This window comes from Bacteroides sp. RCH18, from assembly GCF_058231005.1.
In genome coordinates, this window is record NZ_JBIPTC010000001.1 from 1903155 (window position 1) to 2018497 (window position 115343).

Annotated in this window: 89 protein-coding genes, 3 tRNA genes, 2 rRNA genes, 2 pseudogenes and 2 riboswitches (2 of these 98 cut by a window edge); of the genes and pseudogenes, 45 read left to right on the top strand and 51 right to left on the bottom strand. The window is 43.1% G+C overall.

Annotated elements, in window-relative coordinates; translation table 11 throughout:
- From ACHLI0_RS07590 to ACHLI0_RS07650, 13 genes are all read right to left on the bottom strand, one after another.
- Positions 1-163: ribosomal RNA gene (locus ACHLI0_RS07590) — 23S ribosomal RNA — on the bottom strand; it reaches 2717 nt to the left of the window's first position.
- 162 nt (positions 164-325) lie between these two features.
- Positions 326-399 (bottom strand) — tRNA-Ala (locus tag ACHLI0_RS07595).
- Positions 400-453: 54 nt separating this feature from the next.
- Positions 454-527, bottom strand: a tRNA-Ile gene (locus ACHLI0_RS07600).
- Positions 528-759: 232 nt separating this feature from the next.
- Positions 760-2282 (bottom strand): 16S ribosomal RNA (locus ACHLI0_RS07605).
- Together the 16S and 23S rRNA genes with 2 tRNA genes alongside form the textbook arrangement of a ribosomal RNA operon.
- 820 nt (positions 2283-3102) lie before the next feature.
- Positions 3103-4425 (bottom strand): IS4 family transposase, encoded by a 1323-nt coding sequence (locus tag ACHLI0_RS07610; protein WP_490748799.1) that lies wholly within the window; start codon positions 4423-4425, stop codon positions 3103-3105.
- A gap of 1083 nt (positions 4426-5508) precedes the next feature.
- Entirely contained in the window at positions 5509-7497 is a 1989-nt protein-coding gene (locus ACHLI0_RS07615) for a retaining alpha-galactosidase (RefSeq protein WP_490748800.1), read from the bottom strand.
- 32 nt (positions 7498-7529) lie between these two features.
- The gene (gene bglX / locus ACHLI0_RS07620) at positions 7530-9809 is read right to left on the bottom strand and encodes a beta-glucosidase BglX (protein ID WP_490748801.1); all 2280 of its coding nucleotides are present in this window, start codon (positions 9807-9809) and stop codon (positions 7530-7532) included.
- A 193-nt stretch (positions 9810-10002) separates the two neighbouring features.
- On the bottom strand, positions 10003-10986 hold the full coding sequence (locus ACHLI0_RS07625) for a glycoside hydrolase family 43 protein (protein ID WP_074856255.1): 984 nt from the start codon (positions 10984-10986) through the stop codon (positions 10003-10005).
- A 58-nt stretch (positions 10987-11044) separates the two neighbouring features.
- The gene (locus ACHLI0_RS07630) at positions 11045-13003 is read right to left on the bottom strand and encodes a RagB/SusD family nutrient uptake outer membrane protein (RefSeq protein WP_490748802.1); all 1959 of its coding nucleotides are present in this window, start codon (positions 13001-13003) and stop codon (positions 11045-11047) included.
- Between the two features lie 11 nt (positions 13004-13014).
- Positions 13015-16374 (bottom strand): SusC/RagA family TonB-linked outer membrane protein, encoded by a 3360-nt coding sequence (locus ACHLI0_RS07635; protein WP_490748803.1) that lies wholly within the window; start codon positions 16372-16374, stop codon positions 13015-13017.
- A 271-nt stretch (positions 16375-16645) separates the two neighbouring features.
- Complete coding sequence (locus ACHLI0_RS07640) at positions 16646-17659, bottom strand: FecR family protein (protein WP_062694663.1); 1014 nt, start codon at positions 17657-17659, stop codon at positions 16646-16648.
- A 71-nt stretch (positions 17660-17730) separates the two neighbouring features.
- Positions 17731-18321, bottom strand: a complete 591-nt coding sequence (locus tag ACHLI0_RS07645; protein ID WP_490748804.1) for an RNA polymerase sigma-70 factor — start codon at positions 18319-18321, stop codon at positions 17731-17733.
- A gap of 125 nt (positions 18322-18446) precedes the next feature.
- Positions 18447-20639 carry a GH92 family glycosyl hydrolase gene (locus ACHLI0_RS07650; protein ID WP_490748805.1) on the bottom strand — a complete coding sequence of 731 codons (2193 nt, stop codon included), beginning with the start codon at positions 20637-20639 and terminating at the stop codon, positions 18447-18449.
- A gap of 258 nt (positions 20640-20897) precedes the next feature.
- Here ACHLI0_RS07650 and sppA point away from each other — a divergent pair, with 258 nt between their 5' ends.
- The 5 genes from sppA (at position 20898) to ACHLI0_RS07675 (ending at position 25865) form a co-directional block, all read left to right on the top strand.
- Entirely contained in the window at positions 20898-22676 is a 1779-nt protein-coding gene (sppA, locus tag ACHLI0_RS07655) for a signal peptide peptidase SppA (RefSeq protein ID WP_473296608.1), read from the top strand.
- 10 nt (positions 22677-22686) lie between these two features.
- Positions 22687-23829 carry a tetraacyldisaccharide 4'-kinase gene (gene lpxK / locus ACHLI0_RS07660; RefSeq protein WP_490748808.1) on the top strand — a complete coding sequence of 381 codons (1143 nt, stop codon included), beginning with the start codon at positions 22687-22689 and terminating at the stop codon, positions 23827-23829.
- Positions 23768-24577 (top strand): purine-nucleoside phosphorylase, encoded by an 810-nt coding sequence (locus ACHLI0_RS07665; protein ID WP_008761225.1) that lies wholly within the window; start codon positions 23768-23770, stop codon positions 24575-24577. Before lpxK ends, ACHLI0_RS07665 begins: the two co-directional genes overlap by 62 nt.
- Before the next feature lie 15 nt (positions 24578-24592).
- Positions 24593-25627 (top strand): thiamine-phosphate kinase, encoded by a 1035-nt coding sequence (gene thiL / locus ACHLI0_RS07670; RefSeq protein ID WP_008765468.1) that lies wholly within the window; start codon positions 24593-24595, stop codon positions 25625-25627.
- A 165-nt stretch (positions 25628-25792) separates the two neighbouring features.
- Positions 25793-25865 (top strand) — tRNA-Phe (locus tag ACHLI0_RS07675).
- Between the two features lie 77 nt (positions 25866-25942).
- Here the strand turns inward: ACHLI0_RS07675 and ACHLI0_RS07680 are convergent.
- The 5 genes from ACHLI0_RS07680 to rbpB all read right to left on the bottom strand — a co-directional run bounded on the left by ACHLI0_RS07680 (position 25943) and on the right by rbpB (position 31002).
- Positions 25943-27169, bottom strand: coding sequence for a glycoside hydrolase family 76 protein (locus ACHLI0_RS07680; protein ID WP_234141757.1), 1227 nt, complete (start codon positions 27167-27169; stop codon positions 25943-25945).
- Positions 27170-27530: 361 nt separating this feature from the next.
- Positions 27531-27989 (bottom strand): cold shock domain-containing protein, encoded by a 459-nt coding sequence (locus ACHLI0_RS07685; protein ID WP_008765470.1) that lies wholly within the window; start codon positions 27987-27989, stop codon positions 27531-27533.
- A 54-nt stretch (positions 27990-28043) separates the two neighbouring features.
- Entirely contained in the window at positions 28044-29168 is a 1125-nt protein-coding gene (locus ACHLI0_RS07690) for a DEAD/DEAH box helicase (protein WP_490748812.1), read from the bottom strand.
- 94 nt (positions 29169-29262) lie between these two features.
- Positions 29263-30336 (bottom strand): NAD(P)H-dependent flavin oxidoreductase, encoded by a 1074-nt coding sequence (locus ACHLI0_RS07695; RefSeq protein WP_490748814.1) that lies wholly within the window; start codon positions 30334-30336, stop codon positions 29263-29265.
- 363 nt (positions 30337-30699) lie between these two features.
- Positions 30700-31002: an RNA-binding protein RbpB gene (gene rbpB / locus ACHLI0_RS07700; RefSeq protein ID WP_022470649.1), complete on the bottom strand. Its 303-nt coding sequence runs from the start codon at positions 31000-31002 to the stop codon at positions 30700-30702.
- Positions 31003-31321: 319 nt separating this feature from the next.
- Between rbpB and ACHLI0_RS07705 the strand changes: the two genes are divergently transcribed.
- Positions 31322-32098 (top strand): helix-turn-helix transcriptional regulator, encoded by a 777-nt coding sequence (locus tag ACHLI0_RS07705; RefSeq protein ID WP_195381072.1) that lies wholly within the window; start codon positions 31322-31324, stop codon positions 32096-32098.
- Here ACHLI0_RS07705 and ACHLI0_RS07710 read toward each other — a convergent pair whose 3' ends face one another.
- Positions 32099-32683, bottom strand: coding sequence for a phosphoglycerate mutase family protein (locus ACHLI0_RS07710; RefSeq protein WP_490748817.1), 585 nt, complete (start codon positions 32681-32683; stop codon positions 32099-32101). It lies immediately after the preceding gene.
- A gap of 142 nt (positions 32684-32825) precedes the next feature.
- Between ACHLI0_RS07710 and ACHLI0_RS07715 the strand changes: the two genes are divergently transcribed.
- Complete coding sequence (locus ACHLI0_RS07715) at positions 32826-34886, top strand: HelD family protein (protein WP_490748819.1); 2061 nt, start codon at positions 32826-32828, stop codon at positions 34884-34886.
- A gap of 569 nt (positions 34887-35455) precedes the next feature.
- On the opposite strand, the gene ACHLI0_RS07720 is transcribed toward ACHLI0_RS07715, so the two are convergent.
- The 6 genes from ACHLI0_RS07720 to ACHLI0_RS07745 form a co-directional block, all read right to left on the bottom strand.
- Positions 35456-36151, bottom strand: coding sequence for a TonB family protein (locus ACHLI0_RS07720; protein ID WP_234140902.1), 696 nt, complete (start codon positions 36149-36151; stop codon positions 35456-35458).
- A 54-nt stretch (positions 36152-36205) separates the two neighbouring features.
- Positions 36206-36643, bottom strand: coding sequence for a LytR/AlgR family response regulator transcription factor (locus ACHLI0_RS07725; RefSeq protein WP_022470643.1), 438 nt, complete (start codon positions 36641-36643; stop codon positions 36206-36208).
- A gap of 128 nt (positions 36644-36771) precedes the next feature.
- Positions 36772-37533: a LytR/AlgR family response regulator transcription factor gene (locus ACHLI0_RS07730; protein ID WP_490748822.1), complete on the bottom strand. Its 762-nt coding sequence runs from the start codon at positions 37531-37533 to the stop codon at positions 36772-36774.
- Positions 37534-37536: 3 nt separating this feature from the next.
- Positions 37537-38739 carry a sensor histidine kinase gene (locus tag ACHLI0_RS07735; protein WP_490748823.1) on the bottom strand — a complete coding sequence of 401 codons (1203 nt, stop codon included), beginning with the start codon at positions 38737-38739 and terminating at the stop codon, positions 37537-37539.
- 165 nt (positions 38740-38904) lie between these two features.
- Positions 38905-40110, bottom strand: coding sequence for a BamG family beta-barrel-assembly machinery protein (bamG, locus tag ACHLI0_RS07740; protein WP_490748825.1), 1206 nt, complete (start codon positions 40108-40110; stop codon positions 38905-38907).
- Complete coding sequence (locus ACHLI0_RS07745) at positions 40097-41413, bottom strand: DUF4270 family protein (protein ID WP_490748827.1); 1317 nt, start codon at positions 41411-41413, stop codon at positions 40097-40099. The genes bamG and ACHLI0_RS07745 overlap by 14 nt, the downstream gene beginning before the upstream one ends.
- Before the next feature lie 246 nt (positions 41414-41659).
- Between ACHLI0_RS07745 and ACHLI0_RS07750 the strand changes: the two genes are divergently transcribed.
- Both ACHLI0_RS07750 and ACHLI0_RS07755 read left to right on the top strand, forming a co-directional pair.
- Positions 41660-42682: a Kelch repeat-containing protein gene (locus ACHLI0_RS07750; protein ID WP_490748828.1), complete on the top strand. Its 1023-nt coding sequence runs from the start codon at positions 41660-41662 to the stop codon at positions 42680-42682.
- A complete protein-coding gene (locus ACHLI0_RS07755; protein WP_490748829.1) occupies positions 42666-43016 on the top strand; it encodes a DUF4907 domain-containing protein in 351 nt (116 codons plus the stop codon). The genes ACHLI0_RS07750 and ACHLI0_RS07755 overlap by 17 nt, the downstream gene beginning before the upstream one ends.
- A 100-nt stretch (positions 43017-43116) precedes the next feature.
- Here the strand turns inward: ACHLI0_RS07755 and ACHLI0_RS07760 are convergent, their stop codons facing one another.
- The gene (locus ACHLI0_RS07760; RefSeq protein WP_258973297.1) at positions 43117-43740 is read right to left on the bottom strand and encodes a hypothetical protein; all 624 of its coding nucleotides are present in this window, start codon (positions 43738-43740) and stop codon (positions 43117-43119) included.
- Positions 43741-43955: 215 nt separating this feature from the next.
- On the opposite strand from ACHLI0_RS07760, the pseudogene ACHLI0_RS07765 reads away from it, so the two are divergent.
- From ACHLI0_RS07765 to ACHLI0_RS07775, 3 genes and pseudogenes are all read left to right on the top strand, one after another.
- Positions 43956-44219 (top strand): annotated as a pseudogene (locus ACHLI0_RS07765) (leucine-rich repeat domain-containing protein); the annotation flags it as partial.
- Between the two features lie 245 nt (positions 44220-44464).
- Positions 44465-45016 carry a LemA family protein gene (locus ACHLI0_RS07770; protein ID WP_055220211.1) on the top strand — a complete coding sequence of 184 codons (552 nt, stop codon included), beginning with the start codon at positions 44465-44467 and terminating at the stop codon, positions 45014-45016.
- Positions 45017-45031: 15 nt separating this feature from the next.
- A complete protein-coding gene (locus ACHLI0_RS07775) occupies positions 45032-45964 on the top strand; it encodes a DUF3137 domain-containing protein (RefSeq protein WP_072067427.1) in 933 nt (310 codons plus the stop codon).
- A gap of 83 nt (positions 45965-46047) precedes the next feature.
- On the opposite strand, the gene ACHLI0_RS07780 is transcribed toward ACHLI0_RS07775, so the two are convergent.
- Together ACHLI0_RS07780 and ACHLI0_RS07785 are read right to left on the bottom strand one after the other, a co-directional pair.
- Positions 46048-46755: a TIGR02757 family protein gene (locus tag ACHLI0_RS07780; protein WP_490748831.1), complete on the bottom strand. Its 708-nt coding sequence runs from the start codon at positions 46753-46755 to the stop codon at positions 46048-46050.
- A gap of 12 nt (positions 46756-46767) precedes the next feature.
- Positions 46768-48090 carry an MATE family efflux transporter gene (locus ACHLI0_RS07785; protein ID WP_490748832.1) on the bottom strand — a complete coding sequence of 441 codons (1323 nt, stop codon included), beginning with the start codon at positions 48088-48090 and terminating at the stop codon, positions 46768-46770.
- Positions 48091-48527: 437 nt separating this feature from the next.
- Between ACHLI0_RS07785 and ACHLI0_RS07790 the strand changes: the two genes are divergently transcribed.
- The gene (locus ACHLI0_RS07790; protein ID WP_373247754.1) at positions 48528-49838 is read left to right on the top strand and encodes an amino acid kinase family protein; all 1311 of its coding nucleotides are present in this window, start codon (positions 48528-48530) and stop codon (positions 49836-49838) included.
- 33 nt (positions 49839-49871) lie between these two features.
- Positions 49872-50672 (top strand): pyrroline-5-carboxylate reductase family protein, encoded by an 801-nt coding sequence (locus ACHLI0_RS07795; RefSeq protein ID WP_490748835.1) that lies wholly within the window; start codon positions 49872-49874, stop codon positions 50670-50672.
- A gap of 253 nt (positions 50673-50925) precedes the next feature.
- Here ACHLI0_RS07795 and ACHLI0_RS07800 read toward each other — a convergent pair whose 3' ends face one another.
- The gene (locus ACHLI0_RS07800; protein WP_055220199.1) at positions 50926-51150 is read right to left on the bottom strand and encodes a winged helix-turn-helix domain-containing protein; all 225 of its coding nucleotides are present in this window, start codon (positions 51148-51150) and stop codon (positions 50926-50928) included.
- Between the two features lie 312 nt (positions 51151-51462).
- Between ACHLI0_RS07800 and ACHLI0_RS07805 the strand changes: the two genes are divergently transcribed.
- Positions 51463-52320 carry an AraC family transcriptional regulator gene (locus ACHLI0_RS07805; RefSeq protein ID WP_008761167.1) on the top strand — a complete coding sequence of 286 codons (858 nt, stop codon included), beginning with the start codon at positions 51463-51465 and terminating at the stop codon, positions 52318-52320.
- 122 nt (positions 52321-52442) lie between these two features.
- Here the strand turns inward: ACHLI0_RS07805 and ACHLI0_RS07810 are convergent, their stop codons facing one another.
- Both ACHLI0_RS07810 and ACHLI0_RS07815 read right to left on the bottom strand, forming a co-directional pair.
- Entirely contained in the window at positions 52443-52808 is a 366-nt protein-coding gene (locus ACHLI0_RS07810; protein ID WP_011108047.1) for a VOC family protein, read from the bottom strand.
- A gap of 94 nt (positions 52809-52902) precedes the next feature.
- On the bottom strand, positions 52903-53706 hold the full coding sequence (locus ACHLI0_RS07815; RefSeq protein WP_055220194.1) for an AraC family transcriptional regulator: 804 nt from the start codon (positions 53704-53706) through the stop codon (positions 52903-52905).
- Positions 53707-53916: 210 nt separating this feature from the next.
- Between ACHLI0_RS07815 and ACHLI0_RS07820 the strand changes: the two genes are divergently transcribed.
- On the top strand, positions 53917-55134 hold the full coding sequence (locus ACHLI0_RS07820) for a TnsA endonuclease N-terminal domain-containing protein (protein WP_062694633.1): 1218 nt from the start codon (positions 53917-53919) through the stop codon (positions 55132-55134).
- 52 nt (positions 55135-55186) lie between these two features.
- On the opposite strand, the gene ACHLI0_RS07825 is transcribed toward ACHLI0_RS07820, so the two are convergent.
- Positions 55187-56056: a DUF6845 domain-containing protein gene (locus tag ACHLI0_RS07825; protein WP_062694631.1), complete on the bottom strand. Its 870-nt coding sequence runs from the start codon at positions 56054-56056 to the stop codon at positions 55187-55189.
- A gap of 529 nt (positions 56057-56585) precedes the next feature.
- On the opposite strand from ACHLI0_RS07825, the gene ACHLI0_RS07830 reads away from it, so the two are divergent.
- The 6 genes and pseudogenes from ACHLI0_RS07830 to pncB all read left to right on the top strand — a co-directional run bounded on the left by ACHLI0_RS07830 (position 56586) and on the right by pncB (position 62451).
- Positions 56586-57524, top strand: coding sequence for a DUF1848 domain-containing protein (locus ACHLI0_RS07830; protein ID WP_272201049.1), 939 nt, complete (start codon positions 56586-56588; stop codon positions 57522-57524).
- Positions 57525-57908: 384 nt separating this feature from the next.
- A pseudogene (gene hdhA, locus ACHLI0_RS07835) lies at positions 57909-58687 on the top strand (7alpha-hydroxysteroid dehydrogenase).
- A gap of 238 nt (positions 58688-58925) precedes the next feature.
- A complete protein-coding gene (locus ACHLI0_RS07840) occupies positions 58926-59525 on the top strand; it encodes a TetR/AcrR family transcriptional regulator (RefSeq protein WP_055220186.1) in 600 nt (199 codons plus the stop codon).
- 10 nt (positions 59526-59535) lie between these two features.
- A complete protein-coding gene (locus ACHLI0_RS07845) occupies positions 59536-60258 on the top strand; it encodes a hypothetical protein (RefSeq protein WP_490748839.1) in 723 nt (240 codons plus the stop codon).
- Positions 60259-60665: 407 nt separating this feature from the next.
- Positions 60666-61196 carry a hypothetical protein gene (locus tag ACHLI0_RS07850; RefSeq protein ID WP_490749561.1) on the top strand — a complete coding sequence of 177 codons (531 nt, stop codon included), beginning with the start codon at positions 60666-60668 and terminating at the stop codon, positions 61194-61196.
- Between the two features lie 85 nt (positions 61197-61281).
- Positions 61282-62451 carry a nicotinate phosphoribosyltransferase gene (gene pncB, locus ACHLI0_RS07855; protein WP_490748840.1) on the top strand — a complete coding sequence of 390 codons (1170 nt, stop codon included), beginning with the start codon at positions 61282-61284 and terminating at the stop codon, positions 62449-62451.
- A gap of 212 nt (positions 62452-62663) precedes the next feature.
- Here the strand turns inward: pncB and ACHLI0_RS07860 are convergent, their stop codons facing one another.
- Positions 62664-62987, bottom strand: coding sequence for a thioredoxin family protein (locus ACHLI0_RS07860; protein WP_008761158.1), 324 nt, complete (start codon positions 62985-62987; stop codon positions 62664-62666).
- 190 nt (positions 62988-63177) lie between these two features.
- A riboswitch (cobalamin riboswitch) is annotated at positions 63178-63383 on the top strand.
- A gap of 136 nt (positions 63384-63519) precedes the next feature.
- Between ACHLI0_RS07860 and accC the strand changes: the two genes are divergently transcribed.
- From accC to ACHLI0_RS07880, 4 genes are all read left to right on the top strand, one after another.
- Entirely contained in the window at positions 63520-65031 is a 1512-nt protein-coding gene (gene accC / locus ACHLI0_RS07865) for an acetyl-CoA carboxylase biotin carboxylase subunit (RefSeq protein WP_008761157.1), read from the top strand.
- Between the two features lie 20 nt (positions 65032-65051).
- Positions 65052-65561, top strand: coding sequence for an acyl-CoA carboxylase biotin carboxyl carrier protein subunit (locus ACHLI0_RS07870; RefSeq protein ID WP_008761156.1), 510 nt, complete (start codon positions 65052-65054; stop codon positions 65559-65561).
- Between the two features lie 20 nt (positions 65562-65581).
- The gene (locus tag ACHLI0_RS07875) at positions 65582-67117 is read left to right on the top strand and encodes an acyl-CoA carboxylase subunit beta (protein WP_055220175.1); all 1536 of its coding nucleotides are present in this window, start codon (positions 65582-65584) and stop codon (positions 67115-67117) included.
- Between the two features lie 162 nt (positions 67118-67279).
- Positions 67280-68782: an arylsulfatase gene (locus ACHLI0_RS07880; RefSeq protein WP_016269632.1), complete on the top strand. Its 1503-nt coding sequence runs from the start codon at positions 67280-67282 to the stop codon at positions 68780-68782.
- A 163-nt stretch (positions 68783-68945) separates the two neighbouring features.
- On the opposite strand, the gene ACHLI0_RS07885 is transcribed toward ACHLI0_RS07880, so the two are convergent.
- The gene (locus tag ACHLI0_RS07885; protein ID WP_008766269.1) at positions 68946-69980 is read right to left on the bottom strand and encodes a YeiH family protein; all 1035 of its coding nucleotides are present in this window, start codon (positions 69978-69980) and stop codon (positions 68946-68948) included.
- Positions 69981-70559: 579 nt separating this feature from the next.
- The gene (locus ACHLI0_RS07890) at positions 70560-71663 is read right to left on the bottom strand and encodes an N-acetylmuramoyl-L-alanine amidase family protein (RefSeq protein ID WP_490748842.1); all 1104 of its coding nucleotides are present in this window, start codon (positions 71661-71663) and stop codon (positions 70560-70562) included.
- Between the two features lie 121 nt (positions 71664-71784).
- Between ACHLI0_RS07890 and ACHLI0_RS07895 the strand changes: the two genes are divergently transcribed.
- Both ACHLI0_RS07895 and ACHLI0_RS07900 read left to right on the top strand, forming a co-directional pair.
- A complete protein-coding gene (locus ACHLI0_RS07895; protein WP_008761151.1) occupies positions 71785-73065 on the top strand; it encodes an O-acetylhomoserine aminocarboxypropyltransferase/cysteine synthase family protein in 1281 nt (426 codons plus the stop codon).
- Between the two features lie 213 nt (positions 73066-73278).
- Positions 73279-74046 carry an MBL fold metallo-hydrolase gene (locus tag ACHLI0_RS07900; RefSeq protein ID WP_490748843.1) on the top strand — a complete coding sequence of 256 codons (768 nt, stop codon included), beginning with the start codon at positions 73279-73281 and terminating at the stop codon, positions 74044-74046.
- A 279-nt stretch (positions 74047-74325) separates the two neighbouring features.
- Here ACHLI0_RS07900 and ACHLI0_RS07905 read toward each other — a convergent pair whose 3' ends face one another.
- From ACHLI0_RS07905 to ACHLI0_RS07920, 4 genes are all read right to left on the bottom strand, one after another.
- Positions 74326-74850, bottom strand: coding sequence for a DUF4369 domain-containing protein (locus ACHLI0_RS07905; protein ID WP_225680394.1), 525 nt, complete (start codon positions 74848-74850; stop codon positions 74326-74328).
- A 99-nt stretch (positions 74851-74949) separates the two neighbouring features.
- Positions 74950-75816, bottom strand: a complete 867-nt coding sequence (locus ACHLI0_RS07910) for a BT1926 family outer membrane beta-barrel protein (protein WP_259003162.1) — start codon at positions 75814-75816, stop codon at positions 74950-74952.
- A 25-nt stretch (positions 75817-75841) separates the two neighbouring features.
- Positions 75842-78742 (bottom strand): BT1927 family outer membrane S-layer protein, encoded by a 2901-nt coding sequence (locus tag ACHLI0_RS07915; RefSeq protein WP_182423545.1) that lies wholly within the window; start codon positions 78740-78742, stop codon positions 75842-75844.
- 396 nt (positions 78743-79138) lie between these two features.
- Positions 79139-80086: a tyrosine-type recombinase/integrase gene (locus ACHLI0_RS07920; protein WP_117860394.1), complete on the bottom strand. Its 948-nt coding sequence runs from the start codon at positions 80084-80086 to the stop codon at positions 79139-79141.
- Positions 80087-80316: 230 nt separating this feature from the next.
- Between ACHLI0_RS07920 and ACHLI0_RS07925 the strand changes: the two genes are divergently transcribed.
- Positions 80317-81045, top strand: coding sequence for a TetR/AcrR family transcriptional regulator (locus ACHLI0_RS07925; protein ID WP_490748844.1), 729 nt, complete (start codon positions 80317-80319; stop codon positions 81043-81045).
- A 474-nt stretch (positions 81046-81519) separates the two neighbouring features.
- Here the strand turns inward: ACHLI0_RS07925 and ACHLI0_RS07930 are convergent, their stop codons facing one another.
- From ACHLI0_RS07930 to ACHLI0_RS07945, 4 genes are read right to left on the bottom strand one after another with little or no spacing between them, the layout of a single operon-like run.
- The gene (locus ACHLI0_RS07930; RefSeq protein WP_130042062.1) at positions 81520-82128 is read right to left on the bottom strand and encodes a TetR/AcrR family transcriptional regulator; all 609 of its coding nucleotides are present in this window, start codon (positions 82126-82128) and stop codon (positions 81520-81522) included.
- 9 nt (positions 82129-82137) lie between these two features.
- Complete coding sequence (locus ACHLI0_RS07935) at positions 82138-83505, bottom strand: TolC family protein (protein ID WP_490749562.1); 1368 nt, start codon at positions 83503-83505, stop codon at positions 82138-82140.
- A gap of 6 nt (positions 83506-83511) precedes the next feature.
- Positions 83512-86709: an efflux RND transporter permease subunit gene (locus ACHLI0_RS07940; protein WP_490748845.1), complete on the bottom strand. Its 3198-nt coding sequence runs from the start codon at positions 86707-86709 to the stop codon at positions 83512-83514.
- 18 nt (positions 86710-86727) lie between these two features.
- Positions 86728-87870 carry an efflux RND transporter periplasmic adaptor subunit gene (locus ACHLI0_RS07945; protein ID WP_490748846.1) on the bottom strand — a complete coding sequence of 381 codons (1143 nt, stop codon included), beginning with the start codon at positions 87868-87870 and terminating at the stop codon, positions 86728-86730.
- A 154-nt stretch (positions 87871-88024) separates the two neighbouring features.
- Between ACHLI0_RS07945 and ACHLI0_RS07950 the strand changes: the two genes are divergently transcribed.
- From ACHLI0_RS07950 to ACHLI0_RS07965, 4 genes are all read left to right on the top strand, one after another.
- Entirely contained in the window at positions 88025-88873 is an 849-nt protein-coding gene (locus tag ACHLI0_RS07950) for a helix-turn-helix domain-containing protein (protein WP_055220158.1), read from the top strand.
- A gap of 191 nt (positions 88874-89064) precedes the next feature.
- On the top strand, positions 89065-91356 hold the full coding sequence (locus tag ACHLI0_RS07955; protein ID WP_008766293.1) for an NADP-dependent malic enzyme: 2292 nt from the start codon (positions 89065-89067) through the stop codon (positions 91354-91356).
- Positions 91353-91529, top strand: coding sequence for a hypothetical protein (locus ACHLI0_RS07960; protein ID WP_008761139.1), 177 nt, complete (start codon positions 91353-91355; stop codon positions 91527-91529). Before ACHLI0_RS07955 ends, ACHLI0_RS07960 begins: the two co-directional genes overlap by 4 nt.
- 164 nt (positions 91530-91693) lie before the next feature.
- Positions 91694-93028, top strand: coding sequence for an NADP-specific glutamate dehydrogenase (locus ACHLI0_RS07965; protein ID WP_008761138.1), 1335 nt, complete (start codon positions 91694-91696; stop codon positions 93026-93028).
- 173 nt (positions 93029-93201) lie between these two features.
- Here the strand turns inward: ACHLI0_RS07965 and ACHLI0_RS07970 are convergent, their stop codons facing one another.
- Entirely contained in the window at positions 93202-96174 is a 2973-nt protein-coding gene (locus tag ACHLI0_RS07970; protein ID WP_008761136.1) for a PEP/pyruvate-binding domain-containing protein, read from the bottom strand.
- Positions 96175-96505: 331 nt separating this feature from the next.
- On the opposite strand from ACHLI0_RS07970, the gene gdhA reads away from it, so the two are divergent.
- Both gdhA and ACHLI0_RS07980 read left to right on the top strand, forming a co-directional pair.
- A complete protein-coding gene (gene gdhA / locus ACHLI0_RS07975) occupies positions 96506-97843 on the top strand; it encodes an NADP-specific glutamate dehydrogenase (RefSeq protein ID WP_113748882.1) in 1338 nt (445 codons plus the stop codon).
- Between the two features lie 152 nt (positions 97844-97995).
- On the top strand, positions 97996-99159 hold the full coding sequence (locus ACHLI0_RS07980) for a M24 family metallopeptidase (protein WP_008766347.1): 1164 nt from the start codon (positions 97996-97998) through the stop codon (positions 99157-99159).
- A 223-nt stretch (positions 99160-99382) separates the two neighbouring features.
- Here ACHLI0_RS07980 and ACHLI0_RS07985 read toward each other — a convergent pair whose 3' ends face one another.
- Complete coding sequence (locus ACHLI0_RS07985) at positions 99383-100816, bottom strand: CCA tRNA nucleotidyltransferase (RefSeq protein ID WP_490748847.1); 1434 nt, start codon at positions 100814-100816, stop codon at positions 99383-99385.
- 299 nt (positions 100817-101115) lie between these two features.
- On the opposite strand from ACHLI0_RS07985, the gene ACHLI0_RS07990 reads away from it, so the two are divergent.
- Entirely contained in the window at positions 101116-101955 is an 840-nt protein-coding gene (locus ACHLI0_RS07990; protein ID WP_182426937.1) for an outer membrane protein assembly factor BamD, read from the top strand.
- Positions 101956-102303: 348 nt separating this feature from the next.
- Here ACHLI0_RS07990 and ACHLI0_RS07995 read toward each other — a convergent pair whose 3' ends face one another.
- The 3 genes from ACHLI0_RS07995 to ruvA all read right to left on the bottom strand — a co-directional run bounded on the left by ACHLI0_RS07995 (position 102304) and on the right by ruvA (position 104112).
- Complete coding sequence (locus tag ACHLI0_RS07995) at positions 102304-102441, bottom strand: hypothetical protein (RefSeq protein ID WP_008766350.1); 138 nt, start codon at positions 102439-102441, stop codon at positions 102304-102306.
- Between the two features lie 14 nt (positions 102442-102455).
- Entirely contained in the window at positions 102456-103445 is a 990-nt protein-coding gene (locus ACHLI0_RS08000) for a DUF3843 family protein (RefSeq protein WP_414202935.1), read from the bottom strand.
- A 61-nt stretch (positions 103446-103506) separates the two neighbouring features.
- A complete protein-coding gene (gene ruvA / locus ACHLI0_RS08005; protein ID WP_055220148.1) occupies positions 103507-104112 on the bottom strand; it encodes a Holliday junction branch migration protein RuvA in 606 nt (201 codons plus the stop codon).
- Between the two features lie 178 nt (positions 104113-104290).
- Here ruvA and ACHLI0_RS08010 point away from each other — a divergent pair, with 178 nt between their 5' ends.
- The 4 genes from ACHLI0_RS08010 to trhA all read left to right on the top strand — a co-directional run bounded on the left by ACHLI0_RS08010 (position 104291) and on the right by trhA (position 106609).
- The gene (locus ACHLI0_RS08010; protein ID WP_008761129.1) at positions 104291-105190 is read left to right on the top strand and encodes a diaminopimelate dehydrogenase; all 900 of its coding nucleotides are present in this window, start codon (positions 104291-104293) and stop codon (positions 105188-105190) included.
- 95 nt (positions 105191-105285) lie between these two features.
- Entirely contained in the window at positions 105286-105591 is a 306-nt protein-coding gene (locus ACHLI0_RS08015) for a hypothetical protein (RefSeq protein ID WP_055220143.1), read from the top strand.
- Positions 105588-105917 carry a hypothetical protein gene (locus ACHLI0_RS08020; RefSeq protein WP_055220141.1) on the top strand — a complete coding sequence of 110 codons (330 nt, stop codon included), beginning with the start codon at positions 105588-105590 and terminating at the stop codon, positions 105915-105917. The genes ACHLI0_RS08015 and ACHLI0_RS08020 overlap by 4 nt, the downstream gene beginning before the upstream one ends.
- Positions 105918-105958: 41 nt before the next feature.
- Positions 105959-106609, top strand: a complete 651-nt coding sequence (trhA, locus tag ACHLI0_RS08025) for a PAQR family membrane homeostasis protein TrhA (protein ID WP_055220289.1) — start codon at positions 105959-105961, stop codon at positions 106607-106609.
- 33 nt (positions 106610-106642) lie between these two features.
- Here the strand turns inward: trhA and ACHLI0_RS08030 are convergent, their stop codons facing one another.
- Together ACHLI0_RS08030 and ACHLI0_RS08035 are read right to left on the bottom strand one after the other, a co-directional pair.
- On the bottom strand, positions 106643-106864 hold the full coding sequence (locus ACHLI0_RS08030) for a helix-turn-helix transcriptional regulator (RefSeq protein WP_022470134.1): 222 nt from the start codon (positions 106862-106864) through the stop codon (positions 106643-106645).
- Complete coding sequence (locus tag ACHLI0_RS08035) at positions 106854-107312, bottom strand: hypothetical protein (protein WP_225679702.1); 459 nt, start codon at positions 107310-107312, stop codon at positions 106854-106856. Before ACHLI0_RS08035 ends, ACHLI0_RS08030 begins: the two co-directional genes overlap by 11 nt.
- A 199-nt stretch (positions 107313-107511) precedes the next feature.
- Here ACHLI0_RS08035 and rpiA point away from each other — a divergent pair, with 199 nt between their 5' ends.
- The 5 genes from rpiA to ACHLI0_RS08060 all read left to right on the top strand — a co-directional run bounded on the left by rpiA (position 107512) and on the right by ACHLI0_RS08060 (position 114354).
- Positions 107512-108213, top strand: a complete 702-nt coding sequence (gene rpiA, locus ACHLI0_RS08040; RefSeq protein WP_490748848.1) for a ribose 5-phosphate isomerase A — start codon at positions 107512-107514, stop codon at positions 108211-108213.
- Positions 108214-108305: 92 nt separating this feature from the next.
- A complete protein-coding gene (locus tag ACHLI0_RS08045) occupies positions 108306-109193 on the top strand; it encodes a hypothetical protein (RefSeq protein ID WP_490748849.1) in 888 nt (295 codons plus the stop codon).
- Between the two features lie 163 nt (positions 109194-109356).
- Positions 109357-109543, top strand: a riboswitch (cobalamin riboswitch).
- A 28-nt stretch (positions 109544-109571) separates the two neighbouring features.
- Positions 109572-111965, top strand: a complete 2394-nt coding sequence (locus ACHLI0_RS08050; protein WP_234119560.1) for an anaerobic ribonucleoside triphosphate reductase — start codon at positions 109572-109574, stop codon at positions 111963-111965.
- A 247-nt stretch (positions 111966-112212) separates the two neighbouring features.
- Positions 112213-112707, top strand: a complete 495-nt coding sequence (nrdG, locus tag ACHLI0_RS08055; protein WP_490748850.1) for an anaerobic ribonucleoside-triphosphate reductase activating protein — start codon at positions 112213-112215, stop codon at positions 112705-112707.
- 234 nt (positions 112708-112941) lie between these two features.
- Positions 112942-114354, top strand: coding sequence for an MFS transporter (locus ACHLI0_RS08060; RefSeq protein ID WP_234119558.1), 1413 nt, complete (start codon positions 112942-112944; stop codon positions 114352-114354).
- Between the two features lie 161 nt (positions 114355-114515).
- On the opposite strand, the gene ACHLI0_RS08065 is transcribed toward ACHLI0_RS08060, so the two are convergent.
- Positions 114516-115343: the 3' portion of a 2-aminoethylphosphonate--pyruvate transaminase gene (locus ACHLI0_RS08065; RefSeq protein WP_016269591.1), read on the bottom strand. Its footprint extends 261 nt past the window's final position; 828 of the gene's 1089 nt are visible here — the last part of the coding sequence; its start codon lies beyond the right edge, outside the window; its stop codon occupies positions 114516-114518.

Here is a 115343-nt window from a genome sequence, read left to right on the forward strand (position 1 = left end):
CCATCAAAGATGGATGACATTCCTTCAGAATGCCGGGTTGTCCCATTCGGAAATCTCTGGATCAAAGGTTATTTGCACCTACCCAGAGCTTATCGCAGCTTATCACGTCCTTCATCGCCTCCGAGAGCCAAGGCATCCGCCATGCGCCCTTGCTTACTTTCTTTCAAACTTACTTTTAAGTATTAGGTATCAAGTATCAGGTATTAACCCAAAGTACTTAATAGTGTTGTACTTAAAACGTACGGTTCGATATATACTTTTAGCTCTTTACTAAATTTTACTTTTTGTACATCATGTCAAAGATCGTTTCTCTTTTCAGAGACTGTGGAGAATAACGGATTCGAACCGTTGACCCTCTGCGTGCAAGGCAGATGCTCTAGCCAGCTGAGCTAATCCCCCAAGAGTAATTGAACATTCCAATAATGTATTGGCAACGACAATTTTTGTTCGGAGTAGTCCCAGGCAGAGTTGAACTGCCGACCTCTACATTATCAGTGTAGCGCTCTAACCAACTGAGCTATAGGACTATGTTCTACGCATTATCGGCTGCTTTCGGCATAATCGATGCAAGCATCGCTTCTGCTCTCTCTTGCTCGATAATTCAACCTTGTCTACCTGATGTTAGACTCGGCTTCTTTCTTTTCTCTTGTTTATCTCTATCTATACTTCTATAGATGGTTGATCTATATGTTATAAATAAACAAGTACCAGTAGTACAATAATAGAACCAATGAAATCGTTGCAACGACATCGCTCCAGAAAGGAGGTGTTCCAGCCGCACCTTCCGGTACGGCTACCTTGTTACGACTTAGCCCCAATTACCAGTTTTACCCTAGGACGCTCCTTGCGGTTACGTACTTCAGGTACCCCCGGCTTTCATGGCTTGACGGGCGGTGTGTACAAGGCCCGGGAACGTATTCACCGCGCCATGGCTGATGCGCGATTACTAGCGAATCCAGCTTCACGAAGTCGGGTTGCAGACTTCGATCCGAACTGAGAGAGGCTTTTGGGATTAGCATCCTGTCACCAGGTAGCTGCCTTCTGTACCCCCCATTGTAACACGTGTGTAGCCCCGGACGTAAGGGCCGTGCTGATTTGACGTCATCCCCACCTTCCTCACATCTTACGACGGCAGTCTCTCTAGAGTCCTCAGCATAACCTGTTAGTAACTAAAGATAAGGGTTGCGCTCGTTATGGCACTTAAGCCGACACCTCACGGCACGAGCTGACGACAACCATGCAGCACCTTCACAAATGCCTTGCGGCTAACCTGTTTCCAGATTATTCATTTGCAATTTAAGCCCGGGTAAGGTTCCTCGCGTATCATCGAATTAAACCACATGTTCCTCCGCTTGTGCGGGCCCCCGTCAATTCCTTTGAGTTTCACCGTTGCCGGCGTACTCCCCAGGTGGAATACTTAATGCTTTCGCTTGGCCGCTTACTGTATATCGCAAACAGCGAGTATTCATCGTTTACTGTGTGGACTACCAGGGTATCTAATCCTGTTTGATACCCACACTTTCGAGCATCAGTGTCAGTTGCAGTCCAGTGAGCTGCCTTCGCAATCGGAGTTCTTCGTGATATCTAAGCATTTCACCGCTACACCACGAATTCCGCCCACCTCTACTGTACTCAAGACAGCCAGTATCAACTGCAATTTTACGGTTGAGCCGCAAACTTTCACAACTGACTTAACTGTCCACCTACGCTCCCTTTAAACCCAATAAATCCGGATAACGCTCGGATCCTCCGTATTACCGCGGCTGCTGGCACGGAGTTAGCCGATCCTTATTCATATGGTACATACAAAATTCCACACGTGGAAAACTTTATTCCCATATAAAAGAAGTTTACAACCCATAGGGCAGTCATCCTTCACGCTACTTGGCTGGTTCAGGCTCTCGCCCATTGACCAATATTCCTCACTGCTGCCTCCCGTAGGAGTTTGGACCGTGTCTCAGTTCCAATGTGGGGGACCTTCCTCTCAGAACCCCTATCCATCGAAGGTTTGGTGAGCCGTTACCTCACCAACTGCCTAATGGAACGCATCCCCATCGATAACCGAAATTCTTTAATAATCAAACCATGCGGTCTAATTATGCCATCGGGTATTAATCTTTCTTTCGAAAGGCTATCCCCGAGTTATCGGCAGGTTGGATACGTGTTACTCACCCGTGCGCCGGTCGCCAGCAATCTATTGCTAGATCCTGCTGCCCCTCGACTTGCATGTGTTAAGCCTGTAGCTAGCGTTCATCCTGAGCCAGGATCAAACTCTTCATTGTAAAAGTATTGTTAATCAGCATTACTGCTGCTTTTTGCTCTGTTCAGGATGCCGTACAATTATTGACTTCATTAATACCTTACGTCTCACACATATTACTATATATAAGACAAGTATTGACGGTTCTATTTTTTTCTTGTACTACTTGTATTGTTTATCAATATTTCAAAGAACATCTTACTTTCGTTTTAAAAGCGGGTGCAAAGGTAAGAGGTTTTATTTTAACTACCAAATGTTTTCGGAAGTTTTTTTTCGTTTTTCTTTTTATATCGTTTCTCAGGCTCTCTTGCGAAAGGGAAAGAAGGTAAAGAAGAAAAATTAAACGCCTTTTCTTTGCGAATCGGACTGCAAAGATAAGAACTTTAAGCATTATCTTCCAAACTTTATCGGAAGTTTTTTTGTTCTTATGGTTAAGCAGACCCTTGCTTTTACACTAAGTCAATTTATCAAGGCTTTCTTCTCTTGGAAAGCGGGTGCAAAAGTAGTCCCTTTTCAAATATACTCCAAACTTAAATCACTCTTTTTTTGAATTATTTTTGAAAAGACTCGCTAAAGCGTTGAGTTATAAGGATGTTGTAGAACATATTTTTCTCGGATGTAGGAGGAACAGAGGAAAGGAATGTACATTATTATATTCACACGCGCGTTAGGCAGGGCGAGCGCGGGTGGATGCACCAGGGAAATGAAGAGGAAATAGGGGGAGGTGGTAGGTGAATACATAACCCTATCATTTACAAAGAAACGGGAACAAACATTATTTATCCTACCACCTCGGTCTGCGACCACTCCTCCTTCCAGAAGCTACCCTTTATACACAAGTCTTATCTGATAAACTCATACAGTTCAAACTGTGTATAAAATCTATCCAGTCCATTCTTAAAGGTTATATATCCTGGAATGGACTGGCTCTTGTATGCACTCCATGCTCCTAACCTTGCAATAATCCATGCTGCCCATGCCATTGATTCTTTTTTATATGGATTTTGCTGTATTTTTGTATTTCCCTCACTCTTTTTTCCTACTATATGTAATAATTCTATTTCTTTGCTTGTAAAGTAGATTTCTGAAGAGAGTTTTTCATCTTCTTTATCAAAAGAAAGTTTGAGTACCATCACCTGCAGGGCTGCCTGCAAGGAAATTAAGATTAGTTTTTGTAATGCCGAAACTGTTTCCAACTGTGCGTCCTCAATCATGAATCCCTTTCTTTTGAGCACTCTGAACAACTCTTCAATCAGCCATCTACAACGATACCAACCGATACATTCAATTGCTTGTTCTACAGTCTCCACCACATGTGTAGTTAGCAGTCTCCATTCAATAGGGCTCTCATTTACCGGTGTACTGGAAGATTTTTCTTTAACATGTATGCAATAAAGACTAACAGGGGGACTGCCCTTTGCCGGACCGTTAACAGGAGCGCACAAGGTGACTCTTTCAAAGCGAAGTTCCATGCACGCTACCCGTTTCTTACGTCCGCTTCCCGGGAGCACTTCAAAGCTATACTCTGCCCGTAGAACAGCCTGCTCCATTAATGTATTCAGATGGAGAGAACAGTCTGGATCATCCAACCGACAATTCCTTTCATGAACAGAACGTATCAGCAAGTGAACATTATCAGCAGGGATACGGCTGAAAAGTTCAAAAATGTCCGCTTCACGGTCACCGATGATCGTTTTAACTGCATCCCGGGGCATTTGCTCACTGGCAGCCATTCCACTTTCTATCCAACGATATGACTCTTTTTCTTCTATAGGCTGATATCTGTAATTACGTTCTTCACGACTTAAAGCATCCGGTGAGCGATTCCACTGCTTGACCGAAGAAAAGCCTATAGGAATATGGCTGGAGCCATCCACTACCAAGACAGGATGCAAAAAAGTACCACATTGCCTTTGACCGACAATGCCGGGACTGGCTGTTTTTTTCTTCATTCGCTCAACATGAGCCTCATAGTTTATCTCCGAGGTATCTTGAATACACAGTAAATGCTTACGACCGGAAGCATTCTTACAGCAAGTTTGTATCAGACCTGATAAGATAGCATCAGAACTGACTGAGGAATTGTTCAAAAATCTATAAGCACCCATCTTTTCTTTATGTTCCTTACTAAATTGATTCACTATAGCACTTTGATGGACAACCATCTGAGAGCAAATTAAGTTTAAACGTCGCAAAAGCCGAGGATCACGAATTTGATCTGTCTCTAATAACATCAAGCAAAGATAAAAAAAATAATATATACTTGTGTATAAAGGGTAGCTTCCAGAAGGAGGAGATTTAAGATAGAATCGACTTGTTAGTCACCACCTACTTACGTGTCAACCAGGCTCTCTATGAAAATAAAAAACTATAATTTGCTGTCATCTGTCACTTTGTTGGGGGTAATAATTTGAATATGAGTGATTAATGAGGTGACGGCAGTAGGTGATGGCAGTGTGACGGCAAACTTTGCTGTCACACTGCCTTGTTTTCAATGGTTACTTATGGGCTGTTGGTTGGTCTATATAGAGCTTTTTAGTTTCTCCCGTTTGAAACTTTTGTTTCTCCAGCTTGGAACTAAAGTTTCATCGGCTTGAAACTTTAGTTTCAAAGCCGTGAAACTAAGGTTCCGGACGCTTGAAAACATTGCTTCAAGCGTAGGGAATGAGTGAAACCATACTTATATGATTCAATCAACCTGACCGTAACAACTGTTCGATTAACCTGCTCTTCCAAGAAACAATAAATCATTTATCACTCAAAAACAGATGAGTTATCAACCATTAAAGACTGATTTCTCAATTATTAATGTCTGAAACATCAATCGTTAATAGTTGACAATTCAGATATTAACATACTGTAAATCAAATAACAGCATCAAACAAATGACAGATAATGATACATGGAAGAGTGAGAGCAAACGTTTGCTCTCATACCTGCTACCACAATTGCTGCCATACCTGAAACTACGATGAATAAAGACATACAGACAATCTGTTAGAGCATGAGGGCAAAACGGATATCAAATCACTGTGGAGCGTAAAGAGAGAGCCTGATTATCTCTAGGAGAATAATATGCTAGACCAAGGATCAGTTTACAATACAAAAAGTGACGGCAAAAAGCGTAAAACTCTTGCCGTCACTTAGCCATCAGCATTTGCCGTCACCGCTATTGGTTTATATATTAATACTTTATTCTAAAAAGGTGACGGGTGACGATAAAAAAACTAGTTTCAACTCTAAAGTAATTATTTTATCTTAAGGGCAAAACCTCCTCCCGGTGCCAGATGAACTTTCAGTTTACCGTCCTTCTTTATCGGAAAGGACTCACACTTATAATCACGACCTGCCCGATGAGCATTCACACCATCTTTAAACAAAGTAGCATGATAAGATTTATCACCCAGGAAAGAACAATCGACTTCAATATCACGTGCACTCCAATCTGTAATTCCACCTACATACCAGACATCCCCTCTCCGGCGTGCCGTCACAATATACTCTCCCATTTTACCGTCAAGAACGATACTTTCATCCCATACAGTTGGTATTTCTGCGATAAATGCCGTTGATTCCGGTTCACGCATATAGTTGCTCGGAGTATCGCACAACATATTAAAAGGAGATTCAAGCACCACGTACAGGGCTAGCTGGCGGCAACGGGTTCCCTGACTCATCGGTTCAGAATTGCAGGGATAATAGTTACCTTTGGAAGCATTTCTCATCGCCCCCTGCGTATAATCCATCGGACCGGAAACCTGACGGATGAAAGGAATCATCACATCATACTTCACCTGATCTACTGACGGTGAACTCCATTTCATCTGCTCCAACCCATTGACTCCTTCGAAATTCAACACATTCGGATAAGTACGGTTCAATCCGGCAGGCTTATGAGTGCCGTGAAGGTCGAGAATCAGCTTGTATTTAGCACACATTTCAGCGGCACGATAGTTGAATGCAGTCATTTCCTGATCGTCACGGTCCATAAAGTCCACTTTGAAACCCTTTACTCCCATTTCGGCATAATGACGGCACACATTTTCCATATCACGCTCGAATGCATGATAACCGGCCCAAAGGATGATACCTACATTTTTAGAAGCTGCGTAATCTACCAGTTCTTTCAGGTCAATCTCCTTGACAACCTGCATCAAATCCGCCTGTAAGTTCACTGCCCATCCCTCGTCAAGTATCACATACTCGATACCGTTTGCAGAAGCAAAGTCTATATATGCCTTATAAGTCGGATTATTTACTCCGGTCACAAAATCAACGCCATCCAGATTCCAATCATTCCACCAGTCCCAAGCAACCTTTCCCGGTTTAATCCACGAAAGATCGGATATACGTGAAGGCGCACCTAACAGATAGCTGAGATTAGTAGCGGCAAGGTCCTTATCGGTGGTAGTAACCACGGCTATACGCCAGGGGAAGTTTCTCGGTTTATCCACTTTGGCAATGTAGTCTTCATGCTCCTTCACCAACATCTGAAGCCGGTTGTGACCACCCTGCACCGTACGCTTCGGATAAGGAGCATGCATACTGCTCAAACGATTCGCGCCTTCCGAAGCAGAAAGATAAAGTCCCGGATAATTTTCCAGATCGGACTCTGTGATACAGACTTTCACTCCATCGCCCGCATCTACTACCAACGGCAAGAACATCAAGCGCTGTTTATTCAACTTTGACAGTTTGTCCGTTGTATACGTATTCTCGAAAGAATTAAAAAACTGGGAGTTATAATCCCCGTCTTTACCGCTTTTTACATAAGGCACGGAGGCAGTCATATCCGATGGAAAACAATAATCAGATACTTCCGTCACTACATGAAAAGGCTTCTTCCCCTGATTTACAAAACGGTAGGCAATACCGTCATTGTATGCACGAAACTCTACATTCCAGTCTTTTTTGAAACGCAAGGTCAGTTCATTATAATGATTTCTCAATTCGCTGGCACGGTAGAAAGGAGATGGTATCATCTCGTCCACGCTTTTCCTGGAAGTTTCGGATAATTTCGCATTTTCTCCCCAGACATTCCCGTTATCCAACGTCATTGATATGGGAGAAGGAGTCAGAATCTGCCTGCCGTTGCATATAATGTCATAAGTCAGCCGGTCGCCAATGGTTATTGTCGTTTTCAGATTTCCATCAGGTGAGGCTAGTGTCAATTGCTTCTGAGCTTGCAACGAAAGCGTACACAAGACACATAATAATAAAAAAGTAAGTTTTTTCATGGTTGTAACTAATATATTAGATTTCAAAATAATTATTCCGCAATAAAGCGCTTTGTCTGTACATCACGACTGTTCGTACCTATCATCACGTCAAACTCTCCCGGTTCGTAGATATATTGCAGCCCGGAATTATAAAATTTCAGGTCATCTTCCGTAAGTACAAACTTCACTTCACGGCTTTCTCCTTTTTTCAGGAAGATACGATCGAAGCCTTTCAGCTCTTTCACCGGACGCGCTACTTCCGCATAGATATCACGCAAATAGAGTTGTACCGTTTCATAACCGTCATGGTTTCCTTTATTGGTGACGGTAACGGAAGCTGTCAGGTTTCCATTTTTCGGCAAGGTTTCCGAACTGAGCTGCAGGTCGCCATATACAAAGTCGGTATAACTCAAACCGTATCCGAAAGGATAAAGAGGTTCGTTACTCTCATCCAGATAGTTGCTGGCATACCGGTTGAAAACACGGTTGTCCGGGTCCGGACGTCCGGTGTTCAAATGATTGTAGAACAAAGGAAGTTGCCCTACCGAACGAGGGAAGGTAGTAGTCAGCTTGCCGCACGGGACGGCTTTGCCAAACAGAACATCGGCGACGGCATCCCCTGTCTCACTACCTCCGAACCATACATTCAGAATAGAAGGAATGTGTTCGCTTTCCCAGTTCAAGATCAAAGGACGACCGGTGAACAGGAGCAGTACCACAGGCTTACCTGTTTTCACCAATGCTTTCAATAAGTCCTGCTGAGCGTCAGGGATTTCCAGATTAGTACGGGAAGGAGATTCACCACTCATTTCCGCACATTCACCCACAGCAGCCACAATCACATCGGCACGGGCGGCCGTACGTAATGCCTCGGCCAGCAGTTGCTGATCATTACCACGTTCCAACGGACGGATGCCGACAGCTCCTTTTTCCATTTCCGCATCATAATATACATTGCTGCCTTTGGCATAAAGTATTTCAGCCTTGTCTCCTACTGCCGACCGGATTCCTTCGAGTAACGTACCGTGTCCGGACGGAGTACAGGTCATGCTCCACATTCCGCACATATTATTGCGTGCATCTGCCATCGGACCGATTAAGGCAATTTTCCCTTTTTCCTCCAACGGAAGCAGGTGATTCTCATTTTTCAGTAGAACAAACGTCTCTGCCGCAACCTCGCGTGCAACTGCACGGTGCTCAGGCGTATAAAGTTCTTTTTCCGCACGCAACGTATCGCAATATTTATATGGATCGGCAAACAAGCCTAGTTTATACTTAGCCTCCAGCACACGACGGCAAGCTGCATCAATCTGTGCTTCGGTGACTTTCCCCTCTTTCAGCGATTCTTCCAGCGTATTGAGAAAGCCGCAGGAAACCATGTCCATATCCGTCCCCGCCTGCAAAGCACGGACAGAAGCTTCCTTCAAAGGAGCCACTCCATGAATGGCCATTTCAGCAATGGAATTGTAGTCTGTGACCAAAAGTCCCTGAAATCCCCATTCGTCACGAAGTACATCTGTCAACAGCCATTTATTTGCCGTAGCCGGTATACCGTCTACTATATTAAAAGAGCTCATCACACTACCGACACTGGCCTCAACCGCTGCCCGATAAGGAGCAAAATATTCGTTATACATACGCAGATGGCTCATGTCGACCGTATTATAATCCTTACCGGCTTCTGATGCTCCATAGAGGGCGAAATGTTTTACACAAGAAAGGATTTCATCTTTTCCCTGCATGCTGTCACCTTGATAACCGTGCACATAGGCCTTTGCCAGCAGTGAACCCAGATAAGGGTCCTCACCGCTTCCTTCGGCAATACGTCCCCAACGGGCATCCCGGCAGATATCTACCATCGGGCTGAATGTCCAGCAAATGCCATCTGCACTGGCCTCAATGGCAGAAATCCGCGCCATCCGCTGAATAGCCAACGTATCCCAACTGCATGAGAGGGCCAACGGTATCGGGAAAATCGTCTCATAACCATGTATGACGTCCGCCCCGACTATCAAGGGAATTTTCAACCGGGTTTCTTCCACTGCCAGCCGTTGCAGGTCATAGATTTTTTTAATTCCTTTTACATTGAAAAAGCCACCGATCTCTTCTTTGCGAATCATATCACTAAGCTCACTATTCATCACCGAGCCTGTCACCAAGTCGCCACCGGAAGGAAGGTTCAACTGTCCCAGCTTCTCACGGATCGTCATTTTACCCATCAGGTCTGTGACAAAGCGATCCATCTCTACCTCTTTTCCCCCACCAGACTCCGAACAGGAAAAGAATGTAATGCCACAAAGGGCACCAAACACCAGATTTCTTATTTTCATAAGCTCTTCAAATTATTTATTTACTTTTCTGACTTTACCTTCTATACAATAACGGCAACATCGGTCAACAGAATCTATTTCGCCAAAGTTAACACTTCCTTCTAAATAATGAGACATATACCCGCAAAATAGATTATTTATTTCTGTCAACTGAATCTATATACAATAGACGGTTCAGAAAGAAAAAGCCACATTAATTCAGAGCTACAAATTTTCCATCCTTAATATAAATAGGTGTTATCACCGGATGTTCCGTCTGCGAATTCGGTGCATGATAAGAAATCATCAGCCTGCCTTTAAGATCCTTGAATACCATCGCGTGTCCGCCATCGTCACTATTTAGCGTTTCGGGCTCCTGCACCCAAGGACCAAGAACATTACCCGATGCCGAGACAGCCTGCCCGATGGCATATTTTCCATCTGTCTTTCGGAAACTGGACCATAGCATAATCAGTTTTCCATCATCCAAACGATAGATAAAAGGAGCATCCGTAACATTGCCCGTCACCCCGGAACTTGTAATAGAGCCTACCCAGGGAGCTTCCGAAGCCTTGAACAACAGATACGGATCACCTTCTGTCGTTTTCAGATCTTTCGCCAGCCGTTGGGCATAAATTTCACCGTCGATAGCCTCCAGCCACTCACGACAGAACAACAGCCAGGGATTGCCTTCTTTGTCAATATACAAAGATCCATCCAGACACATCCAGCCGGAAGGAGTAATCGCCTTGTTTACAAGTGGAGTGAAAGGGCCTTTCGGACTATCGGAAACTAGAATAGAAGTTCCCCGCTTCACTCCCGCATTACTGAATGTAGTAAATAAATAATAACGTCCTTCATATTCATACACATCCGGTGCCCAAAAGTCCTGTTGCCCCCAGAAATCACTTTTAGCTATAAAAGAATAGCCTTCGTCTTTCCACGTGGACAGGTCTTTACTTTTATAAACTCTGATTTTCAAGTTATTATTGAAATGAAGATAATACATCGAAGTTTTCTTGTCGACCAGAATAAACGGGTCCCGCAAACGCAAACTCGATACAGGAATCGTGAAACTTTCTCCCCCCACTTCATCCGGATCGGTGGAGGAAGTCTGTCCATCATCATTACTACAACTGACAATACACGCTCCCATCAATAACAAGAGCGAAAGAATAGAATGCTTTAACTTTTTCATATATCAATGATTATTTAATAAAATACCTATTGAAAACTGATAAATAAATTGTTCAAGATCAATAATGAGGATTCTGCTCGATATGAGAATTTTCGATAATGACCGATGTAGGAATCGGGAACAAAAGATTCTTCTCTGAGAAATTAGTACTATACTTCTTACCAGTTTCTACATATTTCCCCATCCGGATCAAATCTTCCCTGCGCTTTCCTTCATACCAGAACTCCCAGCCTCTTTCTTTCAGAATCCAGTCTCTCAACGACTCCTTATCCGGGAAATCGGATAATTGCTTTATGATAGCGTCTCCACCATCAGCAGCCTGTTCCATTGCTGTAAACTCGATTTCATCAATCCAAAGTTCATATCCGCTTCCGGAATTTCCCAAAGCAAGGAACAGAGCACAATTTTGATCTTCCGTAGCTTTACCTGCCTGTGTGGAGAATTCCTTTACTTCGCCTGCTTTCAAAGAGATGGATTCCATGTGGCTCAATGGTCCTTCAACGCGTATTTCAAACTGAATGTCTTTCGAGGCTTTCAACTTCATCTTTATTGAATACTTACGCCCTTTTGCAACCAAAGGTTCTGTTCGCATCTGCAAAGTCCAGAATTCCGTACCCGAAGATTCAACTTCCACATGTAAGCTGTTTCCGTTATTCAACGTGTTGTTTTTATCCACATCATACTTCCAGGCAGATCCACCGGCCTGATCGTAGTTATTCATCGAGAATATCCCTATAACATTGTCAACAAACTCTCCGTCAAAGCTCTCTTTAAAAACGGGTATTGCAGGCAGCGAGGTGCCAAAGCCAAAAGCACGTTTCCGGATATCATTAATCAGATCGACACTCCCTTGATTAGGACCATTCAGTTCATTCAATGCTTCCGCCTTAAATAACAACACTTCTGCATATCGGTCGAGTACCTTGTCATTGCCTGCCCATGTGCCTGTAGCTTCAGGATCAATCCCATATTTCAAAGGCAAAGCACCTACATCACCACTGGCTCTCAAATCAACTGTAGCACCGGACTTTGATGTATATTCGGCCTGTGCCAAAGCTCTTCGCCGGTCATTTTCATCAAACGTATCATAGAATTCCCACGGCATCCGGTGTCCGGACCATCCTTCTACGATGTTTCCATAAGGTGAAGCGTAGTCACCCGGCAAAATATTTGCATATGTATGATTACCATAATCTGCCAGTGGTTCAGCTCTCACAACAAACATCAGTTCTTTATTACCTTCGTTCTGAGCTGAAAATATACTTGCATAATCCTTCTCCAGTTCATAGTAATTCAGACCGATAATCTCATTTGCCGTTTCGAGAGCATTCTGCCACTGCTTTTCATGCATATAATATTTCAGTAAATAATGCAGGGCAGCTCCCTTTGTGATACGTCCGTATTCAGCTTGTTCTACCGGAAGTGCGTCGGCAGCAGCACGTAGTTCTGTCGTCAGGAAAGTTCCGACTTCTTCAGACGTAGGTCTGTAAGGTTTATAATCCGGGTCCGGATTGATTGCCTGGTCGGCTTCCAGAATCATTGGCATAGGACCATAAAGCCGATATAAATCGAACATGAAAAAGGCTCTGAGCGCCCGGACCTCCGCAATATACAAGTCTTTCACCGACTGAGCTACCGGAGACTCTTCCATCTTCGCTATCGTATAAGTGCAACGGGTGATATTAGGGGCAGTCCAGTTATAGAATCCTTTCACCATCTGGTCAGCATCCGTCCACGAACCATTCAGAAAAGCAACCCATGACCACTTGGTAGTCCATTCTTCGGTTGAAACTTCATCCATTACAAAAGAACTTCCATCACAAAACAAATAAGGTCCCCAGCCTTTTTGGCGTAATTCATAATAAAGGGCAACCGTTGCAGCCGAAAGGTCTGCAGGAGTATTAAACGCATTTCCAGTATCTACAACTCCATACAAGTGAGGTTCCAAGCTCCCCTCACAGGCTACAAACTGAATGCTTATAAATAGTAATAATATTTTTTTAGCTAATTTCTTCATGACATTCCAGTTTAAAATTTCACATCAAGTCCAAATGAAAAAGTCTTCTGTTGAGGATATGACGCCCGGTCGTTTTCAACTTCCGGATCGAGTCCTTTATATCCGGTAAACGTCAGCAGATTCTGACCGGAAAAGTAAAATCTTACTTTCAACTTATCAGCTTTAAACAGTCTGCTCAAATCATATCCCAACGTTACGTTCTTCAGACGTAAATATGTATTCTTCTCCCAATTCGGAGCACCGTAGCTATCATAGCTGTTCACTTCGCCACTAGGCATAGCGGAACTCATGTTGTCGGAAGTCCAACGATTTTTTATATCCGCCAAAAAGTTATTATTGTCTTTCAGTCTCTGGATGCCGTTTCCACCATATACCCCGTGTTCTACCTGAGTGTAAGGATAGGAATATCCGCCAACCGAAGCATAAAGATAAATATTCAGATCAAATCCTTTGTACCGGAAATCATTCGAGAATCCCATAGTAAACTTCGGTGCACGTGTCCCCAGATATACGACATCTGCCTGGTCTATTTTCCCATCAGGCTTTCCTGTCAGATTCCCTTCCTCGTCGAGTCCGTTCACATCTCTATATTTGCGCTGTCCCGGTAACAAATCCGGCATAGCCGGCGTATCTTCACCCGCCTGCTTTATACCGTCCGGAATCAGCGTATAGATAGCACTTACCGGATCGTCTTCTTTGACATAAGGAGCCAGGATTACTTTCGGATCACGTTCTTTCCATCTGTCACGATAGGAAGTATACGTCAATGTCGATTCCCAATGTAACGGTCCTTCCAGGTTCACTGTATTCAGCGTCAGTTCAAAACCGGTACTTTTTGTTTTTCCAATGTTGGACCATATACCGGTAGTGACAGCTGTATGCGGCAGCGAACGCCAGCTCAGCAGGTCTTTTACCTCTTTAAAGAAAACATCTACACTACCATTGATACGATTCCGGAAGAAACCGAAATCCAGTCCGAAGTTAACTTCTGTAGTGGTTTCCCACTTTAAATCAGGATTACCGAACTTTCCCAGATTTACTCCTCTCTTTTCTGTATCTCCCAGATAATAATTTCTGCCGTCAAAGGCAAAGTACTCGGAAGCAGCATCGTTAGACAGATTTTCATTACCCACTTGTCCCATGCTGACACGCAACTTGGCATCGGAGAGCCAGTTGACATCTTTCAGAAAATCTTCCTGATTCATTCTCCACGCAAATGCTCCCGAAGGAAAGAAAGCATAACGATTGTTCTTTCCAAAACGGTCGCTACCATCGATACGGGCAGTAAAAGTAAACAGATACTTGTCTTTGAAAGAGTATTGGGCACGACCAAAATAAGAAGCCAACACGTGTTTATTTTTATAAGAACTGACCACCGGGCGCGTTTCACCTGCCTGTAGTTTATAATACATCAACGCATCAGACATAAATCCCATAGCACGTGCATACGCTCCGTCATCATTCTGCACCTGATACGAATATCCCAGTAATGCAAGAAGTTTATGTCTCTCCTTGAAAGTCTTCTGAAAATTGAAAACCATATCTGCCACATAGTCTTCACGGTTGGCGGAATTGATATTCGCATCTCCATTCACACTACTTCCATATTTCGTAGTCATCGGATAGTAGCTATGGCGGGACCCGTCGCGGATATCCGCACCGGCAGACAGTTTCAACCAAAACACATCTTTTATAAAATAGAAATTAGTGAATGCTGTTGCCAAAAAACGCTTGGTCTTTGTCTCATCCTCAATGTCGAGATAGGACAAAGGATGATTGAGCAATGCCTGCTTAGGATCTTCCATCCATTTGCCGGTCGTCGGGTCTCGTTCCGCCTTCACTGTCGGACTATAACTTAACGCCGATTCGATAATACCTGCCGTACTGTCATATCCTCCCCCCAGTGTCGCATTCTGATCGACTACATAAGAGGCTGTGGCAGAAATACCATAATCCCACCATTTCGTTATTTTATGGTCCAGATTATAACGGAAACTATAGCGTTTATAACCGGATGTTTTCACCACTCCTTTCTGATCGAAGTAGTTCAGCGAAATCAATGATCTCATCTTTTCATTACCATAAGTCACTGTGAGGTTATGTTGCTGGATAAGACCTGTACGGGTAATCATATCATACCAGTTGGTCCCTTTTCCGGCTTTTGTTATTTCTTCATCTGTGTACATAGGTACATAAGGGCTGACAGCACTCGGATCTGTATTCCCATAAGGATATACCAGATTCTGCATTAAATACTGTTCTTTATAGTAACTGTTCTGAGTAGTCATTAACTCTCCGGCTGTCAATAATTCCGGTCGTTTATTTATAGTCTGAAATGACATATTCATGTTATACTCTACTTTCGTATCCTGAGTACCTCTTTTTGTCGTAATCAGAACAACTCCATTAGCACCCCGCGCACCATAAATGGCAGTTGCCGAAGCGTCCTTCAAAATCTCTATGGATTTGATATCGTTAGGGTTAATACTGCTCAAAGGGCTGTTACTTCCTGCCGTCCACTGATTACCGCTTCCGGGATTGACACCGGCGTTCACTATGGGGAAACCATCGACCACATACAGCGGATCATTCCCCGCACCGGTAGAAGCCGCACCCCGAATCAGAACTTCAATACCACCACCGGGCTGTGCACTCCCCTGTTTTACAGTAAGTCCTGCCGCACGTCCCATCAACATTTCAGAGAAGTTCGGTGAAGCTGCTTTATTGAGTTTCTCAGACTTTACAGAAACAATCGAAGCATTCAAGTCACTTTTCTTCATTGTACCGTATCCCACTACCACAACTTCATCCAGCAATTCTTGCTTTTCATACAAAACGATGGATAAATCTGTCTGATTTCCAACTTTCACTTCCAAAGGCTGATAACCGATGTAAGATAGTTCCAATACCGCTCCCGGCGATACTTCCAACGTAAACTTCGCATTTATATCCGATACCGTTCCGTTAGTTGTCCCTTTTTCTTTGATGGTAACACCGATAATAGGCTCGCCGTTAACATCGTTCACCACACCTGTGATCTTACGTTTTTTACCATCCTTTGAAGTTTTCTGCCTGGCTTGTCCTTTCTGAACAATTACATTCTTCCCCTTTACTTCATAGACAACGTCTTGTCCGTACAATATCTGATCGATAGCCTCATTCAGCTCTTTCGCCTTTACAGTTATAATCTTCTTTGTATCCAGATCTCCGACTTTATAAACGAAAGAATATCCGCTTTTATTCTTCAACTGGGTCATTGCTTCTTTCACTGAAACGTTATCCATTTTCAATGAAACAGCCTGGGCTAGTATTGCTATGTTAAGGCAAAACAGAGCCATGACCATTAATATGGCCTTCTTCCTGTAATTCATAAAATAAACAAATTATTAATTAAAACTTGAATAACTCGTTTTAAAAGAGATGTATTTTGCTAACTTTGCATATTCTCTTTTGAAAACATATTCACACTAGATGATTGTTGAAAGAAGAGATTCAAGGAGCCGGGAGATGTCCGAAATCTTCCGGTTTTTTATTTGTCTCTCCTTATTTGTCAGCTAAAGATTATTCTGTATTTTTCTCTTTATTCATACTTTTCAATTTTTAAGGTTAAACAATCATAGCATTATAATCTCTGGTAACCGGTTAGTAGATAGTTATATTGCGTTCTTCAATCTTATATTGCATTTTTTCCGTAGAAGCCAGTGCTTCCAGTACTTCCTGGATATTTTGTTCGCGACGAACGAAATTGCCATAGAAGCGGAATGTTTTTAAGGAATCATTGGCTATGTGAATCTTCACATTATAGCTGCGTTCCAGTTCTTTGGCGATATCCGGCAAGAGTTCTTCATCAAAAAACAAGTAACCGTCCGTCCACTGAGACGCATTGGATGCGGTAACCGACTCTACAGTCAAAAGCCCGTTCGCCTTATTTAATACAGCCCTTTCATCAGGTGAAAGGACAGCTTCTTTTTCTTCTCTCAACAAGTTGTTCAATCCGACCTTACCTTCCAATAAAGAAACGACCACTTCATGATCTTCCGGATAGTCACGGAAATTGAATTTTGTTCCTAACACCTGTAATTGCAAATCTTTAGTCTTTACGAAAAAGGGAATCTTCTCATTCCGCTTTACCTCGAAATATCCTTCCCCTTCCAGTTCTACTTTTCGGTTATCGACACCAAACCCCTGCGAGTATGTCATGCGTGAACCGGCATTAAGCCAGACTAATGTGCCATCCGGCAAATAAAGTTTTGTTTTTGATCCTAAAGGAGCTTCTACTGAAATATCTGCAAAAGTATCTTTCACATTCACCTCTCCCTGCCAATAAGAAATGCATCCCACCGCTATTATGATTGCAACAACCGCAGCATAACGCCACAACGCTGACAAGTTAAAACCTTGACGGGAAGTGCTCTGAATTTCCTTCTGACTTTCGACACGGTTTCTAAAATTCTCAAACGCTTTATCCTTATCATAGACAGATGCGGCTTCACGACTTACAGCTGAAAACCAGATCTCCCGCTGCCGGATAAAATATTGCTGATTTTCAGCCGATGCGGCAATCCATGTTTTCAGTTCATCTAAAGCGTTCTTATCCAGACCTTCAGTCAGATAGTTGGCAATCAGTTCATCAATATGTTTATTTTCTTCTTCCATATTTATGCTTTCTATAAAGGAGACAGTTGTTTTTTAATTAAGGGTAGTCAGAAAATGATTTTTTTTTCGCTTTACCTGAAAAAAAGTAGTAATAGAGAAATCAGGTACTTACTCAAATGAGCGTGTAAAGCAGCTAAAGCATTCTTTATATGATACTTAACTGTATTAATAGATATTCCCAGTTCACCGGAAATTTCTTCGTATGATTTTCTTTCAAAGCGACTTTTAGCAAAAACCCGACGGCATTCGTCCGGCAATTTATCAATAGCCTTATATATTTCGTTTTCAAGTTCACGTTCCAGTAAAATACCTAACGGATGCGAATCGGACAGTATGACTTTATCATCCGTTATCTCATCGGGCATAAGAGCAGAAAATGCTATTTCTCTCTTTTCACGTTCCGAATTAAGATAGTTAATACAACGATTACGGACAGCTCTCAGCAGGTAACTACGGATAGAGACTGAAATATCCAAAGTCTCACGTATCTCCCATAAATGAAAGATAGTATCTCCTACAATGGTTTCGGAAAGGAACTGATCTTTTAGATAACCATTGGCGACATAACAGAGCAAGGCATAATGATGATCATATATGTAACGATAAGCATTTTCATTGCCTATCTTCAGTTGCTCCACTATTAAAGTTTCAGTATTCTCCATGAATGTACCAGTCAGATTAATAGCACAAATTTAGAGAATTATTCGAATTTAAAGCATATAAAGCCAAAAATCCCTCCAAAGAAAAAACTTTGGAGGGATCTTCTGTATACTACTCTGTATGCAGTCTATTTCATCTTATATACGAGTGTACCACCTTTCAGAATATCTTCATGAGAAATCGTATTCTTTGTATAAGGTTCGCCATTCAGCGTGATACTATCCACATATTTATGTTCCTTCGACAAGTTTTCAGCGATCACAGTAAAGGTCTTTCCATCAGCCAGATGTAACACAATCTTCGGTAACTGAGGAGCACCGAATACATAATCACCGATTACCGGATCTACCGGATAGAAGCCCATTGCACTGAACATATACCATGCGGACATCTGACCACAGTCATCATTACCACAAAGTCCGTCAGGCTTGTTCTTATATTGAGTATCAAAGATTTCACGGATTAGTTCCTGTGTACGTTCCGGACGACCTGCCAAAGCATATAAATAAGTAACATGATGACTGGGCTCATTACCATGCGCATACTGTCCGATCAAACCTGTCACATCAGCCTGAGTTGTTTCCAGTTTCACTGTAAACAGGGAATCCAGCTTATTCAGGAAAGGTTCTTCTCCACCGAAGAGAGCAATCAAACCGGGAACATCGTGTTGCACATGCCAGGTATACTGCCATGCATTTCCTTCCGTATAGTCACCGCCTGTACTTTCCGCATGCCCTACATCACTAGGATTAAACGGAGATTTCCAAGTTCCGTCAGCTTTACGCGGACGCATAAAATTCGTCTGTGAATCGAATAAGTTCTTATAATAATCCGCACGTTTCGCAAAGTAAGCAGCATCTTCTTCTTTTCCCATGCGACGGGCCATGTCAGCTGCCGCATAATCGTCATATACCGATTCCAGAGTTGAAGAGACGGATTCCGCTTTTGTCAGGTCGGTCGGGAAATATCCGTATTTCGTATACACTTCCCAGTCGGACTTCAACGGATGAGATACAGTCTGTGTCTTCTTCACCATATTGAAAGCACGTTCCGCATCAAAGCCACGGAAACCTTTTCGGTAGGCTTCAGCAATAACAGACACACCATGATTGCCGATCATACAGAAGTTTTCTTTTCCCCACAATGCCCAAATAGGCAGGAAGCCTTGTACTTCACCTTGTTCTATCAATGAATTAACAAAACCATCCACACGTTCGGGAACCATTAATGTATAGAATGGATGAGCGGCACGATAAGTATCCCATAAAGAAAAGGTTGAATAGAATGTACCTGTTCCGGCCTTCACTATCGAATCGGCAGCATTGCGATACATACCGTCCACGTCTGAAATCTGGTTAGGCTGAATCAGCGCATGATAGAAACAAGTATAGAAATTCGTCTTTTCATCATCTGTACCCTCTACGTCGACGCGACTCAGATAGCTGTTCCATTCGTCATGGGCAGCCAGCTTCACACCGTCAAAGTTCCAGTCTGGTATTTCAGCCTGCAGGTTCTTCTTTGCTCCCTCTACGCTGGTAGTCGAAAGAGCCACCTTCATCATCAGTTCATCTCCCGGCTTCAAGTCGAAAGTAGCAATGATTCGCTTTCCTTTCTCAGTTTCTCCCATCGGAAGGTAAAGCGAATCTATTACCGGACGATTAAACTTCATCACAAAGAAGTAGTCCTGATCGACCCAGACCGTGTTATTCACGTGTCCGGTCAGCGTCTGAGCATCTTCCCAGTTCACCTCGCAACTATTCACTTGTGAATGATATTGTTCTTCTCTCCAGGCAGGTCCGTGCTGCAAGTCAATCAGCAGAGAAGCTGAATCCGCTTTATGATATGTATAACGATGAAGGGCCGCATGGATAGAAGCAGTCAGTTCCGCCTTTACCTGCGGATCGGATAATTCGACTGTATAATATCCCGGAGTAGCAGCTTCCTTGTCTTTTGGGAAATGGCTGCGGTAAGCATCCCATGCACGGGCACGGGTACCGGTAACCGGCATCACCAGAATATCACCCAAATCCATACATCCGGTTCCGTTCAGATGAGTCTGAGTAAAGCCCCAGATCAGAGAGTCCTGATAAGTATATTCCGAACAATATCTCCAACCTACTGCACCCGTCACCGGACTGGTCTGTATCATTCCGAAAGGATAGCAAGCTCCGGGGAATGTATGCCCATTGTCAGCAGCACCAATAAAGGTATTCACATACTGAGTGTAATCTTTCGTTTCCGCTTGCTCCGTCGGAGAACAGGAAGTGTACATAAACAGTCCCGCCAAAGCAACGGCCATCACAGGGGATTTTCTTTTCATGATAATCATAATGTTAAGTTAATGCTACAAATTTAGAGAATAATTCTCAATGCTACACTAAAATACAATAGAAAAATAGTCCCCAAGTCTGATCATTCAAAATTTATATCTACCCTGTTCCGGGCAGCATTCTAAAAGCAAATAAACCTGATTCATTGTGACAAAACAAAAATTCGCACGACTTATTGAATAAATATCAACTCAATTATTTATCTTTGTTAGCTTTAAAACAAGCTGACTCAAAAAAACAATAGTATAATGAAAGATTTCTTGAAATTTACGCTTGCCACTGTGACCGGTATCATCCTGTCAAGCATTGTATTATTTATTATCGGCATGGTAACACTGTTCGGCATTGTATCAACCGCGGATACAGAAACAATAGTGAAAAAGAATTCTGTGATGATGCTCGACCTGAACGGTGTATTAGTCGAACGCACTCAGGAGAGTCCGTTAGGTATCTTATCACAGTTGTTCAGCGACGACTCCAATACATACGGGCTGGACGATATTCTTTCTTCCATCAAAAAGGCAAAAGAAAATGAAAATATCAAAGGAATTTATCTGCAGGCAAGTATGCTCGGAACTTCGTATGCATCTTTGCAGGAAATCCGTAATGCATTACTCGACTTTAAAGAAAGCGGAAAGTTCATCATAGCCTACGGAGATAGCTATACACAAGGACTTTATTATCTTTCCAGTGTAGCGGACAAGGTATTGCTCAATCCGAAAGGAATGATTGAGTGGAAAGGCATCGCTTCCGCTCCTCTGTTCTATAAAGACTTGTTGCAAAAGATCGGAGTAGAAATGCAGGTATTTAAAGTAGGTACTTATAAATCCGCCGTAGAACCGTTTATTTCTACAGAAATGAGTCCTGCCAATCGTGAACAGGTGACAGCTTTTATCAACTCGATCTGGGGAGAGGTTACCGAAGGGGTATCTGCTTCCCGCAGCCTCCCCGTAGATTCACTGAATGCTTTAGCTGACCGTATGCTGATGTTTTATCCGGCAGAGGAAAGTGTGCAATGTGGCTTGGCGGACACATTGATTTATCGTAATGATGTACGCGATTATCTCAAACAATGGGCAGAACTGAAGGAAGACGATCGTCTTCCGATACTGGGATTGAGCGATATGATCAATGTAAAAAAGAATACGCCTAAAGATAAAAGCGGTAACATTGTAGCAGTCTATTATGCATCCGGAGAAATTACTGATTATAGCGGTTCTTCGGCTTCCGAAGAGGGGATTGTAGGGACGAAAGTCATCCGCGACTTGCGCAAGCTAAAAGAGAATGATGATGTGAAAGTGGTCGTACTCCGTGTTAACTCTCCGGGTGGAAGCGCTTTTGCATCCGAACAAATCTGTCACGCAGTGAAAGAACTGAAAACAAAGAAACCGGTCATTGTCTCTATGGGCGATTACGCTGCATCCGGTGGTTATTATATGTCTTGCATGGCTGATACAATCGTTGCCGAACCTACTACCTTAACAGGTTCTATCGGAGTTTTCGGCATGATACCCAATTTAAAAGGATTATCTGAAAAGGTCGGCCTGACGTTCGATGTGGTAAAAACAAACAAGTTTGCGGATTTAGGAGTTATCATGCGCCCTTTTAATCAGGATGAGAAAGCATTGATTCAGATGAGTGTTGCCCAAAGTTATGATACATTTATCAGCCGTTGCGCCGAAGGACGACACATGACGAAAGAAGCGATCGAAAAAGTGGGTGAAGGTCGTGTATGGACAGGCGAAATGGCTAAGGAACTTGGATTGGTAGACGTACTCGGAGGTATTGATACAGCTTTGGAGATTGCTGTCAGGAAAGCAGGCATCGAAGGATATACAGTTGTCTCTTATCCGGCAAAACAAGACCTCCTTTCTTCACTGCTCGATACGAAACCCACTAATTATGTGGAATCACAAATATTGAAAAGCAAGTTAGGAGAGTATTATCAACAATTCGGTATGCTGAAGAATTTAAAAGAGCGTTCCATGATTCAGGCACGCATTCCGTTTGAACTAAATATCAAGTAAACTGTACTGCATGGACGAACACTTTATTAAGATACATAAGTGGCTTTACCCTGTCTCGTGGATTTACGGGGCAGTGGTAACAGTAAGAAACAAACTCTTTGACTGGGGATTCCTCCGGTCAAAGAGTTTTGGCGTTCCTGTCATCTGCATCGGCAACCTGTCTGTAGGCGGCACGGGAAAGACACCGCACACCGAATATCTGATAAAGTTACTTCGTGATAACTATCATGTGGCAGTATTAAGCCGGGGATATAAAAGGCATAGCCGGGGATATGTGCTTGCCACTCCCCAAAGTACTGCACGCAGTATCGGTGATGAGCCTTACCAGATGCATACCAAGTTCCCGTCCGTCACACTGGCTGTCGATGAGAACCGTTGCCATGGCATAGAACAATTACTATCCATTAAAGAACCGTCCATTGAAGTTGTATTGCTGGATGATGCTTTCCAGCATCGCTACGTCAAACCGGGACTAAGCATCCTGCTGACGGATTATCACCGCCTCTTCTGCGACGATACTTTACTTCCGGCAGGTCGTCTGCGCGAGTCTGTCAACGGTAAAAACCGGGCACAAATCGTCATAGTCACAAAGTGCCCTCAAGATATTAAGCCGATTGACTATAATATTATCACGAAACGACTGAACCTTTATCCTTATCAGCAGTTATACTTCTCATCGTTTCGTTATGGAAATCTGCAACCGGTATTTCCATCAGCAGCTTCAGAGACTGATTCTACAGCGAATGAGTTACCTCTGAGCGCTTTAACGAATACGAATATTTTGCTGGTAACGGGCATTGCATCACCTGCACCTATTCTCGAAGAGTTGAAAATATATACCGATCAGATTGATTCGCTTTCATTCGACGACCATCATCACTTCAGCCATCGGGACATACAACAGATCAAGGAACGATTCGGAAAACTGAAAGGTGAACATAAACTGATTGTCACCACCGAGAAAGATGCAACCCGCCTGATTCATCATCCGGCATTGAACGAGGAACTGAAACCGTTTATCTATGCCTTGCCTATTCAGATAGAGATATTACAAAATCAACAAGATAAATTTAACCAACACATTATTGGCTATGTTAGAGAAAATACAAGAAACAGCAGCTTTTCTGAAAGGGAAGATGCACACCAGTCCTGAAACAGCCATCATCCTTGGCACCGGACTTGGCAGTTTGGCAGACGAGATCACCGAGAAGTATGAAATAAAGTATTCGGATATTCCTAACTTCCCGGTATCTACTGTCGAAGGTCATAGCGGTAAACTGATTTTCGGCAAGTTGGGCAACAAAGACATCATGGCAATGCAGGGACGTTTCCATTATTATGAAGGTTATTCCATGAAGGAAGTGACTTTCCCTGTACGTGTAATGCGTGAGTTGGGTATCAAAACATTGTTTGTGTCCAACGCCAGCGGTGGTACAAACGAAGCTTTTGAAATCGGCGACCTGATGATTATCACCGATCATATCAACTACTTCCCCGAACATCCGCTTCGTGGCAAGAATATTCCTTATGGTCCACGCTTCCCGGATATGAGCGAAGCATATGATAAGGAACTGATTCGTAAAGCTGACGAGATTGCTCAGGAAAAAGGCATTAAGGTACAACATGGAATTTATATCGGTACGCAAGGCCCTACTTTCGAGACTCCTGCTGAATATAAACTATTCCACATTCTGGGTGCCGATGCAGTCGGTATGTCTACCGTTCCCGAAGTGATCGTAGCCAACCACTGCGGAATCAAGGTATTCGGAATCTCCGTCATCACTGACTTGGGAGTAGAAGGAAAAATTGTAGAAGTATCGCATGAAGAAGTTCAGAAGGCAGCGGACGCAGCCCAACCTAAAATGACCACTATCATGCGTGAACTTATCAACCGTGCTTAATACTAAACTCTATTTATGCGAACTGAAATAGCAACTCTCGGCGAGTTCGGTCTGATCGACCGCCTCACCGAGGGAATTAAACCAGAAAACGAATCAACCAAATACGGAGTGGGTGATGATGCCGCCGTCCTCTCCTACCCTTCGGAGAAACAAATATTAGTAACAACCGACTTATTAATGGAAGGTGTCCACTTCGACCTGACTTACGTCCCTCTGAAACATCTGGGATATAAATCGGCCGTAGTCAATTTCTCCGATATTTATGCAATGAATGGTACTCCGCGACAGATTACCGTATCGCTCGCTCTCTCCAAACGCTTCAGCGTAGAGGACATGGAAGAGCTTTATTCAGGCATTCGTCTGGCATGCCAACAGTATCATGTTGACATTATCGGAGGCGATACATCCTCTTCTCTTACGGGACTTGCCATCAGCATCACCTGTATCGGAGATGCTGACAAAGATAAAGTAGTCTACCGCAACGGAGCCAAAGAAACAGACTTGATTTGTGTCAGCGGTGACTTGGGTGCCGCATATATGGGGCTACAACTTCTGGAACGTGAAAAAACAGTACTAAAAGGCGAAAAGGATGTCCAACCGGACTTCACCGGCAAAGAATACTTGCTGGAACGCCAGTTGAAACCGGAAGCCCGTAAAGATATCATCGAAAAACTGGCGGCTGCCAACATTGTCCCCACATCCATGATGGACATCTCCGATGGCCTGTCATCCGAATTAATGCATATCTGCAAACAAAGTAATACCGGATGCCGTGTCTATGAGGAACATATTCCTATTGACTATCAGACGGCTGTCATGGCAGAAGAATTCAACATGAACCTGACTACTTGTGCTATGAATGGCGGTGAAGATTATGAATTGCTTTTCACTGTCCCCATTGCCGATCATGAGAAAGTATCACAGATGGAGGGAATCCGCCTCATCGGGCATATCACCAAACCCGAACTCGGTTGCGCATTGATTACCCGTGACGGACAAGAGTTTGAATTGAAAGCTCAGGGATGGAATCCGCTAAAAGAAGATAAATAGATTTTCTCAGTTATATACTGAAAAATATTTCATTCCATACAACACTGATAATAAGCAAAGTAGCTTTTTATCAGTGTTTTTTATTTATAGAACCCTTGCAGAATCCAAAAGTTTAACTACCTTTGCAACCGCAAAAGAGAAACAACTGAGTTGAATTAGCCTTACGGTGCCATAGCTCAGTTGGTAGAGCAAAGGACTGAAAATCCTTGTGTCCCCGGTTCGATTCCTGGTGGCACCACTATCAACTCAGTAACAAAAATCCCTTGAACTTCAAAAGTTCAAGGGATTTTTGTTTTATCTCTTTTCTTATTCACTCTATCGGTGTTTAAGTACACACATGGCTTCCATCAGCATACAACCGGTCAGATGCGATGTCAATCCCACACTCTCATCATCAGCAGGTGCTTTTCTCCAACGACCGCTATATAACATAGTCTTCTGATTCACTCCCTGTTCTGCCATAACCGTAGCACAATGAGTTATGTAGTCGCGAAACTTATTATAATTGGCACTATCCAGTGCAGGGTCATTAATCAGTTTCACAAAATAACGGAAGAAGATGCCATGAAACAAGCCACCGTCACCACCTTCTGCATCGGAGAGTACACCTTCATTTGTCGACAGATGGTCAATCACAAAATTGGCCGCTTTTACTGCATCTGCCAGATATTGCTTATCGCCGGTAATCTTATACAGTTCATGAGCTGCTCCCAAGAAAGTACCTGAGTTGTACGAAAATACCCATTTGGTAATCTTGCCTTCTCCATTCATGTTGTCATACACTGCCCCCGTCTGACGGTCGAACAAGTTATTCTTCTCCCATGTATATATTTTAATGGCCTCATTCAGATAAGCCTGTTTGGGTTTTCCGGCCTTTTTGCCCATAGCATCATAAAAATTATACAACCGGGCAGCAATAAGGGCAGCAGGACCATTGGAACAAGCGTTCTTAGATTTTGCCACATCCGTCTTCCAAGTAATGCCACCAAACCACGGAGCCTCATCTTCCGGTCCCCAAGTAGACCAAACCCAATCATCGTAGGTCTGTCTCGCCTTTTTCAGATACTTGGTATTCTTAGTGCTTTCAAACATGCGAATCTGTGCCAGAGCAATCCATTCCATATCGTCTACAAACACATTCCACCATGGGTCTTCCTCTCTGCCCGCAAAATTGAATTTCGGTGCACCTTCCCACCATAACGGGTATATATTCAAATACTGTTTGCTTCCGGTACGCATATATGCATCTACCATGACATCCATAGCATGTGCCTGTGGCCAATAATGATTGGTAGTCATATTGGAAAGATCACTGCCATAATTAAAATAAAACCGATTCTCATACCCTTTGAAGTTTGCGCCCCAAAAATGCTTGATAAGGGCTTGCGACATACCATCTGCCATTTTCTGCCAATAAACAGATGTCTTTTCCACCGGACTTGCTGTAGTTTTTTCTACAATTACAGCATTGCTTCCTCCTGTCTCCGCAGAGAGCTGCAAAGTCAAACTGAGAAAAAATACCGTAATCAATAAGTTCTTCATGTTTTCTGCGTTTAAAAGTTAATAATATTTCAGACTCAGCGGGCAAAGGTATGAAATAGTAGAGATAATGAATCATTATTTCTTGCCATTTTTGTACGATATACTGCATTCTTCTTCCGGTTACCCTCCGTTCCCCTGTCTGCCTGCAATACTATTTTTACGCATAGAAAATGTAGGTGTGTCAAAAGTAACTAAACTCTCCTCCTTCGGGAAGGAGGAGTACCCGTAGGGGGAGGTGGTAGGTGAATATATAAGCTATTGATATTCAACTGTGAAGTACACCTACCACCCCGGCTTTCAGCCACCCCTCCTTCCTGAAGGAGGGGAATTTAGTTACTTTTGACACACCCTCGTTGTTATTTTAATTCTCCACCGGTTTCTTTTCGAGACAGATATTGACCGCATTCATTCCTTTCACACCACGTTCAAGATCGAATGTTACAATATTACCTTCCGAGATATTACCAACGACATTATTAACATGGAAAAAGTACTTATCAACTCCGGCAAGGTCCTTTATAAAACCAAAGCCTCTTGCCTCATTAAAGAATTCAACTCTCCCTCTCAATATAACGGGTTCCTCGTCTTCTTTCTTCGGAGTTGCAATGATTATCTCATCCAGGTTTATCTCTTCCTTTTTGATGTTTTCAGCCGGAGGAGTCGAAGTAATCATTCCATTCTCGTCCACATAAGCAATCATATCATCGAAGCTGCTTTTGCTGGATAACTTCTTGCTATCCTTTTTCTTTTGTTTTTCTTCTCGTTTAGCGAGTCTCTTTTTTTCATTTTCACGTTTACCTACCGTAATGGATTTTGCCATAGAACTTATATTTAATTTATACTATATTTTAATGAATAATGTAAGGGAATGACCTTAAATTGTAAAATCAGCCCTATTTAGTTTTTTGCCTGTCAATTTCTGAATATCATTAATCAATTTGCGTTCTTCCTGAGAGCAGAATGTAAGTGCCGTACCTGCATTTCCAGCTCTTCCCGTACGCCCGATTCGGTGTACATATGTCTCGGGAACATCAGGAAGATCATAATTGATAACCAACGGCAGTTCATTAATATCAATTCCCCGGGAAGCGATATCAGTGGCAACCATCACTCGCGTCTTACCCGACTTGAAGTTGCCCAATGCGGACTGCCGTGCCGCCTGACTCTTATTTCCATGAATAGCCTGGCTGCCAATGCCGGCTTTACCCAATATTTTAACTATCTTATCAGCATTATGCTTGGTACGCGAAAAGATAAGTACCGACTGGTCATCCGATTTTTGCAAAATTGAAATCAGCAACAGGCTCTTTTCTTTCTTCTCTACAAAGTAAACCAACTGCTTTATAGAATCTACCGTTGATGATTTCGGTGTAACATAAATCTTCACCGGATTCTTCAACAAGGAATTAGTCAGAGCAATAATCGTATCAGGCATCGTAGCCGAAAAGAACAACGTTTGCTTTTCTTTCGGAAGCTTCGGCAATATCCGTTTAATATCATGAATAAAGCCCATATCAAGCATACGGTCTGCTTCGTCCAGAACAAAATACTGAATATTATCCAATCGTATATGTCCTTGATTCATCAAATCGAGCAGACGCCCCGGAGTAGCAACCAGAATATCGATTCCTTTATGCAACATATCCACTTGCGGACGTTGATTCACGCCTCCGAAGATGACTCCGTGACGGATACGTGTATACTTTGAATAATCTTCAATACATTCACTGATTTGCAATGCGAGTTCGCGGGTAGGAGTCAAAATCAGAGCTTTGATTCCCGAACGCTTGCCTTCTCCCTTATTGAGATGCAAATGTTGTATAATAGGTATTGCAAAAGAAGCAGTCTTTCCGGTTCCAGTCTGCGCACAGCCTAAAATGTCTTTTTTTGCCAATGCTACAGGAATCGCTTTCTCCTGAATAGGAGTAGGTACTGTATATCCTTTTTCTTCAATTGCTTTTAAAATAGGTTCGGTTATATTTAATTCTTTAAATGTCATAAATGTTATTTTTGCTGTTTCAGCACAGCGGTTAATTTTACATATAGTAAGAGAGCACGCCACATTCAATACTGAATATGCAAGGTCTCCGATATTAAACCAGTTTGTGAGTCGCTAAGAAAAACTCGCGTTCCAGTGTATTCATCACTTCTTTCACACTGCTTATTTTATCTGCGAGAAAGGCGTTGCTACCGGCAAAAGCATAACCTTTTTTCATATTTCCTTTGGCCGCATTATACAGCGCCTTAATAATGCAATAAGGACTTTTTGTATAGTCACACGTCTTAATGCAATGGAATGAGCATTTCCTCGGCTTTTCCAGACCATTATTCACACTATGAATAAATTCTCCGTCAATAGCCCGTCCCGGCATTCCGACAGGACTTTCAATAATAAGAACATCTTCGGATTTGGAGTGAATATACACTTCTTTGAAAGTTTCCGAAGCATCACATTCAAGAGTTGTCACGAAAATACTTCCCATCTGCACTCCCGAAGCTCCCAGTTCCATAAAGTGCGCAATATCTTCACCTGTCGAAATTCCACCGGCGGCAATCACCGGAATATGTTTCTGTTCTTTATAACTGGCCGTAATCGCCACCACTTCGGGAATCAATACATCCAACGCATAATTATGGTCTTGCAGCTGTTCTTTCTTAAACCCCAGATGCCCTCCGGCTTTGGGACCTTCTACCACTATCGCATCCGGCAGATAGTTATAATTCTTTTGCCATTTGTCACAGATTATTTTGGCAGCTCTTGAAGAAGATACAATAGGTACTAATTTCGTAATACTGCCCGTAGTCAAATAGGAAGGCAAATCAAGTGGAAGTCCGGCACCGGAAAATATCACATCAATCTTTTCATTAATCGCAGTACGCACCATATCAGCATAATTCGATAAGGCCACCATGACATTCACACCAATAATACCTTTTGTTTTCATGCGTGATTTGCGAATCTCTTCTTTCAGGCCGCTGATGCATTTTTCTGTATAAGTGCCTTTTTCTTTGGGATAAAGCAACCCCAGACCTGCACACGATATAACTCCCACTCCCCCTTCGTTTGCTACTGCTGACGCCAGACCGGATAATGATATCCCAACTCCCATTCCACCTTGTATAACAGGTACTTTTATTTCAATATTTCCTATAAAAAATGATTTCATATATTTTATTCTGTGCTTAGCCATTTCAAAATCAGCACACTCCGAACATACTCTATTCAAGTATTCAAAGTCGCCTTCCTCATTGGCTGTTCGCTTGATTGGATATTATTTATTAAACTCTCACTCCTGTTTCTTCCAAGAGCATTGTATTACAAAAAAGTCTAATAATCTATTGTCAGAATGGAAAGTGCAGGATTATATACTCCTGATATTGCGCATAAAAGAGGCAGAATTAGCAGAACTTAAATGTAAAATGATTTTTCGTCTTCTCTGTATAACAGAAATTCCTCCGTTGAATCATGAAACGGTAATAGTCTATATAAAAGCAGAAGACATTATCTTCTGCTTTTATTTATTCTGATATTAATATCTTCTTGAATTGTTATAACCACCTCCACGGTTACTACCGTATGACGGTTTTTCAGCGCGAGGACGTGCAACGCTCACTGAAATAACCTTCTGGTCATATTCAACTCCGTTCAATTCGTCAATAGCTTTTTGTCCTTCCGCATCATTCGTCATTTCTACGAAAGCGAATCCTCTGGATCTGCCGGTTTCTCTATCAAAAATAACTTTGGCTGAAGAAACTTCTCCATACTCTGCAAATAAATTTGTCAAGTCAGCATCATTTGTGCCATAACTTAAACCTGAAATGTAAATGTTCATCTAAAATTTTATTAAAAATAAATACTAATTTGGAGTGAGGAGGATAATTACAGAAGAGGACTACTTACTAATAATATATTATAAAGAAGAACTACACAATAATGATTCGTGACTCAAACTCTGGGAACAAAGATAACACAATTAATTAGATAACTATCTTTTTATTATTTATTTTTCAAGAGATGTTCAATAATTATCATTTGTTAGCACGATTATTGTGTGGAAACAATAAGAATAAGCAAATCTCTACTTCTTCCTTGATAATATCACGGATTATATCTACTTTTGTCATACTTCAATCAGAAAAACAGCTCCATACATGCGGGAAATCAAGCTAACAGATATCACACGGGAAGAATTGTGGGCAAAGCAACGTTTGTCCTTTACCGATATCGACTATGCCGTGTGGGAACGGAATAAATCCATGCTTCATCAATTCTCGAAGATGAACCGGAACTGTACATTCGTAGTAGACGTATATAAATGCAGATATGCCTATGCTTCTCCGAACTTTGTAGATTTACTGGGATATGATGCCCACAAGATAGCAACATTGGAAAGGCAAGGTGATTATCTGGAATCGCGCATCCATCCCGACGACCGCGAGCAATTGCTCACCTTACAAATAAAATTAAGTCAGTTTATATATAGTTTGCCTCCGGAACAACGAAATGACTATTCTAATATTTACAGTTTTCGTGTTCTCAATGCGAGGCAACAATACGTGCGTGTTGTCAGCAGGCATCAGGTTCTGGAGCAGACCATCGATGGAAAAGCATGGCTGGTAATCGGGAATATGGATATCTCACCTGATCAACAAGAGGCCGAAACGGTAGACTGTACTGTACTCAATCTGAAAAATGGAGAGATGTTCTCTCCTTCTCCGTCACTGCAGACCTTCAGCCCTCTCACCAAACGGGAAGCTGAAATTTTACGCCTGATCCAAAAAGGACTGTTAAGTAAAGAAATAGCAGACAGACTGTGTGTCAGCATTCATACCGTCAATATTCACCGACAGAATCTATTACGGAAATTAGGAGTACAAAATTCCATTGAAGCCATCCGAATAGGATATGAGACGGGAATATTAAGCTGATTAAGGCATCCATTCCAGCACTCCTCCCACCGGATGCTCTTTTCGCCATTCTTCAAACCCGGCATAGGTCCGTACTCCATCCCGTATGACAGCCTGATAATATTCTATCCCCATAATCTTTTCACTTTCGGGTGTCTCATTTTTCAATTGAAGAATTGTCCGCTTAGTCTCATCTGTCAAGACGGAAGAAATACGTTCGGCTACTTTCTCAAAATATCCATCGTATCGGGAACCTTTCCGGATATGTATCATATCAATTTGCCAGAGTGCATTCTCCGAATCCTGATACCAGGCATGCCATTCAACACACGCCTCAACAGTATGCAACAGATTCACGCACTCTATCTTCTTCACTGACGTGTTTTCCGCCAGCTTCGCCATCGCCCTGAAACTATCGGTTAAACTTAAAGAAGACGTATATATATGAAAATCAATATCCCGGTGTTTCATCAGCAACCCCATACGAAGAGAACCAACCAGATTAACCTGTGCACCAATGCTTTCCCATATCGGGATAACATTGACTTTCTCTATTATTTCCCATGCTTTCTGCTGATTTCGTCTTGCAATATCGAGGATATCCATCTTTTTTCTTGATTATAATGAGCACGCAAAAATAAGAAAAAGGCTTCATATATAGCTATAAATAACTATTTAATACCCCATCGGATCTAGCTAACTTTGCCACCCTTTCAATCAACTTTTAATACCCAAACTGAATTTATATATGATATTCAACGAAACAGAAGAGCAGGAAAAAGCATATTTGCAACAGGTGCTCAATATCATCCATGATACGATAAACAGCACGGACAAGTCAGTTAAAGAGCACATAGATACTCTGCAGGAATACAAAGATTATCTATGGTCCAATAAAGACATCGATCCTCATGAAATCCGTTCCATGCGTGAAAGTATACTGAATCATTTTGCACGAGGCGAAAATGTGATAGACAAACGCAATCGCCTGAGTAAGATATTGGATATTCCTTACTTCGGACGAATCGACTTTAAGGAAAATGGAAGCAGCAGCAAAAAACTTCCTGTATATATAGGTATACACACATTCTACGATTTCAAAAACAAAAGAAATCTGATATATGATTGGCGGTCACCTATTTCGGGTATGTTTTATGACTATGAGTCAGGTGAGGCCACTTATTCTTCTCCGTCAGGTGAAGTGCATGGAGAGATTTCACTCAAGCGTCAGTACCGCATTCGCAAAGGTAAGATGGAATATATGATTGAAAGTTCCGTCACTGTTCATGATGATATCCTGCAAAAAGAGCTCTGTTCCAATGCAGACGACAAGATGAAAAACATCGTTATGACCATCCAACGCGAACAAAACCGGATTATCCGCAACGAAGATACGCCCGTACTCATCATACAGGGAGTCGCCGGCTCGGGAAAAACGTCTATTGCCTTACACCGTATTGCTTACTTGCTCTATGCACAAAAAGGAAAAATTTCATCCAAAGATATTCTGATCATCTCACCTAATAAAGTATTTGCCGATTACATATCCAATGTCCTTCCGGAACTTGGTGAAACGACTGTACCGGAAACCAGCATGGAACAGATTCTCTCCACCGTCCTCGATAACAAATATAAGTATCAGAATTTCTTCGGACAAGTTTCGGAACTACTGGAAAAGTCGGCTCCGGATTTTATCGAACGGATACAATACAAAGCTTCTTTCGAATTTGTTTCCCGACTCGACAAATTCATCCTCCATATGGAAAATCACTATTTCAGAGCGACTGATGTAAAACTCACCAAGTATATCACTATTCCCGCAGAATTCGTAGGGGAACAGTTCAAACGATTCCATCGTTACCCCATACGCCAACGATTTGAAACCATGACAGATTACATTCTGGAAATGATGAAAATCCAGTATAACCTTACAGTGACTACCGCTGAGAAAAATCTGCTGAGAAAAGAAATTAAGAATATGTTTTCAGGAAATAACGACCTCCAGATCTATAAAGACTTTTTCGAATGGGCCGGAAAACCTGAAATGTTCAAGATGCGAAAGAATCGTATGCTGGAATATGCAGATATGGCTCCCCTGGCTTATCTGCATCTCGCATTGGATGGGAATAGAACTCAAACTCATATCAGGCATCTTCTGATAGATGAAATGCAGGACTATTCTCCCATACAATACAAGGTGATCCAAAAACTTTATCCCTGCCGGAAAACAATTCTTGGAGATGCTTCTCAATCTGTCAATCCCTATGGTTCTTCAACTGCTGCCATGATTCAAAAAGCTTTTACCACCGGAGAAGTAATGAAACTATGTAAGAGTTACCGCTCTACTTTTGAAATTACCAGTCTGGCGCAGAAAATTCAGGCAAACAATGAACTGGAACCCATTATGCGACATGGAGAACAACCTGAAATTCTTCCATTCAAGAATACAGAAGAAGAAACGACAGGCATTGTTAATTTGATATCGGACTTCGGAAACTCCGGATATACATCTTTGGGAATAATCTGTAAAACAGAAACTCAGGCAAAAGCACTTGCCCAGAAACTCCAAGTCCATACAGATAACATATCGCTTTTGTCAAGTCTAAGTTCAACTTATACAAAAGGCATTGTTGTCACTTCCGCACACATGGCAAAAGGGTTGGAATTTGATAAAGTAATCGTTCCACAAGCTGATAATCAGAATTATCATTCCACCATAGATAAGAGTATGCTTTATGTGGCGGTGACAAGGGCGATGCATAAAATCACATTGACCTATAGCGGGATACCCAATCGGTTCATCGAATAATTCCCATCAAGATGGTGGTTATTTGCCCGTTTACCGCTTCTTTGCATATAGTATACCCTGGCTTAACCTGTTTATCAACTAAAGTTTGTGTATTAACTAACTGACATTTTCATCGTTCCACCTGGGTGAACAGATCATTGCACCCGGATGAACTGACCTGTCCACCTAGGTGATAAGGACTGTTCATCCGGGTGGAACGATGAAGAGGTCAGTTAGATAACACAATAATATATATAGGATAACGTATGGGATACAGTGACTTAACATACAAACAACAGATGGCTTTAAACAGATATAACAGACCACACCTTATGTACTTACTATGATGTGAGAGATAGGAATGAGAGATAATCGAAAACAGGTGGTTTTTGATGAAAAAACGATGAGAGACACCTGTTCGGAAAGGTATCTCTCATTCATTATATTAATGATTGTCAGCATACTAGATAGCCTACAGTGAGACCGTGAGACTAAAATTATTTTTTAAGCATTACTAAAGATGTTTATTTCTCCAATATTATAAGGTATTTCTTACCTGAAAATACAAGGATCAATTTCTTTGGTTTAACCTATCTGATATTGTTATCAATAACATTATCAGAATTGCAGGTTGTTATCGATGTCGTCGTCTTTATAACTACAGAGTCGCCTTCCGTGTTAGGTGCCCCATAAACAATCATAGAGCCATACTTTGCTCCAGCCATTCTTCTCATAGCAAATTTCGAATGACTTGTTTCTACTCCGGTAACAGACACTTGAGGATTAGATGCCATCACTCCATCCGGTAAGGCAAAGTTTACTGTTACTCTATAGTCTGTATCTTCCTCTACACACTTCAACTTAGGCAATTCTTTTATAGTCCGGAGTACCTCTTGATCTAAATCAGGACAAATCCCTTTGAGAATCCTGCTATTTGTTACTTTTCCATTTTTTGTCAAAGTAAAATCCACTATCATATCCCCCTGACTCTTATTCTCAATTGCTTTTGGCAAATAATTAATGTTTTTCCCTAGAAAAGTAAATATAGCTGGTATACTTCCTGGAGAATAAGAGACAGCATCAACCAAAGAATCCGATTTTATTTGAGAAATGATAACCGTATCATTTATCATACCCGATGTCATGAAAGTATGAACACCTGCCTTGTCTGCACAGTCCTGTGCCTGGACAGGAGTGTAAGCAACCACCAATAAAGCAACAACTGGAAACAGCAAAAAAAATAAATTCTTCACTCCAGTTTTTAATAATTTCATTTTGTAAATCATAAGAATGTTTTTTTAATGTGATACATTGAAAATATTTAGAATCTATGCTATAGCCTATATTTGTAGACACAACTTGCTCATTAACAAGGGTAAATAAGAATCACTGATTGGAATCAGAGCACCTCCGATACGAATCCTTTTCCGCTCGATATAATTAATATGAGATAATGAAATAATATAGGAACGGTGCACACGACAAAAATTTCCCCCAAGACATTCCTCAAAACGTTTCAGACTCACTTGCGAAAGTATAGGCTTTCCTTCTGTCCGATGTACCTTAATATAATCTCCGCCGTATCCTTCCAAATATAAAATATCTTCCTGATTAAGACGCACAATCCGAGTTCCCTCACGAAGAAAAACAGGTTGTGCAACTTGTTTATTGCTTAGCTGTGCACTGACTTCAGCCAAGATTCGGTTTATCTGTTCCAGATATTCCATCAAATCATTGAGTGTAGTAACATCCCCGTCAAAAGTGATACATTTCAGCATAACATCTTGTTTTAATTGTTCTGGTTTCCAGATACAAATTAAAGGAAAACATTCATAGACTAAAGTTAAACACCGGCCAACGGGGATTCTTCGCAGGTGAACAGGACAGCAGTTTAAGGTGAACAGTTTCAGTATTCTTCCTGCATAAGCCACTTCTTAAATATCGGAGTCTTCACCTTACTAATGATGATACGCTCCGGAACAGGCAAAAGTAAGTTGACAGAAAGCCGGTTACCCAACCAAAGATTTACATCTCTGATGGATTTACGGGATATAATAAATTGACGATTAGCACGAAAGAAAAAGCGCTGGTCTAATTGTTCGCCAAGCGTATCCAGCGTACGGTCTACAGGGTGCTTTTTCCCATCAAAGGTATAGGCGGTAACTTTCTCCCGGGCAGTATAGAAATAATAGATATCATCTATCGAAAGCGGATAAAACTTATCAGCAAGCATAATCAGTAGCTTTCTCACTTCACAACGATTTTTAATGGCAGAATTAGTTCTCTGAATATGCTCCTCCCGTTCTGCAGGATTGAAAAGAAAAAACTTATTCAAAGCATGTTCCAGCGAATTGAGAGTCACAGGTTTCAACAAATAATCAATGCTACTGACCCGGAAAGCTTCTAAAGCGTATTCGTCATAAGCAGTGGTAAACACCACCGGAGCCACAATATCTACCTGTTCGAAGATCTTAAACGCCAATCCATCCGCCAGATGAATATCCATAAAAATAAGATCCGGCTGTAACGAGCATTGAAACCACTCCACACTATCTTCAATACTTTCCAATTCCGCAATCACTTCTATTTCAACCACCGAATTTTGCTGTAAAACAGCCTTCAAACTACTCAAAGCTGCCGTCTCGTCTTCAATAATTATCGCTTTCATAATTTATTTCAATACATTTAATAAAGGCAGGGAGACTGTAAAAACTCCATTAGAATCGTCTATCTGTATATTCCTGCCGACCAACATCTCATAGCGCCCCTGGAGATTCTTAAGACCTATCCCATTGCAAACGCGCTCTTCTATTTTGGGTTGAATATGATTAGAGACCACAAGTAAATTTTCTGACGTAGTATAAATTTCAATGCGCAAAGGATGTTGCATACTGATAATATTATGCTTAACTGCATTTTCAATCAGTGGAAGCAGACTGAGAATAGGAAGACGCTTCTGCAGACAGATTTCGGCAACCTGAATAGAGAAAAACAATTTATTCTCATACCTCACACCAAGTAAATAAGTATATGCCTTGATAAATTGTAGTTCTTCATCAAGAGTCACCAACGTCTTATGATTACTTTGCAAAATGTACCTGAAAACATTGGATAAACCATCCAGATATTCAAGTGTCCTTTCCCGCTCTCCTATACGAATCAGCGAATTTAGTCCGTTCAATGAATTAAAGAAAAAATGCGGATTGATTTGCCCCATCAAAGCATTATATGAATTTTGTAGTTTCTCAATTTTTATCTTTTCATATTCTAGTTTCATCTCCTGCTTTTTATCTAAAAGATGGAGTAAAAGCATAGTTAACATAATAGTCAACAAAACAAAGATATGCTCTATCAACAATGGACTGGGATAAGAATCTGTGGAAAATACAGCATTGACCCCTACCCGAACCTTATCATGATACACTACAGAATCGGGAGGTACATCCAGCGTCTTTGCGGTAGCCTTTGTTATTAAAACCGAACGTTCCGCATAAGGATGAGAACCGGATACATTATTATATATTTTCCCTATAACTAATTTATTTAAGACAGGATATAGCCTGATTAACCCCAAAGCAACAACTAACACAATTCCCATTGTAAAGCCTATCACCTTTATTTCTTCACGCCTGAATATTTTATTCCCCCACTTGTACACCCACCTATAAAGAAGAAATAATGCGAAAGAAAAAACGAAAAACCAGAAAACAGAGAACCATAGTTCATATTTTTCCCATTCAAAAGAAAAGCCGGCCACTTTTGAGTCCATCATCAGATTATAACGACGTATCAACAATGTAAAATTGGCAAAAAGAGAAAGAATCACCGATATGGTGAACCCAATAAAAAATTCATTTCTTGTCGATCGCAGCATAATCTTGTTTGTTTTTTAACCCCACAAAAATAATCAATCCGCCCACTTTATCTTAAACAAGCCGGCGAAACGGACAAAACAGGCGGTAAACCGCCCTATTCTTATGAGTAAATGAAATTTCGGGCGCTATATTGCATCGCATATTACAAATAAGTCCTATTTCGTTCATTTAAGTTTTCCCTTATAGAATATCTCGTTCAACGCAAAAGAAACTGTAATACCTACAACATCCCGATTTAATGCTCCTTTTCTCAGTTGTGTCCGGTCATAAAAAACAGCAGCATCAATTCTTCCTCTAAATACAGGTAAACTCAATCCTGCATTCAATCGTAAAGAAAATCCCGGATTCCCATTAATTTCCATATACGAATTAGAAATATTGACTCCGGTTTTATAAGCTACTCGTTTCCAAAAACTGTCTGAAGGGTAACCGTTCGGAAAATAACAAATTCCGATACGACATTCGTTTACATCCCGAAATTTGATCCGGCTATCTACGGATGTCAAAGAACTATATTGCTGAAAAGCATAATCCATCGCATACGTACATTTCTTATACTGTACAGCCCCTCCTATTCCAAAATATTGAGGCAAACTCTGTTTCTGACTTTTTTGCTTCTTTTTATCTTGTGTCTTGTCATTTACTATATACTTCCGATTAGTTATATTCAGTTTCTGCCGATAACCATAAACAACTCCCCATGTATAAGACAAATCATGAGTCAATGCACGATGATACTGAATCCCCAAATTGGCATAAAGCGATCGCGCATGCATCCTTTTTTCAACGACCAGATCACTTTGCAGTTCAGACAATACAATGTTGCCAAACAGATAACTGATATTCGCTCCCAACGACCAATGCCGAGATAAAAGATAAGCATTAGACCAACTTACCTTTGATATTCCACCACTTCCCGTAAATGCAGCAGCATAACTTTCATGAGGAGCTCCTTCTATTGGTTGAGAAGAGTGAAAATAATAGCCAACTGAGCTATAGGGAGTCAGACTCACTGCCATATACCATCGTGGAATAACCCGCCCTCCCAGCATTAAAGCAGAGAAACTTCCGGTAAAAGCCTGATTAGAACTGCTTCCGGAAGTATATGATTCATTTTTTGCGAATATAGAGAGCTCTGTCAATAACCGTTTACTGTCTAATGCTGTCAATCCTGCCGGATTTTCGATATTTATCAGCGTAGAATTTCGCATCCCATAAGAAACACCACCCATAGCTGCATTTTGGCCGTAAAGTCCGGATTCCAGTTCACCTATACCGAACATGGAGTAAGGCGATGAAGTCATTACGTTCTGTGTCTGTGCTTTTAATGTAATCAACAAAAAAAAAGTTATGCAGTTAATAGCTTTCATATATTTTGTAATTTAGTTGTAATAAAATAGGATTTTGTCCATTGGGGGCACTGAAAGTCAGATTCTTCAATGTCTTGGTATAATCATCACTATTGAATACCAACTGAAGATTATGTTTGTATTTTCCGGAAGCTCCCAACTCTTCTTTCATAAATTGAGTCACATCAAAATAATAATATGTATTTCCGAGGAATAAATCATCCTTTACCAACTTTCCTCCCTGCACCTGCTTTCCTAAATAGTCCTTCACAGCATCAGTCACTACATTATTTTCATCTGCTATGTACAAAAAGATACTATCCGGTAATGCGTTAAAATCCGAATAAGTTCCATATTCAGGATATATCTTCAATCCTGCTTTCTCAATATGCACATATTCTCCCTGCTCCATTATATTGTTCAGATAAGGAAACTCAAGACGGGTATACCACCCGATGCCGGCAAACAACAGTCCCCGATTTCCCAAATCCGCTGAAGGTATTTCTACTTTTTTCAACGGATAAGGTTCCATAGGAGTATCACGCCGATCATGTGTCAACTGATTAAATTGTGTGGCAGTATTTGGCGAAAAGACTAATTGCTGATGATTCTCATAACCTCCTTCAATATGATAATGCAACACTAAGGCCGACAATGAATCTGAAACCTGAAAGCCCAATAATGAATAACTCTGTACATCGGGGACTATTACAATTCCTTTAAAATAATCCTCAAAATGATTGACAGCAACTGATTCATCATGATTGTGAAAGCGAGTAAGCAAGTCTTTCCCCAGCTTATCCGGCAAACGAATTTCCAATTTTTCAGCAACATTAGGCCTGGGCATAAAAGAGTAAACTGCCAAGGGTTCGGACTCATAAACAAATGAAGAATTATTGTACAAATAACCATTATCATTCAACATTATTTTTTCAGAAAGCAAATGAATCGAATATTGTTGCAACAAAGTAGTATCTCCCACAAAACTACTATTACCCGAAAGTACCAGCATCAATGAATCAAACAACACCGTTACATCTGCTTCCGTCGAATATTCCGGACGCAAATAAGGAATGTAACTGGCAGCTGAAACCTTCCCCCATACCGGATGCAAGTATCTGCCTGCCAGGACAACTTGTTTTCCGGAGGTTTCTAAAGAGTCTATCAAAACAGCAGTTGTGATAATTGAACTTGTGTCCATCCTTATATTACGTAAATCTGAATCAACTAACCTGTCCCCAAAAGTATTGTGCTCATCATAGCACGATATCACTCCTAAAAATGTGACTAAACAAAAGCCAATAACAATCAACAATTTATGCATAGTACTTTTTTAAGGGCAAAAGAGAGAATTACTATTCAACCATACAATTTTAACCCGTCAATCCACTCATATCTCCCCGGGAATATATCATTCATAAAGGCAAAACCTGTTTTTAAATATTGCCAGTCAATTCACCTGCCTGTATACTCTGTTTACGGTGCAAATCAGCAGTCTCACCGATTCAATTTGTCAGTCACATGAAAGCCTTGTTCTTTTGCACCCATAAATATAATATGAATATACAGGATGAAACATCAAAATTTATTAGTACTCTTGATAACAATCTTTTCTGTTATCACTATTTCTTGTAGCAACGACGAGGAAGACGAAGATTTAATGGGTAAATGGTATCGCGTGTCCGACTTTGACGGTTTGGCACGCGGGGAAGCAACCTCTTTCACTATTGGCAATAAGGGATATCTAACTGGTGGATATGACGGCAGAAAACATCTTAATGACCTTTGGGAATACGATATGGAACTTGATTTCTGGACACAAAAAGCTTCTTTTCCAGGAACTCCCCGCAGCTCAGCCACAGCTTTCTCTATAGATACTAAAGGATATTTCGGTACAGGTTATGACGGAAAAAACTATTTCAAGGATTTTTGGGAGTATAATCCGGAAACAAATGTATGGAGTTCGAAAACTGATTATCCGGGAAGCGCCCGCAATGATGCTACAGCATTCGGATTGTCAGACAAAGGATACCTGGGCAGCGGATATGACGGGAACTACCTGAAAGACTTCTACAGCTATACCCCGCTAACTGACACATGGGAACAAATTGTGAGCCTGGGAGGCAGCAAGCGTCGGGGAGCCGCCAGCTTTGTGATAGATAATATTGCTTATGTTTGCGCCGGATACAATAATGGTGAATATGTGAAAGATTTCTGGAAATATGATCCTTCTCAAAAACGCTGGATTCAACTCCGCGATATTTCAGATACATCCGATGCGACATACGATAATAAATATAACAGTATAACACGAATTTATGGAGTCGCTTTTGTTATTGACGGACAGGCTTATCTGACCTGCGGTGGAGCTCCTGACTTACGCAGCAATACATGGAAATACTCTCCTGCTACTGATTTATGGGAAGAGGTTGCCAAGTTCAAAGGCGCTCCCCGCACAGCAACTGCTTCCTTCTCCAATAATGACAAAGGATTTATTGTAACAGGCAAAAGCAGCACATACCGCTTTGATGATATTTGGGAACTGCATCCCTATGAATATGAAGACAATGATGCATATGAAAACCGTAACTAGCACGCTTTGGATTAGTCTGTTGTCATTGCTAATCATCATTCTTCTTCATCACTCAATTTTAATAATTGAAGATGAAGAAGAACCAAAAGCTGAATTAGAAATATTTCAATCAGAAAATGGCTGGGGATATCAAATCGTCATAAAGCAGAAGGTATTGATATACCAGCCCACTATTCCGGCCATTGATACGGTAGCTCCTTTCCCTGACGAGATAAGTACACGAAAAGTGGGAATCTTAGTCCTAAAACGATTCAACGCCCACTCTGATTTTTCCGTATCAAAGGAAGATGTTCTTCAACGTTTACCTGCTAATTTCTATTTTGTAGATAAATAAGATCTATAATATTTTATATTTTAGAGAATAAGACAAGAAAATCCTATTCTCTAATTGTATATTCCACAATTACTCTACGCTATTTACCAGTAAGAAAAAACTAATTAAATAAATCCAAATTATACATAAGATATTTAGTCTTAGCTTCATAAGAACTCAATCGTTTTATTTTTTCCTCCACTGTTTCATTAGGAAATATTATTTCATGACTATCTTTATCATATTTATATAGCACCTCAGCTGGAATAACATATACAGATTCAGGATTATCATTAGACCATCCAAAACCAAAAACATAGAATAATTCTTTTATAGGGTGTTTCCATTCGCTGTTTCTCATGTACTCTTCATACTTTTCTATATTTTTCTTGTCAAGACGAAAGTCTTTTTTACTTCTCCATTTACATTCTACAGCTATTATTTCTTCGGACTTATAATTTAAACTATTCTTCTTCCCAATACATTTTAATAATAAATCTGGAGAGGAAGAAGATAATGGACAATAACCATCAATATATTTATCTCCCCTCCATTCTAGAAACTGCCAAAAAGGATCTCCATTATTTGAATTGTTATAAGTAATCTTACTTATATTAGAACTTTTTACAACCCACTCTTCAAACCTATCTCCATAATATTTATTTTTATCCCTTCCTTTATAATACTTGAAAGCAGCTACAAATTCATTTTTAATTCTATCGAAAAATTCATCTAAACGTTCCATATATACAAAACTTTTTCTATTATTATATCCTGTTCATGTCTCATAAACACTGAACGACCAAAAAATCGTCTATTGTTTAACGACACAAAAATACAAAATTATTATTTTACACAGTTACAAATTTACTATAATTTGGTGTGACACACTTATCTCTAAAGATTTACCATTTCAAACAAAGCCTGATAAGTAGATGTACACAGAAATTCCACAAAGCAGGTCAAGGATTGTTGGGTGGTAACAGAAAAGTCACTCAACTGACCATTCCGGCAAATGTGACACAGATTAATTTTTCAGCATTCAATAACACAGGTATCAAAGAAGTCAAGGTAGAAGGGATAACACCCCCACAAGTATTTGAAAAGATATGGTACGGATTTCCGGATGACATTACTGTCATTCGTGTTCCCGCCGAATCTGTAGAGAAATATAAAACCGCAGCCGGTTGGCAAGACTACACAAACAAAATACAAGCGTCCTGATGATTTATCTGAATTTTCGGTTATCATCGTAAAAGTCGATTCCACATCCACTTTTTTTGATGATAATCGGAAATTCTTTTTTATTCGGTTTCTGTCAGATATATTCAGTAAATATTCCGCTATATATTCTTCTTTACTCCCAAATACTGTTCTATTTTCCAGTTTTATTCTTTATCTTTGACGCAATAAAACTACTTCGAATTCACAAATATAGAAAACGGCAAGAGGATGCCAGACATATAGTTATGACTATACTAATTATTATAGCTGTAGTAGTAGTGATTTTCATCGCTATTTACAACTCACTGGTGCGAAAAAGAAATGAGACGGAAAATGCTTTCGCAGCCATCGACGTAATGCTGAAAAAGAGATACGACTTGATTCCTAATCTGGTAACTACAGTCAAAGAATATGCAGAACATGAAAAAAGCACATTCGCACAGATTACGGAAATGCGCAACAAGTCGTACGCATCTTTCTCTAATCAGGATAAAGAAAATCTGGACTCTGCTTTCTCACAAGCCTGTACACACTTTTTTGCCATTGCAGAAAACTATCCGCAACTGAAAGCGTCTGAAAACTTCGAACAGTTACAACGTGCGCTTAACGAAACTGAAGAGCAGCTTTCGGCGGCACGCCGAACCTTTAACGCTTGCGTCACTGACTATAATAATGCAGTACAGACTTTCCCGTCAAATCTGTTGGCCGGTATGTTTGGTTTCACACGCAAAAACGTATTCTCCATTTCCGAACAGGAACGTACTGTTCCGAATGTGAATAACTTGTTGAATCAGTAAAAAACAATATATAATATGGCAGAAAGTCCGCAATTTGAGACATTGGTACAAAGTCTTTCCTCTACTCTGCAAAGTCTTGAACAAAAACGCAAAGAACTAAAGAAGCAGGGACATTCCACCGGGACATGGGCAGGAGGAATTGTTTTTGTGATTGGTATTGCATTTTCACTTTATATCAATGTCGCACTCATTGGAATTGGCATTGCAGCAGGTATTGCTTTGTTGATATATTACAGTTGTGTAAATGCCAAATCACAGGAGCTATCCTCCTATTATAAACAGGAAGTAATCGCACAAATATTACAATCTTTTTGTGAAAATGCCGTCTTCACCCCCGAAGAGGGAATCAAAGAAAGTACATTCCGAAACTGTGCCCTGTTCACTTCTCCCGACCGTTATCACACAGAAGATCTGATACAGGGACGTGTAGGAAAAACGGACTTCTGCTGTGCGGAAATTCATGCCGAAGAAAGAAAAACACGTGTCAATTCAAAAGGGCAGACAAGTCACTATTGGGTAGATATCTTTAAAGGTTTCTTTTTCATTGCCGATTTTCAGAAAGACTTTCAGGGCCATACCACTATCTTAAGGAACAGTCTTTTCAAACTAAGCTCCAGCGGTTCGCGGGTGAAACTGGAAAATCCGGATTTCGAGAAAACATTCGATGTTTACTCTACAGACCAGATTGAAGCACGCTACCTTCTTTCTCCTTCAATGATGGAACGACTTCTTGCACTAGACAGAGAATTCAATAGAAACATAACAATTAGTTTCAGAGATTCAAATATCCTGATAGCCATTCCCGAATCAAGAAATCATTTTGAAGCCAGCATCTGGAAACCGATGGATGACCTTAGCCAGCTCAAAAACGATTTCAGCATGATTCATGCATTGGTCTCTATTGTAGAGGACTTAAATCTTAATACACGAATCTGGAGCAAAAAATAAAAACGAATCAGCAGAAACAGAACCCGTTTTATATGTCGGACTTTATAGAGGTTTGATTGATACTTCTATAGAGCTTCTGCAACTCAAATCTCCCCGTTGACGCCTAATCCAAATAAAGCAAAATCACCCAGACAGGGATCATCCGGAAAGACTTCAGCCAATGCAGCAGTAATCCGACGAGCATTCTTCAGAGAAAAAGTTTCCATATCCGTCAACTTGAAGTAATAAGCTACCCTACAGACATGAGTATCTAACGGAACAATCAGGTCTTTACGGTCAAAACTCTCCCAAATGCCCAAATCAACCTCTGAATCCCGACGAATCATCCAACGTAAAAACATATTCAGTTTCTTTTGAGGACTTTTGGCAGAAACTTCAAGAAATGCACATAACTTCTCCATAGGTATTCCGGAATATACCTTCAAAGCATCTTCCAAAGTTCCGAACTGCGTATAGGCCGTATATAACCGACGGAAGTATCCATGAAAATCAGCATACGACAGCATCCGATAAAAACTATGGGTTGCCCCGGAAGGAAAATCTTCCTCCCACCGGCGGGATAATACATATTGATAAGGTGAAGTTCCCATTAGCTTATGCAGTTCTTCCGCTTTCTTCAATATCTGCTTGCGATTGCCAAAACTCATAATTGCCGTCAGCAGTCCGCTAATCTCTATATCTTGTTTCAGCGTATAACGATGAGGGAACTGCACCGGATCACTTGCAATAAAGCCTGCACAATGGTACACCTCTGAACACATCAAAAGTTTATTCTTTATATCTTCAGTCATTTCGAGAAAGTATCAATCATTGAAAGTACAAAAGTACATATTCCGTTTGGATTTCCTCTTCAAGTACAGAATGGATTGTATTCCCAATAGAATAACGAACAGATATTCTGCCGTCATATACACCCACAAAGATGCATGAAAACACTCGCTCAGCAGATATAGATAAATCAGATAGATCAGGATAGTAGCCAGTTGAAAGACAAAGGCAAGTCTTGTCTTTCCCGTACCTGTAACAGCATTGATATAAACATATCCGGGCAATGCAAACACATAATTCAACAACATGACTATAAAAGGCCAAAAAGCAAGTTTGACTAAATAATCGTTATTCGTATAAAATGCGATGATCCATTGATTGCCCCAAAGAGCTGTCAGTATCAATGGAAGCCCCACCATATAGCCTAATCTGAGAACTTTGCGACAAACAGGAAAAAGTTCCTTCCCCTGTCCTGCCCCGATCAGATTGCTGACTAACGATCCAGTAGTAGAAGCGAAAGAATTGACTATCACAAAAAAGAGGGTAGACACACTCCGGGTAATATTGGAAATAGCAAGTTCTGTCTTCCCCAAATGTTCAATAGCCACAAAAAACAGAAACCAGGGAGCGACACTGATAAAAGCATGAAGCATACTCCATACGGACAGTTGTAGTAGTTTCATCAGCAATCTGCCATCATAGACGGCACTCAGACCATATTTTTTCTTATCTACCGTTTTACACATATATAACAAGAGTATGAGAAACGCTCCAAACTCAGCAATGGAGGACGCCATAGCTGCTCCGGATATGCCCATATCTAGTTTGAATATCAGTAAATAGTTGAAAGGGATATTGATACAGACTGCCGTAAGGGCTGCTCCGGAGAGGGCTTTAGTATTCGTGATCCCAACCAGGAAAGCCCGGAAAGCTAAGAAAGGAAACGAAAACAACAGTCCGAAACTACGCCAGTCCAGGTAACGGATCACAGCCTGATAAATTTCATCAGAAGTAATCAGCCGTTGCAGAATAAACGGAGAAACAAGCTGTATCAACAGGCAAAGCATGATTGCCATCGCCATCAGAAAGTATAATCCCTGAAAGAAGGTGCTCCCTGTTTCTTTGTAATGTTGCTCCCCATTTCTTCGGGCAATCATAACCTGCAGACCAATGCTGAATCCAAATCCCAGCATATAAATCGCTAAATAATATATTCCCGCAAGTGCGGATGCTCCCAATTCGATTTCTCCTACGTGTCCCAAAAAGACAGCATCGGTAATGTTGATTAATTGCTCCATCAGAATGCTCATCATCACAGGAAAGTTGATGAGCCATATTTGCTTATACGTATATTTCATTGCTCAACTAAAAATAGCACGATACAGCATACTACACTCATAGCAGTACACAGTTTCGTAAATTCATAAAAATGGATATAAAAACTCTTTGGCAAGCGGGTCGTTGCTTACCGGATAGCTGAATAGCCTGATTAGAAAGGATGCTATTCGTTGAGCGTAGCTATATACAGAGTTTCATAAATAGATGGATATACTGTCAGTTCATTAATCACGCTACAAAGATAGTCATTTTTATATCATCTCCTAATATGGTATGGTATTAGCAGATTACATCTAGTAATGGACTGCTTCAGAAGCGGGAATAATAGAATTAATAATTTGATTCTGAACAATATACCTGATTATCAAATAGCAGATCGATGGCAACAGACCATCTCTATTTGAAAAAAGGCATATCATTTTGAAAAGATCAGTAACCAATAAATTATCAGATAACAATGAAAGTTTGCAAATTTGAAAAAATGAAAGAAGAGGATGAAATCAGACAAGTAATCAATTACATCCTAAAGGAACATCCTTACGTAGTTGTGGTTCCGACACTGACGCAACTACAAGAATGGCTGCAGGATATTTCTATCAGCTGGTTTCACGAAGAAGACAGTGCTTCGCATACAACAATCAATAATATCGAAGAATATTGCCGTACACTGGCAGATCACCTCATAACAGATTTGCCACTAAATACGGATATAAAGAAATATATCCGGGAATGTATCGAAAAGATGCACAAACTGGTGGAAGACAAAGCCGATTTATTAATTGATAAAATAATAAAAGCCGAAATATATCGGTTATCCGGAGAATTGTTTACCTGCTGCCTGCGTCAGCATGGACTGAATGCCCGCACATTGGATACCGGTACTTTTATGCAGATGAATCTGGAAAGGAAACCGGATATCCCCTACATTCAGGAATCTATCAGGCAGTATATCAATGAGAATCGGGATACTGACATTTTCATCGCTCCCCTTTCCTTATGCAAAAATGTATATGGCGAAATTGATTTCATGAATGAGAAGCGTAATGATTATTATGCTACCGTACTCGCCAGCATATTCGAAGCAGACGAAATCATTCTGTCAACCGAACTCACGAATATCTATGCCAACCGGAACTGTGCCAGGGAACAACATTCTCTGACCTACACCGAAGCCGAACAGTTGATTAACAGTGGAGTACACTTAATTTATACAGACTGTATCACTCTTGCAGCCCGTTCCAATATCGTTATCCGCTTAATAGACACCCATGACCTGGAAACAGAACGGCTCTACATCTCTTCCCATGATACGGAAAGCAGTGTTAAAGCCATTATTATCCAAGACTCAGTGACGTTTGTACGCTTCACGTCATTGAACGTCCTGCCCGGCTATTTACTCATGGGCAAATTACTGGAAGTCATTAATAAATATCAGATAAACGTTATCTCAATGGCCTCATCCAATGTTTCTGTCTCCATGATTCTGACAGCCAGTCGTGATACCCTGCGAATAATTCAAAGAGAACTGCACAAATACACAGAAATGGTCGTTGACGAAAATATGTCCGTAATACATATCATAGGATCACTTCATTGGGAACGTACACAACTGGAAAGTAACATCATGGAAACAATCAGGCATATCCCCATATCACTGATTTCTTATGGCGGCAGCGATCATTGTTTCACAATATCAGTTCACACGGCTGATAAGAAGCAATTACTCAATTCGCTGTCACAGCGTTTTCTTGAAAGACTTTCAGCCTGATTAACAAAGTAATAAATACAAATCCATAAAAACATGAAAATTACAATTATAGGAGCCGGAAACATAGGGAGCGCAGTTGCTGCCTGTCTGGCAAAAGGACATCTCTACAACGAAACAGATATTATCATTTCTACCCCTCATACAGACAAGCTAGAAAATCTGCACAAACAATTTCCCGCGATACGCATAATGACAGAGAATCAGTATGCCATATCGGAAGCCGACATTATAATTCTGGCTGTCAAACCATGTATAGTAGACGAAGTATTATCTCCGTTACGATTCTCACGTACCCAAATCCTGGTTTCACTGGTAACCGGAATATCCATTTCTCACCTGGCACATTTATCGGAAACCGAAATGCCTATATTCCGGGTTGTTCCAAATATCGCCATTACGGAACATTCGAGCCTGACCCTGATAACTTCACGCAAAGCCGGCAAAGAACACCAGCAACTCATAAAACAAACATTTGAAGAAGGAGGAAAGTGTTTGTTCGCAGAAGAGAAACAGCTGGATATCATTTCTGCATTAACTTCCAGTGGAATCGCTTTCGCATTAAAATATATTCATGCAGCCATGCAAGCCGGCATAGAATTGGGTATCTCCGCTGAAGATGCAATGCGAATGACGGCATATAGCATGGAAGGAGCTACAGAACTGATTTTAAATCACGACACCCACCCGCTGTTAGAAATAGAAAAAGCAGCCACTCCCGGTGGAGCCACCATTAAAGGATTGAATGAACTGGAGCACAGGGGATTTACTTCCGCCGTTATTCATGCCATAAAAAGTAGCGTCACAGTATCGACCGATAAAGAGACTGAAGAATAGACAAACAATCCCCTAAATTTTCACGCACATAATTTCGCACTAATATAAAGTATATATTTTTCATATAAAGAAGAAGATACTAACAGCATTATTATACGTTTATTATACATTAAAAAGAGTTACCCTATACACAGAGTAACTCTTTCTAAATTCAGTTCTTCATGTTCAGATTTAACTTACGATACTTTATATCGACAATTCTTTACTTATAAGTTAATGGAACTTCAAAGATGTTCACGAACAGCATTCTTTATTATCCAAAGCTAAAAGGGAAAGTGCTTTCATCAGATAAAGCAATTAATCCATTTTTCCGCTGGATACAAATTTTGTTCTCTCTCGCCAGCCAACCGGCGGCTAATGCTGTACTCTCTACGCTAAGGTTTAATCTTCTCGCCAATTCTGGTATCGAAATTTCACCAATTTCTTTCAGGGCACACCAGACCTTGCCGGCATTGTTCCCTACTACTCTTTTATCCATGGCTATTCTCTATTAATAATTCGAAACTAAGATAGCTATTTTAATAATAGTTCATAACATATTCTCTTATTTTATTTAACAGATTGACATTATTTAAAGATTCAAAAAAGAATCGGGTTCAAACAGTTAAATATTCGGTCATGTTTTATACTAAAGCACCATTCTGGAATACTCAAAATCATCAAATAAATTCATAGCGTAACTAAAAGAGAATCAACAGGTTTTATTAAAAAAAATGAATAATAGCAATATCGGACAAGTTCGTTCCCTTTTTTACCAATACCTTTGCGAAGTGAAATACCAAAAGAAGTTATGCAACAGAAGAAAACAACCAAAGAAGAGTATCAAAAGTGCGTAAATGTTGTGGTGGAATATATCAATCAACATTTAGGAGAAGACATTGATTTGAAATCGCTGGCCAGGATATCAAACTTTTCTCCTTTTTATTTTCACCGGATTATGAAAGCATTCCTCGGTGAACCGATCGGTACCTTTATTGTCCGGACGCGGACAGAAGCAGCCGCACGTTTATTGCGCTATTCGGATATTCCAATTGCCGATATTGCCTATCGCATCGGATATTCATCCCCTTCTTCCTTGTCGAAAGTGTTCAGACAGTTTTATGGTATTTCTCCTTTAGAGTATCGAAACAATAAAAACTTTGTAATTATGAAACCAGCGATTATCAGGCCAGACCTGGAACTGAAAAGTGAAATTAAGAGTATACCTGCACGCAATGTTATTTATATCCGCCTGTCCGGTGACTACAAACTGAATGACTACGGAGGGACATGGGGACGTCTGTGGCAGTTCATCAAAGAACAAAAGCTGCCGATGGGAGATTTCAGCCCGCTCTGCATCTATCACGACGACCCCAAAGTGACACCAGCCGAGAAATTGCGCACCGATGTATGTATGGTGATGCCCGTACAGGTAGCTCCCAAAGGAGATGTAGGATTCAAGACGCTTCCCGCGGGACGTTATGCAATCTTCTTATATAAAGGTCCGTATGACAATCTGCAAGCGGTATATGATACTATCTATGGAAAATGTCTGCCCGAAATGGAATGTACGCTACGCGATGAACCCAGTGCCGAACGCTATCTGAACAATCCGTGCGAAACCGCTCCCGAAGAGCTGTTGACAGAGATTTATATTCCGGTAGAATAAGAAGGATTTAAAAATAAATGAGACTGCATTTCTTTACGGATGCAGTCTCATTCTACTTTCGCTCATCATTACCCATCAATGGGTAACTACGCCGGACAGATAATCTTCCTCTCTTCTATCTGTTATTTATCGGCGTAAAGCCCTACCCTGTTTCCCTCGCTATCCGCAAACAAGGCAAACCAGCCTCTGCCCTCTACTTCGATTTTCGTCTTGGGCATCATGATTTTTCCACCTTTCCGAAGGACTTTTTCCAGTGTCTGATCAATGTCCTCACAATTAAAAGAGATAATCACTCCTTTTTCCGAAGGAAGATAATCGGGAGCATGGAAAATAGCGCCGACCGTTTCACCCTCTTCCGTGAAACATGCCATCTTCTCCTCTTCACATTCAAAAACCGGAAGCTGTACCCCAAACACTGTTTCATAGAAATCGACAGCCCGGTGAAAATCAACTGTAGGAATCTCAAAAAATGCAATAAACTTTTTCATTTCGTTCTTTTTTTATGGTTACTATTGAGCCTTTGCAAAGACACTGCAAAAGTAAGGGATACCACAAAGCTCTGATAGGAAAAAAAAGACATTTTCAAAGTTCCGAGAAATAATCGGAATAAGGAGCACAAACAGAAAGATATTCTGCAGGCGTATAACCGGAAAATAGTTTGAATTCCTTGATCATGTGGGACTGGTCGGAGTATCCACACTCATAGGCCACTTGTACAAAAGGCAGAGTCGCATCCTGTTGCAACAGAAATAAAGCACGTTGCATACGCACAATACGAAGATATTCCTTGGGAGTCGTACCGACATAATCGGCAAAAACACGTCCGAACTGCTTGCTACTCAAACAAGCCGCCTCCGACAATTGAGGAATATTTATTTGTGGTTGAAGATTGATTTCCTGAAAGACAGCAGACATCCTCTTCAGGTTATACCCGGAAAAAGTATATAAACGACGAAGAAAAAACTGCTCTATCAGACGGATACAGACTATATTATCAGAAGTATCAGTGACTTGCTTCGCCAAATCCGATAGTTCTACATCCTCCACTTCATCCATCGCTACATCCTTCCCATGAAACAAGTGAACGGGAATGTGGAGCAAGGCTTTCGCTGCATAAGGTTGAAAAACAACCGTAATCATCTCTATCCTACCCGTCGACAACACATCGGAGAATCCGACCGACTGTCCGCAAATAAAAGACTGTGGCTGCAACTTTGAATCATTCTGCAGGAAGAGTTGTTTCCCTTTATGAAAAACAAGTTGCATACAACCGATGGGCAAAGTCCGTTCGGAAACAGGAACTGCTGCATCATCCTGCAATATCCAATAATGGCGGATGTAAGGCGATAGCACAGGAACGGGCTTTATAATCTGAAATGACTGCATATGGCAAAGATATCACTTTTTTAATTATGGAAGCAAAAGTAGAGAGTCTCTTTGAATCTGTATTGTAAAAAAGAGACATTTAATTATTAAATCAAACCTAAAGAATTATCCTTCTGTTAAAATGATAAAAAGAATAGAAGTATTTATGTCTTTTTTCTTTTTTATTGTCTAATATTGTTCTCTATTAATACACACAATACATAAAACCATATGGATGCTCAAGGACTTCGTCTCATAACTGCTCTTAAACTGTGCATACTAGCCACTAAAAAAGATGGTACACCTTTATATAGTGACAGAGAGCAATACATCTTCTCCGAATTATATGGTTTGGAAGGAAACGAAATACAAAATATGATAAGTTTGGGAGATAAATTAGGACTTAGTCGTGAAAGAATCCGTCAATTAAAAGTAAAAGTATTCAAGAAATTCGGAATTTTAAGAAAAAGAAATATCCCAGCCATCATTGAGATTGATAATCTATTGACTAATAATCACCAGATCAATCTTGATGAAGTACACAATTTTGCTTGCTACTTAAAAAAATTTCAAGAAAGCCATCTGTCTGAATATCCCATAGAAACTCTTTTTGATCTAGCTCAACTTTACTTTAAACAGGATTATTCCATTATCAAAACCTGGAAAAGAGAAATCAAAGAAACAAGCACAATCTTTCCCAAAAAGCAAAATTCACAATTGACAGATATTACAAACAAAATTATATGGTTTGATCATGTGAAGTCATGGACTCTTGAAGAAATCCACCAAATAACTCCTCATAGAAACTATGACCCAAACAAAAAATATTTAGAATCAGAAGCTGGAGAGTTCTATAGTAATAAACTTCAAAGAAATGTTTTTTACGAATCGATGCTTGAGAAAAAATTCTATAAACGTTTAGAAAAATCACATGAGGTTATTTATTATGTCGAACAAGGCATTACAATCACATACGATAGAGGAAAATATACCCCTGATGCTATAGTCTTCCTTGATGATGGGAAAGGTTTCGTTGTAGAAATTAAGCCTTTGACCGAAATGGCCAACCAATCTGTACAAAAAAAATTCAAGGCATTACTTGATTTTTGTGAAGAAACAGGTCTTGGAGCTACTTTAACAGATGGGCGTACAGATATCAATCATATATTCGAAACTATTCCAAATCTCGCTTTCGAAGAAAGCATCTTGCAATCTTTGAAAGAATTTAAGAAACTTACTTATGGTAAAGTAAACGAATTAAAAAATAAATATCAAGTAACGACTATACATCTGCTACAATGCATTATAAAAAATAATTTATCCTATAACTCCATGCCGACACTTATTTGGAAAACTAAAAAGCCCATTATATGTGATTTACTTTTAAGTCCTGAAAATAAGATGTTATTAAAAGGATCGACAGATATTATCAATAACGACAAAACATAAAATATGCCTCGCCTGGGTATAATATAATAGCCAGGCAAGGGGGGCTTATTTTTCAAATAACAGAAAGCCCGTATTCATAGGCTTCTGACATCGCCTGATATTCTTTGTCCGAATATGCACCTTTGCTTCTTGCCTTCTGCATATCATTCATAAAGGACTTAACGGTAGAGAGGAAGCTCTGAAAATTCTTCAGTTCTTCATCATAACCTGTAACAGCCGGAATTTTTTCCGCAGCCTTCAGTTCCTTCTCCAGCTCCGCCATTTTCAAATCAATCCGTACTCCGTCCATTGCATGTTTGCGGGAATACAAATTCATTATGCTCTGCACCGTGCCTGACATCTTGCGCATCGCCATTATCTGATCTTTCAACGGCTCATCAGCCAGAAGTTCACTCTCCGCTTGTTCGGTCAAAGGACTTAGGATATCAAAAATCACTTGCTTATACTCGGACAGTTCTACGCTCAACTTATAGTTTTCATCCAAAAGCTGAGCCGTTTTTGCTGTATCTTTCGACTTCTTATAAGCTAGAAATTTATTGAAGTTATCATAGAACTGTGTCCGCACATTAAACAATCCGGCATAATTCTGCTTTAGATTCTGACGGACTTCAGGATTAAAATAGTCTCCCGGATCCAACAATTCCGCTGTATCACGGGCAGCTATTTCCGGAGGTGCAATCGGTTCAACTTCAGGCACTTTCCCTGTCTGTTCCATGTACCCCAACACAGCGTTTATATCTTTCGCATTAGCCACATGCCTCAATACAGCGAGCGACATATGATAATAATTGATCACCTTACTGGCATTATCCAATTCCTCCGTACTTTCCGAGGATACAGTCTGCTTTTTACTTCCCCCCGAACAGGAAGACAACAGCAAAGCACCGACCAGTGCTCCAAACAATAAAAATTTCTTTTTCATAATGTTCTCCTTATTAGTTACTTTCCGTACTATAACAATAAAAAACGATTTTTGTTATGTACAAACAATAGGTATCACATACACTTACAACGGTGGAAAAATTCAAGATGCTATTAACGATGATTAAAGAATAAACAATTATCGACGTATAAAAACAAAAAATGGCTACTCATCACGAGCAACCAATCTTTTGTTAACCTTAAATCTAATACTTATGAAAAAAACACAGTACAAATATACCACCTTTCAAGTAAATAGCAAATTTCAGAGCCGAATCGGACGATAATATAACACGGTTTAAGACTCTCGGAAGCGCATTAACATTTTAGACTTTTCGTGTTAACATTTAACATATTCATTCACAGTTCCTGCTTAACGAGATTCTTGAAAAAGCAACTAAGTCCGCTTTTTCAAGAATCTCGCATTAATCCTTTTTCAGTATACTCTATTCTCCCTCCTATCCGTGCTATTGATTATTTTTCATCACGGAGTTATTGCAATACAACCAATTTTACCGTAACTTTGAAATATGATAATTAGCGCCAGCCGCCGGACAGATATTCCGGCATTCTATTCGCAATGGTTCCTTAACCGGATTAAAGAAGGATACGTGTTAGTTCCCAATCCTTTTAATCCTAAAATGATCAGCAAGGTCAGCTTACATCCTGCTGTGGTAGATTGCATCGTGTTCTGGACCAAGAATCCCGCTCCGATGATTGATAAACTGGATCATCTGCAAGACTACAAATACTACTTTCAGTTCACACTCAATCCTTACGGAGAGAAATTAGAGAATAATCTGCCGTCAGTCGACAAACGAATAGACATATTCAAACGACTTTCGGATAAAATAGGAAAAGAAAAAGTGATCTGGCGCTATGACCCGATACTGACCAATGAGGAGTACGACGTTTCTTTCCATAAGGAGGCGTTTGCCCAAATTGCCTATGGACTTAAAGACCATACCGAGAAGTGTATGCTGGGATTTATTGACCATTACCAGCATATCCGCACCGCAGTCGGCCAGTTCAACATACAGCCGTTGCGAAAAGAGGAGATTGAAGAAATAGCCGTCTCTTTCAGGAATACCATCAACGAATATCCTGCCATCCAACTAGATACCTGCACCTCCAAAGTTGATCTGAGACATTTGGGAATCCCTGCCGGACTGTGTATCGACAAAGAACTGATCGAAAGAATCACCGGCTACCCCCTCCTTGCCAAAAAAGACAAAAATCAGCGGAATGTCTGCAATTGCATTGAAAGTATCGACATAGGTACTTATGAAAGTTGCCTCAACGGATGCATCTATTGTTACGCCATCAAAGGCAATTACAACAGTGTGGAATATAACACTAAGAAACATGACAGGAATTCGCCTTTGCTGATCGGGCATCCGGCAGAAGATGATGTAGTGAAGGAACGGGAAATGAAAAGTCTGCGAAACAATCAATATTCATTATTCTGAATCACGCCCGGACTCCAAATAATTTCTTCGCATAAGAGCAAAAAAAAAGGCTATCTATCCCAGACAGCCAATCTTTGTTAACCTTAAATCTAATACTATGAAAAACACAGTACAAAGATACGGACTTTTGACTCATCTCCAAATTTTCCGGCTAAAACGGGACATCTTATAACATGGTTTAATAGAATCAGAACCGCATTAACAAATAAGCAACTTCATGTTAACATTTAGCAGTCTTCTTAAATATTTAGCCCATAAAACTGAATGAGATGCAAAAGTTTTCGAATCTGTTGCCGATTCCTATTAATAAGAGTTTACAGGCAACAACAAATCCATTCATTAGCTGTTAATTAGAGGAAGGTAATCATCAAATTCTCAACATATATGAAAAGATTTGAAAACAAAGTAGTCGTCATCACCGGTGCTGCCGGTGGCATTGGCGAAGCAACCACACGCCGCATCGTCTCCGAAGGAGGAAAAGTAGTCATCGCCGATCATTCGCAGGAAAGGGCCGACAAGCTTGCCGCCGAACTCACTCAAGCAGGGGCCGACGTGCGTCCCATCTATTTCTCCGCCACCGAACTCCAAAGCTGTAAAGAACTGGTTGATTTCGCCATGAAGGAATACGGTCAGATAGACGTACTTATAAACAACGTAGGCGGAACCGACCCCAAACGTGATCTGAATATTGAAAAGCTGGATATCGATTACTTCGACGAAGTATTCCATCTGAACCTTTGCTGCACGATGTATCTTTCTCAGCAGGTCATTCCCATCATGACCACTCACGGAGGCGGAAATATCGTAAACGTAGCATCATAAGCGGACTGACAGCCGACGCCAATGGCACTCTCTACGGAGCCAGCAAAGCAGGTGTCATCAATCTGACTAAATATATCGCCACCCAAATGGGAAAGAAAAATATCCGCTGCAATGCCGTAGCACCGGGATTGGTTCTTACCCCTGCCGCACTGGACAATCTGAACGAAGAAGTACGCAATATATTTTTAGGACAATGCGCCACACCTTATTTGGGAGAACCCGAAGACGTTGCCGCCACCATTGCATTCCTGGCCTCCAACGATGCACGATACATCACCGGACAGACGATTGTGGTAGACGGCGGCTTAACCATTCACAATCCTACCGTTGAATTATCATAAATATACCCCGGACAGTACATCCTGCTTTTTATCATAAGAACGATTGGCTATCAAAAAGTATCTTACTCCTTGCCAATAAAGCCAGATGTACTGTCCATTTATTCTCTTCTTCATCCCCCCTCTCAGTATACTCCAAAGCCTTTTTTTCTAATTAACAAATAAAAACTCTCTTTTTCTCCTCGATGTTACCGATAGAAAACATACTTTTGTGACCAAGTAGTAACAACATCATAAGACAATGGAAAAAGAGATGATCAAAAACAGGCAGGCAACGGAACTGGCACTGATCAAAGCCGTTGATGACATTATCGAAGAAAGCGGTTTCGAAGGACTGGGAATCAATGCCGTGGCAGCCAAAGCCGGAGTAGCCAAAATGCTCATTTACCGCTATTTCAATTCGCTGGACGGATTGATAGCTGCCTATATCCAGCAAAATGACTACTGGATTAACTTCGACGAAGAATTGCCGGACCCGGAACATATCGGTGCTTTTATCAAGCAGATATTCAGAAGGCAAATTATGGAATTAAGGAAAAGCTATACGCTGAAACGCCTTTACCGCTGGGAGTTGACGACGAATAACAAATTCGTCAGAGAACTGCGCGAGATACGGGAAGAGAAAGGTATCCGACTGGTAGAAGCAGTGAGCCGGCTCTCCAGACATCCGCAAAAAGAGACGGCCGCCGTAGCTTCCATTGTAACGGCAGCCATCAGTTATCTGGTATTACTTGAAGAGAACTGTCCGGTCTACAACGGACTCAGAATACAGGAAGAAAACGGTTGGGAACAACTGGAAACAGGAATTAATCTATTGGTAGACCTTTGGCTACAGAAATAAACAAAATCAAATGAACAAGATGACAATGATGGGAGTATGGCTGATCGCCTTATTTAGTACCGGATGCAATCAGGATTTGGTAGAGTACAACAGCAACGACCTCAAAATCTCCATCGAAAAGGGAGAAGAATGGCTGCACAAATTTCCTCTATTTCTGGGGATCAACAAAAAGAATCCGCCGCAAATCGCTATCTGGACGGAAGACATGAAGGGACATTATCTATCCACTGTGTATGTGACACATAAAATCGCTACTCAATCCTGGCAGTTCTCCGGCGGCAACCGGAGAAAAGAGGCACTGCCCCACTGGTGTTATCAGAGAGGGATAGAATCGGAGGACGGCTTATATCTTCCGACAAAGAAGTCTCCACTGGTCGATGGAATCACCGGAGCGACTCCGCAGGGAAGCTTCCAAGTGAAAATGGTCCCTACGGGAAAACAGAAGCAGTTCGTCGTCAAAGTAGAAATCAATCATTCGACAGATTTCAATGAAGCATTCCCTAAATCCGCCAAAGAAGGGGACGCCAACTACACCGGCGGAAAAGAAGGAAGTGGCCAGCCGGCTCTGGTCTATGCCGCAGAAGTTGACCTGACGTCCGGCAAGAAAGAATTTACAGCCAAACTAATCGGACACAGCAGCCCCGATGGCAGCAACGGAGAGATCGTAACCGATACCTCTTCACTTACCACAGCGCTGCATATCGTCAAGAGTATAACCATTCATATCCAATAAGCAAAGTAAATAAAAGGCTGCAACTATGAGCAGGTTATTACTATAAGCATCCGTTCTCTCTTTAACGAGAAAAAATTCTCACGCCTTTGAGAAAAAATTCTCATTGCAGTGAGAACTTTTTCTCAATGCGATGAGAAACTTTTCTCATAATGGTGAGATTTTTTTCTCATCGCCATGAGAATGATTGAGAATATAGTAATCCGTATCATACTGTATAATAATCATATACGTATTTTGCGTCTTACGGTTTACAGCCATAATTGATTGGTTATAAAGAAGCTTATTCCTAAAAAAAGTGTTTTTTCGCCTATTTTGTTGAAACATCACCGCCATGGAAAGCGAAAATACCCTAAAATCAATACTCAATGCTTGCATATATATCTATTAACATTCATCCTCATATCTTTATGAAACACTTCATCTTCACTCTGACTCTGCTATTCCTTATTGTCGTACATGCTGACGGGCAGACAGACAGCAAACATTTCTCCTATACGACCTATATCGGCACGGGACTTTCTATGGGCCAACCATCTCAAACGCCCTTCAACTGGCAGATCATAGCACACTATCACATCGGGCAACGATTGACCATCGGCGCAGGAAGCGGACTGTCCATCTATGAAAAAGCTCTTATTCCGCTGTATGCCAATGCACAGTTCTTCATGACGCGACCAAAGAAACTTACTCCCTATCTGGAATGCAACATCGGCGGCTCATTGGCGGCTGCCAAAGAAACCAATGGCGGATTCTATCTTTCACCATCTGTAGGAGCACAGGTAAAGCTCACTCAAAAACTAAAAATGAATATTGCCTTAGGCTATGAAATACAGCAACTGGAAAGGCTGAAACAGCGGACCGATGAATATTTCCATACTGAATTCAAGGAAGAACTGTCTCACCACTCCATCACCCTAAAAGTGGGATTAACTTACTAAAAGAAGGAATTATTGCCAATTAATCAGTAGGATTGTCCAACAAATACTAACTTTACAACGTTTTACATATTAAAGAATAAACGGTATGATTGTAAGAACACTACTGGATACAGACCTCTATAAGTTTACCACCTCGTACGCTTATATCAAATTATTCCCTTACGCAATGGGTACTTTCAGTTTCAACGACAGAAACGAAACTGAATATACCGAAGAGTTTCTGGAAGCGCTCAAAAGCGAATTCAACAAACTCAGCCGGTTGAGACTTACGGAAGAGGAACTGGAATACATGACACGCAATTGCCGGTTTCTTCCGAGAGTCTATTGGGAATGGCTGTCTTCTTTCCGTTTTGATCCGGACAAGATCGATATTCATCTGGACACAACGGGGCGGCTGCATATTGAAGTCAGCGATTTTCTTTATAAAGTCACACTGTATGAAGTACCGCTGCTCGCCATCGTATCCGAAATCAAAAACAAGTTTTTCGGCAACGTACCCGATATGAGCGAGATACTCTGCAAATTGTCGGAGAAAGTGGAATTGTCCAATCAGCACCAACTCCGCTTCTCAGAGTTCGGCACGCGGAGAAGATTCTCAATCGACGTACAGGAGACGGTGATCAAACGGCTGAATGATACGGCCAAATACTGTACCGGAACTTCCAATTGCTATTTTGCCATGAAGTACGGCATGAAAATGATGGGAACTCATCCGCATGAGTGGTTCATGTTTCATGGGGCACAGTTCGGATATAAGCACGCCAACTATATGGCGCTCGAAAACTGGGTGAATGTATACGACGGAGATTTGGGCATTGCGCTGTCCGACACTTATACTTCAGGAATATTCCTGAGCAATCTCAGCCGCAAGCAGGCCAAGCTATTCGACGGAGTGCGCTGCGATTCCGGCAATGAGTTTGATTTTATCGATAAGCTGGTAGCCCGCTATAAAGAACTGGGCATTGATGCCACTACCAAAACAATCGTATTTAGCAACGCTCTCGACTTCACGAAAGCACTGGAAATTCAGGAATACTGCAAGGGCAAGATTCGCTGTTCCTTCGGAATCGGCACCAATCTTACGAATGATACAGGATTTACCCCTTCCAACATTGTCATGAAACTCACGCAATGCAAAATGAATGTCAATCAGGAATGGAGAAAATGCATCAAACTATCGGATGACGAAGGAAAGCATACAGGCAGTCCGGAGGAAGTACAGGCTTGCCTATACGAACTGAGGCTGGCGAAATAAAGACCGCTCTGAACAGAAAGCCGGGGTACGGGCATAAAAAAAGGAGCAACGCCTTGCTCCAACCTTTGTTAACCTTAAATCTAATACTATGAAAAACACAGTGCAAAGATACGTACTTCTGTGTTATTAGCAAATTATCCAAATAAAAAAGTATGTTTTATAACACGATTTAAAACTTTCATAGAAAAACATCCCTTTTTATTAATACTTTTTCAAGATTTAAACTCCTTGACTGCTCTTCCCAATCTTTCCAGCGTCAGTTCGCCGGATTGTCTCCAGAGCTGTTCACCTTTTCTGAAAAGAATGAATGTAGGAGTGGATTCAATAGTATAAAAATTAGCGAGATCACTTTCCTCGTCTACGTCTACCTGTACTACCTCGACTATCCCTTCCATCTCTTTCTTGAACTCTTTAATCAAAGGCTGCATACGCTGGCAGTGAGGACACCACGTTGCATAAAATTCTGCCATTACCCAGTCATCACCCGCCAGTTTCTCTCTGTTTCTCGTATCACGAGCTATTTTCTTTTCTTTCATATCGATTCTCCTTTTAATTAATTAGTGGGAGTCTTAACAATACAAAAAGAGGAAGGTTTAACACATAAACATTAATACACAGAGATTTAGTTCTATTGGAAAAGTAAAGGAGAGGAAATCTGCCGGAGCATTCATTGCACAAAACTGAAACTTTCGTGCAAAAACAGAACACAGTATTCAATATTTATTTATCTTTGCCCCCCGAAATGGTTCGGAGTCCGTGTCCAACGGACAACGATTAAAAGGGAATCGGGTGTAAATCCCGTACAGTCCCGCTGCTGTGAAGCTCTATACAATGTCTTATTAATGAACTAATTTATCGCCACTGATGTTATTTTGGGAAGGCACTATAAGACAAGAGTCAGTCAGAAGACCTGCCACTTCGCGTAAAGCGTTCTTCTGCCTCGTGGGTTAGGAGAAAGAACATCATTTGTTAAGCCCCAAATCAAGAAAATACTGTGTTTCTGTCGGATGGACTATGTCTGTGAAGATGGGAAGGCATTAAATAAGTATGTACTTAATTGAGTAAAGTATGATAAAAAAAATCTTAGTAGCCAATCGCGGTGAAATTGCCATAAGGGTGATGCGCTCCTGCCGGGAGATGGAGATAACGAGTATCGCTATTTTCTCCGAAGCAGACCGGACCGCAAAGCACGTGCTCTATGCCGACGAAGCTTATTGCGTAGGACCGGCAGCATCCAAAGAGAGTTATCTGAATATAGAAAAAATCATCGAAGTGGCAAAGGAATGCCATGCAGACGCTATTCATCCGGGATATGGTTTCCTGTCCGAAAACGCGACTTTCGCCCGACGCTGTCAAGAAGAAAATATTATTTTTATCGGACCGGACCCCGAAACGATGGAGGCAATGGGCGACAAGATATCCGCCCGTATTAAAATGATCGAGGCAGGAGTCCCTGTCGTTCCCGGCACACAGGAGAATCTGAAAAGTGTGGAAGAAGCCGTAGAACTCTGCAACAAGATCGGTTATCCGGTGATGCTGAAAGCATCTATGGGCGGCGGCGGAAAAGGTATGCGCCTTATCCACAGTGCGGAAGAGGTGGAAGAGGCTTATACGACTGCCAAAAGCGAGTCACTTTCTTCGTTTGGCGACGATACCGTTTATCTGGAGAAGTTCGTGGAAGAACCTCATCACATTGAATTTCAGATTCTGGGCGACAAACACGGAAACGTGATTCACCTGTGCGAACGCGAATGTTCCGTACAACGCCGCAACCAGAAGATTGTGGAAGAGACGCCATCGGTTTTCGTGACGCCCGAACTGCGTAAAGATATGGGTGAAAAGGCGGTAGCCGCCGCCAAAGCGGTCAACTATATCGGTGCAGGCACGATTGAGTTCTTGGTTGATAAGCATCGCAATTATTACTTCCTCGAAATGAACACCCGTCTGCAAGTAGAACATCCGATTACGGAAGAAGTGGTCGGAGTGGACTTGGTGAAAGAGCAGATCAAAGTTGCCGACGGCCAAGTGCTCCAGTTGAAACAGAAAGATATCCAACAACGCGGCCATGCCATCGAATGCCGTATTTGTGCCGAAGACACGGAAATGAACTTCATGCCGAGCCCGGGAATCATCAAGCAGATTACAGAACCGAACGGAATCGGTGTTCGTATCGACAGTTACGTGTACGAAGGATACGAAATCCCGATCTATTATGACCCGATGATCGGCAAACTGATCGTATGGGCTACCAACCGCGAATATGCCATCGAACGGATGCGCCGCGTACTCCATGAGTATAAACTGACAGGGGTAAAGAACAACATCAGCTACCTGCGTGCCATCATGGACACTCCGGACTTTGTGGAAGGCCATTACGACACAGGTTTTATCACCAAGAACGGCGAGCATCTGCAACAATGCATCATGCGCACCAGCGAACGTGCCGAAAACATTGCCATGATTGCTGCCTACATGGATTATCTGATGAATCTTGAAGAAAACAGAGGTGACGCAACGGACAACCGTCCCATCAGCAAATGGAAAGAATTCGGTTTGCACAAAGGTGTACTTCGTATCTAAACTAAAAACAGCATTCAATTATGGAAATTCATATAGGAGACCGCGTAGCGGAAATAGAGCTCGTCAGCAAGGAAGACAATAAAGTGGTACTTACCATTGACGGAAAACCGTTTGAAGCAGATGTTGTGATGGCCGAAAATGGCACCTGCAATATTCTGATGGACGGTCGCAGCGCAAACGCACAACTGATTCGCCGCGAAAACGGTAAAAGCTATAAGGTAAATACGCATTATAGCAGTTTCAATGTTGAAATCGTGGACAGCCAGGCAAAGTATCTGCGTATGCGCAAGAAAGGCGAAGACGAACAGAACGACCGCATCACTTCCCCAATGCCGGGAAAGGTGGTGAAAATCCCTGTTACGGCAGGGCAGGAAATGAAAACGGGAGATACCGTCATCGTCATCGAAGCCATGAAAATGCAGAGCAACTACAAAGTGACTTCAGATTGCCGCATCAAGGAAATTCTGGTTCAGGAAGGCGACAACATCACCGGTGACCAGACATTAATAACATTAGAGCCGATTGTATAATACTAAAAACGGATTGCATCATGGAAGAAATAAATAAAGCATACGCCACGTTCCAGGAACGTGACCGCATCGCTTCCCTCGGTGGGGGCGTGGAAAAGATTGAAAAGCAACACGAAAGCGGAAAGATGACTGCCCGCGAACGCATCGAAATGCTGCTCGACAAAGGTACTTTTGTTGAACTGGACAAGTTGATGGTTCACCGCTGCACCAACTATGGCATGGACAAAAACAAGATTCCGGGAGACGGCATCGTATCCGGTTATGGAAAGATTGACGGGCGCCAGGTATTTGTTTATGCCTACGACTTTACAGTCTACGGAGGTTCACTGTCCGCTTCGAATGCGAAAAAGATTGTGAAAGTGCAGCAACTGGCATTGAAGAACGGTGCTCCGATAATTGCGCTGAATGATTCCGGTGGCGCACGTATTCAGGAAGGAATTGAAAGCCTTTCCGGCTATGCGGATATTTTCTATCAGAACACAATGGCAAGCGGAGTGATTCCTCAGATTTCGGCTATTCTTGGTCCGTGTGCCGGAGGCGCCTGCTACTCTCCTGCCCTCACCGACTTCATCTTTATGGTGAAAGAAAAGAGTCACATGTTTGTGACAGGTCCGGATGTGGTAAAGACTGTGATTCACGAAGAGGTAAGCAAAGAAGAACTGGGCGGTGCCATGACACACAGCAGCAAAAGCGGTGTCACTCACTTTATGTGCAATACCGAAGAAGAACTGTTGATGAGCATTCGCGAACTGCTTTCCTTCTTGCCTCAGAATAATATGGACGAAACGAAAAAGCAGAACTGTACTGACGAGACCAACCGTGAAGATGCCGTACTCGACACCATCGTCCCCGCAGACCCGAATGTACCATACGACATGAAGGATATCATCGAACGGGTAGTAGATAACGGCTATTTCTTCGAAGTAATGACTAACTTCGCAAAGAATATCATCATCGGTTTTGCACGTCTGGCAGGCCGTTCGGTTGGTATTGTCGCCAATCAGCCGGCCTACCTTGCCGGTGTTCTCGACATTGACGCCAGCGACAAGGCAAGCCGTTTCATCCGTTTCTGCGACTGTTTCAACATTCCGTTGATTACTTTCGAAGATGTGCCGGGATTTCTTCCCGGATATACGCAGGAGAACAACGGTATCATCCGCCACGGTGCTAAAATCGTTTATGCATTTGCCGAAGCTACTGTCCCCAAACTGACAGTCATTACCCGCAAGGCATACGGCGGCGCGTATATTGTGATGAACTCCAAACAGACAGGTGCAGATGTGAACTTCGCTTATCCGAGTGCGGAAATCGCAGTCATGGGTGCGGAAGGTGCGGTAAACATCCTGTTCCGCAAAGCGGATGCAGAGACAAAAGGTAAAGAACTGGAAGCCTACAAGGAAAAGTTTGCCACTCCCTACCAGGCTGCCGAACTGGGATTCATCGATGAAATCATCTATCCGAGACAAACCCGCAAACGTCTGATCCAGGCACTGGAAATGACAGAGAACAAGATGCAGACGAATCCGCCTAAAAAACATGGAAATATGCCTTTATAAGTTATAGGCGATTACCTATAATAAAAGAGACTGTTTCAGTACAGGTGCCCCCACCTGTTTCTGAAACAGTTTCTTTTTTCATATAAAAAGCAGAAACGCTTTCACGCAAAATAGATAAAACTTTATACCTTTGCAGTATTACATTATGAAAAACCAGAAAATATGATTAACCTGAAATGTACATTTGCCGTCACGGCCGGATTGTGCTCATCTTTGGCCTATGCACAAAAACAACCGCACATTATCTTAATTATGACCGATCAGCAACGTGGCGACGCCATGGGATGCATGGGTAATGAATCTGTTATCTCCCCCCATCTGGACGCTTTGGCAAGCGAAGGAACGTTGTTTATGAACGGATATTCTTCGTGTCCCAGCAGTACCCCTGCCCGTGCCGGACTGTTGACCGGACAGTCTCCCTGGCATCATGGCTTGTTAGGATACGGTAAAGTTGCCCCCAAGTACAACCACGAAATGCCTCAGATGCTGAAAGATGCCGGATATTATACCTTCGGTATCGGAAAAATGCACTGGCATCCGCAACGAATCAAACACGGTTTCGAAGGAACGCTGCTGGATGAAAGCGGACGCCGGGAAGATCCGAATTTCATCAGTGACTATCGCTTATGGTTTCAAATACAGGCACCGGGAAAGAACCCGGATGAAACCGGAATCGGATGGAACGATCACGGAGCAGCTACCTATAAACTGAAAGAAAGTCTGCACCCTACTTATTGGACCGGTGAAATGGCTTGTCAGATGATACAGAATTATGATAACGGCAATCAGCCCTTATTCTTGAAAGTTTCCTTTGCCCGTCCCCACAGCCCGTACGACCCGCCTCAACGCTTTCTCGACATGTATAAGGATGCGCAGGTTCCCGATCCCGTCATTGGTGACTGGTGTGGGAAATACGCTAAAGAACTGGACCCCGAAAAAGCAGCCAAAGATGCTCCCTACGGCAACTTCGGAAATGAATATGCACGTCACTCCAAACGCTATTATTATGCCAACATCACTTTCATAGACGAACAGATAGGGCGTGTCCTCCAGACCTTAAAAGACAAGGGAATGTATGATAATTCCCTTATCATTTTCGTTTCCGATCATGGAGATATGATGGGAGATCACTACCACTGGCGAAAGACTTACCCGTATGAAGGATCTACGCACATACCTTATATTATTAAATGGCCAGCCAAAGCGCAAGTCGTTCCCGGCAAGGTGGATAATCCCGTAGAACTCCGTGACCTGCTACCAACTTTCCTCGAAATAGCGGGAACCTCCGTTCCCACCGACATAGACGGACGCTCTCTGCTATCTCTGGCTAAAGGTACAGAAACGGAATGGCGCAAATACATTGATCTGGAACATGCCACTTGCTACAGTGATGACAACTATTGGTGTGCCTTGACCGACGGAAAGATTAAATATATCTGGTACTTCTATACAGGTGAAGAGCAATTGTTTGACCTTGCCAAAGATCCCAAAGAACTGCATAATGCTGTGAACGACAAGAAATATAAAAAGCTGCTGACAGGAATGCGTGCAGAAATGATCCGCCACCTCAGTGAACGGGGAGAGGAATTTGTGAAAGACGGTCAATTGGTTGTCCGCAAAAAAACGATGCTTTACGGTCCTAACTATCCGAAAGAAAAGCAATAAATATAGCCTGCCCGGATGAAACGCATCACTTTCGCCACAAATTGTATCTATCATACAGATAAAATGGGAAGTTCTCAGTGACTGACACTTTATTTATCCGTCTAAGATTGTACAATTTGCGGTGAAAGTGATAATAAGTATTTTGCAAGAAGACGTTTTTCCCTTACATCAGATAAGGAGTGAGATACTTCACAAGGAAATATCCGCCGACTACCAGCCACACATAAAGTAAAAGAGCCAATACGAAAGGTTTGGCTCCGGCCTTTCTGAATTTATCGATGCTTGTTTCTGTTCCGAGTGCCGTCATAGCCATTGTCAGCAAAAAGGTATCCAGTGTGTTAATACCTGCCACCAACTGCGCAGGAAGCAAATCAAAAGAATTGAAAGCGATGACACCCATAAAACCTATTGCAAACCAGGGCACTGCAATCTTCTGAAACTTCTGCCCTTTCTGCACTTGTCTTTTCCTCGCTCTCGCCACCAGATAGGTAGTAATCAGAAGCACAGGAACCAACATCATCACACGAATCATTTTCACTATGATGGCAGAATCCGAAATACCGTTTCCCATCGCATCTCCGGCACCTACTACATGGGCAACCTCATGCAGGGTAGCCCCCGTATAAATTCCCATCTGATCGGGAGTCAGTGCACAAAATCCGTTCCGGTACAAGAAAGGATACAGAAACATGGAAATAGTACCGAAAATCACGACAGTAGACACGGATACAGCCGTTTTATATGGCTTTGCCTTGATGGTCGATTCAGCCCCCAGAATGGCGGCGGCTCCACAAATTCCACTTCCGATGGAAGTAAGTAATGCGATTCCACGGTCCATCTTCAGCAATTTACCCAAATAGATACCGCCACAAATAGTCACAGCCACAATAATCACATCGATCAGCATAGCCGGCAACCCGATAGCCATGACATCTTGAAAAGTCAATCTGAAGCCATATAAAATGATACCGATACGCAGAATCTTCTTCGAGCAAAACTGGATACCCGGCACCCACGTTTCCGGAAGGTGATTTCGCAGACTATTGGCATAAAGCATACCCAAAATGATACCGACAATCATCGGACTGAAAGAAATACTTCTTACAAAAGACATCTCGCCAATATAAAACGCAGCACAAGAAAATAATGCTATCAACAGGACACCGTGCAGCATGCTGCTTCTCTTTTCATTGAACATAAATGATTTGATTTAAGTGATACTAAATTATTTCTTTTTTGCAAAGGAAGACATTTTCCGGCAGACTGAATCACAGAATTTTATTATGTCGGATAATCCCTGGTTATACCCCCAAAGCGGTTATAACAAAAAAACGGCACCTCGATTCACATCGCAGCACCGTCACAACACAAACACAAAATAAAACACGACAAAACTACTATGCAATCTTACCTGTAATGCCGGGGAGGCATACCTTGCTTGACTTATCTATATTCGCATACCCATAAGAAGCTTTATCAGGCGATTTGCATAATAAATAACGCACCAATTCGGATTTTGTTCACAAGAGTTCTGAAAAAAATGAAGTTAAAACGGCTTTTTAACAAAAAAAACGGTACCCCGATTCACATCGCAGCACCGTCACAACACAAACACAAAATAAAACACGACAAAACTACTATGCAATCTTCCTGTTATGCCGGGGAGGCATATTCACTGACTCATATATATTCGCATACCTACAAGCAGTCATCAGGCGATTTGCACATATATAACATCCCGATTTTCGTTTTGTTCACGAAAAAAAGAGATTGAAGTTTATTTTCTCCCTTTAAAATCTTTCAGAAAGCCTTCCATCAACCATTTGGCAAGGGCCTGACGGTTGGAATCCATCACCAGTCTCCGCTGGTCAAATGTATTCTGTATATTCCCCAGTTCGACAAAAACAGAAGCGGGGGTAGTGTGTGAAAGTACATATAAATTGCGTCCGCTCACCGTTCCGGAAAAGCCGCGGTTCGGCTGATGCTTTCCATATTTGGATTCGAACGTATCTTTCATGTTGTTTGCCAGCCGTTTGCTTTCGGCTTTCTTATTGGAATGATAGAAAAAGACATCCGTCTGCTTTTTTTTGCTGCGGCTGTCTACATGAATGAAGATAGCGCGGCAGTAAGTATAGTTCTGACGGTCTTTCCGATAAAGAGCATTGATTTTATTGCAACGCTGCTGAAGACGCTGTACCTGATTCAATGGAATCGGGTCGCCCATACAAGTCTCACGCTTGCTGTTAGAGAGGTAAGCGTCATTACGGACACCATCTTTGGCATCCTGAATAATGATGTGCACTTCCGCCCCTTCCTGCATCAGATTCCGGGCGAGACGAAGTGCAATGTCATAGGCATACTCGTCTTCGTGAAGTTCGTGCTTCCCTACCCGTCCGATGGCCCCCGGATCAGGACCGCCGTGCCCGCTGACCACATAGAAACAGGCACCTGCCAATCGGTTGGAAGTGACCTTTACATTCGCCAGTTGCTTACCGAAAAGAGGTTCATGAAGAGTGGTTCCTATTTTCGAAACCTTTGAGGGTTGTTTTCTTGCTGAGGTCTCTTTATCAGCCGCCTCTGTTGGAACTTTTCTTTTTGCAGAAGTATCTCTCCCCGAAGTTGTTCTTTCAGAAGCCGCCGCCGATCTCTTGACAGGAGGAATAGTATACGTTACCCCCAGCTTCAACACATTCCCTTTCCCCAGCTTTGCCTTATTCAGTTCCACAAAATCATCGTAATATTTCTTTGGAGCACGGTTGTGACGCAGCAAAAAAGTAGAAATCCCCTCACCTGCTTTCGGAGTAGCTTTTTGTTGCGCCTGCACATCAGCCAACGAAAGAAGAAAACTAATTAATAAAAGAATATAGAATCTTTTTTTCATATTCGACTACTACCTTATCAGTATCATTTCACTTATAAACAGGACAAAAATACAATTATTTTCCCTACTTTTGCCCCGTTAAAACTTTTTTTGGCAATAAAACTTAAAACCCTATATCATTATGGCAAAACAATTCAAGCCCGAAACCCTGTGCGTACAGGCCGGATGGACGCCTAAAAAGGGTGAGCCGCGTGTGCTGCCCATCTATCAGAGTACAACTTTCAAATACGATACCAGCGAACAAATGGCACGCCTTTTCGATTTGGAAGACAGTGGTTATTTTTATACCCGCCTGCAAAACCCGACTAATGACGCGGTTGCCGCCAAGATTGCCGCTCTTGAAGGTGGTGTAGCTGCTATGCTTACATCCAGCGGCCAGGCAGCCAACTTTTATGCCATTTTCAATATCTGCCAGGCAGGAGATCATTTCGTTTGTTCATCCGCCATCTACGGAGGAACATTCAACTTGTTCGGTGTCACCATGAAGAAACTCGGCATCGACGTTACATTCGTTAATCCGGATGCCAGCGAAGAAGAAATCTCGGCAGCTTTCCAGCCTAATACGAAAGCACTGTTCGGAGAAACAATCTCCAATCCTTCTCTCGAAGTGCTGGATATCGAAAAGTTTGCCCGTATCGCACACAGTCACGGAGTACCTTTGATTGTGGACAATACATTCCCGACTCCTATCAACTGCCGTCCTTTCGAATGGGGAGCAGACATCATCGTTCATTCTACTACCAAGTACATGGATGGACACGCAACAAGCGTAGGTGGCTGTATCGTCGACAGCGGCAACTTCGACTGGGATGCCCATGCAGACAAATTCCCCGGACTCTGTACACCGGACGAATCTTATCATGGTCTGACCTATACAAAAGCATTCGGCAAAGGTGCTTACATCACCAAAGCAACTGCACAACTGATGCGTGACCTCGGCAGTATCCAAAGCCCGCAAAATTCTTTCTTACTGAATCTTGGACTCGAAACACTGCACCTGCGTATGCCTCAGCATTGCCGTAACGCTCAGAAAGTAGCAGAATATCTTTCTAAGAACGAGAAAGTGGCCTGGGTTAACTATTGTGGCCTGCCGGATAACAAATACTATGCACTGGCACAGAAATATATGCCGAACGGTTCCTGTGGAGTGATCTCCTTCGGACTGAAAGGCGGACGTGATGTCTCTATCAAGTTTATGGATTCATTAGAATTTATCGCTATTGTGACTCACGTAGCTGATGCCCGTAGTTGTGTGCTTCACCCCGCCAGCCATACTCACCGCCAATTGTCGGATGAGCAACTGATGGAAGCAGGTGTACGTCCCGACTTAATCCGTTTGTCCGTAGGTATCGAGAATGCGGATGATATCATTGCGGATATCGAGCAGGCATTGAATGCGTAAAAGCTGATTACTATCAGATAACAAACAGCAAAGGCACAGGACATTTTGATTCTGTGCCTTTCTCTTTTCACCAATGCTTCATCCCTTTCTTATTTACTGCCTATCATCCTACTTCTCAATAAGAAAGTTAATTTCTAACAGAATATGTTTAATCATGAACTGATTAATCGCTATAGATGTTTATCTTTGTAAGGAACCAAACTCTGTATAGATATGAAAAAGATTTTATTAGTAGCACTCGCGCTGTGCCTTTCTTACGGATTTGCTTATTCCTGTTTATTCAATCATTCAATTAATCTGACCACAAAGATGCAGAACTTCGAAACGGATTCGTTTACCACCAAGAACGGGAAAAGCCTGAAGATCACTTTCTTTAAGCATGCCAGCTTGTTAATAGAATATGCTGGAAAAAAGTTTTTTGTTGATCCAGTCTCTGATTACGCAGACTTTACACAGCAACCGAAAGCTGACTATATCCTGATAACACATGAACACCATGACCATTTCGATACCAAAGCAATTGCTGCGATCGAAACCCCGGATACAAAAATTATTGCCAATCCGAATTGCCAGAAGATGCTGGACAAAGGACAAGCCATGAAAAATGGTGATATACTGCAAATTACACCCGAAATCAAACTGGAAGCAGTACCTGCTTATAATACAACTCCCGGTAGAGATAAATTCCATCCCAAGGGACGTGACAACGGATATATCCTCACTGTGGGCGGCACCCGGATTTACATTGCCGGAGACACGGAAGATATCCCGGAAATGAAACAAATAAAGAATATCGATATAGCCTTCCTGCCTGTCAACCAACCGTATACGATGACACCGGAACAAGCTATACAATCTGCTAAAATCATTCAACCGCATATTTTGTATCCGTACCATTACGGAGATACAAATATCAATGAAGTGAAGGGCGGATTAAAAAACGAAAAAGAAATAGAAGTACGTATCCGTGCTTTACAATAAAAATACAAACCTAGTTGAAAAATAAAAGGACGTTCCTGGGGAAAAAGGGGAAATGTGGGAACAGGAACGTCCTTAAAAACATAATAATACAAAAATCCGGACTTTCGCAAGGGCGCATCTTTGTTTCTCGTCTTATAGATATCCCCTTCATAAAGAAGTAGTGCATTAATCCGGAAGATATCAGGAGAAGGATTATTATGATTGAGCTCTTGTTTATTTAATTATCTCTGTATTCGTATATCTTATTTATTATAGAAATGAAAAAGAATATTTATCGTATTATAGTGATGACTGGTAAGCCGTCTGAATATAAGTACCAATTACATTGTCATTATTCATCTCGATATATCTCTTTAGTAATTCCGAAAAACCGGATTTTATCTGTTCCACCGACTTATCCGTACAAGCAGCAGAATATGCATCTATAGCCAGAAGAAAATCCTGCATCCGTTCGTTCAGCATCGTTCCTTCCGTACAAACGACATCGGCAATACTCGCTTTTATGGTACCGCTTTCAATCACAACAGGCAAGCGGTATTCCAGTCCCATTTTACTGGCATGGATCGAAAGTATCTTTATGACCGGATTTTCTATTTTTGTCGTGTCTGCAAAAGCAAACTTTCCATTTATTATCCTTGCGCTGTCAACAGGGGCATCCGTCGAAACATCTTTCATGTAAACCATTTTACCCTCAAATTCCGGCAGAGGCGCACTGCCGTCAATTCTGTAACCTTTTATTTGAGAGCAAGCTCCCAATACTAATACCCCAATGAAAAAGGGCAAAAGTCTTATACATCTATTCATCGGACTTTTATTTCTTCTTGAAAAGAAAGAAAAGCCGCCCGCCAATACCAGCAGAGCGGCTTTCACTTTTCATTTATACATTTGTATAATCATTGTTCGTCAGAATCTGAAGCCAAGTTTCACCACAGGCATTTCGAAAATCTTGATGTTATGGTGACTGACATTGTACTTATCAAATCCTTTCGGACAAATTTGTATCAAATCATAGCGATAAGCTAAAGGATGCATCTCGAACCCGAAAATAAATCCTTTGGCAATGCTATACTCGATACCTGCTACGGCAGCTACTTTCATACCATACATCTGACCGGCTTTGCTTCCTGCGGTATAGACCTGAGAAGGAAGTTCTTCCGAATCATCGCTATCCTTATAGGTATCACCGGTGTATGGTTCTGTAGTTTCAATGCGTGCCATCTGGAAGCCAAGGGCGCCTCCTACGTATGGATGAATACGTTCGTTGCGAGTCTTGAAGTAATAGTTGGAGCCGACAGAGGTATACCAGTTATTAGTCATCTGCGCATTGATATAACTTTGCGCGGGTATGATCATATCGGGTACACTGTTGTCGCCTTCTACATAGTCTTTCTTGGGAGTCAGGCTGATGTTCATGCTAAACTGGAAATTGATGTCCCAGTTGTCAGACAGAAAATACTTGCCTTCGATTCCGGCTATATTGACCAGACTATTATTATTCAGACTACCGATATTCAGATAGCGGTTCAGGTCACCGGAGTTATCCGTTCCTCCATTGGGAAGTCCGACGACTCCTTCGGTGTTGGTGAACTTGGGAAGCAGATAAGAGGTGTTCTCATTAAAGAACTTTCCGCTACCAAGTAAAACCGAAACCTGCCACTGTCCTTTCTTCGGGGCAAACGACGCATCATCACTGCTGCTGTAACGCTGCGCCAATGAAGGCGCAGCTGTTATACAGGTCAGCAAAAGTAATGTGCATAGTTTCTTTATCATTTTGTTACTTTTACGTGTTAGAGAATTACTTAGTCAAAGTTTCCAAAATGGTCTTCACGTCAGCAAGAGCATCATCGTAAACTGCCTTAGCAGCATCATAGATGGCTTTTGCAGCATCCAAAGCTATTTTCTTTTGTTCTACAACATAAGCCTGAGTATATTCACCCTTATTGAAGAGTTCAATATTCTTTTCTGCAGAAGCTAAAGCCTGTTTGTTCATTTCAACAATGTACTCTTGGTCTGCTACAGCTTTCTTCCAATAATTAAGAATTGCTTCTACAGTTACAGGTACATCTTGATCGAGCGTTGCACTGCCTTTAATACCCTCAATCTGCTTCTGAACTTCTTGAACCAAAGCATCATAATCCTCAACTAAGCCTTTATATTTTTCAATATCTGCTTCAACCTCAGCAGTCAACGCATCTCTTTCTGCCTCAGCCTTTTTCACAGCTGCTTTTGCATCATTCAATGCTATACGAGCCTTATCAGCTTCTTCTATAAATGGCTTCATCAAGTCTGTATTAGCCTGTATTTCAGCTTTTAAGTCAGCAAGTACACCTTCAAATACTGTAATTTCTTTCTTAATTGTTTCAGCAGCGTCAATCTTAGCCTGACAATCTTTTACCGCATCATCAGCCTGTATTTTAGCACCTAATTTACCAAAATTAGCTTCATTAATTTCTACTGAAGAATTGGCTGCAACATAATCGCGAACCATATCTACTGTTACAGGTTTCAATCTATCATTATTTATATTACCAGTTGTTTTGATAGTTTCACCAAATGCGACATTAGATGTTGCAGTAACAGCAGTCTTAGCTATGTTCTCACTAACTTTAGTTTCTGTCAACTTAGCAAATTCATCATCGGCAATATCAGAAACAATTGCTTTAATATGACCAGTAGGAACATTATCCTTCTCTTCAGCCTCATAGAATGTTGAAGCAGAACCATCATTATCTGTGATTTTCTTTGTATCAAAATCAGCATTTACAACTTCTTGACCATAAGGAGTAGCGATACTCAGTTTACCAGTAGTCTCATAATTTAAAGTCTTAAAAGAAGTAATAGCAGGTTGAATAGTCACAATTGCTGTCTTTACTTTAGCATTAGCTGCAGCCAAAGCTTTATCCGCTTCTTCTTTCTCTTTAGAAGGAGTCCATGCATTGCTTGCAACGTTTTTGGCTTCATCTTTCACAGCATCCGTAGCAAGATACTTTACAACTTCTTTATCCTGTGCTTCATATTCAGCTTGAGCCAAGATCTGTAACTTAATAAAGGCTATTCTTTCAGCATTAGTAGCTTCTACACCTGCCGGGAACTTTGTATTATATGTTTGTAATCTATTGGCATCACTACTAAATGCAGCTACATACAATTCCAAAGTCTTCGCATCCTTTAGTTCTGATATTTTTTTATCATAAGCAGCCTTATACACCTTATCATAAGCTGCATTATAATCTGTAATAGCCTTATTTAAAGCTGTATAAGCTTTATTATAATCATCCGTCACTTTCTTCAAGTCAGCGATCGGCTGAGTCGGTGTAGCTTTTGTTCCATCCGTATATGCCTTTACTGCAATATCCCAATAGCTATATGCTGTCTCGAAAGTTTTTCCTGCCTTATCCGCTTTTTCAGCCAATTTAGCTTTTTGATTCTCGTTCCATGCAACACCGTTTTCATCTACAGTATAGTCTGTTAAAACAGTAATCCAAGTATTGACAGTCTTAATTCGAATAGAAGCATCATTAGTTCTATCAGCCTCATCCTCCTTCAAGTCTGCATCATATTTCTCTTGTGTATAAGTTCCTTTAGAATAAGAGAATATTCCTGTAGACTTATTATATCCTATACCATCAAAAGATGTTTCAGATGCAAACAATGATTTCAATCCATTATCAACAGGCTCTGATTTATATTCTTTAATAATACGGTCAGCCTTAGTAGCTGCAGTAGAATCTGCCTTTGCACCCTCATTAGGAGTAACTGAATCATCAAAATATACCTTTTGAGCAGCAGCTTGAAGTTCTTCCTTATCAGTTACATTCTGAACAGCAGCTTTGTAATCAGCAGATTTCTCTATTTTAATTTTTTCTACTTCTGCTTTATCTTGCAAGCTTTGATATTCAGACATTTTCTTCTTCATTTCCAAAGACTTAGCATCCCATTCTGCAGCATCAAAATCCTCTGCCAAAGCAAGCAGATTCTCTTTTTCTTTCAGAATGATTTCATTCTTTTCAACCGCAACCTGAGCTTGTTTCACCAATGCTTGCAGACTTTCCAATGTAGGAGTAGTAGGATCTGTGATTGCAGCATTATATTCTATTTGTGCTTTCTTCAAAAGAAGATACTTACCATTCATTGCTGTAGCTGCACTTTCCAAATGAAGCTGTGCCTTATTGATAATCGCTTTCTCGCCATCAGTCAACAGCAACTTACCAGCCTCAATCAACTTCATTGCATTATCGTGGGCTTCCTGTGCCTGTGCTGTCAGAGTTTGATAGTTCAACATAGCTGCTTTGAAAATCTCAGCTTCTTCAGCCATTTTGTTTTCCCAAGCAGCTTTGTTTCTGTTAGCTTCAGCAATCTTTGCTTCAGCTTCAGCTTTTGCTTGTTCTGTAACAGCCTGCGCACGTTCTACTTCTAGTTTTTTCAACTCTACATCTAAAGCGTGCATCTGAACATCGTACTCTTTGTACTGATTATCCAACTCTTTAGATTTGTTCACCAGTTCCTGTTCAGCAACTTTGGCTTTTTGCCATTCCACTTCCACCAGCTTTACCGCAGCCTGTGCTTTAATCAGTTCGGATTTTGCTCCCCGCAGATCAACGATACCTTCCGGTTCATCGGTATCAATACATCCCGTGAATGTAGCTGTCGTACCCGCCATTAGCAAGGTTGCGACTAAATACGTCCATTTTCTCATAAAAGTAAATTAAATGTTATACAATTAATAAATAAAAAATTTGTTTGCTGTCATTTCATAATCCATCTCGTCTTGGTGGTCTGTCTTTCTGTTACTTTGTAGGTAACGGGAAAGCGTACTTTTCCACCCCGACAGAGGCGTCTGCGGGCTACATTCATTAAATAAGTAAAGAATATTTTTAACCCCTGCTCTCGGACGATGGCAGAGGGGAGGGAAATCTTTTGCAAAAATTAAAGAGCAAGCCGTGTTCTTCTCAAAAAATCCGCAGTTTTGTTCAGTGTGTTTCCTTTTTTTAGTAGTTTATCAGAAAAAATATCATTTTTGTTTGCATGTTTTCCAAAATATACCCATATTTGCAGCGTCTTTTCTTCCCGTTACCTACAAAGTAACAGTTCTCTAATTCAAGAACTTACCTGCACTATAGACCTTCTTTAAGGAAGAAATAACCGCTACATTCGCTTCATCAATTTTCTTATTCTTGAAAGGTTTCAGATACGTTTCCGTCACGGTGATGGAAGAATGCCCCATCGCTTCGGAAATAACACCGGGATGTACCTCACAATAGTATGCCATCGTAGCCCAGGTATGACGGGCAGTGTACGAGCTTACTTCAGATGTCAGTCCCAAAACCTGTTTCAAAATCATTAACTGATAATTAAAGTTGCGCAATGCCAGCTGATATTCCTTGTACGCCGCTTCCGTTCCCTCTCCACTGGTGATCAGCGAAAAAAGATAAGGAGAAGCAGGATCGGTATTCATATACCGCTTGATCAGCTTCATGGCTTCCGGCACAAGAGTCACTGTTAATAACCTGCCGGTTTTTCGGCGGCGGTAAGTCATTACATTCCCATCGATATCATGCTTTTTCAGATAGGCAAGATCCACAAAAGGAATCCCACGAAGTAAAAACATTAAAAAGAAAAGACCACGAGTACGCTGTAGTTCCTTGTTGTCCTGACACAGCTGTTTCGGAAGTTCCTTCATCAGACGCTCCATGTCTTCCTTATCCAGCGCACGTTTCCTGTCCGCGCGCGTTCCTGTATAGACATACCGGAAGTGATGAGGCACATAAGGCGCAAGATGGCGGTCGACCGCACGGTTATACACTGCACGCAACGTACGCATATAAGTGGAAACTGTATTCCAGCTACAGTTCCTGCCACGCAGATACGATTCGAAACTTTTAAGAAACTCCTGACTTACTTTCCGGAAAGGAAGCTTATCACTTCCATGAAAGGCAAGGATTGCACTCATACTGCTCCTGTAAATATGGGCGGTCCCATAATTCCCACTTTCCCGTAGCCCATCGGCTACTTCCTTCATAAACGAAATTAAATTCCCCATTTTCTACTGATTTAAATAATACTCAAAAGATACGTTCGTAGAGAAAGCCGTTCCCTTACCCACTCTGCTTTCTCCAGTGTTCTTTGTTTTTCTATTCTCTAAATACTAAGAAGACAAAGATAGAAATAAATTTGTTCAGTGACCGAGCTGTTTCATAAATCTGTTTTATAACAGAAAACAAGTGACTTATACTTATTTTTCATACATTTGTATGCAACAAAGAAATAAACATGGAACAATTGAAGAATAAACGTACACGCCGTACCCGTGCCGAACTGGAAGCGGACGTGTTTGATGCCATCCGCCAGCTAGCAAGTGAAAAAGGTCTGGCGCAAATTACCTTTACAGATATTATGCAAAGAGCCGACATACAAATGTCCGTCCTGCTCAATAACTATAAGAATATTGAGCGGTTGCTGGATAAGTACGCTTACATTTCTGATTATTGGCTGCACGATCTTTTCGATGAAGAACACCCTACAGACAAAGCCAACGAGGACATCATGAAAAGCACCTTAAAGGCTTTGGCAAATTACTTATATGACAATACCGATATGCAGCACTTGCTAGTGTGGGAACTCGAAGCGGATAATTCGACCACAAGACGTATGGCACGAAGCAGGGAAAAACATTATAAAGTGGCTATAGAAGAATACAAAAATTTGTTTGAAGGAACGGGTATCCCAATTGATATAATAGCGGGACTTCTTACTGCCGGAACATACTACCTGATATTACACCGTAAGCGTTCCACATTTTTTAGTGTGGATTATCAGCGGAAGGAAAATCGAGGACGCTTGTACAGTACACTTGAGTATCTTTCCGGTCTGGTGTTCTCCGCGCTCAAAGAGCACAACCAAGCCATAGAGATAGCCCGTAATTTCAAGAAGAAAGGTATAGCGGATGATGTGATAGCAGAATGCACGGGTTTGTCTGCCGATGTGGTGAAAGGGCTTTAGATTGATCATTTGTCAAGTTTTCATACGGAGACAAAGGATAGCCCAGCCGCTTTTACCAAACAAGCGGGAAACTACATTATTAGAGATTGAGCGTTTGAGGCAGTCATAAAATAGCAGGCATAAGACAGATACTGCTATACTGCTATCCGATTAATACATAGCATGATACAAGTTGCTATATTCTCAAAGTATTCTCATGCCTTTGAGAAAAAATTCTCACCACAGTGAGAAAAAGTTCTCATGCCTTTGAGAATTATTTCTCAATGCGATGAGAAAATGTTCTCACTGTGGTGAGAATAAAAGCGTTTATACTAACCTGCCAACGGTTAACTGCCTTTCTGCTTATCTCCGGATTTAATTGACAAGATTTAAAAAGCAACTTAATATATCACATGATCGGGAATTTCAGAGAATAACTCATTTCAAACAAATAAAAAGGCGTGCCTGCTTAAAAAGCAATACACGCCCTTCCTTTCATACACAAACATTGAATTTATCCAGTTTCAGGTGTTCGTCAATATACCGAATGCCGTCCACCTCAAAAAGCCCTCGTAAGAGAGTATGGTTCAGCGTCCGCTGAACAACATACGGAGTACCTTGCAGGCAACTCTGATAAATAACCTCCTGCAAATCTGCCGCAAAGCGATCCGGATCGACTCCCGGAAGCAGGTAACCACAGATTTTGCAATGCGTCAGTACGTCGATAAACTGCTGCAACCAGAAGGCCTCTTCCCGTTTGAAAGAAGCACGGTAATCTTCGTTCGCGGCGATATCCAGCAATAAAGTCTTTCCTAACGAATGCAATAGCGTGAGATACCCGTTCACTGTGGCAAAAAGCACCTGCATACACGAACTGTCCATCCGCATCTGACTTTGTTTCAGACGACTTCTGATCCCGTTGGTGAAATCAGAAAGACAGATGCGGAACAGACAAGTCTTACTGGGGAACAGCTTGTAAAGCGTACGCTTCGACATCTTCATCCCCTTGGCTATGTCATCCATGGTCAGTCCGTCAGCACCGTGCAGATACATCTCGTGTTTGGTGTATTCGATTATCTGACACCGTACTTTTTCAGGATTCATACTATCCTCCTACATCCGGCCTCCGCCCAAAGCCTGATACAGTGTAATCACGCCCTGGATTTCGGTAAAGCGATTGGCTACCTGTGAAAGTCTGGCGTTCAGCAATGTCTGCTGTGCGGTCAGTACTTCCAGATAAGTAGTATTATTACTATGTTCCATCAACAGACTAGTGCTTCTGGCAGCAGTCTGCAAAGAAGTGATCTGCTTATCGTAGAAAGCGGATTTCTCACGGGCCGTCTGATATTGCACCAGTGCCTCGTTTACTTCCACACCTGCGTTCAGCAATGTCTGTTCAAAGCTGAGGCGGGCTTCTTCCTGCTGTGCCTTCGCTATTTTCAGCTGGGCGATATTCGCTCCCTTGTTAAATAAAGGTTGCGTCAGTGAAGCTACGGCAGAAGCAACGAACTTGCCCGGATTGATGATCATGCTACCGGCACTGTTTGTCCATCCGGCACTCCCGCTCAGCGTGATGGAAGGATAGAAAGCGGCACGGGCAGCATTCGTCGTATAGAACGCCTGCGCTAAAGAGAACTCCGCGCTACGTACATCCGGACGGTTGGAAAGCATCTGCAAAGGAATCCCTACGGAGAAGTCTTCCGGCAACTGCTGGTTTTCCAGTTTGCCACGTTGCATCTTGTGAGGTGTTTCCGCCAGCAACAAAGCCATTGAGTTCTCGGTCTGATTGATTTGTTCTTTCAGGTCGAGCACTGCCGTACATATATTATAATAGGTGGCTTCCGTCTGAGCCAGTCCGGCTTCGGTCATCATACCGGCCTTCTTCATGGCACGGGCTGTCCGCACGCTCTCTTTCCATGCCGCTTCGGTGGACACGGAAATCTCATATTGAGCGTCGAGCATCAGCAAGGTATAATAAGTATTTGCCACGGCAGACACCAATTGCGTCTTCACCGCCTGTTCATACTCCTTGCTCTGCTCATAGGCCGCTTTTGCCCGACGTTTGGCTGTGGTCACCTTTCCGAAGATATCCAGTTCCCACGAGGCAGTCACCGGCAATGAGTAGGTCTGTGTCGCTTTGCCACGGTCGAAGCTGCTCACAGCTCCTTCCGGTGCGAGAAACAAAGAGGGCAGATAAGAAAGCTTGGACGTCAGCAACGAAACCTCCGCTTCTTTCACACGGAGATGCGCTGTCTGCATATCCGTATTCCGTACCAAAGCCGAATCGATCAAATTCTGCAAATACGAGTCAGTAAAGACTTCCCTCCACGAGAGATTACCGAAGTTCGCCGTATCGGCGGAAGCGACGGTTTCGCTTCCATAAAGTCCTTCGGGGACTTCCGATACAGGTTTGTATTTATTGTAGATACCGCAACTGCTCAACACGAGCGTTGCTGCGGATAAGATTAATATTTTCTTCATCATCAATTATTTTTTTCCTGCTTTAGATTTTTCTTCTTCACTCACCTTGATTTCTTCCTCGATCTGCCAGTCTTCCGTAGGTCTGCTCTGCACCGGGCGTAAGCGTTCCTGCAACCACTGGAAAGCGATAAACAAAGTAGGCACGATGAAAAGTAATGCCAGCGTACCGATCGTCATACCACCGACTACCCCCGTACCCAGCGAACGGTTACCATTGGCTCCTACACCGCTGGACAACATCAATGGGAACAGACCGAAGATCATCGTCAATGCTGTCATCAGAATCGGACGCAGACGGGCTTTAGCTGCACTTACCGCAGAAGCGATCAGTCCCATGCCTGCCTTACGGCGTTCGGCAGCGTATTCGGTCAGCAGGATGGCTGTCTTTGCCAACAGACCGATCAACATAATCAAACCTGTCTGCAAGTAAATGTTATTCTCCAGTCCGAACATCCATGCGAAGAGGAAACTTCCCATCAATCCGCAAGGCACACTCAGAAGCACGGCGAACGGAATGATAAAGCTCTCGTACAATGCACTCAGAATCAGATAAATCATCAGGAAGCAGATACCAAAGATGATCATTGTCGTACCGCTTTGCTGATTTTCCTCACGGGTGATGCCTCCGTAATCATAGCCATATCCCTTGGGAAGAGACTGTACGGCTGTTTCCTGTACGGCCTTGATAGCGTCTCCCGTACTATATCCGTCTGCCGGCATCGCATTCACGGCGATGGAATTGTACATATTGAAACGGCTCAGCGACTCTGCACCGTAGCTGCGTGTCAACGTTACGAACTGGCTCAGCGGAGCCATCTCTCCGTTCGACATACGTACGAAAGCATTGTCCAGTGAGGTTTCGTCCAGACGGAATTGCGGGTCTGCCTGAATCATGACTCTGTATACTTTAGAGAAACGGTTGAAGTTGGACACGTACTGACCGCCATAATAACCGGACAGTGTACTCAGTACCGCATCCGGTGTAATGCCTGCGCGTTTACACTTGGCTGCATCCACCTCTACCGTCCACTGCGGATAGCGCACATCGAACGTAGAATATGCCATCGCAATTTCCGGACGCTGGTTCAATACCCCCAAATATTGCTGGGTAGTGGTAAAGAATTCGTTGATATCACCGCCCATCTTATCCTGCATATGGAGTTCCAGCGCATTACCCATACCGTAACCCGGAATCATACCCGGCGAAATAGCGAAAACACTGGCATCCTTGATATCGGCCGTACGACCGTACACCTGACCGATGACTGCCTGTACATTATCCTCGTCATTCGGACGTTCGTCCCACGGTTTCAGCTTCAGAATCAACATACCGAACGAGCTTCCCTGTCCTGCCAGCAATCCGTAGCCGGCCACTTTCTGCACGTGCTTAATCTGCGGAATATCCATCAGACGCTTTTCGATGCGTTCCATCACTTCGTCGGTCGTAGTCAGCGAACTACCGGCCGCCGTACTTACATTGACGAATACCACACCCTGGTCTTCGTCCGGCACCAGACTGGTCTTTGTCGTGTTCATCAGGAATACAAGCAACACTACGGAGCAAACGAGCAGCGACCATGCCAGCCATCTGCGTTTGATAAAGATCAGCACCACATTCTTGTATTTCTCTATCAGAATATCGAAAGCCGAATTGAATGCTTTACGGAAACGTGCCGCAAAGTTATTCTTCTGCGTACCGTCTTCATTGATATAGGGTTTCAGCAGCAACGCACACAATGCCGGACTCAGTGTCAACGCATTAATAGCGGAAATACCAACGGCAACCGCCATCGTCAGACCAAACTGGGTATAGAACGTACCGGAAGTACCGCCCATGAAGGATACCGGAATAAATACTGCCATAAACACCAGCGAAGAGGTGATAACAGCATTACTGATGCCTTTCATTGCATCGATACTTGCCATATAGGACGACCTGTACCCCACGTCGAAGCGTGCCTGCACCGCCTCGACGACAATAATGGCGTCGTCCACCACCGTACCGATGACAAGCACGAGCGCAAACAGCGTGAGCAGATTGATACTGAATCCTGCCAGCGCCATGAAAGCAAACGTACCGATGAGCGAAACAATGACTCCCACCAAAGGAATCAGCGTAGAACGGAAGTCCTGCAAGAACACATATACTACAAGGATAACCAAGATAATCGCCTCGATCAACGTCTTCACCACCTCATGGATAGAAGCGAACAGGAAGTCGTTCGAACTCATGATCTGCGTCAGTTCCACTCCTTTCGGAAGGTCTTTGCGGACTTCTTCAAGTAGTTCATCAATATTCTGATTGACTTCGGTCGCATTGGAACCTGCCGTCTGGAACACCATACACGAAACGCCCGGATGACCGTCCATTCCACCGTGATAAGCATAGCTATCCTGTCCCAACTGTACCTCGGCGATGTCTTTCAACTTCAAGACCTCACCATTGACCGTAGAACGAATGACAATATCTCCAAATTCTTCCGGAGTGATCAGACGTCCTTTATATTTCATTGTATACTGATAGGTTTCGTTCGAGTTTTCACCGAATGAACCGGTAGCCGATTCGATATTCTGCTCGGCTAGCACACCGGTGATGTCCGACGGAATCAGTTTGTACTGAGCCATCACGTCCGGCTTCATCCATACACGCATACTATATTCACCTCCCATAATCATCAGGTCACCTACCCCCGAGATACGAAGAATCTGCGGTTTGATATTGATACTGATATAGTTGGAGAGGAAATTTTCATCGTAGCTATCGTCCGGACTGGAGAGCGAGAACATCTGCAGGATACTTGTCTGACGTTTGGAAGTTGTCACACCGACCTGCGTTACTTCTGCCGGAAGCTGTCCCGTCGCTCTCGACACGCGGTTCTGTACGTTGACCGCTGCCATGTCCGGGTCTGTTCCCTGCTTGAAGTACACGGTGATACTCACTGTACCGGCATTGGTGGCGCTGGAAGTCATGTAAGTCATATCTTCCACACCATTGATCGCTTCTTCCAAAGGAGCAATCACACTCTTCTGCAAAGTTTCCGCACTGGCGCCATAATAGGTGGTACTCACCATAATGGTCGGCGGAGCAATATCGGGATATTGTTCAACGGGCAGACTGAACAGCCCGATGATACCCACAACGACAATCGTAATAGAGATGACTGCCGATAATACGGGGCGTTCAATAAAGGTTCTTAAATTCATGGATGATTCCTCCTTTGTTTAATTTTCAGTAGTTGTCATAGATGCCTGGGCAGTCTTTGCCTTAATCGGAGTACCTTCACGAAGCAATCCTACGCCTTCCGCCACAATCACATCGCCCGGAGCCAGTCCTTCATCCACGATAAATTCGCGGCCGCCGTTCACACGGGTCACCTGCACCAAAGCAGATTGCGCTTTGCCGTCTACTACCTTATATACATATCTCTTATCCTGTATCTCGAACGTAGCTCCCTGCGGGATAACCAAAGCTCCCGTTTTCTGTACCGGAATCACTACGTTACCCGCACCGCCGCTGTGCAGCAATCCGTCCTTATTGGGGAAAACGGCACGCAGGCTGACAGTACCCGTCGAACGGTCAATGACTCCGCTGATAGACTCGATCTGTCCCTGTTCGGGATAAGCCGATTTATCGTTCAGCTGCAAGTCGATGGCGGGCATACTTTTCAGCGCCTCGTCTTTAGAGCCATACTGGCGAATCAGTCCCAGCAACTGGTTTTCCGTCATTGAGAAGTAGACGTACATATCCGAATTGTCGGAAACGGTGGTCAGCGGTTCGGGGATACTGGAACTTACCAACGCACCTACGCGATAAGGCAATGTACCTACCACTCCGTCTGCCGGACTCTTCACTACCGTATAAGAAAGGTTATTACGGGCGCTCACTTCTTGTGCCTTGGCCTGCGCCAGTTGCGCTTTGGCAGCCAGAAGAGAATTTTTTGCCGTACTCAGATCGAAAGCGGAAACTACATTCTCCTTATACAGTTCCTCTTTGCTGTCGTAAGTCAGCTGTGCCGTCGCCAGAGACGCTTTGGCTGACTCCACATTCGCCACTGCCGTCTGCAGGGCTGCCTCATACGGCACTTGGTCGATGATGAACAGCGTCTGTCCGCTCTTCACCCGCTGTCCTTCGGTGACACTGACTTTTGTCAGCGTACCGCCTACCTGTGGATAAATATCGATGTCCTGACGTCCGCGGATAGTTGCCGAATAGGCACTCGAAATCATCCGGTCGGTCGGAGAGACGGTCATTACTTCATATCCTGTTTCCATTTGTGTGGGTGGAGCTTGCTTACAACCTGCAGCAGCAACCAGACAACAGAGCAATAATAGCCCTTGCTTCATTTTACATACCTTTTTACTCATTGTGTTACCTATTAAAATTTTTGATCGCGGCAAAGGTAGACTCTTTTCACCATAGAAAACTGGTCATAGTGTTTAGAGTTTTGTTCATTTTCGGAACAATATGAGCGATATTTAGTGAAAAAGTCCTATTTTTGCCCACTAAATAAGAATAGTTATGATACAGAGAAACTCTACCCTTGCCGTTCTCCGGGAATCATTTGTTGCCGGAAGCGATGAGAATTTGTCACCTATCATGCATCACCTCTGGAAAATGGAAGGGGGTGCCATCTATTTCTGCCGCAGCGGATGGGCACACGTCACCATCGATCTGAAAGAGTACGAAATCGTCAAAAACACTCAGGTGGTACTGCTGCCGGGAAGCATTATCCGCATCAATGGCAGCAGCAGTGACTTCACAGCTTCCTTTTTCGGATTTCCAAAGGACATGTTTCGGGAAGCCTGCCTGCGGTTAGAACCGACCTTCTTCCGCTTTATGAAGGAAAGACCGTGCTATGTGCTTCCCGATAAGGATACCGGAGCTATCAACGGATTGATACAGGCGACAACTGCTATTTATAATGATCGCGAGAACCGCTTCCGCAATCAGATAGCCAAGAATCATCTCCAGTCTTTCATGCTGGACATTTACGATAAATGCTACCGCTACTTCGACAAACAGGAAATAGAAGGGGGAAGCCGGCAGGACGAAATCTTCAAGAAGTTTGTCGCATTGGTGCACGAAAACTGTATTTCACAACGGGAAGTTAACTTCTACGCCAACGAACTTTGTATTTCGACCAAATATCTGACAGGTATCTGCCGTAGTGTGACCGGAGATTCTGCCAAAAAGATCATTGATGATTTCGCCATTCTAGAGATCAAGGTACTGCTCCAATCCACGGAGCTGACAATGCAGGATATAGCCGACCGGCTCGGTTTCCCGGACCAGTCGTATTTAGGAAGATATTTCAAACGGCATGAAGGAATGTCGCCCAGAGAATATCAAAACAGATATGTCATATAGCAATCAAAAAAAAGAAATAATTATTATATATTATAAGGAGTAAAGAGACCCGGATACAAACCATAAGATTGTGCAAAACCAGTCATTTTGCTATAAAATTAATAGAAATTATCATCTAAAGACAACAATGTATAACTTTTATTCCTACATTTGCAGCCAAATGATAACTTATTAATAAAAATACCAATACCATGGCTAAAATAACCAAAGAAGCCGCTTTGCTCTATCATTCACAGGGCAAACCCGGTAAGATCGAGGTAGTTCCTACCAAACCTTACAGTACTCAAACTGATTTATCACTTGCATACTCTCCCGGCGTGGCAGAGCCTTGCCTCGAAATAGAGAAGAACCCGCAGGACGCTTACAAATACACAGCCAAAGGCAACCTGGTAGCTGTTATTTCTAACGGTACAGCCGTACTCGGACTCGGTGACATAGGCGCACTGAGCGGCAAACCGGTGATGGAAGGCAAAGGTCTGCTTTTCAAAATCTACGCAGGTATCGACGTATTCGACATCGAAGTGGACGAGAAAGACCCGGAGAAATTCATCGCTGCCGTAAAAGCAATCGCTCCTACTTTCGGCGGTATCAATCTGGAAGACATCAAAGCTCCCGAATGTTTCGAAATCGAACGCCGTCTGAAAGAAGAACTTGACATCCCTGTGATGCACGACGATCAGCACGGAACCGCTATCATCTCCAGCGCCGGACTGGTAAATGCCCTGCAAGTGGCCGGAAAGAAAATCGAGGATGTGAAAATCGTCGTAAACGGTGCCGGAGCATCTGCCGTATCTTGTACCAAATTATATGTATCACTGGGGGCACGCCTCGAAAATATCGTCATGCTGGACAGCAAAGGCGTTATCAGCAAGACACGTACCGACCTCAACGAACAGAAAAGATATTTTGCCACCGACCGCACGGATATCCACACACTGGAAGAAGCGATCAAAGGCGCCGACGTATTCCTCGGCTTGTCCAAAGGTAACGTACTGAGTCAGGACATGGTGCGCAGCATGGCTCCCATGCCGATCGTATTCGCACTAGCAAACCCGACACCGGAAATCTCTTACGAAGATGCAATGAGCGCCCGCCCCGACGTATTGATGGCAACCGGACGTTCCGACTATCCGAACCAGATCAACAACGTAATCGGCTTCCCGTACATCTTCCGCGGCGCACTCGATACACAGGCCAAAGCAATCAACGAAGAAATGAAAATCGCAGCAGTACACGCTATCGCCAATCTGGCAAAACAGCCTGTACCTGATGTAGTGAACACAGCATACCACGTCAACAACCTCTCTTTCGGTCCGGAATACTTCATCCCGAAACCGGTAGACCCGCGCCTCATCACCGAAGTTTCCTGTGCCGTAGCCAAAGCAGCCATGGAAAGCGGAGTGGCACGCACGGAAATCAAAGACTGGGACGCTTACTGCGTGCATCTGCGCGAGCTGATGGGATACGAATCCAAACTGACCCGCCAGCTTTATGACACCGCCCGCCGCAACCCGCAACGTGTCGTATTTGCCGAAGGCATCCATCCCAATATGCTGAAAGCCGCCGTCGAAGCAAAAGCCGAAGGCATCTGCCATCCTATCTTATTAGGAAACGACGAAGCAATCGGCAAACTGGCCGAAGAACTCGACCTGAGCCTGGAAGGCATCGAAATCGTCAATCTCCGCCATCCGGACGAGTCGGAACGCCGCGAACGCTACTCACGCATCCTTGCCGAAAAACGTGCCCGCGAAGGCTTTACCTACGAAGAAGCCAACGACAAGATGTTCGAACGCAACTACTTCGGTATGATGATGGTAGAAACCGGAGATGCAGACGCATTTATCACCGGACTCTACACCAGATACAGCAACACCATCAAAGTTGCCAAAGAAGTAATCGGCATCCAGCCCGGATTCAACCATTTCGGAACGATGCACATTCTTAATTCAAAGAAGGGTACCTACTTCCTGGCAGATACGCTGATCAACCGTCATCCGGATACGGAAACTCTGATTGACATCGCCAAACTGGCTGACAAGACAGTCCGTTTCTTCAACCATACACCGGTCATCTCGATGTTGTCGTACTCCAACTTCGGCGCCGATACCTCCGGCAGCCCTGTCAAAGTGCACGGAGCGGTGAACTATATGCAGAAGGAATATCCGGAACTCGCCATCGACGGTGAAATGCAGGTGAACTTTGCCATGAACCGCGAACTGCGTGACGCCAAGTATCCGTTCACCCGCCTGAAAGGTAAAGACGTGAATACGCTGATCTTCCCGAACCTGAGCTCCGCCAACGCAGGATACAAACTGCTGCAGGCAATGGACCCCGATACGGAATTTATCGGCCCTATCCAGATGGGACTGAACAAGCCTATCCATTTCACTGACTTTGAAAGTTCTGTCCGCGACATCGTGAACATCACAGCCGTAGCCGTGATCGACGCCATCGTAGTGAAGAAGAAAAACGAAAGCCGATGAGAAGGCCGTTATCAAAATCACAAATAGTTTGCGTCAGCCTGCTTTGGCTGGCGCTTTGCTATTTAGTTCTCACAAAAGCCGAACGTATTGACGGTATGACAATAGTAATGCTTGTCATTTCGGCAGCATTAGTCTTTATTCCTGTCTATAAGTCGATGAAAAAGAATAAATAAATATCTTTTTTCTGAGTTTTAATGCAATAAAATATCAAATTTGATGTTTTATTGCATTTTTCTTTATAAAATGTTTGCTAGTTCAATTTTTATCTTTACTTTTGCAACCGCATAAAAGAAATAGGTAATCGAAATTTAATCAACCAATAAAAGAAAAAAAGATTATGAATGCAGCAAAGGTATTAGACGATCTGAAAAGACGGTTCCCCAATGAACCGGAGTATCATCAGGCAGTAGAAGAAGTACTTTCTACTATTGAAGAAGAATACAACAAACACCCGGAGTTTGACAAAGCAAACTTAATCGAACGCTTGTGTATTCCTGATAGAGTATTTCAGTTCCGTGTAACTTGGATGGACGACAAAGGTAATATTCAGACAAACATGGGTTACCGTGTTCAGCACAACAACGCTATCGGCCCGTACAAAGGCGGTATCCGTTTCCACGCATCTGTAAACCTTTCTATCCTGAAATTCCTTGCCTTTGAGCAGACATTCAAAAACTCACTGACTACGCTGCCTATGGGTGGTGGTAAGGGTGGTTCCGACTTCTCTCCACGTGGTAAGTCAAACGCTGAAGTAATGCGTTTCGTACAGGCATTCATGCTGGAACTGTGGCGTCACATCGGTCCTGAAACTGACGTACCTGCAGGTGATATCGGTGTAGGTGGCCGCGAAGTAGGTTTCATGTTCGGTATGTACAAGAAGCTGGCTCACGAATTTACCGGAACATTCACTGGTAAAGGTCGCGAATTCGGTGGTTCACTGATTCGTCCGGAAGCTACCGGTTACGGTAACATCTACTTCCTGATGGAAATGCTGAAAACCAAAGGTACTGACCTGAAAGGCAAAACTTGTCTTGTTTCCGGTTCGGGTAACGTAGCTCAATATACAATCGAAAAAGTAATCGAACTGGGTGGTAAAGTAGTTACTTGCTCCGACTCTGACGGTTACATCTACGATCCGGACGGTATCGACCGCGAAAAACTGGATTACATCATGGAACTGAAGAACCTGTACCGTGGCCGTATCCGCGAATACGCAGAGAAATATGGTTGCAAATATGTAGAAGGAGCTAAACCTTGGGGTGAAAAATGCGATATCGCACTGCCTTCTGCCACTCAGAACGAATTGAACGGCGACCACGCCCGTCAGTTGGTAGCAAACGGCTGTATAGCTGTATCTGAGGGAGCAAACATGCCTTCTACTCCGGAAGCTATCAAAGTATTCCAAGACGCTAAGATTCTGTACGCTCCGGGTAAAGCAGCTAATGCGGGTGGTGTATCAGTATCAGGTCTTGAAATGACTCAGAACTCCATCAAGTTGAGCTGGAGCGCTGAAGAAGTAGACGAAAAGCTGAAGAGCATCATGAAGAATATCCACGAAGCCTGCGTTCAGTATGGTACTGAAGCCGACGGATATGTAAACTATGTGAAAGGTGCTAACGTAGCCGGATTCATGAAGGTTGCCAAAGCTATGATGGCTCAGGGTATCGTATAATCAGCAAGATATAAGAAAGCTATAGTCATTTTTAAGATAAAGGCTCCCGCCTTCCGAAAGGAAGAACGGGAGTTTTTTATGTTGTACCGCAGCAACTGCAGCAGTAAAATCAACGTAATAATATAAAAAGACTAAATGTCTTAAAAGTAAAAAACGATATACTACTTATCCTATCAGTCAATCCCCGGCATCAGAACAACGCCGAGCTTCTTCTTACCATCCATCTTGACTACCATCGGCTTTTCAAAGCGGACATGACGCAGGAATTTCGTTTCTTCCACCGCAGGTTGGGCGTTAAGGAAATCCTGATTGTAGACTCCGTCATTCATAAAGGCATTGATCGTAAAATAGCCTACGCCGAACGAAGTGAGGTTCTGGAAGAAGTGAGTTCCCTGACTCGGATCTACACGATAATTGGTCAGTCCGGCCTCCACTATCACACGGGCGGCGGAGATATGCGGCCACTTCACCGGAATCCCCAGCCATGTGTCACTGCTGCCCCAACGCCCCGGACCTACGAGCACATAATTCCTTCCTGCATTGAGGAATTGCAGGTTCATCTTCTCTATTTCCCAGGCAATGGCCTGATTGTTCGAAGCACTGTATCCATCCGTCTTGACATAGACGATATCATAAATTTCGTTCATGACGCCATGCCCCAATGAGTTATTGGAACGGAGCACCACGTCTTCATCCGGTATCAGCGTCAGGTCTTCGTCCAGCATTTCTTTGCTGTCCACAATCGGGCGGATTTGCAACAGGTAGAATGTACCCGTCTTATCTTGTTCACGGCTTAAGGTCGCGGCAAACTCAATCTCCACCGGGCGCCGCATTTCCTGTTCACCGTACTTCAAAACCAGTTGCAGGATGCGTGCCAGCGGGAATACATCGTGTTGAAGGATATTGGCAAACGTGATTACCTTGCGTCCACCGGGATACAAACCGTCACGGATCACCTGGTCATACGGATCGTAAGTAGAAGCGATATAGCGCAACGAACCGTCACTTTCGGCTTCCTTCACGTGAAGTTTCAACAGGTTAAAGCCATCGTCGATAGAGAAATCATGCCCTGCGTTTTTCAAGTCCAATGCGTAGAAACGGGTCTGTGTTTCTTTCAAGGCTATCTCCATTTCACTGGTTTGCAACACTTGATTCGGGTGATAAGGAGAGAAACGAAGTGTCATACCTCCGTCTACAATATATTTTCCTAATCCAAGAGCCAGATTCACCGTACCTTCTTCGGCTTTTTCATCTCCCAAGGGGTAGTAATTGAGCGAACGTGCCACGCCGGACATAGACGGGTAGTAACGGTCTCCGTATTGATTTCCCACGACTTCCTGCAAGATAACCGCCATCTTTTCCTGGTCGATCACGTTCGATGTAGCCTGCATATAGGCTTTACTGTCTCTGAAGTAAACCGAAGCATAGACTCCTTTGATCGCATCGGAAAGCATACGGAGCATTTCGTAACGGTCGTCCAGATAAGGAATCATATACGTATTGTATATTCCGGCAAACGGCTGATAATGAGAATCTTCCAACAAGGAAGAAGAACGGATGGCAATCGGAGACTTCACCACATCGAAGAAAGTAAAGAAATCCTCTACCAACCGGTCGGGCAGTTTCGCCTTTAGGAAATATCGTAGAATCGTATCATCGTCGGCATCCGAAAGAGCGATTTGATAGAGATTATTGGTCTCCATAAACTCGTCGAAGACATCGGTACACAGCACCACTGTCTTAGGAATTGCCACCCGCGCATTTTCGAACTCTTCAAATTCGGGATAACGCTTCACCATATTATCAATGAAGGCAAGGCCACGACCTTTTCCTCCCAGCGAACCGTCGCCGATACGGGCAAAGTTGGAGTAACGGTCGAAACGGTCACGTTTGAAGACGGCAACCACTCCCTGATTTTTCATCTTCCGGTACTTCACGATCGCCTCGAAGATAATCCGGCGGTGTGCATCTACGTCCTGAAGACTGGTCCACGTGATCGGCTTCAGAAATTCGGCTACCGGAAACATGGCACGCGAATAGAGCCAGCGCGAAACGTGATTCCGGCTGATATGGTACAAGAAAGACTCGGCAGGCACGGCAAACAGGATATTCTGCAACTCTTTCAGGTTCCGCACACGGGCAATCTCCTCTCCTGTCTCCGGATTGCGGAACACAAAGTCACCGAACCCGAAGTTATCGGAAACGATGCGCCGCAGGTCAACGTCCATCTTTTTAGAATTCTTATCGATAAAGCTGGCACCGTATTTGGCGGCATACGAAGAGTTTTCCGATTCGGAGGACTGGATAATCAACGGTACGAACGGATCGTTCTTGCGTATGGCGGCACAAAGCTTGATACCTGCCAGACCGTCTTTCTCGCCCCGTTCCACTTTCGGGAAACGGACATCGGTAATGACTCCTAATATATTATTCTGGTATTTGCGATAGATTTCCATCGCTTCCTGATACGTACGCGCCAAAACGATTTTAGGACGCCCACGCATACGAAGCGTGCGCTGGTGCGCATTCAGAGCTTCGGTAGAAAATTCCTGGCTCTGCTTCAACACGAATTTATACAGGTTGGGAAGAATGGAAGAATAGAACCGGATGCCGTCTTCCACCAAAAGTATCATCTGCACGCCTACTTCCTGCACATCGTGTTCGAGATTCATCTTATCTTCCATCAGTTTGATAATAGAAACCAACAGGTCGGTATTGCCCAGCCAGCAGAATACGTATTCAAATGCGCTCAGGTCTTCGTTGATAATCCGCTTCGTAATACCGTGACTGAAAGGAGTCAGGATAACGATCGGAATATGTTCGTATTTCTCTTTAATATGCCGACCAATATCAAAACTGTCATTGTCTCCCGTACTCGGCATACAGATCACCAGATCGAATGACATATTCTCCAACTGCGTCAATGCCTCCTCTTCCGTAGAAACCTGTGAGAAACGAGGCGGATAACGAAGTGACAAGGATGTATATTCATTAAATATCTTTTCGTCAATGCGTCCGTCATCTTCCAGCATGAAAGCGTCATACGGGTTGGCAATCAACAGAACATTGAAAATCCGCCGTGTCATCAAATTGGCGAATTGCGTATCTTTGAAGTAAAGCTGGTTTAATTTATACTTGCTGAGCATAGTCTCTTTCTATTTTTTATTCCATAATGAAATGATTCATAGTACAGTCTACTTGACGTTTACTCTGCAAAGTTAATTTTTTAAATCTCATTTGCTATCATCTTCTTTATAAAGTTTATAATAGGTAATAAGTAATAGGTAACAGGTAATAACCATGCGGTTTACAGCGCAGCTTATTACCTATTACTTATTACCTATTACCTACTACTATCATTTTATCATTATTCAATCAAAATATCACCATAAAATCAATCACATTTGAAAAATTTTCCTATATTTGCAGTGTGAGTAGTTTACATTTTATCAGAATAACCTTTTAAAATATGATATCATGAACATCCAGAAAATCATGTCCTCTTTGGAGGCAAAGCACCCCGGTGAATTAGAGTATCTTCAAGCAGTAAAAGAAGTTCTTCTTTCGATCGAAGATATATACAATCAGCATCCCGAATTTGAAAAGGCCAAGATCATAGAAAGACTGGTAGAACCTGATCGTATCTTCACTTTCCGTGTCACTTGGGTAGACGATAAAGGGGAAGTTCAGACCAATCTCGGTTATCGTGTACAGTTCAACAATGCAATCGGCCCGTACAAAGGCGGTATTCGTTTCCATGCTTCCGTCAACCTCTCCATTTTGAAATTCCTCGGCTTCGAGCAGACATTCAAGAATGCGCTGACTACCCTTCCGATGGGTGGCGGCAAAGGCGGTTCGGACTTCTCACCCCGTGGCAAGAGCGATGCTGAAATCATGCGTTTCTGTCAGGCGTTTATGCTTGAATTGTGGCGCCATCTGGGACCGGACATGGATGTACCAGCCGGTGATATCGGTGTAGGCGGACGCGAAGTAGGTTATATGTTCGGTATGTACAAGAAGCTGACCCGCGAATTTACGGGAACCTTTACCGGAAAAGGACTGGAGTTCGGCGGTTCGCTGATTCGTCCGGAAGCTACCGGATTCGGCGGTTTGTACTTCGTTCATCAGATGTTGCAGGCAAAAAATATAGATATCAAAGGCAAGACAGTCGCTATCTCCGGCTTCGGTAACGTAGCTTGGGGCGCTGCTACCAAGGCGACCGAATTGGGTGCCAAAGTAATTACGATCTCCGGACCGGACGGATATATCTACGATCCGGACGGCATCAGCGGAGAAAAGATAGATTATATGCTCGAACTTCGGGCTTCGGGCAATGACATCGTTGCTCCTTACGCCGAGAAATATCCGGGTGCAACCTTCGTAGAAGGCAAGCGTCCGTGGGAAGTAAAAGCAGATATTGCACTTCCTTGCGCTACTCAGAACGAATTAAATGGAGAAGATGCACAAAATCTCATAAAAAATAACGTTCTTTGCATTGGAGAAATTTCCAACATGGGATGTACGCCGGAAGCAATCGACTTATTTATCGAAAAGAAAATAATGTATGCTCCGGGTAAGGCAGTCAACGCCGGTGGTGTTGCCACTTCCGGACTGGAAATGTCTCAGAACGCCATGCACCTGAGCTGGAGCGCTGCTGAAGTGGACGAAAAACTCCACGCCATCATGCACGGTATCCATGCACAATGCGTGAAATACGGTACAGAACCCGACGGATATATCAATTATGTGAAGGGAGCTAACATTGCCGGATTCATGAAAGTAGCTCACGCAATGATGGGACAAGGTGTTATTTAAAAGAGACTTTGTTTAGTTGTATTTGTATTTGTGGTTTGCGCTGCTCGCCTCCTGTGACAGGACGCGGGTAGCGCTATTTTTTTGAGATTAACATTATTTTCTTCAATGGAATTAATTATCTTTGTAGCATTATACAGTAATAACAATAAAAAATGCTACAACCCGAATTAAAACTCCGCCGCGACAAGATTCGCAGTCTGATGGTGTCACAGGGCATTGATGCCGCCCTCATTACTTGTAATGCTAATTTAATCTACACCTATGGCTGTGTAGTCAGCGGCTATCTTTATCTCCCTCTTCATTCACCGGCACTGCTGTTTTTCAAGCGGCCCAACAATATCACAGGCGAACACTCGTTCCCCATCCGCAAGCCGGAACAGATCGTCGATATTCTGAAAGAAAAAGGGCTGCCTTTGCCCACTAAACTGATGCTGGAAGGCGACGAACTTCCTTACACCGAATATGTTCGTCTGGCAGGTTTGTTCCCGGACGCTGAAGTCGTGAACGGGACACCGCTGATCCGTCAGGCACGTAGCGTGAAGACAGCTATCGAAATTGAGATGTTCCGTCGTTCGGGCATGGCACATGCCAAGGCATACGAACAGATTCCGTTCGCATATTACCCCGGAATGACAGATATCGAGTTCTCGATAGAAATCGAACGTCTGATGCGCCTTCAAGGTTGCCTCGGCATCTTCCGCGTGTTTGGACGCAGCATGGAAATCTTCATGGGAAGTGTGCTGACCGGAGATAATGCCGGTTATCCTTCTCCCTACGATTTTGCTTTAGGGGGTCGCGGACTCGATCCTGCCCTGCCCGGAGGCGCTGACAAGACTCCGCTGAAAGAAGGACAAAGTGTTATGGTCGATCTGGGAGGCAACTTCAACGGATATATGGGCGATATGAGCCGTGTGTTCTCTATCGGCAAATTGTCGGAAGAAGCATATACCGCTCACCAAGTTTGTCTGGATATCCAGGAAAAGATCGCTTCGATAGCCAGACCCGGCATTCCCTGCGAAATGCTGTATAACACTGCAATCGAAATGGTTACCCAAGCAGGTTTTGCCGATAAGTTTATGGGAACGGGACAACAAGCCAAGTTCATTGGTCACGGCATCGGACTTGAAATCAACGAAGCGCCTGTACTTGCTCCGCGCATCAAGCAGGAGCTGGAACCGGGCATGGTCTTTGCTCTCGAACCGAAAATCGTTCTTCCCGGTGTAGGCCCCGTAGGTATCGAAAACTCTTGGGTAGTGACAAACGAAGGAGTTGAGAAACTGACTAACTGCAACGAAGAAATTATAGAATTGTCATAAGGGACTGACTAAAAAGTCAATAGTATCTTAAATCTCCTCCTTCGGGAAGGAGGAGTACCCGTAGGGGGAGGTGGTAGGTGAATACATAACCCTATCATTTACAAAGTAATAGGAACAAACATTATTTCTCCTACCACCTCGGTCTGCGACCACTCCTCCTTCCCGAAGGAGGAGATTTGAGATAGAATCGACTTGTTAGTCACCCCAATTTGAACAAGAAAAGCTATTTTACAGGCTTCAGTCCCATCTTCGCCGCCCGTTCCAGCATAAAAGCATAGGCTGCCTCATACTCATTGGGGATAACTCCATCCAGAATAGCATCCTTTATCGCACTTTTCAAAGCACCGACTTCACGACAGGGCTGTAAGCCGAAAGTTTCCATGATCTCTTCTCCACTCACCGGAGGCTGGAAATTACGGACACGGTCCTTTTCTTCAAGGTCTTTCAACTTTTGGCGAACCAGCTGGAAGTTATTCAGAAATCGCTGCTTGCGCTCCATGTTTTTCGAAGTGATATCCGCTTCGCAGAGTGTCATCAAGTCGTCGATATCATCCCCCGCCTCAAAAAGCAGACGGCGCACGGCAGAATCCGTCACTACATCATCCGCTATCACAATGGGACGCATGTGCAAGCTGACCATTTTCTGCACATACTTCATCTTTTCATTCATCGGCAACTTCATCTTCCGGAAAATATTCGGAATCATCTTTTCACCGATAAAATTATGATTATGGAACGTCCAGCCCACTTTAGGCTCCCAACGTTTCGTTGCGGGCTTGGCGATATCGTGCAGCAAAGCTGCCCAGCGCAACCAGAGATTATCCGTCTTTTTGCTGATATTGTCCAACACTTCCAGCGTATGGTAAAAATTGTCCTTGTGCGACCGTCCGTTTCGTGTTTCTACTCCCTGCAAGGCAGCCAGTTCCGGAAAAATTAACGGCAGCAGTCCGCTTCGTTCCAGTTCTACAAAGCCTTTTGAAGGGATAGGTGAAAGAATGATCTTGTTCAGCTCATCCGCAATCCGTTCACGGGATATGATTTCAATCCGGTCTTTGTTACGGCAGAGCGATTCGAACGTATCGTCATCGATATAAAAATTCAGTTGCGTGGCAAAGCGGATGCAACGCATCATGCGCAGCGGGTCGTCACTGAATGTGATATCCGGATCGAGCGGTGTGCGGATGGTCTTTTCCTTCATGTCCGCCATGCCGCCAAACGGGTCAACTAGTTCGCCAAAGCGTGCTTTGTTCAGGCAGACAGCCATCGCATTAATAGTAAAGTCACGGCGGTTCTGATCGTCCTCCAGTGTTCCGTCTTCTACGATGGGCTTCCGTGAATCCCGTTGATAGGATTCTTTGCGGGCGCCTACAAATTCGACTTCCGTACCTTTATATTTCACTTGTGCCGTACCGAAATTCTTGAAAACAGAGACGTGTGCACCACGCCCCAAGCGTTTTCCAAGTGCTTCCGCCATCGCGATTCCGCTGCCTACTACTACTACATCTATATCTTTGGAGGGACGTTGCAGAAAAATATCACGAACGTAACCGCCCACCACGTAACACTCCAGTCCGAGTGCGTCAGCGGTTTCGGCAATGTGTCCGAAGATCGGTTCGCTAAAATACTGTTTCAGTTCCTCTTGAGTCAACTCTATCATCTTTTTAATGCTTAACGACTGGCAACAGACAGTTAAATAGTTGATGAAAACACCGGCCGGCGGTCCATAATCATCAAACACTTATTGCCAATACAAGTTTTGAGGGGGCAAAATTACAAAAATAAGGGATATATTTGTATTTTTGTCGCTATAAAGTAAACGATGAACGGGCGAGGAACGGTAAACAGCAAGTAACACGAACGGCAAACCGCAAGTAACGAACAGTTGGCGGTAAGTCGTGAACACTGCACGTCCCATCTCCATCGCAAATCGTCTAATAGTAAAATGTAAACGGTATGATGAAAAAACTGATTATCTTTTTTTGCGGCACGCTGGCACTGACAGCCTGCGGAAACGGCATCGAGAAAAAAGCCAATGAAAAACTGACGATTGCCCGTGCTGCCTACGAACGTGGCGACTACGAAGAAGCAAAGACACAAATCGACAGTATCAAGATTTTGTATCCCAAAGCATTCGAGGCCCGCAAAGCCGGTCAGGAATTGATGCTGGATGTGGAACTCAAGGCTCAACAAGAGATTCTGGCCTTTCTGGACAGTGCTCTCCAAGCAAAGCAAGCAGCGTTTGACGCCATCAAAGGCAAGTACACCCTGGAGAAAGACGCCGAATATCAGCAAGTAGGCAACTACATATGGCCTACACAAGCCATTGAGAAGAATCTCCATCGTTCCTTCCTTCGCTTCCAAGTGAGCGAACAGGGAATCATGAGCATGACTTCCATTTATTGCGGAGCCGGCAATATCCATCATGTAGGCGTCAAAGTGACGACCCCCGACGGCAGTTTTGCCGAAACTCCGACTTCGAAGGACAGCTACGAAACATCGGATATGAACGAGAAAATAGAAAAAGCCGATTACAAACTGGGAGAAGACGGTAACGTGATCGAATTTCTGAACCTCAACAAGGACAAGAATATCCGCGTGGAATTTATCGGCGACCGTAGATACACAACGACGATGAGTCCGACCGACCGCCAGGCAGTAGCAGGCGTTTACGAACTGTCGAAAATCCTTTCTGCCATACAGCAAATCAAAAAAGAACAGGAAGACGCCAATCTGAAAATCGGATTTATCAATAAGAAAAAAGAACGGAAAGCACTGGAAGAAGCTGCCGAAGAATAAGAGATCTTTCGAAGAGTAATGGCTTTCCGGAAAAAGGAAAAAAGCTGTTATCGGAGAAGGAAAAATAAAAATCGGTAAGCGATGGATATTTGTGTTTATCAAAGATAGCACATTTATTTTTTCATCGCTTACCGATTTTTATTTCAATTCAAGAGACTGTTCTCCACTTATCATTAGGCACAAATAGTAATGATATTTCATTCCAACTTTAAAGAGACGCAGCATTGTTTTCTTGCTCGCACCCTTTTACTTTGGAGAAACGGCGTAAACCAGCATCCTAAAACGGCGTAGCCTGCCTACATAAAACGGCGTAGCCTGACAGGTAGAAAGGGCGCAGTCTCCAAAGGCTTATTTCACTCTCCTATTCAACTGATTATTAGCCTTTTCCACCTTTGACTTACCTATCCGTTTCCCCGTCCCTTTCTTTTTTCCGGCAGCGGGCTTCGCCTTTCCGGCAAACGGATTGTTACTTTTTTTGATTGGCATAACTTAACAAAGCATCATTCTCCTTCGTAATACTCACCCAAAAACCAGCGGGCAATAAAGTCCCAGTTTTCGTGCAGCAGCTCTTTTCCGTTCTCGAAAGGGAATTGCGCTTCCGGCAGCAGGTCATGTTCCATGCCGTACTTCAGCAGATCGAACGGGCACAGCCCTTCCTCGCAGAAAAGTTCGTACGCTTCTTCCTCAGCTATTTCCGCATTATACAGCGGATTCCGTTTGTCGGCAAAGTAACGGGCTACATCCGGACCTATCAGCAAACCTTTCGGATTAGCATACATCACGAAATCCGAAAACTCCTTCAAGTCGGGCAACAGAGCATCTTCTTCGTCCTCCCATTGCAGGGCCTGCACAAAGAACAGTTTCAAAGCCTCATACGAATCGAAGAACATCAACGGCTCGCCACCACTCGCTTTCAGGAAGCGCTCCACATTCACGGGCAACTGATCGCCCGGCGAGGCAACAGGCAAAGCAGTCCGCTGCTTCTCCATCAACTCCGATTCCATCAGCCAGTCTCCGGCAAGTCCGTCACTGATAGGCGCTTTCTCGAAAACATCCTCCAGCTGCGCATAAATCACATCGGCAAACTCCAGCAAGTCCGCATCCAAGGGATTCTCCACACCGTCAAAGTCATCGCCTACCGGTGAGTTAATTCCCCACAGCAAAAAAGCGATATCCTCTTTATTGATCTCGTCGATGAGATAACCTTCCGACAATTCATAAAACGGCAGGTAACGTCCGTAATTTCTTTTATGCCAACGGATAAACTGGCGCCAGTTACCTCCGTCCGTCACACAGTCTTCCAGATAAAGAGTCAGCATCAGAGTCACCTGATTCTGGCTTTCCTGCGTCTCCGACTTATATAAATAAGATTCGCTGATGACAGGCAATAAAAGATTGGCAAATTCAAGATACCAGTGATCCGTCGCCAACACCTTTGCACGGCCATGAAGATCCAGCCATGCTTTCATATAAATTTTCCCTTGTTTCATTATTATTCTGTTGCTTGTTTTAGTTTCTCCACGCCCTATTACCTATTACTTATTACCTATTCTACAGTCTTTTCAAAGCCAGTTTTATTACTTTCTCCACCGGAGCATCCGGTTCTTCCTTCAGGATAGCCAGCACCACTTTCTGCGAAGGGGCGGCGGCAAAGCCAAGCATAGTCAGAGCGGCTACCGCTTCCTCCTGCACTTCCACGCTGGCAGATTGCAGCAGCATTCCGGCAGAAGCGCTTCCTCCTGCCACGGTGGCTCCCATCGTCTTTATCTTGTCTTTCAGGTCGACAATGACACGCTGCGCTGTTTTCAGTCCGATCCCCTTCACCGTTTTCAGCAAGTTCGCATTTTCGGTGCTGATCACATTCACCAGTTCGGCAGGCGAAAGGGCGGAGAGAATCATACGCGCCGTATTGCCTCCGATACCCGACACGGAAATGAGCAGCAGGAAAATCTCCCGCTCCTGCTTGTCGGCAAATCCATAGAGCACATACGCGTCCTCCCGAATAGCTTCATAGATATATAACTTACAGTTTTTCTTTCCCTGAATAGCCGAATAAGTATTCAGGGATATGTTGGCGGCATAGCCTACCCCGTTACAGTCGATTACTGCGGTTGCCGGACTAAGTTCGGCAAGTTCGCCTTTTACATATTCTATCATATACCTTGCAAAGATAAGACAAATTCACCACAGATGAAAAGACTTTCGCAACATTTCCGCCTCGCAGTCAGAGGTGAAAAAATTAAAAATAATGCAGGCAGTAAACAAAACTTCCTAGTAATTTGTTTACTTTTGTGGCAGAATTAAAGAAAAATGTTCATATAAAACCAATAAAAGAATGAAAAAAGTAAGAGCAGCCATTGTCGGTTACGGCAATATCGGACACTATGTACTTGAAGCGCTACAGGCAGCGCCTGATTTCGAAATAGCCGGAGTAGTTCGTCGTGCAGGAGCAGAGAACAAGCCGGAAGAGTTGGCAAACTATGCAGTAGTCAAAGATATCAAAGAGCTGGAAGGAGTGGAAGTGGCCATCCTCTGCACGCCGACCCGCAGCGTTGAGAAATACGCGAAAGAATATTTGGCAATGGGAATCAACACAGTAGACAGCTTCGACATCCACACAGGCATCGTTGACCTACGCCGCACGCTGGATGCCACCGCCAAAGAGCACAAAGCCGTATCCATCATCTCCGCAGGATGGGACCCGGGAAGCGACTCGATCGTACGCACCATGCTCGAAGCAATCGCTCCGAAAGGCATCACTTACACCAACTTCGGTCCCGGCATGAGTATGGGGCACACCGTAGCCGTGAAAGCGATCGACGGAGTGAAAGCCGCCCTCTCCATGACGATCCCTACCGGAACGGGAATCCACCGCCGCATGGTATACATCGAACTGAAAGACGGATACAAGTTTGAAGAAGTAGCCGCAGCCATCAAGGCAGACCCTTACTTCGTGAACGACGAGACCCATGTAAAACTTGTGCCCAGCGTAGACGCACTGCTCGATATGGGACACGGTGTAAATCTGACTCGCAAGGGAGTTTCCGGTAAAACGCAAAATCAGCTGTTCGAGTTCAATATGCGCATCAACAATCCGGCACTGACCGCACAGGTACTTGTGTGCGTGGCACGCGCTTCCATGAAGCAGCAACCGGGATGCTACACCATGGTAGAAGTTCCCGTCATCGACCTCCTTCCGGGCGACCGTGAAGAGTGGATCGGACACCTGGTATAATCTTTTATCCACATAACTGAAATAAAAATAGAGAAAGGAGACACACCTTTCTCTATTTTTTTTATCTTTGTCGGAGAAGACAAAACACACTCAATATGAAAAGACTATTCATATTCTCAACATTTCTGTTATGCTTGCTATCGACTACCTTTTCACAGCAGTCCGGTAACACGATCAAACCGAATCTGAAGTATGAAAAAACCTCCAAGGAAGAGCTCACCATGACCGCTTACGCACCGGACACCTCCGCAACGGCGTATGCCGACATCCAGATACCTTATTACTCCAACGAACGCAATCCGACACTGAAAGAAAGCGTCAGCCAACTTGCGTCATTCCTCGATTTCCGAAAACAAGTAGCAAAACAATTTAATAACATAATTATATTAAAGAGAATATGAAGATATACAAAAAGACAGAACTTCCCAGACATGAGGAAGAAGAGTTTTCAGTCATAGTACTGACTTGTGACGAACATGGAGAAACCAATCTTGGGTTTTATAACTTTGACACGGAAGATTGGAGTTTTCTTTCGGAAGCTGACAAAAGTTATAGAGACTCTGAATTTGTATGGATATACCCACCAGCCAATCAGATGAAAGAGTTTTTGATAAAATCAATCAAAGCTGAACGCGAATCAGCTCCACCTTCATCGAAGGAAAACTGGTTTAGAAAGAAAACCCAACCTATTAAAAAGAAAATCACTCTGGCTTTCAAGAAAAAATAAAAGTGTACCTTTGCGGCGCTAACCAAAGCCGAAAGGAAACATTGGAAAATAAAAGATACAATAACGTCGAAGAATGGGCGAACACGCTCAGTCACGGGGCAGGTATACTGCTTGGAGTCATAGCCGGATATGTCCTGCTCGCGAAAGCGGCGGCGGGTGTCGAACCGAAGTGGGCGGTAGCTTGTGTATCCGTCTATCTGTTTGGCATGCTGTCTTCTTATGTCAGCTCCACCTGGTATCACGGCAGCCGTCCGGGTAAGCTGAAGGAATTGCTTCGCAAATTCGATCACGGAGCGATCTATCTGCACATTGCGGGGACGTACACCCCGTTTACACTGCTCGTCATGAGGCACGCAGGCGGTTGGGGATGGGGAATTTTCTCTTTTGTCTGGCTGTCGGCTATTGTCGGTTTTATACTGAGTTTCAAGAAACTGAAAGAACACAGTAACCTGGAAACCATTTGTTATATAGCTATGGGAGCCTGCATTCTCGTAGCTATGAAGCCTTTGATGGATCATCTAGCAGAGATGGGAGCCGGTCCGGCTTTTTGGTGGCTGATAGGCGGGGGAGCTTCGTATATCATCGGGGCAGTGTTCTATTCGCTGCGCAAACCATATATGCACGCTACGTTCCATCTGTTCTGTCTGGGAGGAAGCATAGGGCATATCATAGCGATCTGGCTGATATTGTAAGTAAAAGAAAATCGTCAGGCAGAGTTCATCATTTCAATACGATGCTTCATCATTCAACACAAAAATTTCTTCCACCGGAACCCCGAAATAACGTGCTATCCTCAGCGCAAGAATGGTAGAGGGAATAAACTTTCCGGTCTCTACCGTATTGATCGTCTTTCGGGTCACACCAATGGCTACAGCCAGTTCTTCCTGGCTGATATTCTTCATCGCCCTGTAAACCTTTATTTTATTGAGTAGTTCTTTATTTTCCATCTTTATAAGGGTTATACAGGAGCAATCTTCTTATTTCTGAGAAAAGCATAGCTACCACCACTATAACCAGAGCACCCATACGTACCGAGAGATTAAAAAAATCTCCAAAGCAATAAACTAATAATCCCATTTGCATAGCCGCATAAAAGCCCGCTGTCAAAGCCTTAGAATTATAGTCCGAATATATTTCACTATCTAATGCTCCCATTAATTTCTTATCTTTCTTTATTCTCTCTAAAATATCAGAAGCTCTTATCGCTACAACGACATACAGCAAAACTGCAAATGCAAATATATACCATGTCTCTCCCAAAAATCCCTTTCTGCCAGTATCAAGACAAAATGTCTCCCACATTAATACTCCCATAAACAACATACCGACAATCGTCCGCACTAAAAGAGCATTAAACCTTTTAATCTCCATTTTCTCAATCGTAATATTTTCCATAATCATAGAATTTAGTCCATATTCTTATCTTTATATTTCACCCATAGGTTCCAAAAAGAAACCTTTAGGTTACAAATATAGATATTAAATATTATATTCCAAGCAATCATCCATCTATTTTTTAATTCTTCCGTTTTTGTTGAACCAAACACTCCCTTTCATTCGTTATATAGACAGAGACTCTAAAACTGCAAGAACCATGAACTGGGAAAATCACCTGATCAAAGACCTCCAATGGTCGAATGAAATTATCAACAGAGAAGCGAAAGAACGTGTGGCACGTGAGATCGCCACCACAGCCAAAGCAGGCGACGTGATAGGAGCCGGCTCCGGTTCCACTGTCTACCTCACTTTGTTTGAGCTGGCAAAGCGGATTCATGAAGAATACCTGCATCTGGAAGTGATTCCCGCCTCCCAGGAAATCTCCATGACTTGCATACAACTGGGCATCCCACAGACCACCCTTTGGGACAAACGCCCCGACTGGACATTCGACGGAGCGGATGAGGTAGACCCCGACCACAACCTGATAAAAGGACGTGGCGGAGCCATGTTCCAAGAAAAGCTGCTGATCAGAAGCAGCGGAAAAACCTTCATTATCGTCGATCCCAGCAAACTTGTCAATACCTTGGGAAGCAAATTCCCCATACCGATAGAGGTGTTCCCGCATGCACTGTCATACGTCGAAAAAGAACTGTACCGACTGAGGGCCTCCGAAATATCACTACGTCCCGCCCACGGAAAAGACGGTCCTATTTTGACAGAAAACGGAAACTTTATCCTCGACACCCGTTTCCATTATATTGACGCTTTGCTGGAAGAACAGCTGAAAACAATCACGGGCGTTATTGAAAGCGGACTTTTCATCAATTACGACATTGAGGTAGTTGTAGCCAGATAATATAAAATAAAAAAGACCGCACATTCAGATTTATTTCATAAATTTACACGCTTAACTGACGTAACAACAAAAACCGTTGCTATAAAATATTTATGAGAAAACTTCTATTATCAATCTGTTTGTGGGTCGGATGCTTAATAACTTCGCAGGAGACAAAAGCACAAGGTATCATCAAAAATGTACCGACAATTGATGAGCAGGACGCCGCAAACGTTTATTCTGCTTTCTCGTATATGTTTCTGACCTCAGAAAGACTCGCTGACCAGAAAAGTACCCCATTACAAAAAGAAGATATGGAAAAGCTGAATTGGGTATTTAAAGGAACCAAGCCACTTCACAGATCCTCTTATCCCAATTTTACCCAAAAAGGTATCTTCATAGACATAAAAAACGATAAAGACGAAAGAAGCGGATACTACATCAGCAGTAAACAATATACGTTCATTGATGAAAACAATTTCGGACACAACAGCTATTACATTCCCCGCAAACTGCGTCCGCAAATCAAAGAACTCATTGAGCGCTACCAACAGAAATTGCCGGATAGCATTGCGATCATGCAACACGATTATCAAAAGATGAGCATCAAAACGCGTCCTCTGAATTTATGTATGTTCAATCCAAACAAGAAAATGGTAATGCTGACCTTTTATACTTGTGTAGATTCTCTTACAGTACTACCCATAGAATATAGAATCTTCCAACACAAAAAAAAGGGGATACAAGTATGGCGTGACGTTTCTCTTTGGGATCATCATCCTTATTGCGGAACAGATGAAAAAGGAAATATATGCATTCAAAATTCAGAAGGAATCATCCCGCTGAAAGACCAGCAAGACAGTCTCGCAGTAGAGATTCTTTGCCAGTCATTTCCGACATGGAAAGAAATGAATAACGCCGAACGTATGCAAACTCTCGATTCCTATTTTGAGCGCTATGCATCACTGATTTATCAAAAAACAAAGAAGAGAAGAGAGTAAAAAGCAGATCGTCCGAACACTCTAAAAGAGAAGAAAGCTGAAACTTTTTCTAAAAACAAAACTTAAAAGTTTTCCAAAACGGAAAACTTTCTGTATCAGGCAGAAAGAAAAGTTTCCCCAAAATTTAATGTTAAATCCTATCCAAGCTATCACAATATCCTTTATCTTTGTATCCGGTTTCGGAACTAAAAAGAGGTTTAGTCAATGAGGGAACGCTGTGCAAATCGGCGACAGTACCCGCTGCTGTAATTCTCTGTGAATCCGCACACTATGTCACTGCATCGGCAGATGTGGGAAGGCGCTGCGGGGGAGGGATAAGTCAGAAGACCTGCCGGAGTCAAATAAACATATTATTAATCACTTTCGGGAGTTAAAGTTATGAACTACGCGGAAATTTGTATCATCAAACGGGATGGTAAAAGAGAAGATTTCTCTATCAGTAAGATCAAGAATGCGATCGGTAAAGCATTCAGTGCGACAGGGATTCAGGACGAGCAGCAACTGATTGCTGACGTCACGATGAGTGTAATCAGTCAGTTCACTACCCCCACGATCACCGTGGAGGAAATTCAGGATTTAGTAGAAAAGGCATTGATGAAGGTACGCCCCGAAGTGGCCAAGAAGTACATCATCTACCGCGAATGGCGGAACACGGAGCGGGACAAGAAAACCCAGATGAAGCACGTAATGGACGGCATCGTCGCCATCGACAAGAACGACGTGAACCTGAGCAACGCCAACATGAGCAGCCACACGCCTGCCGGACAAATGATGACATTCGCATCGGAAGTCACCAAAGACTACACCTATAAATATCTGTTGCCGAAACGTTTTGCCGAAGCGCACCAGTTGGGCGATATCCATATTCACGACCTCGATTATTACCCTACAAAGACGACCACCTGCATCCAATATGACATGGACGATCTCTTTGAACGTGGCTTCCGCACCAAGAACGGCAGCATCCGCACGCCGCAAAGCATCCAAAGTTATGCTACGCTTGCCACCATCATCTTCCAGACCAACCAGAACGAGCAGCACGGCGGACAGGCAATCCCCGCCTTCGACTTCTTCATGGCAAAAGGGGTGGCAAAGTCTTTCCGCAAACATCTGGCTTCGTTCATCAATTTCTACGTGGCGATGGAAAACGGAACACAGGCGGACGAGAAAGCAATCCGTACCTTAATCAAGGAACATCTGCCTTCTATCAAATCGACCGAAGCAGAACGCGAGACATTGCGCATCGCCCTGATAGCCCTGCAAATCATTATTGACAAGGAACACCTGACACGCATCGCAGAGAAAGCGTACCAGCAGACAAAGAAGGATACGCATCAGGCAATGGAAGGATTTATCCACAACCTGAACACCATGCATTCCCGTGGAGGTAACCAAGTGGTATTCAGCTCCATCAACTACGGAACGGATACTTCCGCCGAAGGCCGCCTCGTGATCGAGGAACTGCTGAAAGCCACCATCGAAGGACTCGGAACACGTGGCGAAGTCCCCGTATTCCCGATCCAGATATTCAAAGTAAAGGACGGAGTTTCTTACTCCGAAAAGGACTTCGAGAAAGCGATGGGTGCGGAAAACATCGAAGACGCCATGCGGGGAACTTACGAAGCTCCGAACTTCGATCTGCTGCTAAGAGCTTGTCAGACTACATCGAAAGCGCTTTTCCCGAACTTCATGTTCCTGGACACGCCTTTCAACAAGAACGAGAAATGGAAAGCGGACGATCCGAAACGATATATCTACGAGTTGGCTACGATGGGATGCCGCACCCGTGTATTTGAGAATGTGGCAGGAGAAAAATCATCTTTGGGACGCGGAAATCTTTCATTCACCACGCTGAACATGCCGCGTCTCGCCATCGAGGCACGCATCAAGGCGGAAAATCTGATTGAAGGCGAACGCAACAAGGATGCCATCGAACAGAAAGCGAAAGAAATTTTCATAGAATCGGTACACAATATGGCGACTCTTGTAGCCGATCAGCTGTACGAGCGCTACCAGTATCAACGCACCGCACTGGCACGCCAGTTCCCCTTCATGATGGGAAATGACGTATGGAAAGGCGGCGGCGCACTGAATCCGAACGAGCAAGTGGGCGATGCGTTACGCAGCGGTACGCTGGGCATCGGCTTTATCGGCGGACACAATGCAATGGTGGCACTTTACGGAGAAGGTCACGGACACAGTCAGAAGGCATGGGACACGTTGTACGAAGCTGTAATGGAAATGAACAAAGTGGTAGACGAATATAAAGAGAAATATAACCTGAATTATTCCGTACTTGCCACGCCTGCCGAAGGACTTTCGGGACGTTTCACCAAGATAGACCGCCGGAAATACGGCAAAATCCCCGGAGTGACAGACCGCGACTACTACGTCAATTCCTTCCATGTGGATGTGAAGGAACCGATCAGCATCACCGAAAAGATCAGGCGCGAAGCTCCTTTCCACGCTATCACCCGCGGTGGACACATTACGTATGTGGAACTGGACGGGGAAGCTCAGAAGAATGTACGTGCCATCGCGAAAATCGTGAAGGTCATGCACGACGAGGGCATCGGCTACGGCTCCATCAATCACCCGGTGGATACCTGCCACAACTGTGGATACAAAGGAGTTATCTTCGATAAATGTCCGGTATGCCAGAGCGAAAACATCTTACGTATGCGTCGTATCACCGGATACCTGACAGGTGACCTCAGCTCCTGGAACTCTGCCAAACGGGCGGAAGAAAAGGATCGTGTGAAGCACTTGTAGAAGTTGAAAGACACTCATTTATTTTTTACTGAAGTTTCGTAAGTTGTTTCCGCATGGATTCTCCTCCTTCTGGAAGGAGGAGTCCCCGTAGGGGGAGGTGGTAGGAAAAACAATGAGTCTACCTTTTTAAATAAGGAATATACCTTTTCTCTACCTACCACCCCGCCCTTTGGGCACCCCTCCTTCTCGGAAGGAGGGGAATCCACGCGGGATACAGCACATGCGAAACTTTAATTTTTATTTTAAGATGAACACTCTCAATTCTCCACTTTCAGTTCTCCACTTATTATCGACTTATCCCGAAACGATTGTTGACGGTGAAGGCATCCGGTATTCGATTTATCTTGCGGGGTGTTCTCATCACTGCGCCGGCTGTCACAATCCGGAGAGCTGGAATCCGCGGGCGGGAGAACTGCTGACGGAGGAAAGGATTCAATCGATCATTCGGGAGATTAAAGCCAATCCATTGCTGGACGGGGTTACTTTTTCGGGAGGAGATCCGTTTTATAATCCGGAGGCTTTCCTGCTTTTTGCCAAAAGGGTAAAGGAGGAAACGGGGCTGAATATCTGGTGCTATACGGGATATACGTACGAAGAGATTCTGGCTAATCCGCGTTTGAAGGCTGTGCTCGACTACATAGATGTGCTGGTGGACGGGCGTTTCGAACAGGCGCTCTTTTCGCCTTATCTGGAATTTCGGGGAAGCAGCAATCAGAGGATATTGAGAATAGGTAATAAGTAATAGGTTATAGGTAATAATGGTGGGGGAGGTTTTGTATTAGTCTAGTGGGGGGGGAGCTACAGCTGTGGGCGTGGTCTGCTACGAACTGCTGTGGGCGTGGTCTACTGCGAACTGCTGCGAGCATTGTCTCCTGCGCTAAAAAAACTTATATTTCAAAGAAGATTGAAACACGTACTTCTTTGTTTTGTTTACATTTACAGACAAAATAAGGTTCTACAAGAATAAGTTTTTTTTATGATACAAGCCAATAATACCACTTCTATAGATGAAACCGATGGACTGCCAATGCCGAGACGTATCTGGGCGGTGGTTTCCATCGGATTTGCACTTTGTATGTCGGTGCTCGACGTGAATATTATCAACATCGTACTCCCTACGCTTTCGCACGATTTCGGAACTTCGCCTGCTGTAACTACATGGATTATAAACGGTTATCAGTTGGCTATCGTTGTTTCGCTGCTGTCTTTCTCTTCTTTGGGAGAGATTATCGGTTATCGGAAAGTGTTCCTGTCGGGCATTGGTCTGTTTTGCATCACTTCGCTGATTTGTGCCTTGTCCGATTCATTCTGGACGCTGACGATTGCACGCATCTTTCAGGGATTCAGTGCGTCGGCCATCACAAGTGTGAATACGGCGCAGTTGCGCTACGTATACCCGAAAAGCCAGATCGGGCGGGGAATGGGAATCAATGCGATGGTAGTAGCGATATCTGCGGCTGCCGGTCCGTCGGTGGCAAGCGGCATACTTTCGATAGCCAGCTGGCACTGGCTGTTTGCCATCAATGTACCGCTGGGGATTACGGCACTGCTGCTGGGTATCAAGCATTTGCCGAGACAGGAAGAGCGGTCGAAGCGGAAGTTTGACTTCGTGAGTGCGATAGCCAATGCGGTCACATTCGGGTTACTGATTTATACGCTGGACGGATTCGCGCATCATGAGGAAATGGATTTCCTTGTGCTGCAATTGATCATATTGGCCATCGTAGGAACGTTTTACGTACGGAGGCAGCTGACTCAGACGACTCCGTTGCTGCCGCTGGACTTATTGCGGATACCTATTTTCCGGCTTTCGATTCTGACGTCTATCTGTTCGTTTATCGCTCAGATGGCGGCCATGGTATCTCTCCCGTTTTTCCTTCAGAATACGTTGGGTCACAGCGAGGTCATGACAGGATTGCTGCTGACTCCGTGGCCATTGGCGACTCTTGTGACGGCACCGTTGGCAGGTTATCTGGTGGAACGCATTCATCCGGGGATATTGGGAAGTATCGGGATGACCTTGTTTGCCGTCGGACTTTTTTCACTTTCGGGGCTTACTGCCGAGTCGTCCGATATCAGTATAATTCTTCGTCTGATGCTTTGCGGAGCCGGTTTCGGGTTGTTTCAGACGCCCAATAACAGTACGATTATCTCTTCCGCCCCCACGAAACGTTCGGGCGGTGCAAGTGGAATGCTGGGAATGGCACGGTTGCTGGGACAAACGTTCGGTACTACGTTGGTAGCGTTGCTTTTCAGTTTTGTCGTGCACGACCGGAGTACGGCGGTCTGCCTCATGGTCGGAAGTGGGTTTGCTGTTGTGGCGGCGATTGTCAGCAGTCTGCGATTGTCGCAACCGTCTACGCTGAAAAGAGAAACGAATCAGTCATGACGAACAGAAATTTCTGTCATAACGGACAGAAATAAATGACTTATGACGAACTAAACGATCTGTCATCGGGAGCGAAGCGAAAAATCTCCTCCCACATACACACAAAGAGAAAATCTCTCACTAGGTTCCGGATAACAGACAGTCTTATTGATATATACAGATTAATATTCCGTCTCACGAATTACTTCTACCAAGCGGCGGAAGTCATCCGGATGCACATCACCGATATTTCCGATGCGGAACGTATCTGCCTTCGAAATCTTTCCCGGATAGATGACAAAGCCTTTGCTCTTCAGCGCCAAATAGAAAGCCTTAAAGTCAAAACCGTCATGCGGATAGAGGAAAGAAGTGATGATCGGTGACTGCAAGCTATCATCGAGCAGAGTGACAAAACCGAGAGAGCGCATGCCTTCCACCAAGATGCGGTGATTTTCGCAATAACGGCGGTAGCGAGCCTCTACTCCGCCCTCTTCGATCAGTTCCGTCAAAGCCTGTTTGAAGGCACGAACCACGTGAGTAGGCGAGGTGAAACGCCATTTGCCGTGTCCTTTTTCCATGGTTTCCCATTGATCGTAGATGTCCAGAGAAAGCGAGCGGGCAACTCCTTTGCAGCGCATCAGCTCCGAGCGACGGGCGATGATAAAGCCGAAGCCGGGCACACCTTGAATACATTTATTGGAACTGCTGATCAGAAAATCAATTCCCAAATCGTTTACATCCACCGGAATGCCGCCAAAGCTGCTCATACAGTCAACAATCAGTTTTTTGCCGTGCATCTTGACGATGTGAGACAGTTCTTTGATCGGGTTCAGAATGCCGGTAGTCGTTTCACAATGCACGAAGGCAACATGAGTCACATCCGAGTTGTGGCTCAGATAGTCATCGACATATTCTACAGATACCTGCTCCGTTTCTTCAAAAGCCAGCATATCGTAATCGAGATGATAATATTCGGCAATATTTCCCATACGGTCTCCGTATGCTCCGTT

Coding starts and splice junctions, on each gene's coding strand:
- ACHLI0_RS07610 (WP_490748799.1), bottom strand. CDS start 4,425: ATGGTTGTCCATCAAAGTGCTATAGTGAATCAATTTAGTAAGGAACAT.
- ACHLI0_RS07615 (WP_490748800.1), bottom strand. CDS start 7,497: ATGAAAAAACTTACTTTTTTATTATTATGTGTCTTGTGTACGCTTTCG.
- bglX (WP_490748801.1), bottom strand. CDS start 9,809: ATGAAAATAAGAAATCTGGTGTTTGGTGCCCTTTGTGGCATTACATTC.
- ACHLI0_RS07625 (WP_074856255.1), bottom strand. CDS start 10,986: ATGAAAAAGTTAAAGCATTCTATTCTTTCGCTCTTGTTATTGATGGGA.
- ACHLI0_RS07630 (WP_490748802.1), bottom strand. CDS start 13,003: ATGAAGAAATTAGCTAAAAAAATATTATTACTATTTATAAGCATTCAG.
- ACHLI0_RS07635 (WP_490748803.1), bottom strand. CDS start 16,374: ATGAATTACAGGAAGAAGGCCATATTAATGGTCATGGCTCTGTTTTGC.
- ACHLI0_RS07640 (WP_062694663.1), bottom strand. CDS start 17,659: ATGGAAGAAGAAAATAAACATATTGATGAACTGATTGCCAACTATCTG.
- ACHLI0_RS07645 (WP_490748804.1), bottom strand. CDS start 18,321: ATGGAGAATACTGAAACTTTAATAGTGGAGCAACTGAAGATAGGCAAT.
- ACHLI0_RS07650 (WP_490748805.1), bottom strand. CDS start 20,639: ATGAAAAGAAAATCCCCTGTGATGGCCGTTGCTTTGGCGGGACTGTTT.
- sppA (WP_473296608.1), top strand. CDS start 20,898: ATGAAAGATTTCTTGAAATTTACGCTTGCCACTGTGACCGGTATCATC.
- lpxK (WP_490748808.1), top strand. CDS start 22,687: ATGGACGAACACTTTATTAAGATACATAAGTGGCTTTACCCTGTCTCG.
- ACHLI0_RS07665 (WP_008761225.1), top strand. CDS start 23,768: ATGTTAGAGAAAATACAAGAAACAGCAGCTTTTCTGAAAGGGAAGATG.
- thiL (WP_008765468.1), top strand. CDS start 24,593: ATGCGAACTGAAATAGCAACTCTCGGCGAGTTCGGTCTGATCGACCGC.
- ACHLI0_RS07680 (WP_234141757.1), bottom strand. CDS start 27,169: ATGAAGAACTTATTGATTACGGTATTTTTTCTCAGTTTGACTTTGCAG.
- ACHLI0_RS07685 (WP_008765470.1), bottom strand. CDS start 27,989: ATGGCAAAATCCATTACGGTAGGTAAACGTGAAAATGAAAAAAAGAGA.
- ACHLI0_RS07690 (WP_490748812.1), bottom strand. CDS start 29,168: ATGACATTTAAAGAATTAAATATAACCGAACCTATTTTAAAAGCAATT.
- ACHLI0_RS07695 (WP_490748814.1), bottom strand. CDS start 30,336: ATGAAATCATTTTTTATAGGAAATATTGAAATAAAAGTACCTGTTATA.
- rbpB (WP_022470649.1), bottom strand. CDS start 31,002: ATGAACATTTACATTTCAGGTTTAAGTTATGGCACAAATGATGCTGAC.
- ACHLI0_RS07705 (WP_195381072.1), top strand. CDS start 31,322: ATGCGGGAAATCAAGCTAACAGATATCACACGGGAAGAATTGTGGGCA.
- ACHLI0_RS07710 (WP_490748817.1), bottom strand. CDS start 32,683: ATGGATATCCTCGATATTGCAAGACGAAATCAGCAGAAAGCATGGGAA.
- ACHLI0_RS07715 (WP_490748819.1), top strand. CDS start 32,826: ATGATATTCAACGAAACAGAAGAGCAGGAAAAAGCATATTTGCAACAG.
- ACHLI0_RS07720 (WP_234140902.1), bottom strand. CDS start 36,151: ATGATTTACAAAATGAAATTATTAAAAACTGGAGTGAAGAATTTATTT.
- ACHLI0_RS07725 (WP_022470643.1), bottom strand. CDS start 36,643: ATGCTGAAATGTATCACTTTTGACGGGGATGTTACTACACTCAATGAT.
- ACHLI0_RS07730 (WP_490748822.1), bottom strand. CDS start 37,533: ATGAAAGCGATAATTATTGAAGACGAGACGGCAGCTTTGAGTAGTTTG.
- ACHLI0_RS07735 (WP_490748823.1), bottom strand. CDS start 38,739: ATGCTGCGATCGACAAGAAATGAATTTTTTATTGGGTTCACCATATCG.
- bamG (WP_490748825.1), bottom strand. CDS start 40,110: ATGAAAGCTATTAACTGCATAACTTTTTTTTTGTTGATTACATTAAAA.
- ACHLI0_RS07745 (WP_490748827.1), bottom strand. CDS start 41,413: ATGCATAAATTGTTGATTGTTATTGGCTTTTGTTTAGTCACATTTTTA.
- ACHLI0_RS07750 (WP_490748828.1), top strand. CDS start 41,660: ATGAAACATCAAAATTTATTAGTACTCTTGATAACAATCTTTTCTGTT.
- ACHLI0_RS07755 (WP_490748829.1), top strand. CDS start 42,666: ATGAAAACCGTAACTAGCACGCTTTGGATTAGTCTGTTGTCATTGCTA.
- ACHLI0_RS07760 (WP_258973297.1), bottom strand. CDS start 43,740: ATGGAACGTTTAGATGAATTTTTCGATAGAATTAAAAATGAATTTGTA.
- ACHLI0_RS07770 (WP_055220211.1), top strand. CDS start 44,465: ATGACTATACTAATTATTATAGCTGTAGTAGTAGTGATTTTCATCGCT.
- ACHLI0_RS07775 (WP_072067427.1), top strand. CDS start 45,032: ATGGCAGAAAGTCCGCAATTTGAGACATTGGTACAAAGTCTTTCCTCT.
- ACHLI0_RS07780 (WP_490748831.1), bottom strand. CDS start 46,755: ATGACTGAAGATATAAAGAATAAACTTTTGATGTGTTCAGAGGTGTAC.
- ACHLI0_RS07785 (WP_490748832.1), bottom strand. CDS start 48,090: ATGAAATATACGTATAAGCAAATATGGCTCATCAACTTTCCTGTGATG.
- ACHLI0_RS07790 (WP_373247754.1), top strand. CDS start 48,528: ATGAAAGTTTGCAAATTTGAAAAAATGAAAGAAGAGGATGAAATCAGA.
- ACHLI0_RS07795 (WP_490748835.1), top strand. CDS start 49,872: ATGAAAATTACAATTATAGGAGCCGGAAACATAGGGAGCGCAGTTGCT.
- ACHLI0_RS07800 (WP_055220199.1), bottom strand. CDS start 51,150: ATGGATAAAAGAGTAGTAGGGAACAATGCCGGCAAGGTCTGGTGTGCC.
- ACHLI0_RS07805 (WP_008761167.1), top strand. CDS start 51,463: ATGCAACAGAAGAAAACAACCAAAGAAGAGTATCAAAAGTGCGTAAAT.
- ACHLI0_RS07810 (WP_011108047.1), bottom strand. CDS start 52,808: ATGAAAAAGTTTATTGCATTTTTTGAGATTCCTACAGTTGATTTTCAC.
- ACHLI0_RS07815 (WP_055220194.1), bottom strand. CDS start 53,706: ATGCAGTCATTTCAGATTATAAAGCCCGTTCCTGTGCTATCGCCTTAC.
- ACHLI0_RS07820 (WP_062694633.1), top strand. CDS start 53,917: ATGGATGCTCAAGGACTTCGTCTCATAACTGCTCTTAAACTGTGCATA.
- ACHLI0_RS07825 (WP_062694631.1), bottom strand. CDS start 56,056: ATGAAAAAGAAATTTTTATTGTTTGGAGCACTGGTCGGTGCTTTGCTG.
- ACHLI0_RS07830 (WP_272201049.1), top strand. CDS start 56,586: ATGATAATTAGCGCCAGCCGCCGGACAGATATTCCGGCATTCTATTCG.
- ACHLI0_RS07840 (WP_055220186.1), top strand. CDS start 58,926: ATGGAAAAAGAGATGATCAAAAACAGGCAGGCAACGGAACTGGCACTG.
- ACHLI0_RS07845 (WP_490748839.1), top strand. CDS start 59,536: ATGAACAAGATGACAATGATGGGAGTATGGCTGATCGCCTTATTTAGT.
- ACHLI0_RS07850 (WP_490749561.1), top strand. CDS start 60,666: ATGAAACACTTCATCTTCACTCTGACTCTGCTATTCCTTATTGTCGTA.
- pncB (WP_490748840.1), top strand. CDS start 61,282: ATGATTGTAAGAACACTACTGGATACAGACCTCTATAAGTTTACCACC.
- ACHLI0_RS07860 (WP_008761158.1), bottom strand. CDS start 62,987: ATGAAAGAAAAGAAAATAGCTCGTGATACGAGAAACAGAGAGAAACTG.
- accC (WP_008761157.1), top strand. CDS start 63,520: ATGATAAAAAAAATCTTAGTAGCCAATCGCGGTGAAATTGCCATAAGG.
- ACHLI0_RS07870 (WP_008761156.1), top strand. CDS start 65,052: ATGGAAATTCATATAGGAGACCGCGTAGCGGAAATAGAGCTCGTCAGC.
- ACHLI0_RS07875 (WP_055220175.1), top strand. CDS start 65,582: ATGGAAGAAATAAATAAAGCATACGCCACGTTCCAGGAACGTGACCGC.
- ACHLI0_RS07880 (WP_016269632.1), top strand. CDS start 67,280: ATGATTAACCTGAAATGTACATTTGCCGTCACGGCCGGATTGTGCTCA.
- ACHLI0_RS07885 (WP_008766269.1), bottom strand. CDS start 69,980: ATGTTCAATGAAAAGAGAAGCAGCATGCTGCACGGTGTCCTGTTGATA.
- ACHLI0_RS07890 (WP_490748842.1), bottom strand. CDS start 71,663: ATGAAAAAAAGATTCTATATTCTTTTATTAATTAGTTTTCTTCTTTCG.
- ACHLI0_RS07895 (WP_008761151.1), top strand. CDS start 71,785: ATGGCAAAACAATTCAAGCCCGAAACCCTGTGCGTACAGGCCGGATGG.
- ACHLI0_RS07900 (WP_490748843.1), top strand. CDS start 73,279: ATGAAAAAGATTTTATTAGTAGCACTCGCGCTGTGCCTTTCTTACGGA.
- ACHLI0_RS07905 (WP_225680394.1), bottom strand. CDS start 74,850: ATGAATAGATGTATAAGACTTTTGCCCTTTTTCATTGGGGTATTAGTA.
- ACHLI0_RS07910 (WP_259003162.1), bottom strand. CDS start 75,816: ATGATAAAGAAACTATGCACATTACTTTTGCTGACCTGTATAACAGCT.
- ACHLI0_RS07915 (WP_182423545.1), bottom strand. CDS start 78,742: ATGAGAAAATGGACGTATTTAGTCGCAACCTTGCTAATGGCGGGTACG.
- ACHLI0_RS07920 (WP_117860394.1), bottom strand. CDS start 80,086: ATGGGGAATTTAATTTCGTTTATGAAGGAAGTAGCCGATGGGCTACGG.
- ACHLI0_RS07925 (WP_490748844.1), top strand. CDS start 80,317: ATGGAACAATTGAAGAATAAACGTACACGCCGTACCCGTGCCGAACTG.
- ACHLI0_RS07930 (WP_130042062.1), bottom strand. CDS start 82,128: ATGAATCCTGAAAAAGTACGGTGTCAGATAATCGAATACACCAAACAC.
- ACHLI0_RS07935 (WP_490749562.1), bottom strand. CDS start 83,505: ATGAAGAAAATATTAATCTTATCCGCAGCAACGCTCGTGTTGAGCAGT.
- ACHLI0_RS07940 (WP_490748845.1), bottom strand. CDS start 86,709: ATGAATTTAAGAACCTTTATTGAACGCCCCGTATTATCGGCAGTCATC.
- ACHLI0_RS07945 (WP_490748846.1), bottom strand. CDS start 87,870: ATGAGTAAAAAGGTATGTAAAATGAAGCAAGGGCTATTATTGCTCTGT.
- ACHLI0_RS07950 (WP_055220158.1), top strand. CDS start 88,025: ATGATACAGAGAAACTCTACCCTTGCCGTTCTCCGGGAATCATTTGTT.
- ACHLI0_RS07955 (WP_008766293.1), top strand. CDS start 89,065: ATGGCTAAAATAACCAAAGAAGCCGCTTTGCTCTATCATTCACAGGGC.
- ACHLI0_RS07960 (WP_008761139.1), top strand. CDS start 91,353: ATGAGAAGGCCGTTATCAAAATCACAAATAGTTTGCGTCAGCCTGCTT.
- ACHLI0_RS07965 (WP_008761138.1), top strand. CDS start 91,694: ATGAATGCAGCAAAGGTATTAGACGATCTGAAAAGACGGTTCCCCAAT.
- ACHLI0_RS07970 (WP_008761136.1), bottom strand. CDS start 96,174: ATGCTCAGCAAGTATAAATTAAACCAGCTTTACTTCAAAGATACGCAA.
- gdhA (WP_113748882.1), top strand. CDS start 96,506: ATGAACATCCAGAAAATCATGTCCTCTTTGGAGGCAAAGCACCCCGGT.
- ACHLI0_RS07980 (WP_008766347.1), top strand. CDS start 97,996: ATGCTACAACCCGAATTAAAACTCCGCCGCGACAAGATTCGCAGTCTG.
- ACHLI0_RS07985 (WP_490748847.1), bottom strand. CDS start 100,816: ATGATAGAGTTGACTCAAGAGGAACTGAAACAGTATTTTAGCGAACCG.
- ACHLI0_RS07990 (WP_182426937.1), top strand. CDS start 101,116: ATGAAAAAACTGATTATCTTTTTTTGCGGCACGCTGGCACTGACAGCC.
- ACHLI0_RS07995 (WP_008766350.1), bottom strand. CDS start 102,441: ATGCCAATCAAAAAAAGTAACAATCCGTTTGCCGGAAAGGCGAAGCCC.
- ACHLI0_RS08000 (WP_414202935.1), bottom strand. CDS start 103,445: ATGAAACAAGGGAAAATTTATATGAAAGCATGGCTGGATCTTCATGGC.
- ruvA (WP_055220148.1), bottom strand. CDS start 104,112: ATGATAGAATATGTAAAAGGCGAACTTGCCGAACTTAGTCCGGCAACC.
- ACHLI0_RS08010 (WP_008761129.1), top strand. CDS start 104,291: ATGAAAAAAGTAAGAGCAGCCATTGTCGGTTACGGCAATATCGGACAC.
- ACHLI0_RS08015 (WP_055220143.1), top strand. CDS start 105,286: ATGAAAAGACTATTCATATTCTCAACATTTCTGTTATGCTTGCTATCG.
- ACHLI0_RS08020 (WP_055220141.1), top strand. CDS start 105,588: ATGAAGATATACAAAAAGACAGAACTTCCCAGACATGAGGAAGAAGAG.
- ACHLI0_RS08030 (WP_022470134.1), bottom strand. CDS start 106,864: ATGGAAAATAAAGAACTACTCAATAAAATAAAGGTTTACAGGGCGATG.
- ACHLI0_RS08035 (WP_225679702.1), bottom strand. CDS start 107,312: ATGGAAAATATTACGATTGAGAAAATGGAGATTAAAAGGTTTAATGCT.
- rpiA (WP_490748848.1), top strand. CDS start 107,512: ATGAACTGGGAAAATCACCTGATCAAAGACCTCCAATGGTCGAATGAA.
- ACHLI0_RS08045 (WP_490748849.1), top strand. CDS start 108,306: ATGAGAAAACTTCTATTATCAATCTGTTTGTGGGTCGGATGCTTAATA.
- ACHLI0_RS08050 (WP_234119560.1), top strand. CDS start 109,572: ATGAACTACGCGGAAATTTGTATCATCAAACGGGATGGTAAAAGAGAA.
- nrdG (WP_490748850.1), top strand. CDS start 112,213: ATGAACACTCTCAATTCTCCACTTTCAGTTCTCCACTTATTATCGACT.
- ACHLI0_RS08060 (WP_234119558.1), top strand. CDS start 112,942: ATGATACAAGCCAATAATACCACTTCTATAGATGAAACCGATGGACTG.